Here is a 114,520-nt window from a genome sequence, read left to right as displayed (position 1 = left end):
GCTTCGGACAGGGCCGCCTGCGCGATGCCGAGCCGTTCGTGGGCTCCGCAGCGCGCCACCGCGGCCCACTGCATGACGGCCTCGGCGAGGCCCGGTTCGCCCGGCCGGTCTCCGGGCAGTGGCCAGTCGCCGGCCGCGTCGCCCGCAGCCTCGGCCATCCGGTGGGCGAGAGTCAGCAGTCGCTCGTCACCGGCCAGCACCTGTGTCTCGGCGGCCCGGCGCAGCGCGGCGAGACGTTCCTCGACGGCGGCGAAGCGCCGGGTGTCGAAGAGCCGGCCGAGGAGCTTTCCGCGCGCCTCGGCGTCCGCTCGCAGGAAACGGGCGAAGTCGCCCTGGGGCAACAGCACCACCTGGCAGAACTGCTCCCTGCTCATCCCTATGAGCTGGGTGATCTCCTCGCCGATCTCCTGGTGGGACTTGCTCAGCGACCGCCAGCTGCCGGTCCGCCGGTCGTACTCGCGCAGTCTGCTCTGTGCCTTCTCGGTGACGAAGCCCTCGCCGCGCTTCTTGGGGCGCGGCTGTGCGGGCAGCCGGGTGACCTCCAGGCGGCGGTCGCCCACGCTCAGTTCCAGCGAGATCTCGGTGGGCTCGTCCACCGGGGCGTGGTCGCTGCGCAGGGTGTTCCCGGGGCCCTGCCGCGCGCCGGGTACCGCTCCGTAGAGCGCGTAGCACACGGCGTCGAGTACCGACGTCTTGCCTGCGCCGGTCGGTCCGTGGAGGAGGAAGAGCCCGGCTTCGGACAGGGAGTCGAAGTCGACTTCCTGGCGTGCGGCAAAGGGGCCGAAGGCTGCGATGCGCAGGGTGTGCAGCCTCATCGCGCCACCTCGTTCGCCCCGTCATCCACCCGGACGTCGTCGATGGCTCCGGAGAGCACTCCGCGCTCCGCCGCGTCGGGCCCGGCGCCGCCCCGTACGTGCGCCACGAAGTCCTCCGCGATCTGCTGGTCGGTGCGCCCCTTGAGGCGCTGGGCGTAGGAGGCGAGCGGGTCCCCGGTGGTCCGGTCCGGCTCGAAGACCAGGCTGAGCGTGTGCGGGAAGCGCGCGCTCAGCCTGGCCATCGGCTCGGCGGGCCGCACCGGGTCGGTGAGTGTGGCCTCCACCCAGGACTCCTCGTGCCTCTCCAGCGCCGGATCCTCCAGCAGTGCGTCGAGACGGCCCCGGATTCTGGCGAGCCGCCGGGGGACGGGGCAGTCGATCCGCTCGGCGGCGATCTCTCCGGCGGGGCCGAGATCGATCAGCCACATCGTCTTGCGGTGGGCGGCCTCGGAGAACGAGTAGGCGAGCGGGGAGCCCGAGTAGCGGACCCGCTCGGTGAGTGTCTGGCTGCCGTGCAGGTGGCCGAGCGCGACATAGTCGACGCCGGAGAAGACCCCGGCCGGTACGGCGGCCACTCCGCCGACGGTGATGTCGCGCTCACTGTCGCTGGGCTCTCCGCCGGCGACGAAGGCATGGGCGAGGACCACGGAGCGGGTGCCGGGGGCCCGTACCGCGAGGTCCGCGCGTACCCGGTCCATCGCGGCGGTCAGCACGGCTTCATGCCCTGCCCTGGCTGCCTTCAACTCGTCACGGACCAGGGCCGGTTCCAGATAGGGCAGCCCATAGAACGCCACATCGCCGTACGGGTCGGAGAGGAGCACCGGCGTGTCGCAGCCCGCCGGATCGGTCCGCAGATGTATTCCGGCCAGCCGGATGAGACCCGCGCCCACTCCGAGCCTGCGGGCCGAGTCGTGGTTGCCCGAGATCATCACCGTCGCGACGCCCGCTTCGGCGAGCCGGTGCAGTGCACGGTCGAAGAGCTCCACCGCGGCGAGCGGGGGCACCGCCCTGTCGTAGACGTCCCCGGCCACCAGGACCGCGTCCACCTCGTGCTCCCGTACGGTCGCCACCAGGTGGTCGAGGTACGCGGCCTGGGCGTCGAGCAGTCCGACCCGGTGGAAGGAGCGGCCGAGGTGCCAGTCCGATGTGTGCAGAATCCTCAATGCGCTGCTCCGACCTGCATTTTTCCCTCACTCCGCCCCGTCACGCCGAGTCCATCACGGCCCTCAGTCTGCCACCGGTGCCGAGGGGCGCGGCCATGGAGGCCGTCAGTGGTCAGGCCGGAGAACGACCCTTCTGCCGTGGAGCCGGCCTGCCTCCATCCGGCGGTGGGTTTCCGCGGCCGAGCTCAGCGGAAGCGTCTCGAGGGCGCGGGGGCGCAGGCGGGCATCGCTCAGAAAGCTGTTGACGGTGACGGCGGCCTCGGCCAGCTCTGCCGCGGTCGCGTGGGAGATGACGAATCCCACGACCGAGCAGTCGTTCATATAGAGCGGTCCCACCGGCAGAACAGGGCGGGACCTGGCCCCTGCCAGCAGCACGATCCTGCCGCGGCGGGCCAGCAGGCCGACGGCGTTCGACAGATCGTTCTCGCCCGCGGTGTCCAGGTAGAGGTCCACGCCCTGGGGCGTGGCGGCCCGGATGCGCCCGAAGAGGTCGGGGTCCCGGTAGTCCAGGACCTCCGATGCGCCGAGTGAGCGGCAGTATTCGGCGTCGCGCGCGCCGGCGGTGGCGACGACCCGGGCCCCCGCCCGGACGGCCAGGACCACCAGCGCGCTCCCGACGTTCCCGGCGGCGCCCGCGACGAGGACCGTCTCACCGGCGCGGAGCCTGCCGTGGGTGAACAGGGCGAGACAGGCCGTAGCTGCGGGGTGGACCAGGGCCACCGCCTCGTACGGGTCGACCCCGTCGGGAAGTCGGTAGAGCCGGTCGGCCGCCACCACGGCCTGCTCGGCCGCGGCCCCCTGCCGGCCGCCGTGCCCGAGACTGTTGGCCCACACCAGGTCCCCCACCGCGAACTCCCGCGTTCCCGAACCGGTCGTGGAGAGAGCGGTCGTGGAGAGAGCGGAGACCCTGCCGACCAGATCCCGGCCGATCACGAACGGGAAGTCGACGGGGGTGGGGAAGGCGCCCGAGCGGACGAAGGTGTCCACCGGGTTGACCGTGGTGGCGAGCACATCGATGAGTACGTCGGCGGGGCCCGGCCGGGGCGGCGGCAGCTCGCCGTAGCGTATGACGTCCGGAGTGCCGAGCTGTTCTATGTAGGCGGCGCGCATGGTTCAGCATCCTGACACGGCCGACGCGGGCCGCCGCGAACCGGAACCGATGTTCGTCAACTCGGTCCGTCCGCCGGTGACGCGGACACCGGCAGACACTCCGGCGGCCGGTGCGGCGGGCACCGGCAGACACTCCGACGGCCCGTCGGCCGGGTCGTAGGCTGCCGCTGTGAACCTGACAACAGCCGACGTCGTGCCCGGACAGGCAGCCATGCACACCGAGATAGGACCGCTCCTGCGAACGCTGCGGCCCGGTCTCACCGAAGCGGCGTTCACGGCTTTCGCCGGGGAGGCCCATCGGCAGGGTCTCGTCTTCACCGCCGCCTACACCCCGGACGGGCGGTGCGTGGGCGTGGCGACTCACCGGACGCTGGCGACGAGCCGCGGCCGTCTGCTGTTCGTCGACGATCTGGTCACCGATCCCCGGCTGCGGTCGGGTGGCGTCGGAAGTCTGCTGATGGAGGAGTTGGAGGCGCGGGCCCGGCGCGCCGGCTGCACTCGGATCGAACTCGACTCTGGGGTTGCCAATCACGGGGCCCACCGCTTCTACCACTCCCACCGCATGGTGATCTCGGCCCACCACTTCGCCCGGGACATCGGTGCGGAATGAGGGCGCGGGGCGGGGCCCGGCGGCGGCGACTTGACGGACCCGCGCCCCGGCCTTTGACCTGCGACATGGGGCATCTGCAAGCTTCCGGGCATGGACCGAAACACCAGTAGTGAATCGCCGCTGTTCGAACTCGGTGCCAGCATCCACCTTTCCACAGCACCGGACGGTGTTTACGCGATCATCAGCGATCTCCCGCGCAGTGGCGAATGGAGCCCCGAATGTCTGGGCGGCGAATGGATCTCCGGTGAACCGGCCACGGTCGGGGCCGTTTTCCGCGGGGAGAACCTGCGCGACGAGAGTGTCGTTTCCTGGGCGCCGGTCGTACGGGGAAAGTGGATCACCCAGTCGGAAGTCGTCGCCGCCGACCCCGGTCTGACGTTCCGCTGGGCCATGCGCGACACCGCGGGGAACCGGCAACAGAGCGTCTGGGGTTTTGACATCGAGCCTGCGGAGGGTGGTTGCACCCTCACCCACCATTTCCGTATGGACCAGGCGACCGAAGGAATCCGCGGCATTGTGGCGGATATGGACGAGCAGGAGAAGCGGCGGTTCTTCACCGAATGGAGTGTCAAGGTGAAGGGCGATCTGGCGGCCACACTCGACCGCATCAAAGCCGTTGTCGACGGGGGCTGAGCGGCACCGCACCAGCCTCCTGAACTTTCCGGCCGAAGCAGTGAGCAGCGCGCGACGGCCGCATTCCTATGTCCACCGACGAGAGCTTGGCGGAATGCTTCTACAACGCAGAGGAAATCGCGGATTCCGGCTGGGGACGCTTTTCGAGCGGGCGGCGGCCCGCCATCCGGCGAATGTTCTGATTCTCGACCACGAACTCGGCATCGCCCCCTCGGCAGGTCTGCGGATGACCGTCTCCGAGGTGGCGGACATCGTCGATGACTTCGCCTCCCGGCTGTGGGCCGCGCGGGTGCGACCCGGCCAGAAGGTGGTCGTCCACAAGGCCGACGGGTTCGACATCATCCTCCTCGCCTGTGCGGTGGCGCGCATCGGCGCCGTACCCGTACTCCTGTCCCCGGCGCTGGACGGCACGACGGTCGCGGAACTGGTCCGGCGGGTGGGCAGACCCTTCCTGGTGACCGACCCGGACAAGCTCGGGAAAGAGCTGCCGGACACGGTCTTCGAGCTCGCGGAACGGGTACTGCTCACCACCGGAGACCATGACCGGGCCGTCTCCCTGGCCTCGCTGGCGGGAGCCGGCCGCGTCGCCCCGGTGACCCTGCCACCTGAGCGCCCGGCACTCATCACCCACACCTCGGGGACCACCGGTACCCCGAAACTCGCCGTCCATACGGGCCACAGCCTGCAGGCCCGGTACCGGCCCCAGTTGCTGGCCGTCGCGCCCATCCTGATCAGGCGCGAGACCATCGCCCTGCATGTGACGTTCGTGCACTCCCGGCTCTTCACCGCGCTCGCGATCTCGCTGATGCGCGGGTTCCCGATCGTCGTGCTCGCCGATTCCGACGTGCGGCGGGCGGGCGACCTCTTCGCCCGTGTCCGCCCCGGCGTCCTGGAGGCCCACCCCAACTCCTTCATGGAGTGGGAGGAGTTGGCCGACGACCCGCGGGAGCCGCTGGCGAACGTCAAACTCTTCAGCAGCACCTTCGACGCCATCCACCCCAGGACCGTGCGCCGACTACTGCAGGCGACACGGCGTACGGCCCCGGTCTTCGGCCAGCTCTACGGGCAGAGCGAGGTGGGCCCGGCCGTGGTGCGCGCGTTCACCCGGCGGCGGCACCCGGAGGCGGACGGGCGCTGCGTCGGAATGCCGTTCCCCGGTATGACGGAGGCCCGTGTCGTCAGCCGTGACGGCAGGCCGCCGTCGGAGTCCAACCCGGGTTACATCGAGGTGCGCAGCCACGGCCGCATCGTGACCTACCTGGGCGAGCACGACCGCTATGAGCAGCAGGTCTCCGACGGCGGCTGGTGGCGGATGGGCGACGTCGGATACCGCACGAGGTGGGGGTGCGTCCACCTCCTCGACCGGGAGGTGGATCTGATCGAGGGGTTCGGCAGCACGCTGGCGGCCGAGGACACCCTGCTCGGCAGGCTGGCCGAGCTGAACGAGGTCGTCATCGTACGCGGCGCGGACGGCACCGCGGTGCCCGTCGTCTGCACCAAGGACGACAGTCCGCTGGACGCGGCCGCGTGGGACGCCGCGGTGGCGGACCTGCCGCCGATGGCCGCGCCCGTGCACCAGCGTCTGGGCGATCTGCCGCAGACGGCCACCACCAAGATCAAAAGGCTTGAGCTCGCGCGGCTCCTCTCAGCGGAGGGCCGGCACCCGTGACAGAGCACGGAGGGAGCAGGATGACGAAGACAGTGGTCGTCGGCGGCGGCATCGGCGGCCTGGCCGCCGCACTCGCCGTCGCCGGGCGGGGACATCAGGTCCTGGTCCTCGAACGGGCCGACCGGTTCGCCGAGATCGGCGCCGGTATCCAGCTGGCGCCGAACGGCCTGCACGCCCTCGACCGCCTCGGTCTGGGGGACGCCGTCCGGGAGACCGCCGTACGGATGGAAGCACTGCGGTTCATGGACGGCGTCACCGGTGAGCACGTGGCGAGTATGCCGCTCACCGGTGAGTACCGGCGCCGCTTCGGCAATCCGTACGTCGTCGTGCACCGGGCCGAACTGCACGGCCTGCTGCTGGACGCGTGCCGCCGTCACAGTGGGGTCGAACTGCGCAGCGGCAGCGGCGTCACCGGCTACGAACAGGACGGGGTGAGCGCGACGGCCGTCCTCGACGACGGGCGGCGGATCCGCGCGGACGGACTGATCGGCGCCGACGGCATCCACTCGGCGGTACGCGGCCAACTCGTCGGCGACGGACCGCCGGTCGTCTCCGGACTCACCGTCTACCGGGCCGTCATCGAGATGACCCGGGTGCCCGAGGAGCTCCGCTCCGCCACCGTGACCTGGTGGGCCGGCCCCGGCTGTCACTTCGTGCACTATCCGATCGCCGGCGGGAAGTACCTCAATCTCGCCGCCAGCCGTGACGACGGAGCGACGGTGGCGTTCGCCGGTGTGCCTGTCACGCGGGGGCGTGTCCGCCGTGAGTTCACGGCCCTGGGTGAAGTTCCGCACCGGCTCCTGGAGTTGGGCGAGGACTGGAGGTCCTGGGTGCTCGTGGACCGCGAACCGGTGCGTGACTGGACGGACGGACGGGTGGCCCTGCTGGGGGACGCCGCACATCCGATGCTGCACTACGCGGCCCAGGGTGCCTGCCAGGCGCTGGAGGACGCCGTGCTGCTCGGTGGGATGCTCGGTGTCCCCGCCGATGAGTTTCCCGCACGGTTCGAGAAGTACAACGCCGAACGGCGCGACCGGACGGCGCAGATCCAGCTTCTCGCCCGCCGCAGCACCCAGTTGTGGCATCCGGCCGGGCAGGCGGCCCGTGCGAGGAACGCGCTGCTCTCCGCCCTGTCGGCGACCGAACTGCACGACCAGGTGGGCTGGATGCACGGTGCCCGGTCCTTCGATTCGGCAGATGCGCTACCCGCGCCCGGCCATGATGCGTGCCCCGTCCCCGGACCGGGTGCGTGCCCCGCCCCCGGCCAGGACCCGGCCGTACCAGCCCCCCGCTGGGCGGAAGCATGACCACCCAGCGATCCACCCCACTGATCGTCATCAGCCGACCGAGAGCGGAGTGTCCGTTATGAGCAGCAGCCGTATCGAAGTGTGTGTCGTCGGCGCCGGCCCCCGCGGACTGTCCGTGCTGGAGCGGCTGTGTGCCAACGAGCGGCACTCCCCCTCGCACCCGTCGGTGACCGTGCACGTCGTCGACCCGGCCGCTCCGGGCGCCGGCGCCGTATGGCGCACCGAGCAGTCCCGCCACCTGCTGATGAACACGGTGGCCTCCCAGATAACCGTCTACACGGACGAAAGTTCACAGATCGAGGGGCCGGTCGAGCCGGGCCCGAGTCTTTACGACTGGGCCCAGGAGCTGGTCGGGGCCCCGGCCGGCGAGGGTGGCGGGGAGGGGCCGGGCGTCATCGACGCGGCGACCCTCACCGAGGCACGGGGGCTGGGGCCTGACACATATCCGACCCGTGCCTTCTACGGCAGTTATCTGGCCGACCGGTTCCATCACATGGCCGCCCACGCGCCGGCCCATGTGACGGTACGGGTGCACCGGTCGCGTGCGGTCGCCATGGCCGACACACACGGCGTACCCGGCGGCCCGCAGGGCGTCCGGCTCGAAGACGGTACGAGACTCGACCACCTGGACGCGATCGTCCTCGCACTCGGCCATGTCTCGGCCCGCCTCACCCCGCAGGAGGAGCGGACGGCGAGTCTCGCCCGTATCCACCACCTCACGTACATCACCCCCGCCAACCCGGCGGACCTCGACCTCAGCGGGATCCAGCCGGGCCGCCCGGTGCTGCTGCGAGGTCTGGGCCTCAACTTCTTCGACCACATGGCGCTCTTCACCGTCGGGCGCGGCGGGACGTTCGGCCGGGAGGGCGGACGCCTGGTCTACCGGCCTTCGGGTCAGGAACCGCTGCTGTACGCGAGTTCGCGTCGCGGCGTTCCGTATCAGGCCCGCGGGGAGAACGAGAAGGGCGCGTTCGGACGGTACTCCCCGCGGCTCCTGACCCCGGCACTGATCGACGGACTCCGCAGCAGGCCGGCGGAGGGCGGCGGGGTCCGCTTCGCCGCGGAGCTGTGGCCGGTCATCTCCCGGGAAGTCGAGAGCGTGTACTACAGCACCCTGCTGGAGGCCCGGGGGCGGGGCGCGGACCGCGAGCCCTTCACCGGGCAGTACCTTGCCCTCCCGCTGGGACAGGACCCGGCGGCGCTGCTGGATGTATGGCGTATCGGGTCCGCCGACCGCTGGAGCTGGGAACGGCTCACCAAGCCCTACGGGGACCGGGTCTTCACCGATCGCGAAGAGTTCCGGTCCTGGCTGCTGGACTATCTGGCCCAGGACGTGCGGCAGGCGAGGGCCGGCAACGTCAGCGGTCCGCTCAAGGCCGGGCTTGACGTCCTGCGGGACCTTCGGAACGAAGTCCGGCTCGCGGTCGACCACGGGGGCCTGCACGGCGACTCGCACCGGGACGACCTCGAAGGCTGGTACACGCCGCTGAACGCCTACCTCTCCATCGGCCCGCCTGCCTCCCGTATCGAGGAGATGGGCGCGCTCATCGAAGCGGGCGTCCTGGAGCTCACCGGCCCGGGCACCCGTATTCGCATCGACCCGGGCAACCCGGCCTTCGTCGCCGACTCCACTCTCGTGCCCGGCCCTCCGGTACGGGCACAGGTACTGATCGAGGCCAGGCTGCCGGAGCCCGATCTGCGCCGCACCGCCGATCCGCTGCTTCGCCATCTGCTGAACACCGGCCAGTGCACCGCCTACCGCATCCCTGGCGGCCAGGAGGGCGGTTACGAGACCGGGGGGCTCGCCGTGACCCCGCGGCCCTACCACGTCCTCGGCCCACAGGGCCACGCCCACCCGCGCCGGTTCGCCTACGGGGTCCCCACCGAGTCCGTGCACTGGGTGACCGCGGCCGGAATCCGGCCCGGAGTGGACTCGGTGACCCTGGGCGACTCCGACGAGATCGCCCGCGCCGTGCTCGCCCTGCCACCGGTGGCTCATGTCCCGGCCGCGGTACGCCCGTTCACCACCGACACCGACCTCGTGGGAGTGGTCGTATAGCCGGGCCACCACCCCCGGGAGCCGCACGCGAGCACCTTGGAGTACGGGCCGCGTTGCGCCGAGGACGGTCGGCGCAACGCGGCGGTTCATGGAGGGGTGCGGGTGCCGGGCCGGGATCCCGCCCGGGGCCACCGGCACACGCTCTCAGGCGAGTTGCGCCTTCCTGGACGAGCCGACGGCCACCGCGGTCAGGAGGACGAGGGCGCCTCCGAGCCACAGCACACCGGCCGTTGAGCCGTCCACGACGCGGCCGCCGATCAGTGCGCCGAGGGCGATCGACAGGTTGAACATCATGACGAAGAGGGACGAGGCGGCCTCGCCCGCCTCCGGGGCGGCCTTGAGCATCCAGGTCTGCAGGCTCACCGAGACTCCTCCGTACCCGAGGCCCCAGACCACCAGGAGGATGAGCCCTCCGATGTGTCCGGTGCCGAGGACGGGGATGAGCACCATGGCGGCCGTCAGCACGACGGCGATGACGAACAGGGTCCGCCGGACGTTCGTTGCGGCCCGGGAGCCGGCCACGAAATTGCCGAGGATGCCCGCCACTCCGTAGATGAGCAGCAGCGAACTGGTCATGTCGCCGTCGAAACCGGAGATGTCCTGGAGGACCGGGCGGACGAACGTGTACGCGATGAAGTGGCCGGTGATGAGCAGGAAGGTGGCCAGTACGCCGATACGGATCGCCGCGTTGGCCCGGAGCAGCGCGGGCAGTTCGGCCATGGTGATCGTCCGGGTGGCCGGCAGCGGCGGGACCATGAGGACCAGGCAGACCAGCGCCGCCAGGCCGAGGGCCCCGACCGAGGCGAAGGCGGTGCGCCAGCCGCTCATGTCGCCGAGCAGGGTGCCGGTGGGCACCCCGAGAACGGATGCGGTCGACACACCGCCGAAGATGATCGACATGGCCCGGGGGACATGCTTCTCCGGCACCAGTCGCAGGGCGAGGCCGCCCGCGATCGCCCAGAAGCCGCCGACGCTCACGCCGATGAAGAGACGGGCGATGAGCAGGGTGGCGAAGTCCGGGGCGAAGGCACCGGCCAGGTTGGCCACGCCGACCAGGCCGACCAGTACGGCCAGCACCCACCGGCGGTCCAGCCGGCCGGCGGCGACGGTGATCAGCGGCGCCGATACCGCGGCCACCAGGCCGGGCACCGTCACCATCAGTCCGGCCGTACCCTCGGACACGTTCAGCTCGGATCCGACCGGCGTGAGCAGACCCACCGGCAGCAGTTCCGACGTCATCAGGGCGAAGATTCCCAGGGTGACGGCGGAGACCGCGAGCCACCCCTTCAGCGGCGACCTGTCCGGTCCGGTGGTGGACACCGGAGATTCGAGGTCCGTCACGGAGTGCCCCCGATCCCCTGCCGCAGTGGTCGCGGATCTGCCGTCCACCGGGGCAACACCTCGCGGACACAGATGAGTTCAGGCTGAGCACTCATGGTTGAACCCCTTGGGTATCAGGATAAGAAATGTCCAGAATTGCTGTGCAGGTCTTCCCGCGGCCGCCCGGGGGCCGGTGCGGGTCAGGTGCGCGAGTCGGCGAACCAGCGGCGCACGCGGGCGGGTACACCGGGAGCGGTGCGCTCGGCCGTGGCCTTGACGTCCGCGAGGGTCTGGCCCGCGAGCTCCTGGCGCCAGGCGAGCTCGGCGCTGCGCATGGCCCGCGAGACGGTGCACGGTTCGCCGTAGTTGTCCGGCATCCCCGCGCCCGGCCCCTGCTGCCGGATCTCGGTACAGCGGAAGGCCTGCTCCGGTCCTTCGATCGCCGCCACCACATCCATCAGGGTGACGTCCTCGGGTCTGCGGGCCAGCCGGAACCCGCCCCGCGGGCCCGGAGCGGACGACACGATGCCCGCCCGGGCCAGCGCCTGAAGCTGCTTGTTGAGGTACGCGGCGGGCAGATCGTGGTACGCCGCGAGCCGGGCGGCGGTGATCGCCCGCTCGTCCCCCGCCCACGCCAGGTTGAGGCAACTGTGCAGCGCCCATTCGACGCCCTCATGCATCCTCATATCCTGGATATTAAATGTCTTCGATACGAGGACGCAACCCCAACGGCCCTGTGCCGTGCGGCAGATGCTCAGGTTCGCGGCAGCAGCGCGGACCCCAGTTCGGCCTCCAGCCGGTTCAGGTCCCGCTCGTGGCCGTGCGCCGCGATATGCCCGTCCGGACGGACGAGGTAGTAGCCCGGCCGGCCGCAGCCGCCGTGCGTCGCGACATCGGCGCGGGCCGTCCGCACGACGCGCACCAGCGGCCACCGGGCGGCCAGGTTCCCGACCTCGGTCAGCCAGGCGGAAGCCTCCCGGGGCGCGAGGACGGCGAGCGCCCAGGCCGAGGGGTCCACGTCCGGGCCCGAGATACCGAGGGGCACCGCCCGCTCCCGGGGGAAGACCGCGCCGACCTTCAGACCGCCGGGAAGGCGGGTCCGCGGCGGGCAGCCGGACCGGCGGGCCGGGTACTGGGTGTCGCGGGCCGGCGTATAGGCCAGGCGCCGGCCCGCCATCACGGGTGCGTAGAGCCGGGACACCGCGCCGGACCTGTCGAGCAGCCGGAAGGCGGCGTCGCGGGCCCGGATGCGCAGCTGGCTGTCGACCATCCAGGCCCGGGTCTGCAGATCGGTGTCACGGACGATGCGGCGGGTCGCTTCGGAGCGTTCCGGCCCGTAGCTCCGCAGCAGCGAGCCCGGCGCTTGACCATGGATCACCGAAGCCAGTTTCCAGCCCAGGTTGTTGGCGTCCTGGAGCCCGTTGTTCATGCCCTGGCCGCCCGCCGGGCTGTGCACATGCGCCGCGTCGCCCATGAGGAAGACGCGTCCGCGCTGGAAGTCGGTGGCGTGCCGGGCATGGACCCGGAAGACCGTCTGCCAGACCGGTTCCGTGATCCGTACGCCGCGTGGCCCCCGTTCGTCGAGTACGGCCTGCATCATGGGCACGCTCACCTCCTGGCCGCCGGGCATGACGGACAGGAAGCGGAAGACACCGCCGGGCATCGGCACGATCACGAGCGTCCCCGCCGGGGACTGGTAGTAGCTGATCTCGTCCGGCGGAAGGTGGCCCTCGATACGGGTGTCGACCAGCGCGAAGGCCATTTCGTACGTGCTGCCCTCGAAGCCGATGCCCAGCTGGCCGCGCACCGAACTGCCCGCTCCGTCGGCGCCGATGACGAAGGGCGCCCTGACGCGTTCCACTCCCCCGTCGGCATGCTCGAGTACGGCGGTGACACCGCCGGTGGCCCCGATATCCCCGGAGTGGTCGACGTCGTCGAGGGCCAGGAGCCGCACGCCGCGTTCGGGTTTGCCGCCGAGGCTCTCCAGCTGTCCGGTGAGCGCCTGTTCGGTCTCGTACTGCGGGAGGATCCGGGACGCCAGGTCCTCGGTGAAGCCGAAGGAGGCGAGCAGCCTGCGGTCGGAGAAGTAACTGAAGGCGTCGATCCGGGTGGAACTCCGCCGGATCTCCTCGTACAGCCCCACGTCCTCCAGGATGTCGAGCGCCCGCGGCCACAGCGAGAGGGCCTTCGGGGCCCGGACGGGCTGCGGCGCCCGGTCGATGAGGCGCACCCGGACCCCGCGCCGCAGCAGCTCGCAGGCCGCCGTCAGCCCGCTCGGTCCGGCACCGACCACGAGCACGTCGAAGTCCGCCGAGGGGGGCCGGGCGTCGGCCCCGGTCATCTGCTGTGTCACGATTCCGGGCCCTCCTGCGACCGCAGCCACTGGGACAGTTCGATGCGCTTGATCTTCATGGTGGCCGTACGGGGCAGCTCCGTGAGCGGCATCTGGACCGGGGCCGCCATCGGCGCGAGATCGGCCACGGCCGACCGCCACCGTTCGGCTTCCAGGGGCCGGTCGTCCCTGGTGCACACGACCGGGACGGGCTCCTGGCGCGGGCCCGCCACCACGACGAGTTCGGTCAGCTCCTCCAGCCGGCCGAGCAGGGTGTCCTCGACCTCAAGGGTGCTGTGGATGGTCGGGATGACGTCGACCTCGCGGTCCAGCAGATGGAGGCAGCCGAACCTGGAGCGGTATCCGACATCGCCGCCTCGCCACCAACTGCCGTGCACCTGCTGGTCGAAGCGGTCCCGCTCCCCGAAGTAGGTCAGGGCGCGGCCGCCGGTGCTCACCTCGATGTACCCGGGGGTCTCCCGGGACGGCCGGGCGCCGTTGCGGCTCACCAGCCGGAAGTTCGTCACGCCGGGCATGGCGAACCCCAGGCACCGGCCGTCGGCCTTGTGCGCGTTCTTCCGGGTGTAGCCGCGGCCCACCAGCGGACCGCACTCGCTCTGGCCGTAGATCTGGAAGAACAGCGGCGAGCGGCGCTCCGACGCCCGCAGCAGCCGGTCCATGGTGCTCGGGTGGATCGCGTCGAACGTGCTGCTGAAATAACGGACGTTGGCGAGCGGTCTGCGCGGGTGGTCGACGAGTTCCTCCCACTCCATGAAGGAGTTCGGATGGGTTTCGATGAACCCGGGACGCGTCTCGGCGAAGAGTTCGGCGACCCCGGCGGGGTCCGAGTCGTTCATGATGACCAGCGGCATGGCCCGTGGCAGTAGTACGGCGAGCGCCAGATACATCCGCGAGTGCACGTACGACACATGGATGGCCACGGTCTCGCGCCGGTGGACGAAGGAGGCGAGCCGCTCCTGCGGGCGGAACCGGCCGCGCAGGGTGCGCGCGGAGTGCACGACGAGCTTCGGCAGCCCTGTGGTGCCGGAGGTGTGCGTCATCAGCGCGGGCTGGTCGGGGTGGAGCATGACGGGCCGCTGCCGCGGCGCCCCGGCCAGCCCGTCCAGGGACACCGCGTCCGGCCGGGAGCCGGTGGCGACGATGACGCGGTCGGCGAGATCGGCGACCGGGAAGGCGGACAGTGTCCCGTCCAGCTTCGCCGCGTCCGTGAGCAGATGCGGCTGATCCAGTCGTTCGAGCAGCGCCGCGACGCTCTCGCCCTTCAGAGCCGGTGACAGCATCACCGGCACGGCGCCGATACGGGCAGCCGCCGTCGCCAGCACGTAGATGTCGAATCCGGGGCTCAGGTGGATGGCGACGTGTTCACTGGGCCGGACCCCGGCGGCCCACAGCCGGCCCGCCATGTCGTCGACGTGCTCGGCGAGTTCGGCGACGGTCAGCGTCCGGCCGACGCCGGGGAGGGTGACCATGTCGTGGTCGAGCGTGATCAGTGTGCCGCCATTCTTCGCGGCGGCCGATTCGGGCACCGATCCGAGATAGAGGCCGTTGTTGCTGGAAGGTATCCGTAACATCAGGATGTCCTCGGCTTCGACTGCGGCTGCACAGGTGGGTGGAGGTCTGGGGCAGATGACACCGCCGGCGCGGGCCCGGGTCCAGGAACCGGCGCGGAGTCCGTCATACGGGCGGGTACGGCACGTGGAGTCGGGCCGGGCGTGAACGCGTCCACGGACGTCATGGGTTCAGCACCTCCGCCATGAGCCGTTCCAGGATGCGTACGCCGTCCTGGGTGAGCAGGGACTCGGGGTGGAACTGCATCGAGGCGAAGTGGGTGCCGCGCAGGCCGTACACCTCGCCCGTGCGGGTGTCGCGGCTCACCTCCACGATCCCGGCCGCACCGCAGTCGACCTTGTCGTGGGAGGAGACCGCGGCGAAGGTGTTGTAGAAACCGGCCCGCTCCCGCAGGCCGAAGAAATCGATCTCGCGCTGCACGCCCTGGTTGGGCGTGGCCCGGCGGACCACCTCGAAGCCGGTCTCACGGCTGAGGAGTTGATGGCTGAGACAGACGGCGAGGAAGGGCCGCCGCTCGGCGAGCAGGGTCCGTATCGCCGCCCGCAGGTGTGCGATCTTGGGATGGCCGCTGTCGTGCGGGGAACCGGGGCCCGGCCCCATGATGACCAGGTCCCAGCCGTCGAGGCTGTACGGCTCGTCGAAACGCCGCACCGTCACGGAGAGCCCCACCGAACGGAGTTGGTGGGCGAGCATCGCGGTGAAGGTGTCCTCCGCGTCGACGACGAGCACCTTGCTGCCCCTGCCGGACGGCGCGCCGTTCGCTGCGTCCTCGCCGGGGCCGCGGGGCCGGTCCGCCTCGCCGTCGGCGAGCCAGAAGCCGGCGATGGTGGCGTTGCGCCGTTCCAGCGCCGCCCGCACCTGGGGGTGCGATGCCAGCGTCGCCGGCGCGTCGGCCTGCAGCGCCGCGAGCAGCCCTGCGGCTTTGGCGCGGGTCTCCGCCACTTCGGAAGCCGGGTCGGAGTGGCGTACGAGCGTCGCGCCGACGCTGATGTTCACCCGTCCCCCCTCGCCGATGTCGGCGGTACGGATGAGGATCGCGGAGTCGAGGGCGCGGGCACCGGTCCCGTCCTGCCCGATGAGCGCCACCACCCCGCTGTAGTAGCCGCGTCCCTGCGGCTCGTACGTGTGGATGACCCGGCAGGCGTTCTCCAGCGGGCTGCCGGTGACCGTGGGCGCGAACATCGTCTCGCGCAGGATCTCGCGCGCATCCCTGGTGCTGCGCCCCTCAATGACGTACTCGGTGTGCGCGAGGCGCGTCATCTCCTTGAGACGGGGGCCCGTCACCCGGCCGCCCTGCTCACAGACGCGGGCCATCATCTTCAGTTCCTCGTCGACGACCATGTAGAGCTCGTCGGCCTCCTTGCGGTCGGCGAGGAACTCCAGCACGCCGGGCAGGGTGGGCCCCGTCGGCGGGTAGCGGTAGGTACCGCTGACGGGGTTCATCACGGCGGTTCCGTCGCGCAGGCTGACGTGACACTCCGGTGTGGCCCCGACGAACGTACGCGTCCCGGTGTGGACGATGAACGTCCAGTACGCGCCCGACTCCCCCAGCAGCAGCCGGCGGAAGAGGGTGAGCGCACTGCGCGGCGTATAACCGGTGATGTCGGCCACGAATGTGCGCTTGAGGACGAAGTTGGCCCCCGCGCCCTGGCCTATCTCGTCGGCTATCACCCGGCGGACGGTGTCGGCATAGGTGTCGTCGTCGATGTCGAAGTGCCCGTCGGCCAGCTCGATGGCGGTGTCGGGAATCCGGGACAGCGCATCGGTGACCGTAGTGGTCGCCTGGCCGACGACGGTCATGGCGATCAGCGGCGCGCCGTCGTCGGCGCAGACGAAGCCGCGCTCGGCGATCTGACGGTAGGGGACGAGGACCAGCATCTCGTGCCGGGGAGCACCCGGCCGGGCAGGGGCTTCCGGCAGCGGGATCTCCGCGAGCGTGGCGGGCGTCGAGACCTCACCGAGCAGGACGTCGAGCGTGCCCCGGCCCGTCGCCGCGGGACGGTGGAGCAGTGCGAACGGCGGCGGCCGGTCGCCGAGCACCTGTCCGAGCAGATCGGGGCCGCCCGGGGGCAGGGGGGCGCGCTCTCGGGTTCCGGTCACAGCAGGACTTCCTTGGTCGTGACCGCCATCGCACAGCGGCTCGCCGCGTACTCGACGGCCTGTCGGTGCTGGTCCGCGGAGAAGTCGGCGACGGCGTCCGCCACCAGGAACGTCCGGATGTCGTTGGTGAAAGCGTCGACAGCGGTCATCAGCACACCGACGTGTGCGTACACACCACAGATGATCAGTTGGTCCCGGCCGGCCCCGCGCATGTGCTTGAGCAGGTCGGACCGGAAGAAGGCGCTGTAGCGCCACTTGGTGAACACCCAGTCGCCGGGGACCGGGGCCAGCGGCCCGACGACCTCCCGGTCGGCGGGGGCGGTGCGCATGCCAGGGCCCCAGAAGTCGGCGAGCAGACCGCGCTGTTCCCCCGTCATCCCGCCGGGCTGGGCCGTGTAGGCCACGGGGATGCCGAGCGCCGCACAGCGGTCACGCAACGTCGCCGCGTTGCAGACGAGTTCGTCACGCAGGGCAGTGGGCAGTGGCTGCAGGAAGTAGCGCTGCATGTCGTGGACGAGCAGCACGGCCCGCTCCGGGTCAACGGTCCACTCCGCGACATTCGCGGGGAGCTCCGCAGACGTCGGCATCGGGTACGGATCGATTCGGGGTATGCCGGGCAAGGTCCTTCTCCGCTGGTTGGGGTCAGTGGGGCGGTCAGACACCGAGTGCGGCACCCCCGTCGACCGTCAGGTCGTGCAGGGTGATGTGCGAGGACTGGTCCGAGAGGAGGAAGACGACGGCGTCGGCGATGTTCGATGGACGGGCCAGCCTGCCGAGCGGGATGCCCACGCGGAAGGCTTCGGGCCGGCCTTCGATGGTGCCCTTGGGCCCGCTCTCGTCCTGCCACATCGAGGTGAGCATCGGGGTGTCGGTCGAGCCGGGCGCGACCACGTTGCAGCGGATGCCGTACCGCGCCAGTTCCAGGCCGAGGCTCTTGGTGAACATGGACGCCGCCGCCTTCGACGCGGCGTACGCGGCCATGTCCGTACGGGGGGTGCCGGCCGCGTTCGACGCTACGGTGACGATGCCGCCGCGCGAGCGGGGGACCATCCGGTTGGCGACCGCGCGGCACATGTGGAAGACACCGGTGGTGTTGACCGCGAACGTCGATACCCAGTCCTCGTCGGTGAGGCTCCGGGCCGCCCCGAGGCGCAGCACACCGGCCGCGTTGACGAGATGGTCCACGGGCCCCAGCTCTGCCTCGGCCCTCTCGACCGTCGTTTCGACGGCCCGGCTGTTCGTGACGTCGCAGACGAAGCCGTCGACGTGGTGCCCCTCGGCGACGAGACCGTCCACCGTGCGGCTGAGTCGTTCGCCGTCCCGGTCGACCGCGGCGATCCGTACGCCGCGCTCCCCCAGTGCCCGGACCACGGCTTCGCCGATTCCGCCGGCTGCGCCCGTGACCAGGGCGATCTTTCTCTCCATGCGTCGGACCTCCTGTGATGGTGTGCCTTCCGGCGCGGGCTGCGCCGCGTGCTGACGGGGTCGGCACGGCGGCGGAGACGTCAGCCGGCCTGGAAGCCCCGCTTGAGGGCGGATGCGATCCCGGCGACCCGGCGGGCGTGGAACTCCATGGCCGCGAGGTTCTCCTCACTGACGTTGCCGGGCCGGTTACCGGAGACGCTGCTGACCCCGTACGGGTTGCCGTTGCCCGGTGCCGAGAGGACCGGGTCCACGGCGCCGGTCGGCACGATGATCGCGCCCCAGTGGTAGTAGGTGTTGTTCAGCGCCAGGATGGTGCTCTCCTGCCCGCTGTGCCCGGCTGCCGACGAGGTGAACGAGGAGACGACCTTGTTCACCAGCTTGCCCTGGAGTGAAAGCCCCACGGTGGTGTCGAGGAACTGCTTCAACTGCGCGGCGGGGAGGCCGAACCGGGTCGGCGTGCCGAAGAGGATCGCGTCCGCCCACTCCAGGTCGTCCAGGGCGGCCAGGGGTACCTCACGGCTGGCGTCCAGATGTGCGGCCCAGGCCTCGTTCCCGGCCACCTGCGACTGCGGAAACACTTCCGCCACCCGGCGCAGGCGCACCTCGGCGCCCGTTTTCCCCGCGGAGACGGCTGCCGCATCGGCGAGCCGGTGTACGTTCCCGGTTGACGAGTAATAGACCACGGCGACGTTCAACATGGCGCTCTCCCTCAGTGGATGAACAAGGCGCACGGGGCCCGGCCGGCCGGGAGGCGCAGGCCCGCTTCGCACTGCCCCGATCCTGTGACGCGGACGAAGCACCCGCCAAGGTCAGTCGGCGCAATCCGTCAAGTGGCGGGTACTCCATCAGGTTTCCGCCGGGGAATCGGCGAGGGCCGGAGGCAGGGCGTCCGCTGTGCCGCGCCCCGTTCGCACCTCCCTCCGTCGTTCAACAAACTGTTGACTCCGTCAGGTCGGCTGCGTAAATTCCGAGGGGCTGCGCAAAGGGGAACGCAGCTGCGAGAACATGACAAAGGGGGAGCATCTTGTCGCAGATCAGGGTGGGATCCGACGCGCTTGCCGTGCTGGAGTTACTGGCCGAAGAAGCACCGGTGGAGCAGGTGGAAGAACTGGTGACGCGAGTCCTTGAAGGAGGTGTCGCCGACGCGAGGCGGGAGGTACTGAAGCGGGCCAGGGGGCTGGCCTTGCGGATCCACGCGCAGTCGGGCCGGCGCCAGCAGCGGGAGACGAGACTCTCAGCCCTCGTCGACACCGCACGCGAGCTCGCCACCGCGCAGGAACTCGACGCCGTGCTCAGAGTCGTCACGCGCCGGGCCCGTCTGCTGCTCGGCCTCGACCTGGCCTTCGTCGGCTTCCCCGACGGGGAGCAGGGATTCGTACACGTCCGCAGCGTCGATGGTCACACATCGACCAGGACGGTGGGCCTGAGGCTGCCGGCCGACACGGGGCCGGTCGGTGAGGCCCTCGTCAGCTCCGCGCCGTTCTGGACGCCCGACTACCCCGCCGACAGACGGTTCTGCCACCACCCGGCCTTCGACGAGGTCGCCGGGGCCGAGGGGCTGCGCGCGATCGTGGCGGTGCCGCTGAGCCGGGGCACCCGGCCGGTCGGCGCTCTCTGTGCCGCCGCCCGGAACGTGCGTCACTTCAGCGCCGACGAGATCTCGCTGATGAGCTCCCTGGGAGACCTCGCGGGCGCGGCCATCGAGAGCGCGCGCCTGCTCGACGCGGCCACGGTCGCAGCCCTGGAGGGGCCCGCTCTCCGGCTGGAGCGCGAACTGAGCGAGACGCAGAGCCGGTTCACCGCACTGGTACTGAACGGCGGAGGCCCGCAACCCCTCCTCGCGGAGTTGGCCCGACGGCTGGACGGGGCGGTACGGGTGCACGCCCTGGACGGTACTTTCCTCGCCACGGCCGGTGAGCCACCGCCGGACCTCGGTGAGACCGCTCGCCCTCCTGCCACGTCCACTCCGGCATCGTCCTCTCCTGACACCGCGGGGGCGCGAGCCGCCGGCGACCCCGTCGCGCTGGCCGACGGCTCCTGGACCGCACCGATCGTCGCGGGTGAGGAGCACCTCGGCACCCTGCTCATGTTCCCGGGGCACCGGCTCACCGAGTTCGAAGAGCGGTTACTGGGGCTGGGCGCACGGTTCACCGCCATCGCGCTTCTTCTGGAGGCCGGCCGGAGCGCAGGCGCCCACGGACGGATCCGGCACAGCCTTCTGGACGACCTGCTGGCGCTCTCCGGGCACCCGTCCCATCTTCTGGAGGCCCGCGCCCGCCGCTGCGGCATCGACCTGCACAAGTCGCACACCGTGGTCATCGCCCGTCCCGAGCGGGCGTGCGGGAGGGAGTTGAGCGCCTGGGCGGTCACGTACACAGAGCGCGTGAACGGGCTCATGAGTATGCGTGAGGGCTCGGTCGTTCTCCTGCTTCCGGGCAACGAAGCGGGAGCAGCGGCCCGGGCCGTCCATGCCGAGCTCTCCCCGCTTCTCGACCGGCGCGTGACGGTGGCCGCGGCCGGCCCGGTGACCGAAGCCCTGCCGGTCTCCGGCGCCCACCAGGAGGCCAAGCGCTGCCTCGACGCGATGACCACCCTCGGAGCCGTCGGCCGTGCCGCCTCGCCACGCGAGCTGGGCGGCCTCGGCGTACTGCTGTCGGGCAGCCATGACGTCGGCGCGTTCATCGACGCCACGATCGGGCCGGTGGCCGACTACGACCGGCTGCGCCTCACCGCACTGGTCCCCACCCTGGAGGCGTACTTCGAGACGGGCGCCAGCCCGACGTACGCGGCCGAACGGCTGCATGTGCACCCCAACACGGTCACCCGGCGGCTGGAGCGCATAGGCGAACTGCTGGGTGCCGGCTGGCAGCAGCCGGAGCGGGCGTTCGAGGTGCAACTGGCCCTGCGCCTCTCCCGGATCCGCCATGCCCTCCGGGGCGGGGGGCTGTCGTCCGCCGCCACCGTTCCCGGAGCCCCGGACGTCTGGCGCCCGCCGCGGCGTCGCCCGCGCGACGTCACGAAGCCCGGGACTCCTGTGCTGCCGCGCCGGCCACGGCGGTGATCGCGTGGGCGGCCGAGGCCAGGGTGAGGTGCCGGTGCCAGCCGCCGAAGGAGCGCCCCGCGTAGTCCCTGATACCCACCTGGTCGGCGATCTCGGCGCAGTCGCGGTCGACCCGGCCGATCAGTTTGCTCAGCCGCAGCAGCGCGCCAGGCGGCGCGTCGGTCAGGTCGGTGAGCCAGAGCCCGCTGGGCCAGCGCCCGCTGTCCCTCCACTCACCGAGCAGCAACAGACCGCGCCGGGCACCGACTTGTTCCGGAGCCCCGAAGCGGGAAGCCCGGGCGGGCAGCCCGACGCGCAGGGCCGCGACCAGGCTCGTCCGCGCCACCCCCGCCGGGCCATGGTCGGTCCAGACGGCCTCACGCCGTAACTGCTTCGCCGCGCCCATGATCTGGTGCGCGGGCAGCTCGGCGTGCCGGGCCGGCGCCGCGGCCTCCGACGCGCTCAGCAGCTGGGTGCCGCCCACCCGGACCAGGAACGGCAGTCCCGCGCCGCGCAGTTGCCGGACCGTGGTGGCGGCGTCCGCCTCGCGGGAGTCCAGCACCACCGGGAGACGGGGCAGCCCCTGTCCCACCACCAGTTCCCGGCACACTTCGATCGCACACTCGCCCAGCGTCTCCTCCGGACTCAGCGATGCGGGAATCGAGGCCCGTATCCTGCGCTGCCCGTCGTCGAGCCACGCCCCGGACAGGTGCAGCCGCCAGTTGACCGGGCTGCTCATCCGGTCGGACGCCGCCCAGACCCCGAAAGCCTGCTGGGCGTTGAGGATCTGGCCGAAAGCGGGGAAGTACCGCCGGTCCACACCGACGGAGTGCTCCCCGGCCTTCGGGATGATCATCGGTCGCACGACCCACGCACTGGGGAGCGCTACCCGTGCCAGGTACCGGGCGAGCTGCCCGCGCACCTCCGCCCAGTCCCACGTGGAACCGCTGATGAAGTGGTGCAGCCCCTGTTCGGTGGTGGCCCCGCCGGTCAGCGCGGCCATGTTCCGGATCGATTTGCGTCCTTCGGCCGCCAGGAGTCCGCGTACGTACTCCACACCCCGCCTGCGCTGATCCCGGCGCGGCAGGGAGGCGAAGAGCACCGAGCACAGTTCGGTGAGCACTTCCTCCTGGGCTCCGGCGTGGCCGGATGCGTGCGCCTCGCTGTGCGTGTCTTGCGCGTACAGGACAACACCAGACATTGATCTACCCCATCTCGTCTCCCGCACGGGGACGGCCGTGCTTGGCGCTGTTCCTCAACGGTGCGGGGTACTGCCAGGTAGCTCATAGGTACTCAGGACACACTGCTGAGGCTCGGTCCGGTGACTTGGCCACCGCCGCACGGCGGCACACAGGGTCGTCGGCGATTTCAGCCGTCGCCGGTTTCAGACGTCGGCGGTTCCAGGTGCCGCCGGTTTCAGATGTCGCCGTACGCCTCACTGCCGAGTTCCAGCGATGCGGCCCCTGCCGTACTGTCGGCGAGCCAGGCCCGGAAGCCCGCGACATCCGCGTCCGGCAGTGCGATGCCGATCGTCACCGCCTCCGCGTAACGGACCTCGCGCACGACGCGGCCGGTGGCCCGCAGGTCGTTCTCCAGCTTGCCCGCCCGCTGGTGGTCGACGGTGACCGTGGCCAGCCGGTAGCGCTGCCTGACGACGGTGCCCAGCTCGTCCAGGGCCTCTCCGACAGCTCCTCCGTAGGCCCGGATCAGCCCGCCCGCTCCGAGCTTCACCCCGCCGAAGTAGCGGGTGACGACGGCGACGGCGTACCGCACCTCGCGTCGCAGCAGCATCTGGAGCATCGGCACACCGGCGGTCCCGCCGGGCTCACCGTCGTCGCCGGCCTTCTGTACGGAGGCGTCGGCGCCGATGACGTACGCGAAGCAGTGATGGGACGCGCCGGGGTGCTCCCTGCGGACGCGTACGAGGAAGGCCTGCGCCTCCTCCTCGGTCGCGGCGGGTGCCAGTGCGCAGATGAAGCGCGATCTGCTGACCTCGGTCTCGTGCACACCCTCGCGGGCGACTGTCCGGTACTGCTCCTGCATCGGGCCAGCCTATGCGGCCCTGCGGGAACAGTCCTGGCCGGTACTCCGTTGTCCGGTCATGTACGCAGACTCGGACACCATCCGCAAGATCCTCACCACGACCGGCGACACCTGGGCGGTGGTGGGTCTCTCGAACAACAGGGGGCGGTCGGCGTTCGGCGTGGCCGGGGTGCTCCAGCGCTACGGCAAGCGCGTCGTGCCGGTCCATCCCAAGGCGGAGACGGTCCACGGCGAGCAGGGGTACGCGTCGCTCTCCGACATCCCGTTCCCGGTCGACGTGGTCGATGTCTTCGTCAACAGTGATCTGGCGGGCGCGGTCGCCGACGAGGCGGTGGCCATCGGCGCCAAGGCCGTCTGGTTCCAGCTCGGAGTGATCGACGAGGCGGCGTACGGGCGGGTGCGGGAGGCCGGACGTGACATGGTCATGGACCGGTGCCCGGCCATAGAGCTCCCGGCTCTGGGCTGACCGGCCCCGCCGGGACCGACAGCAGTCCCGGCTTGCCTCAGCCGCCCAGCCCCTCGATGACGACCGCGCCCGGCAGCCCGGCGAACGCCTTGCCGGGAACGATCAGCTTGCCCCTGCGGCTGCCGCTGCCGACCAGCACCCATTCCAGGTCCACCACGGCGGAGTCCACGAGCAGCGGCCAGGCGGCGGGCAGTCCGACCGGAGTGACCCCGCCGTACTCCATGCCGGTCTCGCCGGTTGCCGTGCCCATGGGCGCGAAGGACGCCTTGCGCGCGCCGAGTCGCCTGCGGACGGCGCCGTTCACGTCGAGGCGGGTGCGGGAGAGCACCAGGCAGGCGGCGAGCGAGGTCTCTCCGCCGCGCTTGCCGGCGACGACGACACAGTTCGCCGAGACGTCGAGCAGCTCAGGGCCGTAGTGCGCCACGAAGGCAGCGGTGTCGGCGATCTCCGGGTCGCTGTCCACGTAGATCAGCTCCTGGACCGGGACGTCCCCCTGCCAGTGCCGCACGGCGTCGGCGACCGGTGCGGTGAGCAGGTCCAGGCAGTCCCGGGCGTGGCGGACATCCTCGAAGGTACCGATGGGAGCGCGCATACGGCTCACGCTAACAGCCGCCGCGCGTACCCCGGTTCGGCCTGCCGCACACCCGTTCCGCCCGGGGCGGCGAGCCGGGGAGAGCAGGCCGGGCCCCCTCAGGGACCACCGGCGGGCCGGACTACGGGCGCTGCCGGCCGACCGGCGGGATGGAGACCGCCATCGTCATCTCGACCGTCTCCGTGCCCTCGTTGCGGTAGGCGTGCTCCACATTGGCCTCGAAGGTCGCCGAGGTCCCGGCCGGTAGGGAGTGCGCCACCCCGTCGGCGACCAGCGTGAGTTCACCAGCGGTGACGTGGAGAAGCTCCACCGTCCCCGGCGGGTGCGCGTCCGATGCGCTGCCCTCACCGGGCATCAGCCGCCAGGCCCACATCTCCAGCGGACCGCGCGTCTCGTCGCCGACGAGCAGAACCGTGTGGCTGCCCGCCTCCGTACCCCACATACGGACCGCCTGGTCGGCCGGGACGATTCTGACCTGCGGTCCCTGCTCGTAGTCGAGGAGCGTGGTGATGCTGACCCCGAGGGCGTCCGCGAGCTTCACCGTGGTGCCGACACTGGGGTTCGTCCGGGCCTGCTCGATCTGGATGATCATGCCTCGGCTGACCCCCGCACGGGCCGCCAGCGCGTCGAGCGTGAAACCCCGCTCGCCGCGCCAGCGCTTGAGGTTCCGGGCGAGCGACTGCGTGAGCTGGTCGAAGTCCGACACGTTCCGTCCATTATTCGGGCCGTCCATTATTTTGGATGACAGAGTTCAATATCCTGCACTACCGTGTGGTGCACTCACCGATTCACCGCACTGTACTGCGAGGCCCTCATGACTGCCCTCTTCGCCCTGGCGACCAGCCTGCTGTGGGGGCTGGCCGACTTCGGCGGCGGACTCCTCACCCGGCGGATACCCGCCCTGACGGTGGTCGTCGTCTCGCAGACGGTGGCGGTGGTGGTGCTCGGCTCGATCGTGGTGGCCACCGGCGGCTGGAGTGAATCCGGCCCGCAGCTCTGGTTCGCCGTGGCGGCCGGCGTGGCGGGGCCGGTGGCGATGCTCAGTTTCTACAAAGCTCTGGCACTCGGGCCGATGGGCGTGGTGTCACCGCTCGGCTCACTCGGTGTCGTCGTCCCGGTCGGCGTCGGGCTGGTGCTCGGTGAACGGCCCGGCCTGCCGCAGTTCGCCGGGATCGCGGTGGCCCTCGCGGGCGTGGTGCTCGCGGGCGGGCCCGAGCTGCGGGGAGCGCCCGTGCAGCGGCAGGCGGTCGCGCTGACGCTGGTCGCCGCCGTGGGCTTCGGCACGGTGATGTCCCTGATCTCCGAGGCGTCCACCACCGTCACCGGCCTCTTCCTCGCCCTGTTCGTCCAGCGCGTCGCCAATGTGGCGGTCGGCGGGACGGCCCTGTACGTCTCGGTACGGCGCGGGACGCGTGCGCTGCCCGAGGGCGGTGGGGCGGGGCTGATCCTGCGGTCGCTGCCGGCGCTCGCCTTCGTCGGCCTCGCCGATGTGGCGGCCAACGGCACCTACTCGCTCGCGGCCCACTCGGGACCGGTCACTGTCGCCGCCGTGCTGGCCTCCCTCTACCCGGTGATCACGGCGCTGGCGGCGCGCGGATTCCTCAAGGAGCGTCTGCGCGCGGTACAGGCCGCGGGGGCGGGGCTCGCGCTGGTGGGGACGGTACTGCTCGCGACCGGCTGACGAAGAGGCGCGGGGAGCCCGAGCGGTCAGGAAACGTCCGGCTCCAGGCTGCCGAGGGCGAGCAGCTGCTCCGGGGTGACGCCCGCCGGTATGGGCACGGGGGCGGGTGTACGCAGCGGGGGCTGCCACCCGTTCTCCGCGTCCCAGCTCCGTACGATCCGCGCGGGCGCTCCGGCGACCACCGCGTGGTCGGGCACCTCGCCGCGTACCACCGCGCCCGCCGCGACCACGACATTGCGGCCGAGCCGGGCGCCCGGCAGGATGACCGCGCCGGTCCCGAGCCAGCATCCTGGCCCGATGACCACGGGCTCGGTCCGCGGCCACTGCTTGCCGACGGGCTCGTGCGGATCGTCGTAACTGTGGTTCGTGGACGTGATGTAGACGTACGGGCCGCAGTAGGTGTCCGATCCGACGGTGACCCTGGTGTCGGCGATCACATGGCTGCCTCGCCCGAGCACGACACCGTCGCCCAGCGTCAGGATCGGCTCGGGTCCGAGGTCCAGATCGGGCATCATCCCGGCCGTGAGCGTGACCTGTTCACCGATGATGCAGTGGTCACCCAGCTCGATCCAGGGTTCACCGAAGACGGCGCCCTGCGGAAAGGCGAGTCTCGTTCCGGCGCCGATCCGGCGGAAGCGCAGCTTCCCCGGCCGTTCCGCCGTCACCGCGCCCGCCCGCTGCACCCACTGCCATCCGGCGTGCAGTGCACGGGATGTCAGCGATGAGAACGTGTTTCTGTTCCGGGCCACCCCCACACCGTACTCAGCGGGCCGGGCGGCGATCAGAGGGGCGGACTGTGATCTTCGACCCAGCGTCGCTTACGGTGCCGGAGGGCGCGGCGCGCACCACATGGAGCAATCCCCGGTCCCGGTAGAGCGGGAAGCAAGGAGACAGCAGTGGCGGAGCAGTCCTTGATCAGCGGTGTCGGCGGCCGGCAGCCGGTGATCGACCCGCAGTCCTTCACGGCGCCGACGTCCGTCGTCATCGGCGATGTGACGCTGGCCGCCGGTTCCAGCGTCTGGTACCACACGGTGCTGCGGGCCGACTGCGGGCCGATCGTGGTCGGCGCCGACAGCAACATCCAGGACAACTGCACGGTGCATGTCGACCCGGGGTTCCCGGTCACGGTCGGCGAGCGGGTGTCCGTGGGGCACAACGCGGTACTGCACGGGTGCACGGTTGAGGACGACGTACTCGTCGGGATGGGCGCCACAGTCCTCAACGGAGCGCACATCGGGGCCGGTTCACTGATCGCCGCCCAGGCCCTCGTCCCGCAGGGGATGCGGGTCCCGCCCGGATCGCTGGTCGCCGGGGTCCCGGCGAAGGTCAAGCGCGAGCTGACCGACGAGGAGCGCGAGGGCATCAAGCTCAACGCGGCGATGTATCTGGAGCTGGTCAAGGGCCACCGCGAGGTGGGCTGAGCGCGCCACGTCCGGATGGCGGGGCCCGGCCGCCCGACGCTAGCCTGAAATCGCAGCCGTGCCGTGCGCGGCAGCCCTGCGACCAGGAGACGGATGTCCATGGGTGCGGACCGCACAGTGGATCAGCCGCCCGGACCGGGCCCCGGCGGTACGCCGCCGCTGCCCGCCGCACGGCGTGCCCGGCGCCACGGCCCGCTGCTCGGTCCGTGGCCGGTGCCGGGGGTGGTGTCACTCGGCGGCGTCGCCGGAGCGTCGGCCCGGTACGGCGCCGGGCTGCTCTGGCCAACCGCGGCCGGCGGTTTCCCCTGGACGACCCTGCTGGTGAATGTCGTGGGGTGCGCCGTGATCGGGGTGTTCATGGTGGTGATCACCGATGTGTGGGCGGCGCACCGGTTGGTGCGCCCGTTCTTCGGCACCGGGGTGCTCGGCGGATTCACCACGTTCTCCACCTGCGCGGTGGACGTCCAGCGGCTGGTGGACGGCGGCCACGCCCGTACCGGCCTGGCGTATCTCGGACTGACACTGCTCGCGGCTCTCGCAGCGGTGTGGAGCGCGGTGTGGGTGTCACGCCGCGCAGTGGCGTGGAGGCAGACATGACCGGGCCGAGCGGTACCGCCGCCCTGCGGGCGACCATCTTCGTCGGAGAGTCCGACCTCTGGCACCACAAGCCGGTGTACTCCGAGATCGTGCACAGGGCCCACCGCGCCGGACTGGCAGGTGCGAGTGTCTTCCGCGGCATCGAGGGCTTCGGTGCCTCGTCACTGATCCACACCCAGCGGCTGCTGTCGCTGAGCGAGGATCTGCCGGTGGCCGTGGTGATCGTGGACACCGCCGACAGGATCCGGGCGTTCCTGCCGCAGCTCGATGAGCTGATCACCGAGGGCATGGTGACTCTCGACGACTGCGAGGTCATCCACTACCCGCGCGGGCAGCCGGAACGCTGAGCCGCTGCCGTCCGTGACGACACGCCGGCCGCCGATTCAGTCGGCGGGTACGGATTCCGGCGTCTCGGCAGCCGCCTGGGCCTTGGCGTGCGCCTTCTTCGCCCGGTTCTTGATGATGAGCATCGAGGCCACGCCGATCACGGCGGCCACGGCCAGGCCCGCGTACGAGAAGTTCTTGAACCACGACTCGGCGACGACGCCCACGTAGTAGACGGCGGCGGTCGTGCCGCCGGCCCACAGGATGCCGCCGAGTGCGTTGGCCGTGAGGAACTTCCAGTACGGCATGTGCAGTACGCCGGCCAGCGGCCCGGCGAAGATCCGGAGCAGGGCGACGAAACGGCCGAAGAAGACCGCCCACATCCCCCACTTCTCGAAGGACCGCTCCGCCATGGCGATGTTGGCCCCGCTGAAGTGTCCGGGGAATTTTCGGCCGAGCCAGGCGATCAGCGGGCGTCCGCCCTTGCGCCCGATGGCGTACCCGATCGAGTCGCCGACGATCGCGCCCGCCGAGGCGCAGACGCCCAGTACGAGCGGGTCGATATGGCCCTGCTGGGAGGCCAGCAGGGCGGCGCTGACCAGGACGATCTCGCCCGGCAGCGGAATTCCGAGGCTCTCGACCCCGATGACCACCGCGACCAGCAGATAGATACTTATCGCCGGAATCGTCTCCAGCCACGCCTGGATGTGCAACGCCGGCCCCTGCCCTTCGAAGTACCCGTGCCTGCCGGGAGGCGCGCCCCCCGCGCCCCCCGCGCCGCCTGCTGGAAGCCTACCCGCTCGCCCGGCGACGGTCGCGAACAGCAGAGGGCGCCCCTGCCGCGCGGGGGCGCCCTGTCCAGCGGAAGCCGGGGCCCAGGAGCCGGCAGGCAGGTCAGCAGTCAGGAGTTCGGACGCAGGGTCCAGACCACCGTCATCTCACCGGTGACCGCCTCGTCCGCGCGCCGGAGCGCGATGTGGACCGGGAACTCGGGGCGCTCCCCGGCGTCCAGCTCCGCCACCACATCAGCCACCGGGCGGCCCAGTGTGGCGGTCGCGGTGACATCGCCCATGGCGAGCTTCTTGTAGTCGATCTCGGCGCGCACCGCGAGCGGCACGGCACGCGTCATCTGCTCGCCGAACGCCGCGATGACGATCGCGCCGCTCGCCGACTCCGCGAGGGTGAACATCGCGCCCGCGTGCGGGCCCCCGACGTGGTTGTGGAAGTCGGCCTGGTCCGGCAGCCGGACGACGGCCCGCTCCGGCGTCGTCTCGATGAAGTCGAGGTTGAGGGTCCTCGCCATGGGCACGGTGGCGGCGAGCAGTTCGCCTGCGGACATCTGGTCTGCGGTCATGGAACGGGAGGTTACCCGCGAGTAGCTCGCTTGGCCATCCCGGGGCGGGGGCGGCCGTAGCGACGTGGCCCTGTCACCTCTATGGTTACTCGCCATGTGGCCAGGACAGCAGCCGCCCGGGGGCGAGCAGAACCCGCAGGACCAGAATCCGAATCCCTATCAGCAGCCGGGGTACCAGCAGCCGAACCCTTATCAGCAGGGACAACCTCAGCCAGGACCTCCGCAGCAGGGAGCCCCCCAGGGTTACCAGCAGCCCAGTCCGTACCAGCAGCCGACGGTGCCTCAGTACGCGGTGGGAACGCCGCCCGGCGCGCCCCGCTCGCCCGAGGACAGGAAGAAGACGACGATCATCGCGATCATCTCCGCGACGGCGGTCGTCGCCGCCGCGGTGATCACCGGTGTGGTCGTGTTCAAGGGCGACGGCGACAAGGGCGGTACGGTCCAGGCCGGCAAGTCGCCGTCCCCCTCCGCGTCCGCGTCCACGGACCAGAAGAACCCGGTGCCCGCGCCCAACCCGCGCGCCGGTGGCGAGGCCCCCAAGGCGACGGTCGCCGGATGGAAGGTCGTCGTGAACCCGAAGTGGGGCACCGCCTTCGACGTGCCGCCGGAGTGGGAAGTGGCGTCCTCGGGCACGTTCAGCGGCTTCGAGGACGACAAGGGCAAGACGCTGGTCGGCCAGTCGGCGCCCGCCTTCTACAAGTCGAAGTGGTGCACGGAGGACTCCGACAAGGACGGTTACACGGAGGACACCGGGCTCGGCGGCGCGGGGACCAAGGGAGCGGACGGCGCCAAGAACACCCAGGACGTCGCCGAGAAGGAAGTGCCCTGGTGGGTCTACGGCGCGTACACCCAGCCGAACAGGAAGCTGGTGAAGACCTCCAAGGCGAAGCCGTACACGACCAGGTCCGGGGTCACGGGCAGCCTCGCCCGCGCCTGGGCGACCGGCGTCCCGAAGAAGTCCAAGTGCACCACCGACGGCCAGGCCATCACCTTCGGATTCAAGAACTCCGCGGGCGACTTCGTGGCGTTCTCGCTCTACAACAGCACCGGCGTCGCCGGGGCGATCCCCCAGTCGACGGTCGACAAGATCCTCAGCACGGTGCGGCTCGCGGGGAAGCCCACCGGAGCGAGCGACAGCTGAGACTCGGCCTGTGACGGAATCCGACCTAATCCGCCTGTTTACGCCCGATTTTCGGCGGATCGGTGTCGCGAATGCGTTTGGCATGGAGGAGCGGCGGCGGCGATAGTCCCAGAGTGACGTCTGCTGCCACCGCCCCTCCGCCCTCCCGCCGCCCCACGTGGGCCGGGCGCAACTACACCCTGCTCACGGCGGCCGCCGTGGTGACGAGCCTGGGCAGCAACGGAGCCCTGATCGCTTCGGCGTTCGCGGTGCTGGACACGGGTGGCGACAGCAGCGACGTAGGCCTGCTCGCGGCGGCGCGCACCTTGCCGCTCGTCCTCTTCCTGCTGATCGGCGGAGCGCTGGCCGACCGGCTGCCGCGCCACCGGGTGATGGTCGCGGCCAACGGCCTGAACTGCGTCTCCCAGGCCGCCTTCGCCGTCCTGGTCCTGACCGGCCACCCGCCGCTCTGGCAGATGATGGTGCTCACCGCGCTGTGCGGTATGGGCCAGGCGTTCTTCTCGCCCGCATCCGAGGGAATGCTGCTGTCCACCGTGCGGGGCGAGGAGGCAGGCCGGGCCTTCGCGTTCTACCGGATGGCCATGCAGGGCGCGGGGATCGGCGGCGCCGCGCTGGGCGGCGCGCTGATCGCCGCCATCGGACCGGGCTGGGTGCTCGCCGTCGACGCGGCGGCCTTCGCCGCCGCCGGGTCGCTCCGGGGCTTCCTCGACGTCAGCCATATCCCGCCGCGCGCACCGGGCGGCGGGATGCTCGCCGATCTGCGGGAGGGCTGGCGCGAGGTCATCGGGCGGCCCTGGCTGTGGAGCATCATTCTGCAGTTCGCCGTGGTCAACGCGGTCATAGGCGCCGCGGAGGCGGTGTACGGGCCGCTGGTCGCGCGGGACTCGCTGGGCGGCGCCGGTCCCTGGGGACTGTCCCTCGCCGCCTTCGGCGCGGGCACGGTCGGCGGTGCGCTGATCATGACGCGCTGGAAACCACGCCGGCTGCTGCTGACCGGGACGCTGTGCGTCTTCCCGCTGGCGCTGCCGTCGGCGGCGCTCGCCGTGCCGGTCCCGTTGGCCGCCCTGGTCGGCGTGATGTTCTTCAGCGGCGTACTGGTCGAGACGTTCGGCGTCTCCTGGATGACGGCGCTGCACCAGGAGATCCCTGAGGACAAGTTCTCCCGGGTCTCCGCCTACGACTGGCTCGGCTCACTGGCGATGCTCCCGCTGGCCACCGCGCTGGCGGGCCCCGCGGAGGAAGCGTTCGGACGGACCGCCTCGCTGTGGGGGTGTGCGGGGCTGGTGGCCCTGCTGACGGCCGCGGTGCTGTGTGTGCCCGACGTACGGAATCTGACGCGCCGGACGCCTGCGGACCGGACGGCCGCCGGCCTCGCGGCTTCGGGTACGGCCGCGACGGACACGGCTGCTGATGTCCTCACCCCGGAGCGCGTGCCCGGCGCCGGAACGTCAGCCGATGCTGAAAGCTCCGTCGGGCGGCTCGGGTGAGGCGACCGCGTCCGCGTCCGTGACCGGCCGGGCGCCAGCTGTGAACCGGGCCAGCGAGGCGCCGTGCTCGACCCGCGCCGGAAAGGCGTCCGATGCCATACGGCGGCTCAGCGCCGCGGTGTGCAGCTCGGTGTGCGAGGCGACGAGAACAGCGTTGCCGAAGCGCCGGCCGCGCAGCACGGCCGGCTCGGCGATGAGCGCGACCTCGGCGAACACCTGCGAGAATGCGGCGAGTTGGGTGCGCAGGAAGCCGAACGGCGCGCCGTCCGCGAGGTTCGCCGCGTAGACCCCGCCGTCGCGCAGCACCCGGGCGGCCGACCGCGCGTACTCGACGGATGTGAGGTGGGCGGGCACCCGGGAACCGCCGAAGACATCGGCGATCAGTACGTCGGCGGACGCCGCGGGCCTGCCCTCCAGCCAGGTCCGCGCGTCCATGGCGTGCACGGTGATCCCCGAGCCGTGCGGCAGGGGCAGTTCCTCGGCGACCAGCGCGAGCAGTCCCCGGTCCGCCTCCACCACCTCCTGCCGCGATCCCGGCCGGAGCGCCGCCACGTAGCGGGGCAGCGTGAGCGCTCCCCCGCCGAGGTGCACGACGTCGAGCGGGTCTCCGGGGCGGGCCGCGCAGTCCACGACGTGGCCGAGCCTGCGCACGTACTCGAACTCCAGGTACCCCGGGTCGTCCAGGTCCACATACGACTGGGGCGCGCCGTCGACCGTGAGCAGCCAGGCCCGCTCCCGGTCGACGTCGGGCAGGAGTCTCGCGGTGCCCTGGTCCACGTCCCGGATCACCGGTATCGCCTCGTTCACCGTCCCATTGTGCCGTCCGTGCCCCGGCGACCGGCGCGCGTCTCCCCCCGCGTACGGGGGACGGGCGCCGGGGCGGGCCGGTCATCTCCCGTCCCGGCGCCCGGACGGACCGGTTACACCCCGTCGCCGATGACCTCCGTGACGGTCCCGGCGCCGACCGTGCGGCCGCCCTCGCGGACGGCGAAGCCGAGCCCCGGCTCCAGCGGCACGTCACGGCCGAGTCCGACGGTCATGGTCACCGTCTCGCCGGGGCGGGCCACCGCGAGGCCCCCGAGGTCGACATCACCGACCACGTCAGCGGTACGGATGTAGAACTGCGGCCGGTACCCGGTGGAGACCGGAGTGGTCCGGCCGCCCTCGGCCGCCGACAGGACGTACACCCGCGCGGTGAACCGGCGTCGCGGCGTGACGCTGTCCGGCGCCGCCACCACATCGCCGCGGCGCACCGCGTCGCGTGGCACCCCGCGCAGCAGCAGGGCCACGTTGTCGCCCGCCTCGGCCTCCGCCATCGGCTTGCCGAAGGTCTCCAGGCCGGTGACGACCGTGCCGGCCGGGCCCGTTCCGGCGCCCAGCACCTGCACCCGGTCGCCGACGCGGATCCTGCCGCGCTCGACGGCGCCGGTGACGACGGTGCCGCGTCCGGTGATGGTGAGCACGTTCTCCACCGGGAGCAGGAAGGGCGCGTCGGTGTACCGCTCGGGCATCGGGACGTAGGTGTCCACCGCGTCGAGCAGGGCCTCGACCGAGGCCGTCCAGCGCGGGTCGCCCTCCAGCGCCTTCAGCCCCGACACCCGTACGACCGGGGCCGCGTCGCCGCCGTACCCGTGGGCGGAGAGCAGTTCGCGGACCTCCAGCTCGACCAGGTCGGTCAGCTCCTCGTCCCCCGCGTCCGCCTTGTTGAGGGCGACGACGATGTGGTCGACGCCGACCTGGCGGGCCAGCAGAACGTGCTCGGCGGTCTGCGGCATGACCCCGTCGAGCGCTGAGACGACGAGGATCGCCCCGTCGAGCTGGGCGGCGCCGGTGACCATGTTCTTGATGTAGTCCGCGTGTCCCGGCATGTCGACGTGGGCGTAGTGGCGGGTGTCGGTCTCGTACTCCACGTGCGTGATGTTGATGGTGATACCGCGCTGCGCCTCCTCCGGCGCCCGGTCGATCCGGTCGAACGAGACGAAGGAGGTACTGCTGTCCGCACGGTCGCTGAGCACCTTGGTGATGGCGGCGGTCAGAGTCGTCTTGCCGTGGTCGACGTGGCCCATGGTGCCGATGTTGAGATGGGGCTTGGTACGCACGTATGCCGTCTTGGGCATGGCCTTTTTCTTCCTCGCGAAATTCGGGAAATACCGAAGTGGCGGGACCCCCGGATCCGGCCGACCCTCCCCCTGCGGGGTCCGCCGGACAATCCGGGAAGGGTCAGCTTCGGGCGCCGCCGAGGGGCGCTGTGCCAACGGCCGCACGGTGAACGGCCGTTGTGGCCGGTGCGATGGGACCAAGGAGACCGGCAGCCTTCGGCGCGTCCGCGACTGCGGACGGCCCTGCGAGGAAGGCGTACCGGAACATGCCCCGATACTCCTCCGGGGCCGTCGGTACGTCGACCGGTTTTCCCGCTCGTGCGGAGATCCGTGGCGGCCCGCTCGTGCGGGGGCGGCCCGTGACGGGCCGTGAGCAGCCACGGAGCGCCCCCCGGGGCCGCCGGGAGCCCGGAACCATTACGACGATCACACCCGGGTATCGGTTACTCTCCCGGGATGCTGGAGTCCGCTGCCCGACCCTCCGCCGGCCTGACCGCGCGCTGCGTCAGAGCACTTGCCTCGCCGTGGTCCCGGCTCTCCCTGCTCGTGGTGGTGCTGGTGGCCGCGGCGACCCTGATGCTCCTCTTCCAGCCGCAGCGGCTGCTCGCGGCGGGCTGGCCGCCGCAACTCAGCGGTGTCTCCGCCGTCGTACTGTTCTCCGCCGCGTATGGCGCGTGCACGGCCGCCTTCGTACCCCGGCCGCTGCTGAATCTCGCGGCGGGCGCCCTCTTCGGCAGCCAGGCCGGCCTGGGCGCGGCCGTCGCCGGGACGGTGCTGGGGGCCGGTGTCTCCTTCGGTCTTGGACGGCTGCTCGGGCAGAGCGCGCTGCGGCCGATGCTGCGCGGGCGCTGGCTGACGGCGGTCGACGGGCAGTTGAGCAGGCACGGATTCCGCTCGATGCTCGCGCTGCGGCTCTTCCCCGGAGTGCCGTTCGCCGCCGCCAACTACTGCGCCGCGGTGTCCCGGATGGGGTGGCTGCCGTTCCTGCTGGCCACCGGGCTCGGGTCGGTCCCGAACACGGCGGCGTACGTGGTGGCGGGCAGCCGGGCGTCGTCGCCCACCTCACCGGCCTTCCTGGTCTCGATGGGCTTCATCGTGGTGTCCGGGGCGGGCGCCGCGTGGATCGGCTGGCGCAAGCGGCACCGGCTGCGCGGCCACTGACACCGCCCGGGGCCGCGGCGGGGGCAGTTGGCCGTCCGTACGCGAGAGGGTCGCCGACCGTACACCTTCGGCGGTTACGTTCCCTTCGCATCAGCCCCTTGATCCTTTGGACGGCCCCCACCCATGTCTTGGTCCGAATCGTTCGTCCTCGGATTCGTGCAGGGGCTGACCGAGTTTCTGCCCGTGTCCTCCAGCGCCCATCTGCGGCTGACCTCGGCCTTCGCGGGCTGGCCCGACGCGGGTGCGGCCTTCACCGCGATCACCCAGATAGGCACCGAGGCCGCGGTCATCATCTACTTCCGCAGTGACATCGCCAGGATCGTCTCGGCGTGGTTCCGCTCGCTCACCGACCGCTCGCTGCGCGGCGGCCACGACGCCCGGATGGGCTGGCTCGTCATCGTCGGGACGATCCCGATCGGTGTGCTGGGGATCCTGCTGAAGGACCAGATCGATACATCATTCCGGGACCTGCGGGTCATCGCCTGCACCCTGGTCGGGATGGGCCTGGTGCTGGGCGCGGCCGACCGGCTGGCCGCCCGCGACGAGAGCGGCGGCAGGCACAGGGCGGGCCGGCGGCGCAGGTCACTCCAGGAGCTGACGGTCCGGGACGGGCTGGTCTACGGGCTGTGCCAGGCGCTCGCGCTGGTCCCGGGCGTCTCCCGCTCGGGCGCCACGATCAGCGGCGGCCTGCTCATGGGATACACCCGTGAGGCCGCCGCCCGGTACTCGTTCCTGCTGGCGATCCCCGCGGTCCTCGCCTCGGGGGCCTTCGAGCTCAAGGACGCGGCCGGGAGCGGCGGTACGCCGTGGGGGCCGACGCTGCTCGCGACGGTCGTGGCGTTCGCCGTGGGATACGCGGTCATCGCGTGGTTCATGCGCTTCATTACCACCAAGAGCTTCATGCCGTTCGTCATCTACCGGATTCTGCTCGGCATCCTGCTGTTCGTCCTGGTCAGCATGGGTGTGCTGAGCCCGCACGCGGGCGAATCCGGCGGCTGAACCAGGGCCGCACAGGTAGCGCTATCTAGCATTTCCTAGCGCCTGATTGCAGCACCACGCCATGATCATCTCCCACTCGTCTCCCACCCAGGAGACCGGGAGACGATCAGCCAGAAGTGCGCACCTGCAAAGTCGGGAGTAGAAAGAAGGGCCCGCGCAGCAGCAGCTGTGCGGGCCCTTCTGCTTGGCGGCCGGCCCGGGTCAGTCGAGGCTGAGGCGCGCCAGCAGGCCCTGGACACGGCCGGCGAGCGCCTTCTCCGGGTCCGGGCTGATGGTGGCAAGTGCCACTGCGGCCGTCACGGTGACGTCGCTCAGCTCCTTCTCGACGAGCCGCCAGCGCGGGCGGTGAGGAAGTCGAGGGTGTAGCGGTCGGGGTTGCCGTAGCCGGCCAGGCCCATGAGCTTGCCGGAGCTGGTCCAGTTGCCGAGTCCGAGGTGTTCGGCGACGGTCTCGTAGAACCAGCCCAGCGACTGGCTGAACGGGAACTGGCACAGGACCTTCAATCCGTCGGCGGTGCCGTGGGCGAGGGTGGCGGAGACGCCGTCGCCGGAGCCGTCGACCACCAGGACGGCGGCCTCGTCGAAGCCGCTGGGGTGGAAGGCGGAGGCGGCGTGCGCGAGGTGGTGCTCGACCACGGTGGCCTGCCGGGGCCGGTGGTGGCCGAACAGGGCGGGGGCGAGGAGTTCGGCGTGCAGATGTTGCTCGGCGTAGGCCAGGCCGGGTTGAAGACGATGGCGATCTCGTCAACGTCGGCCAGGGTGATGCCGGCCTCGGACAGGCAGTAGGCCGCGGCCACCGCGCAGGAGCGGGAGTCCTTGTGGTGCTTGCGGCGGGAGAAGCGCTCCTCCTCGGCGAAGGCGACCACCTTCCCGTCGATGACCAGGCAGGCGGAGGGGTGGAAGCAAAGGGGGAGGAGGGGGCGGTACGGGCCGATTCGGCTGGTGCCCTTGGTCCCCGATCGGCGACCGGTGTTTCCCCTCCACGATCCTTGCCACAGCAGCCTCCTCAAGGCCTGGGTTCTCCACTGCAGAAGCGGAGGCCCGCGATGCACGAGGGCGCACATGCGCCTGTACGCCTGTACGCCTGTACGCCTGCTACATACAACCCAGCAACTGGGTCGCTCGTCAGCCTTCGAGCGGGCGGCCCTGTGCTGCCCGCAGGCGGGCCAGACCGGAGTTCCGCGTGCGAGCAAGTGGCAGTTCGTCTTCGGGGGTCGGGAGCGTGACGGGCATGGACCACACACCGCTGGTCTGGGAGGCGATGCCGAGCGCGACCATGACCTCGGCGAGTCCCATGCCGTGGCCGGAACAGGGAGCCCGGCCACGGTGAGTACGTCGGTGCAGCCGGCCTCCTTCCCGGCAACCAAGGCGCGGATCTGGGCCTCGGTTGCCGTCCCGCGCAGCGGTAATCGCGGAGCCAACTCAGCCCTTACCGCATTGCCCTCGTCCGCATGTCCAGAGACGCCCGCGCCAACGAGTTTGCCGCGGCGGCGGACTGTTCCGACTTTCCTGCCGATGGATGTCGGCCGGTGATCGGCCGCGTCCAGCTGCTCGGCGAGCGGGAAGCTGCCGCCATAATGGGAGGCATGCCCTCCAGCCCGCACCACCCCGCACCCGCGTCGACGAACCTCTCGGGCACGGACGCCGAGGACCTCGCGCTGTACCGGGAGAAGTTCCGGTGCCGTCTGCCGGAGTCGCTGGACGAGTTGCACGGCCCGACCCAGGGGGTCGTCGAGCTGCCGCTGCACATGGCCTGGTCCGGGATGACCTCGTACGACCTGGGCAAGCCGCGCCAGCGCATGGGCCTGTACCGCACTGTCTTGCATGAGGGCCTGCACGACGACCTGCCCCGCTACCTCAACCAGGACCTGCTCCTCCAGCTGTGGCCGGTGCTGCGCACTCTCGTCGGCCGCACCGTGCGCACTGTGTGGGAGGACGCCTTCGCTCAGCTCGCCTCCCGCACCCAGGCAGCCGCGTGACGGACATGCCGGAGCTGCACGCGCGGCTCCTGGCGGATGTGATCGCCCTCGGCTCCCCGTATCCCCTGGTCCTCACTGGCGGGTATGCCGTGCGGGCGCACCGCCTCGTGAACCGCCCCAGCCAGGACCTCGATGTCGCCACCGAGAACCCGGCGCCCATGGCCGACATCGCGGCCACGCTCCGCGCCGGCCTGGAAGCCCGCGGCTGGAAGGTGCACGCGCTGGAGACCGCCCCGCTGTCCGCCCGCTTCACCGTGACCGACCCGGCCACCGGGCAGGACTGCGAGGTCGACGTCCTCAAGGAGATCTTCTGGCGGCCGGTCGCCCAGAGCCCGTACGGGCCCGTCCTCGCGGAGGAGGACGTGATCGGGACCAAGGTCCGCGCCCTCGCCGACCGCGGAGCACCCCGTGACCTGATCGACGTGTTCGCAGCCTCCCGCCGTTGGAACACCGCCGATCTCGAGGAATTCGGCCGTCGCCACGCCCGCGGCCGCTTCGAGCGCGAAGACCTGCAGGCAAACCTCGCCGGATCCGAGTGGACCGACGACGAAGCCTTCGCCGCCTACGGCCTGGACCAGGCCACCATCACCGCTCTTCGTGCCTGGGCCGTGGAGTGGGCCGACGACCTCGCGGCCCGACTCCTCGAAGAGTCCGATGATCCGGACATCGACTGATCACATCTGTCCGACCATCGGAAACGGGAGCCTGGGGAAGCCGAGCGAGGGGCAAGTACGGTGCCGTGGAAATATCCCCACGGCACTGGGCAAACTGGCCTCTCACGGGCGATACGGCCAACGCCCGACTCCTCCGGGCAGCCAGGCCACGCCGCGAAGGTAGAGCTCGGCAAGCATTTCGGGCGTCCACGCTCTGAGGAACTGACTTCCCTCGAGCCCGCAGCCTGACGACGTTCTATCAGCGCGGACGACCGCCGCTGAGGTGGCGAAAAGAAGAGCTCCTCGCTCACCAACACTGCTCTTCCAATGGCCTGACCAGCCAGCCCGCCGGTGCACCCGACACGCCATCAGAACGAGCGTCATTTCAGCGTCAAGATATCGCCCGTAACGCACATACCGCACATAATATGCAGGGGCAAAATCGCAGACCAGGAGCCCTTTGCGGCCGGCTCCAAGATCGCCACCACTCCACGTGATGCGTCATCGAAAATGTGTCACATCATGTGGGATATAGAGAAATGCCAGGCCAGAGGCCATTTTCTGGCTCTTCGGGAAGCCGATCCGGCGGTCGGAGCGTCAACCGAGCGTCACGCGAGAGGAGTGTCAGCCTCTCACCGGGCTTCCCGTGAGCAGGACGGCCGTGTACTGCACAGGTGCCCTTCGCAGAGGCCCGTCCGGGCACATCGCATGGACGTCTTCTGCGGCCTTGACGTCAGCAAGGGCGAACACTATGCCACCGGCCGTCACCGCGGCGGGGACGAAAGCCTTCGACCGCAGGCCCCGGTGTCAGTCGGCGGCGACCCGCGGGACTATGGGCAAGATTCCCAATTACTGTGCAGAACGCTGACCTTGTTCCAAGGTGCCCCACTCATCGGCGATCTTGCCGCCACTCACCGGCTGATCGTGATCCCGGCTGCTGTGACTGGCCTGCCTATAGGCGGAATCCCCAGGTACGAACCCTTGTCCAATCTATGACCAGCGGTAGCAGATCCGGTCTCCGTCCACGATGACGTCCTCGATCGTTGTTGTGAGGTCCGGGAAAGCGTTCCGCCCGGCGACTCCGCGGAGCTCTACGGGCCCCTTCGTAGTCCGCCCCCTGAAACCCTGGTCGTTCGGCACGAGCTTGGGCGTGAAAATTCACTTGGGCGTGCCGACCATCACGGCTCGCAGTCGTGTTCGTGGACGGCTTCGATGGCAGTGAGTACTCGTTCGGGGCTCATGGGGAGGCTGGTGATCTGTGCTCCGACAGCGTCGGCTATCGCCGCGGCGATAGCCGGCGGCACGGGGAGCATGCCGCCCTCGCCAAGGCCCTTGGAGCCGAAGGGACCTGATCCGTGGCCTTGCTCCTGGGTAATGGAGACAAACGAGCGCGGCAGGTCGTCGGCCATGGGCAGCCGGTAGTTCAGGGCTTCGCCGTTGAGCAATTCGCTCCCCTCGTAGCGCAGCTCTTCGAACAGGGCCTGTCCTATGCCCATGACTGCCGCGCCCTCGTCTTGGCCTCGCGCCCCCAGGGCGTTGATCACCTTCCCGGCATCCCCGCTGATCACGAGCTTGAGGAGTTCGACCCTTCCGGTCTCCGGATCTACGGTGACTTCAGCTGCGGCCCAGGCAACTTCCCAGAAGGCACAGGGCGTCTCGAAAGCCGACTCGGCTGAAGAGTCCGGCTTATAGTGGCCATCGCCAGTGAACTCATAACTCCTCCCACCGAATACTCGGCGAGTCAACGGGGTGAGCGAGTACACCTGCCCCTTGGCAACGACCTCCCAATTGCGCAGCTCAAGCTCCTGGGGCGAGATTCCTAGCTCTTTGGCGGCAAAGTCGAGGACCGTGTGCCGGGCCTGTTCCGCCGCCTGCTGGACCGCGCGGCCCATCACTGCGATTCCGGAGGACGAGTGTGTCCCCGAATCGTACGGTGAGTGATCAGTGTCGACCGAGACATACTTGACCTTGCTTGGATCCGTCCGCAGAACATCGGCAACGATTTGGATGAGCGCGCTGTGCCCGCCCTGTCCCATCTCGACCAGCGCCGATTGCAGACAGACGTTGCCAGCAGTGTCAATGTTGACGCGGGCCTCGCTCAACTTGTTCATGCCGCCACCGTCTTTACAGGCCAGCGCGATGCCCATTCCCCGGTTAGCCACGAGACTGCGCTCGTGGTATCCGATCGCATCAGCTATGAGACCCAGTCCCAAGGAAAAGTCGCTATCGAGGGGGGTCTCCCCTGGCACGCTTCTTTCACCGAGGTCAAGAACGTTCTTCAGCCTGAGCTTGAGGGGGTCCATTCCCAACCGGGCGGCGATAAGGTCCAGCTGCCGCTCATTGGCCCAGGTCGCCTGTGTCCCACCGAATCCGCGGAAAGCGCCAGCTGGGACGGTGTTGGTCATGACGGTTTGGCATGCCGTGTCAATATGACGCCATCGGTAGGCTCCCGGCATCCGATAGCCGGCCTTCTCTGCCACCAGCGGGCTGTAGTCGGAATAGGCTCCGGCATTGAGGAGTACTTCACTCTTGCGCGCCAGGAATGTACCGTCAGCCGCCAGCCCCGTTGTCAGCGTCAGGATCGCCTCGTGCTGGCTGACGGTCAGAAAGGCTTCTTCCGTCGTCAGGCAGTACCGGACGGGGCGCCCTCCGCTGAGCTGGGAGAGGCGTATGGCAATCGGTTCAGTGCGGCAGTTGGTCTTTGCTCCGAAACCTCCACCGAGCATTTCGACGTGTACCTGCACGGTGTTCTCTGGGACCTTAAATATCCGGGCGAGCTCTTGGCGAAGCTGAAACGGCTCCTGGGTGCTCGTCCACACCTCCACCCGATCAGCCGGCGCGACCGCGACGCTGACGAATGGCTCGAGATGCATGTGCTGCATCCGCGAGAAGGTGAAGGTATCGGTGAAGACATGGTCACACTCGTGCCATACATCGATCGGCCCTGTGGTGTAGCGGTACTCGAAGCTGACGTTGCGGGCCGTACGCACGGCGGCGGAAGCGCCCGGACCGTACCGCGGGATGAAAGCCTGTGGTGGGGTGGGGAACAGTTCGGGCGCGTCATCGCCGCGGGCGTCCAGAACCGACGAGGCGTCAGGCAGCTTCTCGTACTCGACGTCGATGAGGTCCAGGGCGGCGAGCGCGATGTGCTCGTCTTCAGCGGCGACGGCTGCCACCACCTCACCGACATAGCGAACGGTATCCAGCGCCACGAACGGCTGGTCCCTCACGTATGCGCCGCACATCGGGTCGAGTCCGTCCAGGTGGCCCCGGGTGAGCACGGCGTGTACGCCCTCAAGTTTCTCCGCCTTCGTGGCATCAATCGACACCACCCGCGCGTGCGCGTGCGGGCTGCGCAGTACCATTGCGTGCAGCATCCCCGCCACACTGACGTCGTACCCGTACCGCGCTCTGCCGGTCACCTTCGCCAGTGCGTCGCGGCGAGGATCGTCCCGTCCCACAACGGTGCTCACGAGTTGTCCTCCCCGTCGGAGGCCTCGGCCAGCTCGCCGGCGCGTTCGACTGCTTCCAGGATCATCTCGTAGCCGGTGCATCGGCAGATGTTCGAAGCGATCCACTTCCGGACCTCCTCCCGGTCCGGCTTCACGTTGGTTCGCAGTAGCGCAGTAGCGAGCATGATCATTCCGGGTGTGCAGTAACCGCATTGGAAACCACCGCACTCGGAGAAGGCTCGTTGGACCGGGCTCAGGTTGTCCCCGTCCTGCTGGCCCTCGATGGTCTCCACGGTGGTTCCCTCAACATCGAAGGCGAACAGCGAGCAGGACGCGACGGGCCGGTCGTCCACCAGAACCGTGCACGTGCCGCACACGCCCCGCTCACAGGAGCCGCGTACACCAGTCAAGTTCAGGTCCCGGCGCAGCATAGTCAGCAGGATCGTGCTGGTTGGCACCTCGACGAGGCATTGTTCACCGTTGAGCACGAACTCGACCCGCATACTCTCACCGGAGTCGATGTCCTCGATCGGTTGCGTATCGCTGCTCATGACATTGCCTCCGGTCCGGATTCAAGTTGACGCCGCAGCAGAACTTCGACGACTTTGCGGCGATATTCGATGCTGCCGGCGTAGTCGCCAACCCGGTCTGGCATCTGGGCCGCCATGTGGTGGGCGAGATCGGCTCGATCGGCCGCAGTCATTCGTTCGGCCGCGATCTCGGCGCGAAGCAGGACGGGGTGGCGATACTCCGATCCGACGACGGCTGTCAGGCGGAACCCGCCACTGGTGTACCTGATCGCGAGCGCCACAGTGGTCAGCGGGCGCAGCGAGCGGTCGTAGCTGAACGAGTACAGCGATTCGGTGTTCACCACAAGGTGGTGCAGTAGAGCGGGTTCGGCTGGACGGGCATGAACGAACTCATCGAGGCTACAACTCCGCTCCCCTGCTGGTCCGGAAAACTGCAGCTGGGTCTCAAGGGCGCCCAGGATGACGGCCATCTCGTACCGCTGGCGACGAGCCATGATGTTCCCGCCCAACGTCGCCTGGAAGCGGATACGGACTGTGGCGATGCTCGACCAGGCCGTACCTAGCGGGGGTAGCACCCGGTTGACTGTTGGATGCTGGGAACCTTCGTGGTGAGTCAGCAACGCACCGAGGCGGAGCTCTCCGGCACAGTGCTCGGCGGTGCGCAACCCGTCGGTTCGTCGCAATGAGATGAGCGTGCTCGGGGAGCACCCTTCGCGGAACGCGGCGACCAGATCTGTACAGCCGGCCGCGACGGTCGCGTCTGGGCTGTCAATGAGCAACCGCCGTGCCTCGTCGAGTGTCCTCGGCCTGCACAGGCGAAATGGCGGGAGTGCCGTCTGCGTCGGTGCGAGCAGCCCGGCGCCACCAACCTGTTGGCGCATGTTCGAAGCCCTTCTCTCTCAGACCCTGTCTTGAGTCCAACCGTGGTGGCTCGAAAATCGGTGAGATGCGAGTGAGGCGAAGGCGCCACAGGGGCGCTGACCAGGCGAAATTAGTTAAGTACTAGAATACCATTTGCTCAAGGATATGAATATGGGTTGAGCGCGACCGGCTCTCACCCCTGTGCGTCTCAGGGGAGTTGACCTGGGCTGCTGGGCGACGGCCCGGCCACGCGGGGACGAGGGACAGCAGGTCCGGGCCACGTTGCGACAGGTGGCGCCACTGATCGGCGTTTCGAAGTCTGCCGACGGCATCCCCGTTCACCTCGCACCCCTTGGTGCTCACCCGTGACCGCAGGGTCGCCGCCTCAAATAAGGTCCTCTGCTACTCGACCAACCCGCGCCACCCTCGACGGGCCGCGGCGCCTGGTGTCTCGCAGCCACTGGGACGCCGACCACCTCCGCGACAACCTGCAGGCATACGCCGGCGAGCAACTCGGAGCGCCAGAAGATGTGTTGATCATCGATGACGCCGGCCTCGTCAAGAAGGCACCACCTCTGCCGCCGCGCAGGGCCAGCACTCAGGCACCGCGGGCCAGACCGAGAACTGCCAGATCGGCGTCTTCGCTGCCTACGTCACTACACGTGGACACGACCTGGTTGACCGTAGCTCCACCCCGCCCAAGTCCTGGACGAACGACCGCGATCGCTGCCGGGCCGCCCGCGTTCCTGACGAGCCCACCTTCGCCGTCAAGGGCGACCTCGCCCGCGACATGATCCTTCGGGTCTTGGCGTCCGCGCCCCCCGCCACCTGACCCACCGCGGATTCCGCCTATGGCCAGGACGCCCTTCTGTCGCTTCCTCGAAGACGCCCAGCTCTCGCTCGTCGTCGCCGTGCCCGAGTCCCAGCAGGTCCACGGCCCGCATCACGACTCGAAGTCGATTCCATCGCCGGCACGGAAACGGAAGATCTCTGGACCACCGCCGGTCGCCCAGACCGCATCTCTGCAGCTCACCCCCGCCCCAAAGGCGACCGGGGCCTTTCGGTACGGCGTCCTCTCTTGTGGGACAAGTAACTTGCTGATACAAATTCTCGAGCGAGATAGTTAACCCCTTAGGGACCTACCTCTCGGGGGAGGCGCCGAGGCCGGTGTGCCACAGCTAGTCAATGACATGCCGCCGCTATGAGCAGCTGGCGAATAAGAGCAGGCAGAGCGAACACTGCGACACCACACGGATGCGATTCGGGGAATTCTCGGCCGGTGTTGGTCACTTGGCTCATCACTGTCGGCCACGGCCCCGGCTATGGTTTTTGTCCTGTTCGGCGGGTCAGCGCCGCATCCGACCGGCGGCCGTGGCCGAGAAAGAGACCGCCGACCGCAGTTTCGAGTCATCTCCTGCTCACCACACACCCGAACCTCTCGTCCTGAACTGTCACATTGGCCCAGAAAGGAATCCACGCAATGAAATCCGTATGCCCCACAGGGTTCAAACTCGAGCTACTTACTCCGACGATTGGAGGTGTCGTCCACGGGCTCGACCTCCGGGATGAGCTATCGCCGAAGTGCCAGGACGAGCTGCGGCAGACGCTCCTGGAGCGTGAAGTGCTGTTTCTGCGCGACCAGCAGATAGAACCAGGTGATCAACTGAGGTTCGCTCGGATCTTCGGTGAACCGCAAGAGGTGAGCGCTTTCTTTCCGTCGCTTCCCGATAATCGGTACATCGAAGTACTTGAATCCAGGGGTCGTGCCTCCGGAACAGACGTCTGGCACTCCGATCTGACCTGGCAGCCGACGCCGAATGCTGCTACGTGCCTGCATTCTCAGGAGGTGCCACCGTGCGGCGGCGACACTCTGTGGGCAAGCATGACTGCGGCCTACGACGCTATTCCGGAAGATGTGAAGAAGCTGATCGATCCGCTCGATGCGGTGCACGACTGGGAGCGGGAGCTCAGCGACCACGTACGTTCTGGTGAGGAGGGGGAGAAGCGTTACGCCGAGACGCGGGAGAAGTATCCCCCCCGACGGCACCCAGTGGTGCGGACGCACCCCGTAACGGGGCGCAAGCTCGTGTATGTGAACGAGCTGTATTCGACGAGGATCGCGGGGGTCGACCACCAGCTGAGCGAATCATTGCTGCGCTACCTCGTGGGGCTCGCCCGTGTCCCGGAGTTCCAAGCCCGCTTCCGGTGGGACGCGAATGCGATCGCGATTTGGGACAACCGGTCGGTGCAGCACTACGCCGTCGGTGACTACCACCCGCATTACCGCAAGATGCACCGTGTGACGCTGAAGGGTGACGCACCCTTCTAGGCCACAGATAGGTGGTCAGCCGGTGGTCAGCCGGCTGTCTGTGACTAATCGTTCGCCGACATCGGCGGTGGGTGCGGCTGCCGCGACGCTTGCCAGGTGTTGCCGTGCCACGTGCCTTTTTGGTCCCGGCTCTTACCTCGAGCCGGGTGCCACTTTCTCGACTGGTAGGCCGACAGAGAGGCCACACGTGAAATCCACTGACAAGGCTCACCTGATAGACGACGCACCATTGACGTCGTTCCACAAGAAACTGACCGCCTACTCGAGCGGCGGCCCCTTCATCGACGGGTATGCACTCACGGTCATCGGCATAGCCCTCCTTACAGCAAAACCCGCGCTGCACCTGACGGACATTGAAATTGGGCTCGTTGGGGCCGCAAGCTTGGTCGGCGTGTTCGTCGGTGGCCTGGTCTTCGGCTATGTGACCGATCTGATCGGCCGGAAGGTCATGTATGTTGCGGATCTCGTCGTCCTCGCTGTGGCGTCGGTCGGGTCGGCGTTCGCACCGAATGCGTGGTGGCTCATCGCGCTGCGCTTCATAGCAGGCGTGGCCATCGGCGCCGACTACCCGATCGCGACCGCGTTGCTCGCCGAGTATCTGCCACGGCGCCACCGGGGCCGGCTGCTCGGATTGGCCCTCGTCTTCTGGACTGTTGGCGCCGCCGCGGCCTATGCCGTCGGTTTCCTGCTGCGCGACCTCGGCCCCGACACATGGCGCTGGCTCCTGGCCAGCCCAGCGCTCTTCGCCGTGATCACCCTGCTACTGCGCTTCGGTACGCCGGAGTCCGCTCGCTGGCTCCTCAGCAAGGGCCGGGTCGAGGAGGCCAACGCCGCGATCAAAAAAGTCTACGGCTCTCAGTACAACGTCAGCCATCTTTCCGACGAACGGCCTGCCAGCACCTCTTTCGGCACGATTTTCCGAAAGCCCCATCTCACTCGGACCATATTTGTGTCCGGGTTCTGGACCGCGCAGGTCATACCACTGTTCGCCGTCTACATCTTCGCTCCGGACCTACTCTCCTCGTTCGGCATGACCGGTGATGCGAACCTCTACGGCGGCTCCGTAATCATCATGATGCTGTTCGTGGTGGGCAGTTTCCCCGGCTTGTGGCTGATAGAGAAGATCGGCCGCCGGCCGCTGCTGCTCTGGTCATTTGCCATCATCACAGCGGCCCTTGCGCTCCCGGCCTTCGTTCCGGGCGCCGGGTCGGTCGGCCTTTTCCTGGGACTCGCAGTATTTGCTCTTGTCAATGGGGCCTCCGGATTCCTCGCACTGGTATACCCAAGCGAGCTGTTCCCGACCGAAGTCCGCGCCACCGCGGTCGGCGTCGGCACTGCCGTCAGCCGGATCGGCTCGGCAGCCGGCACCTACCTCTTTCCCTCTGCACTGCTCCACGGTGGCTCCGCAACTGTGCTGGCGGTCGGCGCCGGAATCTCTGCGCTCGGTTGGCTAGTGACAATGGCCTGGGCGCCGGAGACCAAGGGAATGTCGCTGTCCAGCATCGCCACGGTGCCGCGCGACCAGGAAGCACCCACGACCGTGACCGTGACCGGTAAACCGTGAGCTGAATGTGAGGACCAGTCGGATAGGCCGAGCGACCTGCTTGACGGCCAAGGCCAGTCATCGCGTGGGGAGTTGGGCGACGGTGCGTTGTGTGCTCACCCACAACGCAAGTTCGACGTGCCATTGCTCGAGCGGGCCCTGAGGTTCCCGGCGGCCTACGTAGGCGCCATGGGCTCGCGCCGTACGCATCTCGACCGTCTGGACCGCCTCCGAGGCTTGGGCCTCACGGAGCTGGAACTGGCCCGCTTGCACTCGCCGATCGGCCTGGACATGGGTGCCCGGACACCGAGGAGACGGCCTTGTCCATCGCAGCCGAGATCGTCGCCAACCGCCGCGGCGGCTCCGGGCTCCCGCTCACCGGTGCCCACACCCTGATCCATCACGATGCAACTGCGCGCCACCGCCTGCTTTCCGTCCCTGCTGAGGAGCCGGGGCCGCCCGAACGTGGACTGGTGTCGGTCGATTCGCGACCCGATCGCGCGGCCTGAACCACTCCGCCTCCCCGGAGCAGGAGGCAACCCTGGAAGGGATCTCAGCCGGCAAGACCGACAGGGCCCGCGACGAAGCGACTTCTGGGCCATCAGCCCCCTCCTGCGAGTGGAAGACCTGCTGGGCGATCAAGCGGCTCCACTCGAAGATGCACGCAAATCAGATGGCACAGAGCCTGACACGATCCATCACCCCATGGCGGAAGGAACCCCTCGTATGGCTCAGCAAGTGCAAGGTGTGGTCGCTCGAGGCAAGGGCGCCCCGGTATCGGTGGAGACCATCCTGGTGCCGGCCCCCTGCCCAGGTGAGGCGCTGGTGCAAGTGCAGGCATGCGGCGTCTGCCACACCGACCTGCATTACCGCGAGGGGGGCATCAACGACGAATTCCCCTTCCTGCTCGGCCACGAGGCCGCCGGTGTCGTCGAAGCGGTGGGCGGGGGCGTCACCGACGTCACCCCCGGCGACTTCGTTGTCCTCAACTGGCGTGCCGTTTGCGGCCGGTGTCGCGCTTGCAGCAAGGGCAAGCCCTGGTACTGCTTCGCCACTCAGAACGCCACCCAGCCGATGACCCTGCTCGACGGCACCCCGCTCTCCCCGGCCCTGGGCATCGGAGCCTTCGCCGAGAAGACCCTCGTCGCGGCCGGGCAGTGCACCAAGATCGACCCGGCCGCCGCGCCCGCTGCGGCCGGCCTGCTCGGGTGCGGTGTGATGGCGGGCTTCGGCGCCGCGGTCAACACCGGCGCCGTTGGCCGGGGCGACTCTATTGCGGTGATCGGCTGCGGTGGCGTGGGCATGGCCGCCATCGCGGGCGCCGAGGTGGCCGGCGCTTCGAAGATCATCGCTGTCGACGTCGACGAGCGGAAGCTGGAGTGGGCCGCGAAGTTCGGTGCCACGGACACCGTCAACTCCTCCCAAAACGACGCTGTCGAGGCGATCAGGGCATTGACGGGTGGCTTCGGCGCCGACGTGGTGATCGATGCCGTGGGCCGCCCGGAGACGTACAAGCAGGCATTCCATGCCCGGGACCTGTCCGGCACCGCCGTCCTCGTCGGTGTCCCCGCCCCGGAGCTGACCGTCGAGCTCCCCTTGCTGGACGTCTTCGGTCGGGGCGGGGCGCTGAAGTCCTCCTGGTACGGCGACTGCCTGCCTTCCCGCGACTTCCCCGCCCTGATCGACCTCTACCTGCAGGGCCGCTTCGACCTGGCCGGCTTCGTCAGCGAGAGGATCTCCCTGGCCGAGGTGGAGGAAGCATTCGAGAGGATGCATCGCGGCGAGGTCCTGCGCTCGGTGGTGGTCCTGTGACCGCGCAAGTCGAGCGCTTCGTCACCTCCGGAACCTTCCAGCTGGACGACAGCAGTGGGGAGGCGGACAACAAGGTCTGGTTGGTCGGCAACAACAAGGTGGGTCGGGGCATCGACGCGACGGCGACCGCCACCGGCGGGGGGGGGAGAGCGGCGCGTGACCACCGTTGTATGCACTCACGCATAAAACGACCACATCAACGCCGCCCCGGCGCTGGACGACCGTATCGGAGCGCCCATCCTGCTCCACCCCTCCGACGCACCGCTGTTGAAGGCCGTACTCCCCGGGCGGGAGCCCGACCGAGATCTGGGCGATAGCGAAGTGCTGGCCGTTGCCGACACCCCACTGCAATATCTACACACTCCTATGCACTTCCCACGTGTCCGAGCTCGGGACGCTACTCTCGGTCGACACCCTCTCCCAGAGCGGACCCGTGCCACTGAGACCGGAAACGTCTTCCATGCGCTCCCCGACAGGGCGAGCGCCACAGCCGCCGCCGCGGCGACGACACACACGGTGACGGCCGCCCGGCGGCGCGGAGCCGGGGCCTGCTCCGGCGGCCGACGGGGGCGGCCAGGGAAGTAGCGCGGGCGTTGAGCTCGTCGGCGAGCCGCTGCTTGAAGTGCCCGGACCGCGTACGACGATCTCGGTTACGCGCTGTCCGCAGCGCCGTGCCGCTCCAACTGCGAACTACCCGGCTCAGCCGACCGGCAGCGGAAAGCCGTAGCGGGCTACGTTTGCGGCTCAGGAACTGAGCATCCGCCCCCAAGCGACTCGGCCGTCCCTATTCGGCATGGGCCGGGATACCTGACGATTCGTCGGAACCGGCGTCAGACGAGCGTCAGCACGTCTGACGCCCACGCTCTCGGAGTGAGGGCCAAGGCATCCTTCGCGCTGCACTCTGTCCGAAAACGCGCAGGTCAGCTCCGCTTTCCCAGTCTCGCCACATCGTTCACGTCGTGCACCCCGGGAAACAGGTCGAGCGACCACACTGACCGTAAAACCGCAGTTCAGGTGCCCTTTGCGGCCGGTTCCAACGAGGGTTCGCCTGAACCAGCCCCAGTTGGTTACCTCCCGCCGTCCCCTTCCGGAGGTCCCTGCGACCGCGTACGCCGGGAAGCGGCTGTACCTGCTTCGTCACGCGGCAAGGAGTGGCTGGACGAAGATCGACACAGTCGCATAGCCGTGGAGACCCGCATGGGCCACGAGGCCGCCGGCGTGGAAGGTCTCTACTCGCACGTTCCCCTGACCATGGAGTGACCATGGAGCAGGAGATCGCCGATTTGCTGCAAACCAGGTGCCTGCGCTTCGGGGCCGGCGAGGAAGAGCACTGGAAAGTGCCATCTCCCACTGCTCTCCCATTCAATCTTGATGAGTGGTGGAAACAGCAGGTCAGAGCCGCTCAGAACCTCGACTTGAACTGGTTCATGAAGTTCATCTCGTCGAAGAGCTTCATGCCGTTCGTGGTCTACCGGATCCTGCTGGGTGCCGCCCTGTTCATCCTGGTCGGTACGGGCGTACTGAGCCCGGACGCGGGCCCGGCCGGGGGCTGAGGGCGCGGGGGCGGCGGGGTCAGCGGGGACACGGGCTGTGGACCGGTTACTGAACGGCGCGTGCCGTCACTTCCCGGTTCCGGACCCCTCGTCCGGACCGGAAAGCCGCTCTCCGGACGGGGTGTCATCCGGTACGGGCAGGCCAGCCTCCGCTTCCGCGTCAGTGGCGCGGCCGGGATCCGCTTCGGTGGACGGACCGGAGTCCGCTGGCCTGGACTGCTCCAGCGCCTCCAGCCCCGGCAGCGGGATTCCGAGTGAGGACAGGTCCGCCTTCGCCGCCTCGATCTCTTCGGCGGAGAGCCCGGGTACGGCGGCCTCCACGCCGTCGGCCGCGGGGGTATCGCTCTTCGCGGTGCCGGCCGCCTTCCCTTCGGGCTCCGCCCCCGGCATCTGCGGGTAGCGCTGTGCCCGTTCCAGGAACCGGAGCAGCTCCACGGGGAACGGCAGGACCAGCGTGGAGTTCTTCTCGGACGCGACCTCGGCGACTGTCTGCAGCAGACGGAGCTGGAGGGCTGCCGGGTGCTCGGACATCACTTCGGCGGCCTGGGCCAGCTTCTTCGACGCCTGGAGCTCGGCATCGGCGTTGATGACCCGGGCACGCCGTTCACGGGCCGCCTCCGCCTGCCGTGCCATCGACCGCTTCATCGTCTCGGGCAGCGACACGTCCTTGATCTCCACCCGGTCGATCTGCACACCCCAGCCGATCGCCGGACTGTCGATCATCAGCTCCAGGCCCTGGTTCAGCTTCTCGCGGTTCGACAGCAGATCGTCCAGATCGCTCTTACCGATGATCGAACGCAGCGAGGTCTGCGCCATCTGCGAGACCGCGAACCGGTAGTCCTCGACGGCGATGACCGCATCAGCCGCGTTGACCACCTTGAAGTAGACGACGGCGTCGACACGTACCGTCACGTTGTCCCGCGTGATGCCCTCCTGGGCCGGGACCGGCATCGTCACGATCTGCAGATTCACCTTGTGCAGCCGGTCGACGCCCGGGATCACCGTGGTGAATCCCGGCAGCCGTTCCGCCTCACGCAGCCGGCCGAACCGGAAGACCACACCACGCTCGTACTGCTTGATCACGCGCGCCGCGGAGATTCCGTACACAGCGGCGCAACAGAGGATCACCACTATCGCGGTGAGAAGTGCTGCCACCATTACGACCCCCTAGAGCCCGAGTCGTTACGTCTCCCACGATATGCCCCAAATGCCGTACCCGGCGATCGGCGCAGGGATCTGGCCACGCGCAGGACGGCCGCGAGCGCGAAGAGCGCCGCCGTGATCAGCAGCCACCGGGTCAGGAACACTCCGCCGGGCAGCCCGGTGGCGCGCCCGTAGCGCTCCGGCGGCCCGAGGATCAGTGGGAACCAGACGAGCAGCAGCAGTCCGGACAGCGCCGCCGGCACTCTGAGGGTGTTGGTCCACCCCCCGCGGACCACGCCGGGCAGCGCCCGCAGGGCCCGGTCGGCCAGCGAGTAGAGCGGGATCAGCACCAGGTCCTGCACCAGGGCGGCGCCGGCGAACCAGACGACGATCCCGGACCAGTCGCCCGCGAGCAGCCGCACCCCCGCGTATGCCGCCACGGCGAAGGAGACGAGCAGCACGGCGAGTTGCAGCGGACCTGCCCCGTACCAGCGCTCGAACCGCCGCATCACAGCTCCCCGAAGGTCAGCGAGGCCACCCATTTGGTGTTGAGGACGCCCGGAGCCGCCGGGACGATGATCCGTGCCGGGTAACCGTGGTCGGGCGAGAGATCGGCGCCGTTGACACGCAGGGCCAGCAGCGAGTCCGGGTCGCGGACCTGGTTGTCCCGCAGCGCCGCCTCGCGGAAGGGACCGTGCCGCTGGAGGGACCGTACGAGCACTCCCGGCGGCCGGTCCGCCGCGCCGACCAGGGCGGCCAGGTCCCGCAGCCGTACGCCGTGCCAGCCCTGGTCCGGTGTCGACCAGCCCTCCACGCAGGCGATGGGAAGGTGCGCGCCGTGCTGCGGGAGGCGCAGCAGCTCCTCGCGGGTCAGGCGCACCGATCCCCCGGGGCCCCGCACCTCCAGCCGCCAGTCACCGCCGGTGTCCCGGGTTCCGATGCCGGCCAGTGCCGCGGTCTTGTTGATCTGGAAACCGTTCGGGCCGCGCCCGGGTTCCTCGCCGCCGTGCGGTGCGAGCAGCGCCACCCGGCGCAGCGGTCCGCCGGTGCTCTGGCCCGCCGTCACCGCGAGCAGCAGGAGTGATCCGCCGCCGGTCAGCCCCAGGAGACCGCGCCGGGAGAGCGTCATGGCCGCCGGGTGGGGCGTGACCAGGCCGGAGGTGTCGCGCGGCTCCTGCTGCCGGGCCGCGGGGTCCCGCAGCGGCGCCCGCAGCCCCCTCTCGCGGAGCACCCGCACCGCCATGGGGAGCCGGAGGGCCACGTGCGCGGCGAAGGCGGCGGTGAACACCCAGGCCCCGTAGAAGTGCAGCGCGTAGAACGACCCGGGAAAGAGGTAGTCGAGCTGGACGTTGAGCAGGCCGGTGGCGAACTCGAATAGCACCCCGCCGACCAGCAGGAGCAGCGAGATCCGCTCCAGTGCGTGGGCCACCGACCGGGCGGGCGGCAGCGCGAAGAGCTTCGGGACGACGGACCAGAGCTTGGCGAGCAGTACCGGGACGAGCACGACGCCGAGCGTCACATGCGTGCCCTGGGTGAGGCGGTAGAGCCAGTGCGGGCCGGTGGGCCATGCGAAGAGGTAGAAGCCGAGCAGCCCCTTGCCCGGGGTCTTGTCGTTGACCGCGGCGAGATCCGGGTTGTAGGCGGCGTAGGACAGCAGCCCGGTCACGACCAGCACGGTGATCCCGGCCAGCAGGACGAGGCCGAGCAGCGCTGTCAGCCACGGCCCGCGCAGCGGACTGCGCCAGAAGCCGGGGGCGGCGGGCGAGAGGATCTGCGGGGCATTCGGCTTGGCGCGCATGGCACTTCCCGGGGGGTTCCGGCGGTGGTCGTCCACGGCCGCGCCCCGACGTTAAGCCGGTGCGCCGGCCTCGCGGGGCCCGGAACCGATGACGAAACTCTGACGTCGGGCGGACCCCGTGAGGAGATCTGACGGTTCGGTGACGGACGGCTTCGCCTCGGTGTCTCCCGGCGTCCGGCGGCCTAGCGTGGGCCTGTGACAGCCCCCGCCCCCCTCGCCGAGAAATCCGCCGAGCCCGCGTCCCCGGCGCGCCGGGGACGGCGGACCGACGTCGTCGCCGCGATCGCCGCAGCGCTGCTCGTCGCCGCGGCCGCCGTCGTCGGCACCGTCATCCAGAACGCCGACGGCACCCTGCATGTGGCGTGGCCGCCGCTGCTGGCCTACTGGCTCCCGCATGTGGGGCTGGGCACCCCCGCTGCTGTCGCCGTCGCGGCCGGGGTGATCGTCTACGGGCCGGTGCTCGTCGCCCGGCTGCCCTGGCGGGCGCTGACGCCGGTGGTCTGTGCCGCGTCGATGGTCTGGATCTGGTCGCTGGCCCTGGTGGACGGCTGGCAGCGGGGCGTCGCGAACCGGCTCGTCAACAGGAACGAGTACCTCAGTGTCATCGACCGGTTCGCGCACATCGGGCCGACGCTTCGGGAGTTCAACCAGCACATCCTGATCGGAGACCCGCACAACTGGCCCGCGCACGTGGCGGGGCATCCGCCGGGCGCCACGCTGACCTTCGTCTGGCTGGACCGGATCGGCCTGGGCGGCGGTGGCTGGGCCGGCGTCTGGTGCATCACGGCCGGCGGATCGGCGGCGGTCGCCGTTCTGGTGGCGCTGCGCGCCCTGACCGGCGAGCGGACCGCGCGCAGGGCGGCGCCCTTCCTCGTCCTGGCACCGGCCGCCGTCTGGATCGGGACGTCGGCCGACGGCTACTTCGCGGCGGTCGTCGCCTGGGCGGTCGCCCTGCTCGCCCTGGCGGCCACCCGTACGGTCCGCGCCCCCGCACTCGTCGCGCTGGCTGCGGGACTGCTCTTCGGCTGGGCGCTCTATCTCTCGTACGGGCTGACTCTCTTCGCGGTGCCGGCTGTCGCGGTCCTCCTCCTCGCCCGCAACGCCCGCCCACTGGGGCCCGCGCTTGCCGGAGTGGGGCTCGTCGCCCTCGTGTTCACGCTCGCGGGCTTCAACTGGTGGGAGGCGTACGGCCTGCTGGTGGAGCGCTACTACCAGGGCGTGGGAGGCGACCGGCCGCAGAGTTACTGGGTGTGGGGCAACCTCGCCTGCGCCGTGATCATCACCGGAGTGGCGTCCGTGGCCGGGCTGCGGCGGGCGGGCGGCTCGCTCCCGGGGGCGGTCCGCCGCTGGCGCGGGGCGCGGGAGGACGCCGCCGACCGGCTCGGGATGCTCGCCCTGGCCGTCCTGTTCGCGCTTCTGATCGCTGATCTGTCGGGCATGAGCAAGGCGGAGACCGAGCGCATCTGGATTCCCTTCGCGCTCTGGATGCTGCCCGCGGCGGCGCTGCTCCCCGCCGCGGACCGGCGCCGCTGGCTGACGCTGCAGGCGCTCCTCGCCCTGCTCGTCAACCACCTGCTGCTCACCACATGGTGAGCGGCATCGGCGCCGGCCGGCATCTCAGCCCGCTGTCGGCCCCCGGAACGCGCCGAGGATCCGCTCGGCGGCGAGGGTCGGCGTCAAGGTGCCGCCACGCAGCTCCTGTTCGAGCTGCGGGGCGAGACGTTTGACGTCAGGGTGGTCGTGCAGCTCCTTGAGCAGCCCGTCGCGCACCATCGTCCAGGCCCAGTCGACCTGCTGGTCACGCCGTTTGGCGGCCAGCCGGCCTGACGCGTCCAGGACCTTGCGGTGCTGTTCGAGCCGTTCCCACACGGTGTCGAGACCGAGGGACTCCCGGGCGCTGCAGCTGAGCACCGGCGGGGTCCACGCGGCGTCGGCCGGGTGCATCAGCCGCAGGGCGCCCGCGAGTTCACGGGCGGCCGAGCGCGCGTCGCGTTCGTGCGGGCCGTCCGCCTTGTTGACGGCGATGACGTCGGCGAGCTCCAGCACGCCCTTCTTGATGCCCTGCAGCTGGTCGCCGGTGCGGGCCAGGGTGAGCAGCAGGAAGGAGTCCACCATGTCCGACACGGCGGTCTCGGACTGGCCGACCCCGACGGTCTCCACCAGGACGACGTCGTACCCGGCCGCCTCCACCACGACCATGGCCTCCCGGGTGGCGCGGGCCACCCCGCCGAGGGTGCCGGCGGTCGGTGAGGGCCTGACGTAGGCCGCCGGGTCCACAGCCAGCCGCTCCATCCGGGTCTTGTCACCCAGGATGGAGCCGCCGGTCCTGCTGGACGAGGGGTCGACGGCGAGCACCGCCACCCGGTGGCCCAGGCCCGTGAGCAGAGTGCCGAAGGCGTCGATGAAGGTGGACTTCCCGACGCCCGGCACCCCGCTGATCCCGATCCGGCGGGCTTTCCCGGAGTGCGGGAGCAGCGCCGTCAGGAGCTGCTGGGCGAGGGCCCGGTGGTCCGCCCGGGACGACTCCACCAGTGTGATGGCCCGCGCGACGGTGGCCCGTGACCCGTCAAGGACGCCCTGGGCATAGCGGTCCGGATCGATGTGCGGTGCCATCGTTCAGAGCTCGTGCCCGAGGGCGGAGGCGAGCCGGACCACCAGGTCGTAGGCGGCGTCCGGGATCACGGTGCCCGGCGGGAAGACCGCGGCGGCGCCGGCCTCGTGCAGGGCCGGGATGTCCTGGGGCGGGATGACCCCGCCGACCACGATCATGATGTCCTCCCGGCCCTCCGCTGCCAGCTCCTGCCGGAGCGCGGGCACGAGCGTGAGGTGTCCCGCGGCGAGCGAGGAGACCCCGACGATGTGCACATCCGCTTCGACGGCCTGCCGTGCCACCTCGCCCGGCGTCTGGAAGAGCGGGCCGACGTCCACGTCGAAGCCCAGGTCGGCGAAGGCGGTGGCGATCACCTTCTGGCCGCGGTCGTGGCCGTCCTGGCCCATTTTGGCGACGAGGATGCGCGGACGGCGCCCCTCGGCCTCCTCGAAGGAGTCCACCAGCCGGCGCGTCCGCTCCACGGAGGGCGACTCCCCTGCCTCGGTCCGGTACACACCGGAGATCGTACGGATCTGCCCCGCGTGCCGCCCGTAGACCTTCTCCAGGGCGTCGGAGATCTCACCGACGGTGGCCATCGCCCGCGCCGCGTCGACCGCGAGGGCCAGCAGATTGCCGTCCAGGTCAGGCCCGGGTTCGCGGCCGGCGGCGGCGGTCAGCGCCCGCAGCGCCTCCTGGCAGGCCGCTTCGTCGCGCTCCTCGCGCAGCCGCTTCAGCTTGGCGACCTGCTGGGTGCGCACCGAGGAGTTGTCGACCTTGAGTACGTCGATCTCCTCGTCGGTCTCCACCCGGTACTTGTTGACGCCGACGACGGGCTGGCGCCCGGAGTCGATACGGGCCTGGGTACGGGCGGCCGCCTCCTCCACCCGGAGCTTGGGGATGCCCGCGTCGATGGCCTGCGCCATACCGCCGGCCGCCTCGACCTCCTCGATGTGCTGCCAGGCGCGCTGCGCCAGGTCGTGCGTGAGCTTCTCCACGTACGCACTGCCGCCCCACGGGTCGATGACGCGGCAGGTGCCCGACTCCTGCTGCAGCAGCAGCTGGGTGTTGCGGGCGATCCGGGCGGAGAAGTCGGTCGGCAGAGCCAGTGCCTCGTCGAGTGCGTTGGTGTGCAGCGACTGGGTGTGGCCCTGGGTGGCGGCCATCGCCTCGACACAGGTGCGGGTCACGTTGTTGAAGACGTCCTGCGCGGTGAGCGACCAGCCGGAGGTCTGCGAATGGGTGCGCAGCGAGAGGGACTTGGCGTTCTTCGGGTCGAACTCCTTGACCAGCCTGGCCCAGAGCAGCCGGGCCGCGCGCAGCTTCGCGATCTCCATGAAGAAGTTCATGCCGATCGCCCAGAAGAAGGAGAGCCTCGGTGCGAAGGCGTCGACATCCATACCTGCGGCGATACCGGCCCGCAGGTACTCCACACCGTCGGCCAGCGTGTAGGCCAGCTCCAGATCCGCTGTCGCGCCCGCTTCCTGGATGTGGTACCCGGAGATGGAGATGGAGTTGTAGCGCGGCATCTTCTGCGAGGTGTAGGCGAAGATGTCGGAGATGATCCGCATGGAGGGCTTCGGCGGATAGATGTAGGTGTTGCGGACCATGAACTCCTTGAGGATGTCGTTCTGGATGGTCCCTGCCAGCTTCTCCGGCGGTACGCCCTGCTCCTCGGCGGCGACGATGTACAGCGCCAGTACGGGCAGTACCGCTCCGTTCATCGTCATGGACACGGACATCTTGTCCAGCGGGATACCGTCGAAGAGCTGCCGCATGTCGTAGATCGAGTCGATGGCGACGCCCGCCATACCGACATCGCCGGTGACGCGCGGGTGGTCGCTGTCGTAACCGCGGTGCGTCGGCAGGTCGAAGGCGACCGAGAGGCCCTTCTGACCGGCCGCCAGGTTGCGGCGGTAGAAGGCGTTCGACTCCTCGGCGGTGGAGAAGCCGGCGTACTGACGGATCGTCCAGGGCTGGTTGACGTACATCGTCGGGTAGGGGCCGCGGAGGTACGGCGCGATGCCCGGATAGGTGGCGAGGAAGTCGAGCCCCTCGGTGTCCTGGCCGGTGTAGAGGGGTTTGACGGGGATGCCCTCGGGGGTCTGCCACACCAGCTCGTCGACGCTGTGGCCGGTGCTCTCCTTCACCGCCGCCCGCCACTGCTCGTCGGTGGGTCCGTCGGAGGCACCCGGCCCCAGTTCGATCTCGGTGAAGTCCGGGATCTGCATTACGCCACTCCCATACGGTCGAGGACGGAGGTCAGCACGGCCACCACGTCTCCTCCGGCGAAGACGAACTCGTCCACCCCGGCGGCCAGATACGCGTCGCGCCGGTCTCCGGGGCGGCCGGCGAGGAACACCTGCCGCGCTCCGGCGGCCTTCAGCGCGCCGGCGGTCTCCGGCGCCTGCTCGGCGTAGACGGCGTCGCTTGAACAGATGCAGGCCAGGGTGGTGCCCGCCTCGGCGAACGCCACGGCGGCCGTGCCGGGTTCGCCCGGCACCGGGCCGTGAACCGGTTCGATGCCGCCCGCCTGGAAGAGGTTGGCGGCGAAGGTGGCCCGCGCGGTGTGCGCGGCAGCGGGGCCGAGGGCGGCCAGGAACACCCGGGGGCGGGCGCCGGTCGCCGCCAGATGGGCGTCCGAGCGGGCCCGCAGCGCTTCGAAGGCGTCGTCGCGGTGGACCACCGGAAGGCCACCGCCGGGAGCGGCGGGCGCGGGGTCCCTGACCACGGCACGCTCGACCAGCTGGGGGAACTCGCTGACGCCGGTGACCGGTTCGCTCCGTCCGGCCAGCTTCTCGCTGCGCCGCTCCCAGGTGGCCGCCAGCCGTCCGGCGATCAGCCCGGACCGCAGGGCCTGCTCCTGGCCCCCGGCGCGTTCGATCTCCTGGAACCACTCCCAGGCCGCCTGCGCCAGTTCGTCGGTGAGCCGCTCCACGTACCAGGAGCCGCCTGCGGGGTCGATCACCCGTGCCAGATGCGACTCCTCGACCAGGATCGTCGAGGTGTTGCGGGCGACACGGCGGGCGAAGTCGTCCGGCAGGCCCAGCGTGTGGTCGAAGGGCAGCACGGTCACCGCGTCCGCGCCGCCCGTACCGGCCGCCAGGCAGGCGACCGTCGTACGCAGCATGTTCACCCACGGGTCGCGCCGCGCCATCATCACCGGGGATGTCACCGCGTGCTGGTGCTGCGCCCCGGCCGCCGGAGCGCCGCTCGCCTCGGCCACCCGGGCCCAGAGGCGGCGCGCGGCGCGCAGCTTCGCGATCGTCAGGAACTGGTCGGCGGTGGCCGCGTAGCGGAATTCGAGCTGTCCGCAGGCCGCCGCCACGTCGAGTCCGGCCGCGGTGAGTGCGCGGAGGTACGCCACCGCGGTGGCGAGCGAGCAGCCCAGCTCCTGGGCGGCCGAGCCGCCCGCCGAGTGGTACGGCAGCGCGTCCACGACGAGCGCCCGCATCCGCGGATACCGCTGGTGGCACAGCTCGGCCAGTGCGACGGCCCGCGCGGTGTGCCCGGCCACGACGTCGTACGCACCGGTACGGGCCGCATGGCCGAGCGGGTCAGCGCCGAGGACGCCGAGCGCCGCGTCGGCGGCGACACCGCGCTCGTCGAGGAGGCGCAGCAATCCCCTTGCTGCGCCGTCGAATTCGGCGCCCGCGTCGAGGACGACCGGCGCCAGGTCGAGATGGACGCCTTCGAGAGCCGCGCCGATAGAGGACACCGGGACACCCGCATCGCCCACGGTGAGCCAGACAGAGGAGACACCGTTCTCCAGGTCCGCGAGCACGGCCGCGTTGGTGCGCGAGGCATCGGGCCGGCTGTGCCGCTGGCGTACGTCCCAGCCACCGGCCACACGGCCGGCCGGAGTGCTGCCGCGGGTGAACGGTGCGAACCCCGGGAGCTCCGCCGGGGCCGTGGCCCCGGCCTGCTCACCCCCGCTGCCGTCCGGAGCGGTGTAGAGCGGCTGGACTACAAGGCCGTCGTCCAGTTCGGTGGAGAGCGCTGCTTCCGCCGCCGTACCCGGGACATCCTTACCCGATTTGCGCAGTACACCTTCCACAAGGCGCTGCCACTGCTCATGGGTCGCATGCGGGAATCCGGCGGCCAGGGGGAACCCGTTGTCGGGCAGGACCGTCATGCTCAGATGCTAGGCGAGGGGGCCAGGTGTGCAGTTGGGAGAACCACTGTGACCTTGGACTCTCTCGTCCGTTCGGGAGCCCGGTACGGCCTGCGCCGCACCGGGCTCCCGGTCCGCACCGCGGAGGGCCCGGGTTGCTGGTGATTCTGCTGCTTCGCTCCCCGCGCTACTTCACAGGGCTACTTCACAGGGCTACTTCACGCCCACCGCCCGGATGATCTCCTGCTTCACCGAGCCGCCGCGGTCGTCGGTGGCGGAGGCGCGCAGCGAGATGTATCCGGCGTCCTTGGGCACTCGCAGCGAGCCCTTCCAGACGGTGGATTCGCCGTGGGCCGTGCTGAGCCCGACGGACGTCCAGGTCTTGCCGTCGTCGTAGGAGACCTCCAGCGCCCCCGACTTGATCGTCCCGGTGTCCGTGGCGCCCTCGATGTACTCGGCGCTGATGGAGATGGGCAGAGTGTGCCCGGCACGGACATCACCGGCGAGGTCGGTGTTCACGTCGAAGCCCAGGTTGAGCAGTGGCAGGTAGGTGTAGTGGTCGGCCGGGGTCTCGGCCGACTTGAAGGTCCACTCGGAGTGGCCCTTCGTGGACAGCACCCAGGTGGCCGGGTCGCTCGTGGTGTCGGTCACCACCTTGTACGTGGTCTCCGCCGGGTCGGCGTCCCAGGCGTAGGCGCCCGAGCTGGTCTTGTGGTCGACCTGGACCCCGTTCGCGTACACATCGGTGGTCTGGGTCAGGGAGTCGTCGCTCCAGACGTCGCCGAATCCGGTGTGGTCGGGACCGGAGTCGCCCCAGCCGGGGGTGTTGAACTGAAGGTCGTTGCCCGCGCGCTGCTGGCCCCAGCCCAGTCCGGTGCCGAGCCAGGGGTGCAGCACGGGCTTGAACCAGTCGAGTGTGCTGCGGCTGCCGCCCTTGTAGGTGACCAGACCGCTGCGCTCCTCCAGCGAGGTCGGCCCCGCGGTGGCGGACTGGTACCAGAGCTGGCCCGTGCCCGTGCTGACGTAGTCGGTCCGCTCGGCCGGGTAGTGCGTACGCTCCGCGAATCCGTAGCCGATCGGGAAGGTACCGGTGATCGAGTAGCGGAACTCGCCGCCGTCGACAGGCTTGGGGGCGTGGAACTTGGTGTCCAGAGTGGCGAGATCCTTCTTGCCCGGCTTGTACGACAGGTCCTTCGGGACCGCCCCGGGGTGGCCGTCGGAGAGGTCGTAGACGTACGGCGTGTAGCGGGTGCCGGTGAGCTCCACCGTGCCCTGGCGGCGCGCGGTGGCTGCCAGCAGGGCGCCGTCGGCCGCGTTCACGGACGCCACCTGGAGAGGCGTGTCCGAGCCGTCGTCCGCGCCGAACCAGGCGCTGAGCCGCCCCGGCGCGTCGTCGGTGACGAAGAGCGAGACGACTCCGGCCTGCTGTGCGGCGGCGGTGAGCTGCTGCGGGGTGACGCCGGCCGTGGCGCGGACCAGGACGGCCTTGCCGCGGACGTTCTTGCCCTGGTACTCGGCCGCTGTGCCGGTCCCGAGGTCGGCGATGCCGACCCGGTGGCGGCCGTCGAGGAGGCTGGAGCCGGCCTGTACGACGGTGTCGCTGATCCGCTTGCCGCCGGCGACCGCTTCGAGCAGGGGCTTGCCGAGACGCCAGACGGTGCGGTACTCGAAGGTCCCGTCGGTGACCTTCTTGGTGGGCGCGGCGAAGATGCTGTCGTAGGCGAGGGGCACCTGTACCGCTCCGCCGAAGTCGGCGCCGTTCGCCTTGCGGTCGAACTCCATCAGCAGCTGCCGGGTCTCGGTGCGCCGCGACACCTGCGCCGTGATCTGGTGCAACTGGCGCCCGTCCAGGGTGATTTCACGGTTACGGTCGACGACGATCTGCGGGTCGGTGAGGAAGCCGAGGCCGAGCGAGTCCTTGCCCTTGGCTCCGCGTACGTCGAGGAAGGACGCCACCGAGTAGGTGCCGGGCTTCAGCCGCAGGGTGAGGGTGCCGGACTCGCCGACGGCCGCGTTGTACGGGTCGGTCCCCCTGGCAAGTTCCTGCACGACGAGACCGGCGGCGGCCGGCGCGCCGTCCCGGTCCTTCACATGGACGGTGAGGGTGTACCGCTCCTCCTCCTTGACCAGGCCGAAAGCGGTGTGCGCGACGACCTTGCCGCCGGCGCTCGCGGTGATCTGCCCCGAGGTGTTGCCGACGGGCGCCTTGGCGCCGTCGCCGGTGACGGTGGTCTGCGCGGTGGAGTGCGCGGGCACGGTCAGGCTCGTGTCGGCGAGCTTGACGACGCCGTCGGCGGCTCCGTCGGCGGCGAGCGCCAGAGTCACCGGTGCGTCGGAGGAGTTGGCGTAGGTCACCGTGCGGGTGACCGGCTTGTCGTCCTCGTACGGCCAGGAGTAGAAGCCGAGGTCGGCGCTGCCGGTGGCGGTGATGCTCGCGGTGGTGGCCGCGGGGACGTCGACCCGGCCCGCGCCCAGCGTGTACACCGGGTCGGGCAGCGTCTTGGACGTCGACATCAGCGCGTCCTTGAGCTGCTGCCCGGTCCAGTCGGGGTGCTTCTGGGCGAGCAGCGCCGCGACGCCCGCGACGTGCGGGGTGGCCATCGACGTACCGCTCATGGTCTGGTACGCCCCGGTGCCCTCGGCGTACTGCGAGCGGGCGGCGAGGATGTCGACGCCGGGCGCGGACAGGTCGGGCTTGAGTGCGTTGTCGCCGAGTCGCGGGCCCTGGCTGGTGAAGTACGCGGGCTGGTCGGCGGAGTCCACCGCGCCGATGGTGAGCGCCGAGTCGGCAGCGCCGGGCGAGCCTATGGAGGTGGGGGTGCCGGTGTTTCCGGCGGCAATCACGAACAGGGCGCCGGTGTCCTTGGAGAGGGCGTTGACCGCCGCCGCCATGGGGTCGGTGCCGTCGCTGGCCTCCTGGGAGCCCAGGCTCATGCTGATGATCTTGGCGTGGATGTCCTTGGCGGCCCACTCCATACCCGCGATGATCTGGGAGTCGGTGCCGGAGCCCTCGTCGGACAGCACCTTCCCGACGGCCAGGTCGGCGTCCGGGGCGACGCCCTTCTCCTTGCCGTCGGACGCGGCCCCGCTGCCGCCCACGGTCGACGTGGTGTGGGTGCCGTGGCCGTTGCGGTCGGTGGTGTCCTCGCCGGCGATGAACGACTTGGACGCGCTGATCCGGCCCTTGAGGTCGGGGTGGTCGGCGTCCACGCCGGTGTCCAGAACAGCGACCTTGACGCCCTTGCCGGTGAGTCCGGCCTGCCAGGCGGCTGGGGTGCCTATCTGCGCGTTGCTCTCGGCCATGTCGGCCTTGACCTGGCCGTCGAGCCAGACCTTCCTGACCCCGTCGGCGAACGAACCGGCCTGCCGGGTACGGGAGTCGGTGAGCGACTTCCAGAAGGTGCCGGACGAGGCGGCCCGCACGGCGGCGCCGCCGACGCTCGGCAGGGACCGGACGGTCGTGGCGCCGCTCGGTGCGGCGCTGCGGGCGCCCTTGCCGTACGTGACGATCAGCGGCAGCCCGTCGGTCTTGCCCGTACCGAGCCCCTGCTCGATGAGGCCGGTGACGTCGAAGAGCCGCTTGTCGAGGACGCCCGAGCGGAGATAGGGCAGAGCCTCGTCGGGCAGCACGGTGACCCGGCCGTTGGACGTCTGACTGCGGACGGCTCCGGTCGCGCCCTTCGGGCGCTCGACGGAGACCGTGCTGTGTCCGCCGCCGAGGTCGGTGACGGTCACCCGGTCACCGGTGATCAGTGTGACGGTGTGCGTCGCGTGGGCGGTGGCGGACGGCGGCGCGGTACGGGACGGCGCGGGGGCCTGGGCCGCTCCTGTCGCCGCGAGCGCCTGGCCTGCCGGGAGCAGTGCGAGCGCGAGTCCGGCGGAGAGCCATCTGGCTCTTCGCCACGCGGGTGCTCTGGTCATGGTGCCCCTCTCTCCGGGGGCCCGGGCTGACGGGGGTGGTGGTCCCGGGCACTGCGAAGAGTCTCGGGGTGCTCGCGGCGGCCGTGGGGCGAATGGGCTGGCGGATAGGCGCCATGGCGGCAAACTGCCAGCGGGTGACGTGCGGGCAGGTCAACGGACGGCCGGTCGTGTGCGGGCACGTCAGGCGGCGGTCGTCCCGGTGATGTGCGGGCACCTCAACGCCGGTTCACAGGCCGGGCGTTGGACCGAACGATCCGTGCCTTCCCGCACCGGCGGCGAACTCGTCCACTCCGCGCTGCATCCGCGTGAGCGAGATCCGCCCGTGCCTCAGTTCACCCGCCAGCGCGTCGTCCTCGGACAGACCGCCCTGCTCCAGCAGCGCGAGCCGGTCCTCGCGCAGACAGGTCTGCGGGAACGCGGCGATGGATGCGGCGAGTTCCTCGGCAGCCGCCCGTGCGGTACCGGCGGGGACCACCCGGTTGGCCAGACCGATCGTGTGCGCCTCGGCCGCGCCGACCGGGCGCCCGGTCAGCACCAGGTCCATCGCCCGGCTCTCACCGATGAGCCGGGGCAGCCGTACGGTCCCGCCGTCGATCAGCGGTACGCCCCAGCGCCGGCAGAACACCCCGAACACGGCGTCCTCGTCGGCCACCCGCAGATCGCACCAGAGCGCGAGTTCCAGCCCGCCGGCCACCGCGTGTCCGGAGACGGCGGCGATCACCGGCTTCCCGAGCCGCATCCGGGTCGGCCCCATCGGGCCGTCCCCTTCGCCGACGGTGGCGGTGACGGTGTTGCCGCGCGGGGTGCCGACAGCCTTCAGGTCGGCCCCCGCGCAGAAGGTGCCACCTTCGCCCCAGAGCACGGCCACCGCCGCGTCCGGGTCGGCGTCGAAGGTGCGGAAGGCGTCGGCCAGCGCGAGAGCGGTGGGGCCGTCGACGGCGTTGCGCGCCTCGGGCCGTGCGAGCACGACAGTGGTGACGGGGCCGTTGCGTTCGATGCGTACAGTCATCCGCGTCACTCTCCCCGGGGCCGGCGTGGGATGTCGAGCCGCTGTTCAAGTGGGCTGCCGGTCACGGTCCCGTACGGGGGGCCGAGGCGGTCCTGCAGACCCCTTGGCCCGGGACACCGGGTGCCGGAGACTGATCCGATGACTCAGCGCGTGGAACTCGCTACCGTGATGGACCGGCTGGACATCGACGATCTGATCACCGGATACGCGGTGGCCGTGGACGACGGCCAATGGGCCGACTACCGGGCCCTGTTCGCACCGGACGGCCGGGCCGACTACCGCGCGGCCGGCGGGGTGGAGGGGCCCGCGTCGGAGGTCGCCGACTGGCTCGCGGACATGATGCGGCTCTTTCCGGTACGCCAGCACCTCATCGTCAACCGGCGGCTGCGGCTCCAGGATCTCGGCGGCTACCCGGGAGACCGGGCGGAGCTGCAGGCCGACTACCTCAATCCGATGCGGCTGAAGTCCCGGTCGCCCGACGGTGCGGGTGCCGACGGTGCGGGTACCGATGCTGCTTCCGGAGGCGCCGCGGCACCGGCCGCGCCGGACTTCGTCTCGGGCGGCCGCTACGCCTTCAGCCTGGTGCGTACGGAGAGCGGCTGGCGGCTGCTCGGCGTCGTCGTACAGGAGAAGTGGCGGCGCGCGCCGGGCGGGATCTGACACGCCGGGCGTGTGCGGGCGCACTGTCGGCAGCCGTCTCGCTCCCCCACACTGTGGGAAGCGACAACTCGGCGGAGACTGTCCGCACGAGGCTGCTCACCGGGCGGGAGCGAGGAGGCGCCGGATGCGGATTCCGCTGGAGCGACTGCGCAGGGCCGGCCGCTCGCCCTGGTGGCGCGGCGCCGCGGCGCTGCTGGCCGGCGGGCTGCCGATGTTCGCCTTCCCGGCGCCGTCCCTCTGGTGGTTCGCCTATGTGGCCCTGGTGCCCTGGATGCTGCTGGTACGTGCGGCGCCCACGGGGCGGCGGGCCGCCCTGGACGGCTGGCTCGGCGGTACCGGGTTCATGATCACTGTGCACCACTGGCTGATTCCGAGCCTGAATGTCTTCATCGTGGTGCTGGCCGCGCTGCTCGGGCTGCTCTGGGCGCCGTGGGGGTGGCTGGTCCGCTGGATGCTGGGCGGAGCGGCGAGCGCCGCGCGGGTGGCGGCCGCTCTGCTCGTGCTGCCCTCCGGGTGGCTGATGGTCGAGCTGGTGAGGTCCTGGCAGGGGCTCGGCGGCCCCTGGGGGCTGCTGGGCTCCAGCCAGTGGCAGGTCGCACCGGCGCTGCGGCTCGCCTCGGTGGGCGGGGTCTGGCTGGTGAGCCTCCTCGTGGTGGCGGTCAACACCGGAGTCGTGGCGCTGCTGGTGGTCGAGTCGGCCCGTACGACGGCAGCGGCCGGGGTGCTGGCCTGCGCCGTCCTCACCGGGGCCGTCTGGATGTGGGTGCCGCGCCCCGAGACGTCGGGCGGCACGCGGATCGCGGTCGTCCAGCCGGGAGTCGTACCGGGCGTCAACGCCCGCTTCGCCCGCAGTGAGGCGCTGACCCGGCAACTGGCGGGCCGCCATGTCGGCCTGGTGGTGTGGGGTGAGAGCAGCGTCGGCCAGGATCTGGCGGCCCGCCCGGATCTGACGGCGCGTATCGCCCGGCTGTCCCGGGAAACCGGCGCGGACATCCTGGTCAATGTGGATGCCAGGCGGTCCGACGCACCGGGCATCTACAAGAGTTCCGTACTCGTCGGTCCCACCGGGCTGACCGGCGACCGCTACGACAAGATGCGGCTGGTTCCGTTCGGCGAGTACATCCCGGCGCGTTCGCTGCTCGGCTGGGCGACATCGGTAGGGCGGGCCGCGGGCGAGGACCGCAGACACGGCACGCACCAGGTCGTCATGAAGCTGCCCAGCGGACTGCGGGTGGGGCCGCTGATCTGCTTCGAGACAGCCTTCCCCGACATGAGCAGGCAGCTGACGAGGGACGGCTCGCAACTCCTGGTGGCCCAGTCGTCGACCTCATCGTTCCAGCACAGCTGGGCGCCCGAGCAGCACGCGTCGCTGGCCGCGCTGCGGGCGGCCGAGAGCGGCCGCCCGATGGTGCACGCCACGCTCACCGGAGTGAGCGCGGTGTACGGCCCCGGCGGCGACCGGGCCGGCCCCCTGCTGGGAACCGGCCGCAGCACTTCGCAGGTGTACGACATCCCGCTGGCCCACGGCACGACGCTCTACGTCAGGTTCGGCGACTGGCCTGTCCACGGCGCCCTGGCCGTACTCGCCGTGCTGTGCGCCGTCGAAGGGCTGCGCTCGGTCAGACGGCCTGCGCCTGAGCCCGCAGGACCACCCGCTCGCAGAGCTCATGGGTCAGCAGGGCGTCCCTGGCGCTGAGCAGTTTGCCCGCCGTCACCGCTTCGAGGAAGCCCAGCACGCACTGCTCGATGCCGCGCTGGCGTGCCACCGGCACCCAGTCGCCGCGGCGGCGGACCGTCGGCTGCCCCTTGTGGTCGATGGTCTCCGCGAGATTGACGACCTGTCGCTTGGTGCCGTGGCCCGAGACTTCGAGGATCTCCTCGGTGGAGCCGCTCACCCGGTTCATCGAGCCGATCGCGGAGAAACCGTCACCGGACAGGTGGAGCACCACGTGGTGCATCAGCCCGGCACGGATCCGGGCCCGCACATCGACGTGCTCGACCGGGCCCGGCGCCAGGAAGCGGAGGGTGTCGACGACGTGGATGAAGTCGTCGAGCACCAGGGTGCGCGGGTCCTCCGCGAGGTCCGTCCGGTTCTTCTGCATCAGGATCAGGTCGCGCGGGTGGTCGGCGCACTGGGCGTAGCCCGGTGCCAGCCGCCGGTTGAAGCCGACGGCGAGGCTCACACCGCGGTCCTCTGCGAGGGCCACCAGCCGCTCGGACTCGGCGAGTTCGTACGAGAGCGGCTTGTCGACGTACGTCGCCACCCCCTCCCTGAGCAGCCGGCTCACGATCTGGGGGTGCACACCGGTCGGTGCGTGGACGAACGCGGCATCAAGGTTCTGCGCGAGCAGGGAGTCCAGATCGGTGTGGCACCGGTCCGCCGGGATGCGGAAGGTCTCGGCGGTACGGGTGAGGGTCGCCGGGGTCCGGGTCTGGAGATGCAGTTCGATCCCGGGCAGGGCCGTCAGTACCGGCAGATATGCCTTCTGCGCGATGTCCCCGAGCCCGATGCAGCCGACCTTCACAGGGGCCTCCCTATCCGTCTGTCGATCTATCCGTCTGTCGATGTGTCGCTCTGTGCACGTGTCGCTCTGTCGGCCGGCTGCTGACCGGCCTGTCGTGTTCCGGTGCCGTTTCCGGTGCCGTGTGCCTGGGCAGCATACGTGCGCTGCGGCGGCTGCCAGCCCGCGATGTCCGCGAAGGATCGCATCACCAGATTGGGCCCCAGCAGGGAGAACGTACTGATGAGCGCGGTGCGCGCGGCTACCGCCGGTGCGCTGCGCAGCAGGGTCAGCCGGCCTGTCCTGGCGGCCTGGCGGGCGATCGCCGCCGTCCGCGGGAGCCGCTCCGCCGTGTACGCGGCGAGGGCGGCCGTGAGCTCGGCCGACGGGGTGGCGTGGTGGGCGAGGACGACGGCGTCCTCGATGGCCTGGTTACCGCCTTGTCCGAGGCTCGGGGTCATGGCGTGCGCCGCGTCGCCGACCAGTACGGTCCGCCCGCGGTGGTGGGCGGGCAGCGGCTCGGCCAGGTGCCGGACGTCGTGGCGCAGGACCAGGTCCGGTTCGGCCGCCTCGATGAGGCCGGGGACGGGGTCGTGCCATTCGCCGTAACGGCGCCGCAGTTCGGCCTGCTCGTCGTCCGGAGCATGACCGCCTTCGGGCGCCGCCGCGGCGGCGTAACCGTAAACGCGGCCGTCCCGCATCGGCTGGCTGCCCCACAACTGCCCGCGGCCCCAGGTCTCGTGCGGCGGGAAGGGCCGGGCGGGCGCGGGAACGATGACACGCCAGGTGGTGAACCCGGCGTAGACGGGGCCGGGGTGGGCGGGGAAGAGCGTCCGGCGCACGGCGGAGTTGATGCCGTCGGCGCCGACGACGAGCTCCGCTTCGATGTCCCCGTCCACCGTACGCACTACGGCCGGCCTGCCGGGGGTGCCCGGGTCGGCCAGTTCGCGGCCCGTATGCACCCGGCGGGCAGCTGGGCTGCGAGACGGTCCACGAGAGTGGCGCGGGGCAGCAGGACGACGGACCCGCCGAACGCCCGCCGCGCCGCTTCGGTGCTGGTACGTGAGAGCCAGCGGCCGCCCGGTGTGCGCAGTCCGCCGTCCCCCTGCCAGGCGGCCAACGCGCGGATCTCGTCGCCGAGCCCGATGACGTCGAGAGCGCGCTGGGCATTGGGGGCGAGCGAGATGGCCGATCCGACGGATGCGACAGTGGCCGAGCGCTCCAGCACGGTCACCTGCCAGCCGATCCCGTACAGAGCCGCGGCGGCCGTCAGCCCGCCGATTCCGCCGCCGATCACGACGGCGCGGGGCCGGGCGGCCCGGGAGCCGGTTCCCGGCCGGGAGGCCGGGTCGGGCTCCGGCTGGGGGGCGGCCCCCGACAGGGAAGCTGCTTCGCGGAATGCCGGCCTGACAGCCCGCCAGGGGCGGGCACGGATATCGCGTAGCGGGGCCGCCGGCCCGCGGGTGATGATGCTCCGCATGACGACACAGGAACGCCAGGAACCACCCCTCAGGGCCGACGAACGCACCATGCTCGAAGGGTGGCTGGACTACCACCGCGCCACCCTGGCTCACAAGTGCGCCGGGCTCGACGACAAGCAGTTGCGTGAGGCCGCGGTGCCGCCTTCGGAGCTGTCCCTGCTCGGGCTCGTACGGCATATGGTCGAGGTGGAACGAGGCTGGTTCCGCGAGATGATGGAGGGCGAGGACACCCCGCCGCTCTACTTCAGCGAGGAGGACCCGGACGGGGAGTTCCACCTCACCGATGCGGACACCTGGGACGAGGCGTACAGCACCTGGCAGCGGGAGATCGCCTACGCACGCGAGGTGGCGGCCCGCTACTCGCTGGACGACCTCTCCAAGGGGCTCGGCCGGCAGGGCGAGCAGTTCAGCCTGCGGTGGATCTACACCCATATGATCGAGGAGTACGCCCGCCACAACGGTCACGCGGATCTGCTCCGGGAGTGTATCGACGGCGTCACCGGCGCCTAGCCGCGCTCACCCGTGCGGGGGCAATGTCGGCTTCCGGCACCCGGAACGGCCCCTGCGGGCAGCAGAGTTGGTCGGGTGCACCGAACGAAGATCATCACTCTGGCCCTGCTGGGTGCAGCCGTCTGGGCCGCCACCGGCTGCGTTGCCGTCCCCCCGGCGCCCCCGCCCCCGCCCGGACCGTCCCGGACGCCCGGCCACCACGCGCAGGACACCGGCCCGCAGATCGTGCAGGGCCCGCCTGTCGAAGCGCTGGAGACCGTACCTCCCGGGACGGGGCCCGGCCACCGGACCGCCGTCCCACCCCCGGGCCGCCCGCCCGCACGCCGCCCGGGCGGCGAAGCCGGGCCGGGGCTCAGTGCCGGTACCGGCCCGGCACCGGTCCGCCACACGGTCCGGCCCTCACACCCCCGTACGGCGCATCCACGCCGCGTCCAACCCGCGCAGTCGGCGCCGCCTCGGCTCCCGAAGCACGCGGCCCACCCGTCCGGCACCAACGCGGATGTCTGCGCGCTCGGCGAGGGCTACGGAGGCTGGCCGCAGGACAGCCCCCAGGCGCGGATCTGCCACCAGACGTACGGCCGGTGATGCACGGCCCCCTCAACCCGCCCGCACCGTTCACCGCTACCCCCTCGGCCCCTCCCCCTCACCCCTCCCCCAGCCGCCACTCCAACCGCTCGATCGCCGCCCGTACGCCGTCCCCGTAACCGTCGTCGGCCAGTTCGCCCGTCGCGGACCGCGCACGCCCCAGATGCACACGCGCGGCCTCTCTGCGCTCCAGCTTCAGGTAGTCGGCCGCGAGGTTGAGGTGCAGGGAGGGGTAGAAGCCGCGGACGGCTGCCGCGGCGTCGGGGCGGCCGACGTGCTCGTCGTCCAGGCCCTCGGCCGCGGCCAGCGCCCGCAGATCCCAGAGCAGCTCGTCCTCGGGATCGTCCTGGGTGTCCGCCATGTAATGCGCGAGGGTGCAGCGGTGCAGAGCGTCGCCGGACTCGCCGATCTCGTCCCACAACCCGGCGAACCGGTTGCGGGCCTCCTCCCGGTCGCCTCCGTGCAGCAGCATGATCACTTGGCCGATCCTGCTCATGACGACGTCCCCCGACGTCTCCCGCTGCGCCTCCGTCACCGCTGCCTCCTGTAGCCGCCCACACACGGATGTCCGGTTCGTCCCGGCATACCACCGACGCTAGCCGCAACCTCGGGTGAACCCGGTCAGCCCAGGTCGGGGATCCGCCAGTCGATCGGCGCGTGGCCCTGCCCGGCGACCGCCTTGTCGATCTGCGTGAAGGGCCGCGAGCCGAAGAACTTCTTCGCGGAGAGCGGCGAGGGGTGGGCGCCCTTCACCACCACGTGACGCTCCTCGTCGATCAGCGGCAGTTTCTTCTGTGCGTAGTTGCCCCAGAGGACGAAGACCGCGGGGTCGGGGCGCGCGGCCACAGCGCTGATCACCGCGTCTGTGAACCTTTCCCAGCCCTTTCCCTTGTGCGAGTTGGCCTCCGAGGCGCGCACCGTGAGCACCGCGTTGAGCAGAAGGACGCCCTGCTCGGCCCACGGCATCAGATAGCCGTTGTCCGGGACCGGGTGGCCGAGCTCCTCCTTCATCTCCTTGTAGATGTTCCGCAGGGAGGGCGGGGTCCGGACCCCCGGGCGCACCGAGAAGCAGAGCCCGTGGCCCTGGCCCTCGCCGTGGTACGGGTCCTGGCCGAGGATCAGCACCTTCACCCTGTCGTACGGCGTGGCGTCCAGCGCGGCGAAGACCTCGTCGCGCGGCGGGTAGACCGGCCCCTTGGCCCGCTCCTCCTCGACGAAAGCCGTCAGCTCCTTGAAGTAGGGCTTCTCCAGCTCATCGCCGAGGACGCCGCTCCAGGATGCGGGCAGCATGTCGGTTCCGGTCACGTCAACAACCTCCGGTGTGCGATCCGTTCTTCCTCACTGAACCTACCGGCGACCTCTGACAACGGCCCCGGACGGATGTCCGGGGCCGTGCGGTGAGCGGGCTCCGCGGGCGGAGCTGCGGGTGGGGGCCCCGGGCGGGCCGGGACTCAGCCGACGCCCGCGTTGAGGAAGATCCCGCCGTCGACCACCAGGGTCTGCCCGGTGACCCAGCCCGACTGGTCGGACGTGAGGAACGCGGCGGCGCCCCCGATGTCCGCGGGCACTCCGAGCCTGCCCAGCGGGTACGCGGCGGCTGCCTCCGCCTCGCGGCCTTCGTACAGCGCCTCGGCGAACTTCGTCTTCACCACGGCGGGCGCGATGGCGTTGACCCGTACGACCGGGGCGAACTCGTGCGCCAGCTGGAGGGTGAGGTTGACCATCGCGGCCTTGCTCATGCCGTACGCGCCGATGAACGGCGAGGCGGAGACACCGGCGACGGACGCGATGTTCACGATCGCGCCGCCGTTCTCCTTCTGCCACGCCTTCCAGGTTTGCTGGGCGAAGCCGAGCGCCGAGATGACATTGGTCTCGTAGACCTTGCGCGCCACGTTCAGATCCATCTCGGCCATCGGCCCGAACACCGGGTTCGTACCGGCGTTGTTGACCAGGTGGTCGACCCTGCCGAACACCTCCATGGTCCGCTCGACGGCCGCCGCCTGGTGCGCCTCGTCATGGGCCTTGCCCGCGACGCCGATCGCCCGGTCGGCGCCGAGCTGCTCCACCGCCGCCTTGAGCGCGTCCTCGTTACGGCCGGTGATGCAGACCCGGTCGCCGCGGGCGACGAACGCCTCGGCGATCCCGTATCCGATACCGCGGCTCGCGCCGGTGATCAGCGCGACCTTCCCGCTGTCCTGTGCAGTCATCTCCGTCGATCCCCTTGTGATTCCCGTGACTCCCTTGAGTCCCGGCTCAGTTGAGCGGTCCGCCGGCGACGTACATGACCTGTCCGGACACGAAGCCCGCGTCCTCGCCGGTGAAGAAGGCGATGGCGTTGGCGATGTCCTCGGGCCTGCCGACACGCTGCACCGGGATCTGGGTGGCGGCGGCGGCCTGGAACTCCTCGAAGCCCATACCGACGCGCGCCGCGGTCTGCGCGGTCATCTCGGTGACGATGAAGCCGGGAGCGACGGCGTTGGCGGTGACGCCGAACTTGCCGAGCTCCTTGGCGAGCGTCTTGGTGAAGCCCTGGAGGCCGGCCTTCACGGCGGAGTAGTTCGCCTGGCCGCGGTTGCCCAGCGCCGAGCTGGAGGACAGGCTGACGATCCGGCCGAACTTGGCATCCACCATGTGCTTCTGGACAGCCTTGGACATCAGGAACGCACCCTTGAGGTGGACGTTCATGACCATGTCCCAGTCCGACTCGCTCATCTTGAAGAGCAGGTTGTCGCGGAGGACACCGGCGTTGTTGACGAGGATCGTCGGGGCGCCGAGCTCGGCCGCGACCCGGGCAACCGCAGCTTCGACCTGGGTGCTGTCCGAGACATCACAGCTCACAGCGATGGACCGGCCGCCCGCGGAGGTGATCTGCTCGACGGTGTCCTTGCAGGCCGCCTCGTCGAGGTCGAGTACGGCGACGGCGCGGCCCTCCGCCGCCAGACGTACAGCGGTGGCGGCGCCAATGCCGCGCGCGGCCCCGGTCACGATGGCAACACGCTGCTCAGTGGTGGACATACTGGCTCTCCTCGCCCTCGGATCGCGGCCCCCAATTACTGAGCAACCGCTTAGTACCTTCAGCAGACGAGACGCTAGAAGGCCTGGCACCCGGTGTCAACGGCACACGGGATCAGCAGTGAACGTCACACCGGGTGCCACCCCGTCAGCGCACCAGCAACGCGAGCAGCCGGTCGGCCTCCGCGCCCGGGTCGGTGGTCAGCCCGGTGTGCACAGGACCGGGCTGTACGACCGTCGAACGGGGGGCGATCAGCCAGCGGAACCGGCGCCCCGCGTCGTCGGGGCCCGCCTGGCCGGCCGCCTCGCCACCATGGCAGACCCCTTCAACGGCGCGCAGCGCGGCGCGTACCCCGACGACGTCTGCGTGCGGGTCGAGCATCTTCAGCTTCGCCTCGTCCAGGTGCGTGCGTGCGACGACGAACGACCTGGCCCGGCAGTAGACCAGGACTCCCGCGTTGAACATCTCGCCGCGGTCGACCCGTGGCATCACCCGCACCAGCGCGTACTCGTAGACATCCCGGTGACCGGGATCACGACCGGTCACCGGGTGCCGTCCTTCTTCTCGTCCTGCTGCCGTGCGGGGGGCGCGAGGCGCTCGGCGAGCCAGCCGGGGGCGCGGGACGGGCCGGTGGGGGTCTGCGGCCCGAACGTGATCCGGGTGTGCACGGATGCGGCCCTCTCCAGCAGGACCTCCACATACGCGCGCCGCAGCTCATCGGTGGTACCGAAGCCGGCCTCCTCCTCCAGCCAGGCTTCCGGCACATCGGCGGCGACCTCGGTGAGCAGCTCCTCGGTGACCAGCGGAGCCAGCTCGGCGGCGGCGGACGCCACATCGGGGGCGAAGGTGGCAAGGACGTGGTCGGACGCGTCGTACGGCTTGCTGCCGTAGTTCTTCGCGGAGGGCCAGTTGTGGTGCCAGATCATGGTGGCGCCGTGGTCGATGAGCCAGAGATCGCCGTGCCAGACAAGCATGTTGGGGTTGCGCCAGGAGCGGTCGACGTTGTTGATCACCGCGTCGAACCAGACGATCCGCCCGGCCTCCTCCGGGCCGACCTGGTAAGCGAGCGGATCGAAGCCGAGCGACCCCGGCAGGTAGTCCATCCCGAGGTTCAGCCCGCCGCTGGCCTTCAGCAGCTCCTGCACCTCCTGGTCGGGCTCGGACAGCCCGATGACGGGGTCCAGCTGCATCTGTACGAGCTCGGGCACACGCAGCCCGAGCCTGCGGCCGAGCTGACCACAGATGACCTCGGCCACGAGCGTCTTACGGCCCTGCCCGGCGCCGGTGAACTTCATGACATACGTACCGAGGTCGTCGGCCTCGACGATCCCGGGGAGCGATCCGCCCTCACGCAGGGGCGTGACGTAGCGGGTCGCGGTGACCTCTCTCAGCATTTTCCCAGGCCACCTGTTTCTTCAGCTTTGCGAGCCGCGGCCAACTCTGGAAGGGCGTAGCAGCGGCAATCACCCTTCAACGGGCGTGGGGAGAATCTGGGAGTCCCGACCGGCATGCCGATCCCTCCACTCCCCGAGCAGTCCGTCGATGGCGGCGCCCCTTGCTTCCGGCCCCTTGTTTCCGGCCTACGGCATGAGGTGAGCATAGTAACCGAGGGTGATCGCAGGCGAGGAGGGCCCGAGCCACCGCGCCAGGGTCAGGACAGACTCTGCGGCCTCCAGCACAATCGTGGCGTAGGTGGGCCGCAGCACGTGAGAGCCGTCCTTCCAGGGAGACGCGTGACCTCCCTCGCCCCACAGGCGTTGTCCACCATCGACTCCGTGACAAGCCAAGCGCTCCTGGCTGGGCATGCTCGGTCACGGCGCCCGCGGCCGTCTTCTGCGCGTCCCTGGGTCGGCTGCCCGCTGCGGCTGCAGATCAGGCCTGAGCGCTACAACGAGGGGGTGACCGTCTTCCTCTGTTCCAAGTGTGGCGCTGCGATCACGCCGGAGCTGGCCAGGCTTGCCGCTGCCTCTGAGCTTTCGGACGGCGAACGCGAGCAGGAGAAGAAGACACACGAGGCACCTTCCACTGTTCCCCGGGGCCGCTACGCGATCGATCCCGAGCCTTGGGGGCCTCCCTACGTCGTGCAGGAGGATCAGGAGAACCCCAAGCCGGCTCAGCCGCGCGGACCTGTGATCTGCCCCGGAGATGGATTCGTCATCTCCGCGGGCAGACGACACACAGTGCTGACAAACCCGGAGGACGCCGCCGGCCTTCAGCCGCTGCCCAACTGGAGGAACAGCAATGGGTGCTGCGGGCCGAAAGGCGACGAGGGGCGCAACCCAGGACTCCAGTGAGTACGGATACGTCGTCGTGCCCGGGGGCGACAGCGCCAGTCGGCGCAACGGGACAACAGCGTCCGATCGGAGCGCTATTTTTTCGGGGCTTGGCTGCTCTTTCCGTTCCCTGATCGCGTCGGAGGCTGTTACGAGTCCAGCGCCAGGGGTACAAAACCACGCATGGGGTTCATCCACAACACATATCGCCCGGGTCGCTCCGGTCTCGGACCGGCCGCCACCGTAGGCATCGGCGTCGCAGCAGGCGTGACAGCTGCGGTCGGCCTCCTGTTCGGCCGCAAGATGACCACGATCAGCAAGATCGGGAAGGGGCATCCGCTCAAACACCGGGCGCTGGACCTGGCCGCCGGCGCGATGCAGCCGAAATACCCCCTCGACGCGATGAGTACGTATCTCAACGGCTTCCACATGTACGCCGACGACATGGGTCGGCAGGTGGAGGCCACACACTTCTGCATCCATCTCCAGCACGACCTGCACCAGTGCGTGATCTTCGACCGCAATGCGCCCGACGCCCGCCTGATCGGCATCGAGTACATCATCAGCGAGGAACGTTTCCGCGGTCTGCCCGATGACGAGAAGCGGCTTTGGCACAGTCACCACTACGAGGTCAAGTCCGGCAGTCTCACCGCCCCCGGTATCCCCGATATGGCCGAACACGCCTACTTCGAGGACCTCGTGACCACCTACGGGAAGACCTTCCACACGTGGCAGTACGACCGCGACGACTTCCCCTACGGAATCCCGCAGCTGATGATGGGCTTCACCCAGGACGGGCAGGCCGCGGACGAGATGGTCCAGGCCCGGGACGACAGGCTCGGCATCTCGACTTCCGGCAAGCGGGAAAACCGGGCGGACATCCCCATGCCGGACGTGGCACCGGGAGCCAACGCCTGGGAAAGCGGCCGCACTGTGCAGACACGCATCGAGGAAATGGACTTCAAGCGGTAGCCGGTACGCCCGGACCCGCTCCCCGTGTCAGCCGGACGTGACGCCGTCGCGTCGCGCCGAGGGCAGAACGGAGTGCGCCGCACGTTCCCCGGAGGCAGGGGCCTTCGGCCCGGCTTGGTCGGCGCCCGTCTCGGTCGAGGCCCGGTTCAGCCGGTCCGGCCGCCCAGGGCTGGCTGCCGGTCGAAGGGGCGGCCCAAGAGGGAGCAGTCGGTGGGTGCGTGCACGGAGGCCGGGGCACTCCAGGGCTCATGGCTCCAGTCCTTCGGGGAGCGCCGCCGCGGATACCAAGGCCGAGCGCTGAGCCCTGGCCAGCAAACGGCAGGCCGGAACGTCGATCATGTTGTCCGGGCAACGACGAGCGCCCGCTCCGTCGTGGAGGACTGCGTTCCCGGACAGACGCTGTCCCCCGGTCCGTGCGGCCCGCGCGGCAACGCGCACCTCCCCCGGCCAGAACCAGGTGGCACCCAGATCGAGGGCACCGCCGTCGACGGGCGTGCTCAGCAGACGACCGCCGCGAGCAGTGGTTGGCCGCCTGGTCCTGACAGGTGGTCGAGGAGACCACGTTGCCGCGCACGTCTGGCCTGTGACGGTCATCGCCCCGCCGGCGTCGGTGACGGTGTGCTCGAATCCACCGGTGTCGTAGCCGAAGATAGCCCCGTTGCCGAGACCATCGGTCTCGGTCAGGGCCCGGTTGCCGCTTCGACCGCCATCCTCCGTACGGCGTATCGGGTGACATGAGCCGCGCCTTCCGCGCGCCTGACGGTGTGTCCCCCCGGACTCCGCGCAGGCTGGGCTTGACCCTTGGAGGCGTCTCATGTCTGTGCCCGCCACACCTCGCCAGATGTCGACTGTCCTGGCCGCTCTGGCCGTGGGTATTCCAGCCCTGGCTCTCGTGTTGTCCAGTTCCGCAGGCGCCGCCACCGGCGTCCCCGAGCCCTCCCACCCCGGGGATGACTTCGCCGGCTCCCAGATCCTCAGACATGAGGACACCAGCAGGAGTGGCGTCGCACTCGCCGCCGCCTGGGGCACAGAGGGCGTCGACGTCAGCAGTTATCAGCACAACGTCGCATGGTCCACGCTCCGGAAGGCCGGCGTGAGGTTTGCCTACGTAAAGGCGACGGAGTCGACCAGCTACAAGAACCCGTCTTTCACCCAGCAGTACAACGGGTCGTACAGGGCCGGCATCATCCGGGGCTCCTACCATTTCGCCACTCCCAACACCTCCAGCGGCGCCACCCAGGCCAAGTACTTCCTCGCTCACGGCGGCGGCTGGTCCAAGGACGGCAAGACCCTGCCCGGCGCCCTGGATCTGGAGTACAACCCCTACGGAGCCTCCTGTTACGGACTGAGCCACCAGGGCATGGTCAACTGGATCAGGGACTTTTCCAGGACCTACAGGGCGAAGACCAGCCGGGATGTCGTCGTGTACACCTCCACCAACTGGTGGAAGTCCTGTACGGGGAACAACTCCGGGTTCGGCAAGACCAATCCGCTGTGGGTGCCGCACTACGGTTCGTCCGTCGGAGTCCTGCCTGCGGGCTGGAAGGTCCAGACCTTCTGGCAGTACACCTCCAAGGGAGCGACGGTCGGTGACCATGACCGGTTCAATGGGAAGCTCGCCCGCGTGAAGGCCCTCGCCAACGGCTGACCCGGGTGACTGCGGTGGCGACGGATCGGGCAGGCGCCGGCTACGGCATCAGCACGATCCGTCCGGAGAACGCGGGCTGATCCGCACCGGGCGCCCCATCGATGATGACGCCGTAGCCCGCAGGAGGGTCTTCATCCAGCCCTCCCCCAGCACTCGCCCGCCCCCGCCCCCGCGGCGTGGCTGCCGTCGAGTCCTTCAGGCCAGGCGGACCCGGCCGCCCGGGAGGGTGCGGCAGGTGGCCTGCAGCAGTACGCGGCCGAGCAGCACAGGGGCGCAGACGGTGTCGGACCCGTGCGCCGTGCCGGCGGCGAACAGCAGGAGGTCGGTGTGCGGGACGACCGACGCGAACGAGTTGTCGGTGACGGTGACGATGGTCAGACCGGCCCCCCGCGCGTAGGCCAGGGCGTCGACAACCTCGCGCGGGTGGCCGGGCGGGGCGAAGCACAGCAGGGCTGATGCGCCGGCCCGCACGGCGGCGTCGATGCGGTCGGTGAGCACTGTTCCTCCCTCGTCGAGCAACCGGATGTCGGGGTGCACCGTACGAGCGAAACCGGCGAAGTCGCCTGCCTGGGCGGCGGCGGCCCGCAGACCCAGCACCGGCAGCGGGTGAGAGGCGGCGAGCAGCCGGCCCGCGCGGACGACGGACACCGGGTCGGCGAGGGCTGTGGCCAGGCTGCTGAGGTTGTCGATCTCGGCATGGACCAGCTTCTGGTAGACGTTTGCTTCTGCTACAGCGGACCCTGGCTCGGCGGTGACGACCTCCCGCAGGTGGCGGCGCAGGGCCGGGTAGCCGTCGAAGCCCAGAGCCATGGCGAACCGGGTGACGGTCGGCTGACTGACGCCCGCCAGCTCGGCCAGCGCGACGCTGGAGAGGAACGGCACCTCAGCTGGGCGACGCAGCATGCTCTGCGCGATGCGCCCCTGCGCGGGGGTCAGCCGACAGCCCTCCACCAACTGCCGCAGCCGGGTGGCGACGGGGTTGGGGATCTCAGCGTGCTGGGGTGCCGGCACGGCCGTATCGCCCCCCGCCGGATGCGACAGGTGCCGCCGTCCCCCCGCCTGATGCGTGCCCCGGCCGGCCGGCGGATCGCCTCGTGCGCTCGTGTCCCACCGGTCACAGGCCGGGTGAGCCGGAGGCCGGGGTGAGGGTGACGATCGCTGCCGCCCCTTCGACACGCACCGCGCCGGCGTCCTGGCCGGAGAACACGGCCGCGTCCAACCGGTCGAGGGTCACGCTTGGCTCGTCGAAGGTCACCGTGCCCATCAGGGCGACCACGAGGACCAGCTCTCCACGGCGGGTGCCGAGGGAGAAGCCTTCATGGGCCACTTCGACGTGCGCGGTGGCCCTGGTCCGCCGGGTCATGACGTTGAAATCGACGATGGGACCGCTGAGCAGTCGGCAGATGGTGGTCGCGTCTCCCGGAAAGGCGAAGGGCTGGTTGGGGGTGGCGACCGTGTGCGGTGCCCCGTCGACCGTGAGCTCCATCCCCGGCCCCTCCACGAGGGTGATGACCCGGTCGACCCCGGTGAAGGTGGAAAACGGTCCCCCCTGCCCGACCTCGGCGAGACTCACCCGCCAGGAGAAATCGTCCAGTCCGGCCCCGGCCGGGCCCGCGGCGACCTCGCGGGTGATGCCGCCGCCGTTCTTCCAGGGCGTCACCGTCCGGTCGTGCGCCCGGAGCACGCTGAACTCTCTGGTCACGCTCGTTCACTTCCTCGTATGCCTGTGTCTGCTGCCGTTGGTCCGGTCCCGCCCGTCGTCAAGTGGCCGGGATGCGCGGTCTGTTCCTTCAACGCGGATTCGGTGAACACCCGGTACCCGGTGTCAGGCCGGTATCCGTGGATCTCACGGGTGTCGAGGGCTTCCATGTACCGCAGCACCGCTTCGTTGATCACCTGTCCCGGTACCAGTACGGGGAAGCCCGGAGGGTAGGGGGTGACGAAGGTGGCCGAGACGACCTCGCGGCCCCCGGTGACGGCCTCTCCGACCTCGTCGGACGGCAGGTATTCGCACTGGGTGTCGTCGTAGGCCAGAAAGAACGCGGTGCGCAGGTCGCCCTCCGGGGTGTGCACACCCGGACGGAAAGCGGCGTGGAACTCGCTGAAGTCCGGCAGCGCGGCCGAACGGTCGTTGAGAGCGGCTCTCCGCCTGTGGTGCACGGCTCGTTCGCGCGGGTTCATCTCCTCGATGTTCTCCCTGAGTTCCTCGACGATCTTTACGAGGACCTCGATGAGATAGGCGACCGCGCTGCGCGTGGTGCCGATCGTGGTCATGAACAGCAGCGTGTTACGGGTGGTCTTGTTGACCTGGACGCCGTAACGGTCCATGAGGTGCTCGTGCTTGAAGGTGTCGCCGTCGATCCCGGTGCGGCCGATGTGCAGCGTCGCCCGCGTGGGATCGAGGACGAACTCGTCTTCCTGCCAGGCGGCGGACATACGGGCCAGCCCGGTGCGCAGCGGCTGCTCCACGCCGGAGGAGCGGAAGCGGGCGGGGATCAGCTCGGGTGTGGTGAGGAAGTGCAAGTAGCGGCTGAGCAGCGGATGCTGGTCGATCGCGTCCCGCAGCACCCCCGCCTGCTCCAGCTGCTTCTGGACCAGTTCGAAACCCTCCAGCACGGCCTGTCTGCGGCCGAGGTCGAGGGAGGCGAGGATCTGGTAGTTGGGCGAGGTCGAGGTGTGCGTCATGTACGCCTCGCGGAAGGTTTCCGCCACCTTGTGCCGGAACTCCTGGTCGAAGACGTGGATCATCGACCCCTGGCGCAGTGACGTGAGCGTCTTGTGCGTGGACTGGGTGGCGTAGACCCTGACCCGCACGGTGTCCGGGTCGGGCATCAGCCGGTGGCTGAGCAAGGTCGCTTCGTCCGGTTCATCCCCCAACTCCCGCCTGTGTGCGGCGTACCGCTCGGGGTAGTCCGCGTCCCGGTAGCGGTCGGTCAGCTCCCGGGCCGCGGCCATCGCGGTGCGGCGCCGGTAGACGGGGTGGAAGCGGGCGAAGGCGAACCACGCCTCGTCCCAGAGGAACGCCAGGTCCGGCTTGAGAGCCAGACACTCCTCCATCACCCGGGAGGGGTTGTAGACGATTCCGTCGAAGGTGCAGTTGGTGAGGAGGAGAAGTTTCACCCGGTCCAGGAGGCCCTCGCGGCGCAGCATCAGCAGCTTCCGCTTGATCTCTTCGATCGGCACCGCGCCGTACATGCCGTACTGGTCGAGCGGATACGCGTCGAGGTAGACGACATGGGCGCCGGCCAGCATCAGTCCGTAGTGGTGGGACTTGTGGCAGTTGCGGTCCACGAGCACGACGTCGCCGGGCCGGACCAGGGCCTGTACGACGACCTTGTTGGCGGTGGAGGTGCCGTTGGTGACGAAGTACGTCTGCCGCGCGCCGAACGCGCGGGCCGCCAGGTCCTGGGCCTCACGCAGCGGGCCGGTGGGCTCCAGGAGTGAGTCCAGGCCGCCGGAGGTGGCTGAGGTCTCGGCGAGCAGGATGTTCAGTCCGAAGAAGCGGGCCATGTCCGGGATCCAGTGGGAGGTGACCACGGAGGTGCCGCGCGAGATGGGCAGGGCGTGGAAGACGCCGGAGGGCCGCCGGCTGTGGGCCCGCAGCGCGTTGAAGAAGGGCGCGCGGTACCGCTCGCCGATGCCGTGCAGGATGGACAGGTGCAGTTCGAGGAGGCCCTCGCGGGCGTGGAAGACCCTCGCGAACCGGCGGCTGAGCGAACCCGCGGTCCGCTCAACCGATGCCTCCGTCATCAGATAGAGGTCCAGCTCCGGCCGCAGGGCGAGCAGGCGGTCGCCGAGCAACTGCGCCCGCTGCTCGGGCTGTCGGCCGCATGGGATGTACTGCCCGGCGTCGCCCTCGAAGAAGCGCCGCAGCACCTGAAGGTCGTGCGCGGACCGGTCGGCGAAGCGGTGGCGGATGACGACCGCCTGCACGCTGGAGTTGACCAGCGCGGTGACCACCGCGTCCTCGAAGCCAGGGGCGATGACGAGGCTGTAGACGAACTCGTCCTCGTCACGGCGCTGCCGGCGAAGTTCGTCGCGCAGTGCCCGTTCCTCGTCGTCGTCGAGTTCACCGACGACCAGGACCTCGAAGTACGGCTTCGATGTCGGCGCGCCCGGGTCGTACCCCGCTGTGTCGTCGGCCTCCGCCGGACCGTCGGCCGGTATCGGCGGGGAGGCGGCATGGTGGTACGAGTCGGTGCTCAGCGCCCGGTTCAGCTCCTCCGCGCGCTGTGACAGCCTCCGGTGGTCGCCCGTCTCGTGCAGCCCGCGGAGTTCGGCGAGGCCGGCCTTGCCGGGGAAGGCCCAGCAGTTCTCGATCGGGGTGAGCAGCTGGAAGAGCTCCTCCAGACGCGCGACCTCGTGTTCGCCGGGCGGCCGGTGCGTGAGTTCGCCCAGCGAGCTCCAGGCGTCGGCGCGCAGCTGGCGGACGCTGTTGTGGACGGTGGCGGTCAGCGGATCGGGGTTGGGCTGGTCGGCGGCGGGTGAATCCCCCGTGTGCGTACCGGCGTTCACGGATGCTGCGGCGGCTGCCTCGTCGCCCATCTGAGTGGTTCCCTTCGGGTGGGGTCGTGCGGCTCGCCGCGGGCTGCCGCTCACACGGCGTCCAGGTGGCGCAGGCCCGCCTGCCAGACGGCGGAGACCAGGGGTACGCCGGGCCGGTAGGCGAGGTGGACGTGGGAGGGGGCGTCGAGAAGGGCGAGGTCGGCGCGGGCACCGGGTGCGAGGCGGCCGATGTCGTCGCGGCGCAGGGCCCTGGCTCCCCCGGCGGTGGCGGCCCAGAGGGCTTCGTCGGGGGTCATGCCCATCTCACGTACGGCGATGGCGATACAGAAGGGCATGGAGCTGGTGAAGGAGGAGCCGGGGTTGCAGTCGGTGGAAAGAGCGAGGGTGGCGCCTGCGTCGAGGAGTCGCCGGGCGTCGGGGTAGGCGGCGCGGGTGGAGAACTCGCAGCCGGGCAGCAGCGTGGCGACGGTGGTGCCGTTGGCGAGGGCGTCGACGTCTGCGTCGGTCAGGTGGGTGCAGTGGTCGGCCGAGGCCGCTCCGAGCTCGACCGCGAGCTGAACGCCCGGCCCGTGGGATAGCTGGTTGGCATGCATCCGCGGGATGAGGCCCTTGGCCGCGCCGGCGGTGAGGATCGCGCGGGCCTGGTCACCGTCGAAGGCGCCCTTCTCGCAGAAGACGTCGATCCAGCGGGCGTACGGGGCGCACGCATCCAGCATCGGTCCGGTGACCAGATCGACGTAGCCGGCGGGGTCGTCGGCGTACTCGGGCGCGACGATGTGCGCACCCAGATACGTCACCTCGTCCGTGTGCTCCCCCGCCACCCGCAGCGCGCGGGCCTCCTGCTCGGGGGTGAGGCCGTAACCGGACTTCGTCTCCAGCGTGGTCGTTCCCTGCCGGAGCGCCTCGGCGACGTAGCGGGCGAGATTGGAACCCAGCTCGTCGTCGCTCGCCTCGCGGGTGGCGGCGACGGTGGTGCGGATGCCGCCCGCGCTGTAGGAGCGGCCCGACATACGGGCGTTGAACTCCTCGGTGCGGTCGCCCGCGAAGATCAGGTGGTTGTGCGAGTCGACGAAGCCGGGGATCACGGCGCGCCCCTGTGCGTCGACGCGGTGTTCCGCCGCCGGCGCCGTGCCGGCGGGTCCGACCCAGGCAATGTCCGTGCCCTCGATCAGGACGGCGGCGTCGCGGAGCAGCCCCAGGGGGCCGGCATCGAGCGAGGGGTCGTTCGTCACGAGGCTGCCGATGTTGGTGACGAGGGTGGTGGTCGCATGTGCCATGTGTCCATGAAGCCCCAGGCGGAGGCCGTCCCGCCACGGCGGCGGAGTACCTACTGTCTGGGATTCGAGACTTGTGGCGGTTGTGTCCACGTCGGGGGCGCGGGGCGCGCGTACGCTCGCGGCATGTCCACTGTGCCCGCTGCCGCCCAGGTGCTCGCTGTCCTGCGCTATCTCGCACGTCAGGCCGGCCCGGTGCCCGCCGCCGCGATCAGCCGCGATGTCGGGCTTCCCCGGTCCACGACGTACCACCTGCTCGACACTCTCGCCCGCGAGGACTTCGTCATCCACCTGCCGGAGGAGCGCCGTTACGGGCTGGGCGTCAGCGCCTTCGAGCTCGCATCGGGCTACAGCCGGCAGGCCCCCTTCGAGCGGCTGGCCCGGCTGCCGCTCGCGCAGCTCGTCGACCGCACCGGGCACAACGCGCACCTCGCGCTGCTGCACGGACGCGAGGTGCTGTACGTGATCGAGGAGCGCGCGCCGGGCCGGGCGCCGCTGGTCAGCGATGTGGGGGTGCGGCTTCCGGCCCACCTCACCGCCAGTGGCCGGGCCGTCCTGGCGCGGCTCTCCCGGGCGCAGGTGCGGGCGCTCTTCCCCGACGCATCGGCGTTCGTCTCCCGTAACGAGACCGGGCCGAACTCGCTCTCGGCGCTCGGCAACCTGCTGGTCGAGGTGCGGCGTCGCGGTTACGCGACAGAGGAGGGCGAGGTCACCCGCGGCTTCTCCTCCGTCGCCGCCGCCGTACTCGACCACAGCGCTCACCCGATCGCGGGCGTCGCGGTCACCTTCCCGGGCGCCGCCGTCGGCCCGGAGGAGCGGGAGCGGATCGCGGGCCATGTCTCCCGCACCGCCCGGGAGTTGACGCGCCGCGTGGGCGGCGTACTGGAGGCACCACGGAGCATGGAGGAAGGGCCGGCCCGCGGCGTTTGAGCACCGCCGGGCGCCGGCCCTCCCCTGTGTCGCCGCCGGGAAACCGGCCGACGACGGTCAGCTGAGCCGGCCCACCGCCGACTCCGCTGCGGCCACAGCGGTTCCGTCGGCGACGTAGCGCACGGCCGCCTCGATCTCGGGAGCGAGCCAGCGGTCGGGGCCGGGGCCCTCGACCGTCTCCCGCAGTGCGCTGAGCACCGCGCCCGTCCCGGGCGCCGGGGTCAGCGGGGCCCGCAGGTCGAGCGCGCGGGCAGCGGTGTAGATCTCGACGGCGAGGACGCGGGTGAGCCCGTCGACGGCGCGGCGCAGCTTGCGGGCGGCGGACCAGCCCATCGAGACATGGTCCTCCTGCATGGCGCTGGAGGGGATGGAGTCGACCGAGGCGGGCGCGGCCAGCCGCTTGAGCTCGGAGACGATCGCCGCCTGCGTGTACTGCGCGATCATGTGACCGGAGTCGACGCCGGGGTCGTCGGCGAGGAACGGGTTCAGACCGTGGTTACGGGCCACATCGAGGAAGCGGTCGGTGCGCCGCTCGGAGACGGAGGCCACGTCGGCGGCGGAGATGGCGAGGAAGTCGAGGACAGCGGCGACGGGTGCGCCGTGGAAGTTGCCGTTGGACTCCACCCGGCCGTCGTGGGTCACCACCGGGTTGTCGATGGCGCTGGCGAGCTCGCGGGAGGCGACGGTCTCCGCGTGGGCGAGTGTGTCGCGGGCCGCACCGTGCACCTGCGGGGAGCAGCGCAGCGAGTACGCGTCCTGCACGCGGGTGCACTCCGGGCCGCGGTGGCTGGCGACGATGCCGGAGCCGGCCATCAGAGCGCGCAGGTTCGCCGCGCTGTCGGCCTGGCCCGGGTGCGGGCGCAGCACCTGGAGGTCGGCGGCGAAAACGGCGTCGGTGCCGAGCTGGCCCTCGACGCTCATCGCGGCGGCGATGTCGGCGGTGCGCAGCAGCTTCCGCAAGTCGTGCGCGGCCAGTACGAGCATGCCGAGCATGCCGTCGGTGCCGTTGATGAGGGCGAGGCCCTCCTTCTCGTGCAGCGTGACCGGGGTGAGACCCGCCTCGGCCAGCGCCTCACCGGCCGGTTTACGTACGCCCTCCGCGTCCCGCACCTCGCCCTCGCCCATGACGGCGAGCGCGCAGTGCGCCAGCGGCGCGAGGTCACCGGAGCAGCCGAGGGAGCCGTACTCGTGGACGACCGGGGTGATGCCGGCGTTGAGCAGTGCCGCGTATGCCTCGGCGGTCTCCGTGCGTACCCCCGTACGGCCGGTGGCCAGCGTGGACAGCCGGAGCAGGACGAGGGCACGCACCACCTCGCGCTCCACCTCCGGGCCGGAACCGGCGGCGTGCGAACGCACCAGGCTCCGCTGGAGCTGGGCGCGCAGTTCGGTGGGGATGTGGCGGGTGGCCAGGGCGCCGAAGCCGGTGGAGACGCCGTAGTGGGGGATCACGTCGTCGGCGAGGCCCTCAATCACCTCGCGGCTGCGCGCGATCTCCTTGAGGGCTTCCGCGGAGAGCTCGACCCGGGCGTCGTGGCGTGCGACGGAGACAACATCTTCGGCGGAGAGGGGGCCGATCCCTACAACAATGTTCATGTCTTCCATGAAGCCGCATGTCAGGGGCGGATGCGACAGGTGACAAGACAGATGTGTCCGGGATCCCAGACATCATGCTGTCTGGGATCCCGGACACGCGGCGTTCCCGTTCGGTTACCGCTGCCCGGCCGGAACGGTGTCCGGATCGGGCACCCCCTCCACGTCCGGCTGCGGCCGGACGGCGAGGCGCGGGCCCACCCAGAACTGGTGGACGCCCGCGAGCAGTGCCAGCCATACGACGCCGACGACCAGGGCGACGCGGGTGCTCCCGTAGAAGCCGAGCACCACCAGCACTCCGACCATGAAGACGATGGCGGCGATCTGCCCGTACGGCCACCAGGGGACGGGGAACTTCAGGGCGGCCTGCTCCTCGCCGGGCATGTCCCGTCGCGCCTTCACCTGGGTCAGCAGGATCATCAGCCACACCCAGACCGTGGCGAAGGTGGCGATCGAGGAGATGATCAGGAAGATCTTGCCGGGCATCAGGTAGTTCATCAGTACGCCGAGGAGCAGCGCTCCGATCATGATGAGGGTGGTCACCCACGGCACGCCGTTGCGGCTGAGCCGGCGCATGACCGCGGGGCCCTGCCCGCGCTCGGCCAGGCCGAACATCATGCGGCCCGCGGCGAAGATGTCGCTGTTGATCGCCGAGAGGGCAGCGGTGAGGACGACGGCGTTCAGCACGGTGGCGGCGGATTTGAGGCCGACGCCGGTGAAGATCTGGACGAAGGGGCTGCCCGACGTGCCGACGTGCTGCCAGGGGTTGACGGACATGATGACGGCGAGGGTCAGGACGTAGAAGAGAATGATGCGCACGGGGATGGAGTTGACCGCGCTCGGAATGGTCTTCTCCGGGGAGTCGGCCTCTCCTGCCGTGACACCGATGATCTCCGTGCCGCCGAAGGCGAACATGACCACGGCGAAGGAGACGACGAAGCCGTGGACGCCGTGGGCGAAGAAGCCGCCGTTGTCCCAGAGATTCGAGACGCCGACGTGGGCGCTCCCGCTGCCGAGGCCGAAGGCGATCACCGCGATGCCTCCGAGGATCATCGCGATGATGGCGATGATCTTCACCAGGGACAGCCAGAACTCCAGCTCACCGAAGACCTTGACGCTGACGAGATTGAGCGCGCCGATGACGAGGACGGCGGCCAGCACCCAGATCCAGCGCGGCACACCGGGGAACCAGAAGCCCATATAGACGCCGACCGCGGTGATGTCCGCGATACAGACGATGACCATCTCGAAGGCGTAGGTCCAGCCTGTGGTGAAGCCGGCGAGCGGGCCGAGATGCTTCGTGGCGTACTCGCCGAAGGAGCCGGCGCACGGGGCGCTGACAGCCATCTCGCCGAGGGAGCGCAGAACGAGGAAGACGGCGGCGCCGCCGATCAGATAGGCCAGGAGTACGGCCGGCCCGGCTGCTTTGATGGATTCGGACGACCCGTAGAAGAGTCCGGTGCCGATCGCCGAACCCAGTGCGATGAAGCGTATGTGCCGAGAGTTGAGTCCTCGGCTCAGCGTCGCCTTTTCGGTGGCCAACTGTGTCCTCCCTTGGGACCAGTGGGGACGGGGGGTGCGCGGCGCTGGGGGAGGCAGGGCGGAGTGGGGGCTCTTCGTGGCCTTGAGCGCGCCGCGCACCGCGGGGAGCACCCTGTATATTCCTGTATATACAGGTGATGTCAAGGGGTGATCCAGTGAATGAACAGGGGACCACGCAGGGCCCGGCGTCGAGCACATCGCCCGCGGTCGGCCGCGCGCTGGACATCCTGGTGTACCTGGCCGGGCGCCCGGGACCAGTGAAGACCGCCGCCATCGCCCGCGACATGGGCATCCCGCGCTCCTCCGCCTACCACATCCTCGCGGTGCTGGCCGAGCGCGGATTCGTCACGTACCTCCCGAAGGAGCAGGCGTACGGCCTCGGCATGGCCGCCTTCGAGATCGGCTCCGCCTATCTGCGCCACGAGCCCCTTGAGCGGCTCGCCCGTCCCGTCCTGCACGCCCTCGCCGGCCGGCTCGGGCAGACCGTGCACCTCGGCATCCTGCATGGCGCCGAGACGGTCTATCTGCTCAAGGAACGCCCTTCGACCGGCCGTTCCGGCGATGTGGACGTCCACCTCGTCACCGACATCGGTGTCCGGCTGCCGGCCCATCTCACGGCAAACGGCCGGGCCATCCTCGCCCACTCCACCGAGGCACAGGTGCGGGCGCTCTTCCCGCGGCCGGGCGACCTCATCACCCGTACGGGCAAGGGTCCGCGGTCGCAGGCGGAGCTGCTGGACCTGCTGGCCCGGGACCGGGAACGGGGGTGGTCGGAGGAGACCGAGCTGGTCTCCAGGGGCTTCCGCTCGCTGGGTGTGGCGGCCTTCGACCACCACGGTCGTCCGGTCGCGGCGCTCAGCAGCACCTGGCACACGCACCACAGCCCGCACGGCCCCGGCCATGTGCGGGACGTTCTCCAGCAGGGCGCGTCCCGGCTGACTTCCGCCCTCTCCGGCCGGGTGCCCGACGGCCCGAAGGCGGCGCCGCGCGCCGGGCTTCCCGGCCGGGGGCCGGACGGGGTCACTCCGGCTCGAAGGCGCCCTTGAGCCGGTAGCGCGAGCCGGGGTGCAGCAGTCGCGCGATGCTCACCAGGGCGCCCCGCGACCAGGTGCGGCGGTGTATGAGCAGGCAGGGCTCCGATGCGGCGACACCGAGCAGGGCGCACTCCTCGGCGCTGGGCAGCACCGCTTCCACGATGTGCTCCCCGCGGTCGAGCGGGGCGACGTCGGAGAGGAAGGCGAACGGAGTCCGCTCGGTGAAGTCCTGCTCCAAGTACCCAGGGGCGAAAGCCGGGTTGACGTAGCGGTCCTCCAACTGGATGACCACGCCGTTCTCGCTGTGCACGACCCGGGAGTGGAACACGGGCCGCCCGGCGGCGACTCCGAGCTCGGCGCCGGCCCTGGCATCGGCGGGCTCGTCACGGACCGACAGCACCCGTGCTTCGTAGCGGTGGCCCCGGCGGCGGACCTCCTCGGCGATGTTCTGCACCTCGACAAGGCCCGAACTGCCCTTGACCAGGGCCACGAAGCTGCCGACGCCCATCACCCGCCGGATCAGACCCTGCGCCGCGAGTTCGCGCAGCGCGCGGTTGACCGTCATCCGGGACAGCCCGAGCGAGGCGACGAACTGGCTCTCCGAGGGCAGCGGGTCGCCCTCCCGCCAGCGTCCGCTGCGGATCTGCTCCGCCACCAGGTCCTTGATCCGCTGGTACGCCGGGGCGGCGCCGGCCGAACGCTCCCCGTACAGACGGGCCAGGTCCGCAGCGCTCACGGTCAAGCCGCTCACCATCCCTGTCACCAGTCCGCCCCCGTATGCCCCGCCGCGGAAATTATAGGTGAGCCGGGTTCCCGTTCTCGGATCCGAGAAACCGGGGCGGCAGGGCTGGTCCCCGCCCCGCCCGCCGCCTGTCATGGGAGAACACGCCGGTACGTCACCACCGGCTTCCCACCCCCAGACCCTTCCCCAGGAGGCACCATGACCAGCGTTACTCCGGAGGCCGGCCCCCGTACCATTCAGGCGCCCCGCGGCACCGACCTGACCTGCCTCGGCTGGCAGCAGGAAGGCGCTCTGCGCATGCTCATGAACAACCTCGACCCCGAGGTCGCCGAGCACCCGGAGAACCTGGTCGTCTACGGCGGCACCGGCAAGGCCGCCCGCAACTGGCCCGCCTACGACGCCATCGTCCGCACCCTGAAGACGCTCAAGGACGACGAGACGATGCTGGTGCAGTCGGGCAAGCCCGTCGGCGTCATGCGCACCAGCGAATGGGCGCCGCGCGTGCTCATCGCCAACTCCAACCTGGTCGGCGACTGGGCCAACTGGGAGGAGTTCCGCTCCCTGGAGGCGCGCGGCCTGACCATGTACGGGCAGATGACGGCCGGTTCCTGGATCTACATCGGCAGCCAGGGCATCCTGCAGGGCACCTACGAGACGTTCGGCGCCGTCGCCCGCAAGAAGTTCGGCGGCAGCCTGGCCGGGACGATCACCCTGACCGCCGGTCTCGGCGGCATGGGCGGCGCCCAGCCGCTCGCCGTGACGATGAACGACGGCGTGGCGATCTGTGTCGACGTCGACCCCACCCGTATCGAGCGCCGCATAGCCCGCCGCTACCTCGACGTTGCCGCCGACGACCTCGACCACGCGCTCCGCCTCGCCACCGAGGCCCGCGACGCCCGCAAACCGCTCTCCATCGGCCTGGCGGGCAACGCGGCCGACGTGTTCCCCGAGCTGCTCAAGCGCGGCGCGCCGATCGACATCGTCACCGACCAGACCTCCGCGCACGACCCGCTGGCCTACCTCCCCGTCGGCGTGAGCATGGCGGAGTGGCACGAGCAGGCGGCCAAGGACCCGGCCGACTTCACCGAGCGCTCCCGTGCCTCCATGGCCAGGCATGTCGAGGCCATGGTCGGCTTCCTCGACGCCGGCGCCGAGGTCTTCGACTACGGCAACTCCATCCGCGACGAGGCCCGCAAGGCCGGCTACGCCCGTGCCTTCGACTTCCCCGGCTTCGTCCCGGCGCACATCCGCCCGCTGTTCGAGGAGGGCCTCGGCCCCTTCCGCTGGGCCGCCCTCTCCGGCGACCCCAAGGACATCGAGGCCACCGACAAGGCCATCCTGGAGCTGTTCCCGGAGAACGAGCACCTGCACCGCTGGATCAAGATGGCCGGCGAGCGCGTCTCCTTCGAGGGCCTGCCCGCCCGCATCTGCTGGCTCGGCTACGGCGAACGCCACCGCGCCGGCCTGCGGTTCAACGAGATGGTCGCCTCCGGTGAGCTGTCCGCCCCGGTCGCCATCGGCCGTGACCACCTCGACTCCGGCTCCGTCGCCTCGCCGTACCGCGAGACCGAGTCGATGCTCGACGGTTCCGACGCGATCGCCGACTGGCCGCTGCTCAACGCCCTGGTGAACACCTCGTCCGGTGCGTCCTGGGTCTCCATCCACCACGGTGGGGGCGTCGGCATGGGCCGCTCCATCCACGCGGGCCAGGTCTGCATCGCCGACGGCACCGAACTCGCCGCCCAGAAGCTGTCCCGGGTGCTGACCAACGACCCCGGCATGGGCGTCATCCGCCACGTGGACGCGGGCTACGACCACGCCGCCAGCGTGGCGCGCGACCGCGGCGTGCGCATTCCGATGACCGAGAGCGATGAACGATGACGACGACCCCCACACCGCTGTCGATGACGGACGTGGCCCCCGAACCCTGGACGGGCCGTGACGACGGACCCGGGACCGACAACCTGCGCTGGCACCATGTGGTCGGCCTCGGCGCCGGCCACGCGGAGCCGGGCGACGTGGCCTTCGTCGGCTTCCGCAGCGACGAGGGCGTCCGCCGGAACAAGGGCCGCCAGGGCGCGGCCGACGGACCGCGTGAACTGCGCGCCGCTCTCGCGCCCATGGCGCTTCCGAGGCCGGTACGGGCGGTGGACCTCGGCGACATCGAGGTGGCCGACGGCCACCTCGAAGAGGGGCAGCACCGCCTGGGCCAGGTGATCACCCCGCTCATCGACCGGGGCCATCCGGTGGTGGTGCTCGGCGGCGGCCATGAGGTGGCCTACGGCAGTTACCTCGGGCTGGCCGGGACGCGCGCGGTGCACGAGGGCGGCCGCCTCGGGGTTCTCAACCTCGACGCCCACTTCGACCTGCGCGACGACATACAGCCCAGCTCCGGCACACCGTTCCTGCAAATGGCACATGGCGAGCAGCAGCGCGGCGAAAAGCTCAACTACTGGGTGCTGGGCGTGAGCCAGCCGAGCAACACCGAGCGGCTGTTCCGCACCGCGGACCAGCTCGGCGTGCGGTATCTGCCGGACACCCGCTGCCGCATGTTCGACCTGCCGCGCATCGACGGGTTCGTGGACGCGTTCCTGGCGAGCTGCGACATCGTCCACCTGAGCATCGACCTCGATGTGCTGCCCGCCGGCACGGCTCCCGGGGTCAGCGCCCCGGCCGCCTACGGCGTACAGATGGAGATCATCGAGCACGTCTGCGCACGAGTGGCGGCCGCGGGGGCTCCCCTGCTGGTCGATGTCGCCGAACTGAGCCCGGGCCTCGACATCGACCGCCGCACGGCACGGGCGGGCGCCCGTCTGATCCACCGCATCCTGACGTCGACAGGCACGGCGGGCAAGCGGCCGTAGCGGGGCAGGGTGACGCCCTTGGTGGCGGGTTCACTGCAGGCCCGGCCACGGGGGCCGGGCCTGCAGTTACCCGGGCCGCCAAGGCCCTTCGCCGGCTCCGTGATCAGCTCTCCAGGACCGTAGTGCGGTTCAGCGGGAGATACGGTCTCCCGCAGGGCGAAGACGACCACCAGGGCCGAGAAAGCGCCTACCCCTGCCAGGCGCGCCACAGCCCCGCGTAGGCGCCGTTCTTGGCGAGGAGTTCCTCGTGCGGGCCGAATTCGGTGATCCGGCCGTCGTCGAGAACCGCGATCCGGTCGGCGTCCCGGGCGGTGTGCAGACGGTGCACCACCGCGATCACCGTGCGGCCGGTCGTGACGGCGGCCAGCGAGCGCTCCAGGTGCCGCGCGGCCGTTGGGTTGAGCAGTGAGGTCGCCTCGTCCAGGATCAGGACGTCCGGGCTCGCGAGGATGAGCCGGGCCAGGGCCAGTTGCTGCACCTTCGCCGGGTCCAGCGCCTGTCCCCCGGGGCCGACCGCGGTGTCCACGCCCATCGCCTCGGCCCAGTCCCAGGCGTCGACCGCGCTCAATGCGGCCGCCATCTCGTCGTCTTCGGCGTCCGGCCGCGCGATGGTCAGGTTGTCGCGCAGCGTGCCGCGGAAGACGTGGTGCTCCTGGGTCACCAGTGCCACCGTGCCCCGCCGCTCGGCGGGTGTCAGGCCGGCGATGTCCCGGCCGCCCACGGTGATGCCTCCGGTGGGCGGCCGGTAAATGCCGGCCAGCAGCTTGGCCAGCGTCGACTTCCCGGCGCCCGATGGCCCGACGACGGCGAGCCATTCGCCCTGCCCGATGGTCAGGTTGATGCCGCGCAGCACCTCGTGCTCCGGCTGGTACGCGTAGCGCAGATCCCGTACCTCGATGTCCCGCGGCGGGGCGCCGCCGTGCCCGTCCGAAGGGGCCGCGGCCAGGGTCCTGGGCGCCGGTACGGAGGGGGCCCCGCGGAACCGCGCGAGACCCAGCAGCCGGACCAGTGCGGCGCCCGCCGACTGGAGCTCGTCGAGCCAGAACATCAGTTGGTCCAGCGGGCCGAGCAGTTGTGAGGCGTACAGCGTGCCGGCGGTGACGGCGGCCAGCGAGACCACTCCGTGCAGGTAGAGCGAGCCGCCGATGATCAGCATCGCGGCCACCGGCAGGGCGTAACTGGCGTCGCACAGCGGGAGGAAGACGTTGCGCAGCCGCAGGGTGTGGCGTTCGGCGGCGTAGGCGCGGGCGATGTCCTCGTTGAGCTGGTCCATACGGCGGGCGGTCAGGCGCAGCCCGTCGACGGTACGAGCGCCCTCGGCGGTCTCGGCCAGGCTCTCGGTCAGCCGGGAGTAGGCGGCGGCCTGGAGCAGATACCCCTGGTGCGCCCGGCGCAGGTACCAGCGGGCGGCGCCGAACAGCACCGGGACCGAGACCAGGCACGGCAGCAGCAGGACCGGGCTGATCAATGCCAGGGCGCCGAGGGTGAACCCGACGATGCCGACCGAGGTCAGGGTCGCCGGGATCGCGGCCCGGATGGCGTTGGAGAGCAGGTCGACGTCCCGGGTCGTCCGGGTGATCAGGTCACCGCTGTCCGCGTCCTCGACGACCTCCGGGGGCAGGGCCAGCAGGTCCGTCACGAATTCCTCGCGCAGTCCGGCGAGGATCTTCTCGCCGAGCGCGGCGGCGGCGTACCCCGCGAGATGGACCAGCACGGCCTGGCCGGCCAGGCAGCCGAGGATCAGCAGGACCATCCGTTCCACCGTGTCCCTGCCCTGGGTCACGTCCGCGACCAGGGTGCCGAGCAGCCACGGGGCGAACATCCCGGTGGCCGCCGAGCACGCCTGCAGGGTGATCACCAGGCCGAACTCGGCGCGGTGGGTCAGGACGGCGCGCCGCACATACGCGCGGAGTTCGCGGTTCGTGGCAACGGGCAGCGCGCTCATACGGCGGCCGTCCAGCGCTCGACCAGGGACCGGTAGCGCGCGTCCGCCATCAGGGAATCGTGGGATCCCTCGGCCGCCACCGTGCCGTCGAGGACCAGCGCCACGTGATCGGCCCGGTGCAGCAGCAGGACGCTCGTCGTGAACACCACGGTGGCCCGGCCCCGGCGCAGGCACTCGATCCCCTCGGCCATCCTGCTCTCCGTGTTCGCGTCGACAGCGCTGGTCGGGTCGACCAGGACCAGTACTTCCGGATCGGCCATCAACGCGCGGGCCAGCCGCAGGCGCTGCTGCTGGCCGCCGGAGAACTCCCGCCCGCCGGCCGATACTTGGGAGTCAAGACCCTCGGGCAGCGCCTCGACGACGTCCCGGGCGGCGGCCGCGTCGACGGCCGCCCACAGCTGGTCGTCGGAGGGGTCGGAGCCGGAGCCGGCCGGATTCAGCTCGCGGCGCAGCGCGCCCGCGAACAAGTGCTCGTCCGTGGTGGTGACGAGGATCCGCTCGCGCACCCCGGCCAGCGGAAGGCCGGCCAGCGGCTGTCCGGCGTACGTCGCACCGGACTCGACGTAGCGCCCCAACCGGTCGGCCAGCACGGCCGAGTCGTCCGCGGAGCACACGACGGCGGTGAGGCCACCGGCGGGCACCCGCAGGCCGGAGTCGGGGTCGGCCAGGACGCCGGTGCCGGGCACCGCGCCCGATTCGGGGCCGGGCCCGACCTCGGGCTCCGTCCGGAGCAGCCGGATGACGTTCGCGGCGGCCACATGGCCCTGCATGGCCTTGGAGACGGCGAAGGTGATCCGGTTGATGGGCATCACCAGGTATGTGGCGTACCCGTAGAAGGCCACCATCTGCCCGGTGCTCAGCTGCTCCGTCAGCACCAACTCCCCGGCCAGGGCCACCACTCCGGCGAGCAGCAGGCTGGGCAGGAACGTTCTGGCCGCCCCCAGGAACGCCGAGGCCCGCGCCTGTCGCAGCGCGACGGACCGGAGGCGCTGCGACGCGTCCCGGTACCGGCCGCTGAACAGTTCCTCGCCGCCGATCCCGCGCAGGACTCGCAGTCCTCGCACGATGTCGACGGCCTGGTCGGTGAGTTCGCACTGCTGTGTGCGGAGCCGGTTCTGTCTGCTGCGCAGGGTGCGGGCCAGGCGGGTGGTGACGAAGAGGATGGCCGGCACCGCGATCAGCACCAGCAGGCCGACCTGCCAGGAGGCGACGAGCATGAGTGTGGCGACGACGACGAACGCGACGGCTCCGCCCACGCCGCGGGCACCCACCTCCAGGGTCTGGCCGATGAGGCTGATGTCCGAGACGCCGGCCGTGACGAGGTCGCCGGCCGAGGACTTCCGGTCGACCGTCGTGCCGAGTTCACAGGCCTTGCGGGTGACGAGCCGCATCGTCTCGTACCCGGGCTCGACCTTGACCCTCAGTTCGAGGCGCTCCACGAGCAGAGCGGACAGCGCCGTGGCGATGCCCAGTGCGATGACCGCCAGACCCCAGCGGACCAGTGCCGTCTCGTCCTTCGCCACCAGACCGGTGTTGATGGCCTGGCCGATCACTGCCGGAGTCAGCGCCAGTCCGCCCGACCACAGCACGTTGAAGACACCGTCGAGAAGGAGGAGGCGCCGGCGTCGGGCCGCCATCCACAGCAGGTAACGCCACGGGCCGCGTAAGTCGGGCTTCCCGTGATCCGTGTCGGCGAAGGGCCGCACATTGCCTCACTCATGGATCGGTATCGAATCGACTGGCGAGCGGCTACCTTGCCAGCTCAGCGAGCACAGTGCACTCGGGTTGTTCTGTCCAGCTGCCTCGAACTGCCGGTTGAAGCACGGCCCTCAGCCCCGCGAATCAAGGATCCGGCGGATCGCCTCCAGTGGGTACGGAGTCTCCCGGCTCTCGTCCGCCAGCCTTCCGTAGAAGTCCGTCACGACCGCCGCGAGCGGCGCGTGGCGGGTGAGGACCGCTGCGGCCCCCGACGGGCCGGCCGGGGGACGTTCCCCTTCGGCGCACGCGCGTATCAGCGCCTCCCGCTCTGTCCGCTCGTACCCGTACACGCCACTGATCAGCCAGTTCACCAGGTAACTGAGTGTGTAGGCGCGGTCGTACGTGCTGTGTCTCGCGAAGAAGTCGGCCTCGTGGCGCGACAGGTCGAACCGGGACGAGAGAGCCAGGCCGTAGTCCGCGAAGTAGAGGCTTCGGCCGTCCGTCAGGATGTTCTCGAAGTGGGCGTCGAAGTGCACGAGTCCGCGGTCGTTCATGAAGGATGTGCCGGCCACCAGTTCCCTCTCCACCAGGGAACAGGCCCGGTCGGCGCTCTCGTCACCGGCCCGTACCTGCTCGGTGAGCCACGTGCGCAGCGTCTGAGGTATGTACTCCAGGAACAGCACCATGCTCGCCGGGGACTGCTCAAGGGCCTGTATACGAGCGCGTATCTCCGGGCCGCCGCCCCAGTAGGCCACCGCCCGCTCCACGTCGGCGAGCTCGTCCGGAAGAGCCGGTGCCGTGTCCGGCAGCACGCGCCAGTGATACATCAGCGGGAAGCCCCGGTACTGCCCTGCGAGCACCCAGTTCGTGGTCATGGTGTGAGCAGCGAGCTCCCGCCAGGCCCCGAAACCCGGCCCGCCGATGCCGTACTGACAGAAGACGGGCAGGCCGAACAGGTTCGCGGTGGACCGGACATGATCCGCACGGAGCTCCCACTCCGTCAGGGGTACCCGCTTCACGAAGACCGGCGTACCGGCGACATCGAGCAGCGCCGATCTCCCACCGATACCGGAGCCGAGAGGTTCGGCGGTGGCCACGAGTTCACGCAGTCGCCTGCCACCGCGCAGGGCCAGGGACGTGGAAACAGCGCTGTACCGGGCCTGACGTGCACCGGGCTCCAGGTCGGGGATCTCCATCGTCGAAGCCATCCGGACTGCCGACCTCAATTCTCCGCTCGGAGGCAGGTCCGTACGGCGGGCAGATCCACCCGGGTGCGTCCAAGCCCGCCCGTCCGGGACCGGCCGGTCAGTCTACGGGCGCCACGCCCTCACCACTGCCTCACCATCTCCACCGTGATCGCGTCCATGGCCTCGGCCGCCACCTTGTTGACCTCCGCCGCGGTGGCTCCACGGAGCATGATCTGTCCGATGCGGCCCATGTTGTCGTACGGGCCGCCCACTTCGTCCCCCGGCATCTTCGAGATGGCCGTCGCGATCACGTGGTCCCCGCAGGGGGGCGCGCTGGTCCACCGGAGGACTCCGGCCTCCGGTGCGGTGATGAACCGGATGGCGGCGGCCGCCTCGCGCCGGGGTTCGACGTCCGGCCGCCGGCCGAGCACCGTCTGCAGGAAGGCGCGTGCCTCGTCGATGCCGAGCGCTTCCCTGACCAGCCTCATGATGTGGTCGCCGGGTGGCCGCGCGCCCACCTCGATGACCTTGGGGGCTCCTCCGCTGCCGATCTTCACCTCGGTGTGTGCGACGCCGTTGCGCAGCCCCAGCGCCCTGATCGCGGCGGTGGCCGCCGCGTACAGCGCCTCGCCGACGCCGGGCGCGCTCTCCGCGGGCACGGTGTGGCCGAGTTCGGCGCGACTGGTTCCTCCGGTGGTGAGTTTCTCGGTGATCGTCAAGTGGTGGATCTCGCCGTGGGAGATGACGGTCTCGACGCTGAACTCGTCGCCGTCCACGTGCTCCTGGGCCAGCAGAGTGATGTCGAGGGCCAGACCGTGCGAAGTCTTGTGGGTCTGCGACTGGGCCAGCCGGGCGGCTTCGGGGAGTTCGGCGGCCGAGCGCACGACCGAGACGCCGATGGATGCCGCGTTCTCCGCCGGCTTGACGACGAGGGGGAAGCCCAGGCCGCTCTCCGCCACGCGCCGGGCCAGCTCCGCCGGGTCCTGGGCCACCACGGTGCGCGGGGCCGGGACCCCGTGGGCGGCGAACGCCTCGGCCATGAGCCACTTGTTGCGGCAGGCGTCGGCGAGTTCGGGGCGGTGGCCGGGGAGCCCCAGCCGGTCCGCGAGGCGGGTGGCCAGCGGCGAGAGGAACTCCCAGCAGGCCACGATCCCGTCGATACCCGTCTCCCGGCAGAAGCGGGCGAGGTCGTCGAGAGCGGTCCGTGGATCGGAGAAGTCGGTGAAGACGGTGCCGCTGAGCTTCGCTTTCAACTCGGGCCGGTAGGAACGGAACACGTCCTCGTGGGTGGCCACATGGGCCTCAAGGCCGAGCCCCGCCGCCGCGGTCAGTATGTCCTCGCCCGCGGATACGTCGGCCTCTATCAGCAGCACCTTCTGCACGGTGGGGGCCCCTTCAAGGAGTTCGGTGAGTTCGGTGAGGTACGTGCTCAGTGCGCGGTTCTGCGGCGCAGGACCGGCGCGAGCGAGAGCTGGCCCGCTGCCGCGACGAGGCACAGACAAGCGGCCGTCAGCCAGAGCGTCGTGGAACCGACGAGCAGCAGCCGGGTGCCGGCGACCGGCGCCAGCAGGAAGCCCGTGCCCCAGGCCATCCCGATCAACCCGTTGTAGCGCCCGCGGAGACGGGCCGGCGCCAGGTCGGCGACGACGGAGGAGGTCATCGCGAAGACCAGGATCTCCCCCAGCGTCCACACCGCGACGGCGAGCCCGTACATGAGGGTCGTGGAGGCGAACACCATCACGGTCGTGCCGGCGGCGGCGACGCCGAAGCCGGTGGCGAGTACCCGGCTCTTGTCGAAGGCCCCGAGCCGGTGGCCGATCAGCGGCTGCGCGGCGATGACCACCAGCCCGTTGACCGCCATGACCGTTCCGTACGCGGTACTGGACAGGCCCTCGCCCCGCATCACCAGCGGCAGCGTCGCGAAAGCCTGCTGGAAGACGGTCGCGTAGACCACGATGATGCCGGCGAAGGCCAGCATCGCGCGGTCGCGCACCGGGGTGAGGAAGCCGCCCGCACTGTGCTCCCCGGCCGGCGGCTGGGTCTCGGGGACGGCAAGCCACACCAGTACGGCGAAGACCGAGCAGGCTCCGGCGTCCAGCCAGAAGATCAACTGGTAGCCGTGGGACGCGAGGTAGCCGCCCAGCACCATCGCCATCGAGAACCCGAGATTGACCGACCACAGCAGCAGGCCGAAGGCACGGGTCCGGTCGGCGGCGGGGACGGTGTCCGCGACGAGCGCCTGGGCGGCGGGCCGGAAGAAGTCGATGGTGATGCCGAGTACGAAGCAGGCCGGGACGAGCACGCCGAGGCTGTGGGCGTGCCCGAGCGTCAGGAGGGTCGCGCCGTTCGCCAGCATGCCGCCGCTCAGGGCCACCCGGCGGCCGAAGCGGTCGGCGATGAACCCGCCGAGCGGCTGCGAGATGACCGATCCCACCCCGACCGCGGCGAGGATGAGCCCGGTGGTGCCGATCGGGACTCCCCGTATCCCGGTCAGATAGAGGCTGAGGAACGGATTGACCATGGAGCCGAGCCGGTTGACCAGCGTCCCGCCCCACAGCACCCAGAAGGCCCCGGGCAGTCCGCCCGCGCGGACCCGTACGAAGGTGCGCAGCCGGCTCTCCGCTGGCTCGGTGGGGTGCGGGGCGGGCATGTCGGTTCTGCTCAAGGCTCTCTCCTGCGGGTCGGGTCGGCGCCGGGTCGTGGCGAACCGGACGGACTCAGCGACCGCACCCGCGCAGCACCGCCGGGGCCCCGGCAGGAACCCCGGGCGGCGCTCCCGGTGAATCCGGCGCTCCGGCCGAATCCGGTGAGTCCGGTACGGAACCGGCAGCTGGATCCCGTACGGAGCGGGCTCCCGCTGCCAGCGCCGCGCGGTCGACCTTGCCGTTCGCCGTCGTGGGCAGCGTGTCCACCAGCTGGAACTCCTGCGGGACCATATACGGGGGCAGCGTCCGCGCGCAGAAGTCCCGCAGTACGCCCGCGTCCACCGGGGTCCCCTCTCCGTGGGGCCCGTCAGCGGTGGCCCGGCCCGTGGCCGGCACGGTGAACGCCGTCAGCCGCTGTCCGCCGTCCGGCCCCGGCAGCGCCAGCACGGCGGCCGTCGTGACCCCGGGGTGCGCCTGCAACTGCTGTTCGACCTCGCCCAGTTCGACCCTGTTGCCGTTGATCTGCACCTGGGAGTCGGTCCGGCCACAGAAGTAGAACTCGCCGTCCTTGCCCCGTACGCCCAGATCGCCGGTGCGCAGGACCAGCCGGCCCGACTGCGGGGAGAGCGGATCGGGCACCAGCGCCGCCCGGGTGGCCGCCGGGTCGTCCCAGTACCCCGTGAACAGCGCGGGGCTGCGCAGATGGAGTTCGCCCAGCACCCCGGGCTCCTCGACGATCTCGCCCGCGCCGTCGACGAGAAGCAGCTCCGCGCCGGGATGGGCGACGCCGATGGAGAGTTGGTCCGCCGTCTCGGGGAGCGGGCGGGGCACCGGCTCGAACGAGCAGGCCATCGACTCGGTGCTGCCGTAGCAGTTGGTGAACTCCGCTCGTGGCAGGAGTTCCTGGAGCCGGCGCAGCTCGGCCGGCGGGAACACCTCGCCGCAGAAGAGGACACGGCGCAGCCCCTGGAGCGAGGCCAGCCGCTCGGGTTCGTACCGCAGCGCCTGGCGCCAGATCGACGGTACGCCGTTGACCTGGGTCGCCCCGGTCTCGCGGAGCACCCGCAGGAAGTGCCTCGGCCAGCGCACGAGTGGCGGCGGGACGGGGACGACGGATGCGCCGCTGCCCAGCGCCAGGCCGATGTTGAGCAGCGAGAAGTCGAACTGGAGGGGCGAGGTACTGGCGATCCGGTCGTCGGGGGTGGCGAGGCGGTGGGCCAGCATGCCCCGGTAGAAGGCGACCACGGCCCGGTGGCTCATCACGACGCCCTTGGGCCGCCCCGTGGTGCCGGACGTGAAGATGATGTAGGCGGGGTCGGTGACACAGAGGGTGCGCCGCCGGGGGGTGCGCCAGTCCGGCGCCCGCTCCACGGCCAGCCCTCCCGGCCCGAACCTGGCCGCGCCGACCTCGTGGGGGATGTCCGCGCGTTCGCCGTCCGCCGCCTGCAGATGGAGGGCGGGGCGGGCGGACCCGATGATGGACAGCAGCCGCCCGCCCGGCATTTCGGGGCTCACCGGAATGAAGGTGAGCCCGGCCCGTGAGCAGGCGAGGAACATCGCGATGGACAGCGCGGTCGTCTCGGACTCCAGGATCACCCGGGCGCCGGTCTCGACGCCGAGTTCCTCCAGCGCCGCTGTGTAGATGTGCACCAGGGAGCCGAGCTCGCCGTAGGTCGTCACGGTGGTCTGTCCGGCCCGGGCGGACTCGATGACAGCCGGGCGGTCCGGGGTGGCCCCCACTGCGCCGAGCAGGAAGTCGTGCAGGAACTCCCCGGCGGAACCGGCCCGGAGGTACGGCTGTTGCGTCACGTTGATGAGACCCCTCGTCTGGTGCGGGCACGATGGTCCGGGAGTGGCCCGGCGCTCCCGCCTCTCCGGCAGGCGGCCGGGTGCCCGGCGCCAGGTGCCTGAGCTGCGGCACGCGGGACCCGGCCGGCGATGCCACCCGCGCTCTTCACGTCTCCGACTTCCGAGCATTTCGCATAGCGGAAAATAACTTCCGAAGGTGAGTTCAGACTCTCACGCGGATGCCGGGGATGGCATGTGATGTGGACCACTTTTCGGCCACTACCGAGGGCGCGCCACGCGCGGGAGCACAGGGAACGGTCAAATTTCGTAAAGCCCCAAATCCCTTGCCATTGCGCAGCGTTGCCGGGTGGCGAACGGCGAACGAAGGGGCGGCGGAAGGGCATTCGATCTGGACAGGCCTCAACAGTGTGTGGCAGCGTCAGCGCCGCATGGAAGGCAGATTCCACGATGCGGAATTCAAGATGTTCATCGATGGAGGGGGTGCATATGTCTGTGGCGGGACCGCTTTCGCTGGGCCAGCTCTCGGTCTGGCACGACATCCGGGATCTGCCGAGCACCCGGTGGCACGAGGCGAACAACGCCGCGCTCTGGGCACTCCCCCCTGGCGTCGGCGCGGAGGAGGTACGCACGGCTTTACGGTCCGTCGTCGCCCGGCATCCGTCGCTGAGGACGCGCTACGGCCTCCAGGACCCCGACTCACCAATCCAGTTGGAGCCCGACACCGACTTCTCCGACGCGCTGCCGGTCGTCGAGACCGGTGGCGCTCCACCCGGCGACTTCGTCGAGGGTCACGCCTCCCTGCGCTTCCGCCTCGGCCATGAACACGGCTGGCGGGCCACTCTGTTGAACCGCGCGGGGACCGCCTCGCACCTGCTGTTCGTCAAACACCACATCGCCGCTGACGCCTGGGCCCAGGAGGTCCTGCGCCAGGAGTTCACCGGGGCGCTCACCGACCCGTCCGGTGCCGGACCCGCCACCGCACCCGGCCCCGCCGAACTGGCCGCCGACCAGTTCACCCCCACGGGCCTGCGCCGGCAGGCCGCCGCACTCGGCCACTGGAACCAGCTCCTCGACCAGGCGCCGCCCATCGCCCTGCCGGCCGCGACCGGCGCCGGTGCGGGCGTTGTCCAGGCCACCCTGCGCTCCGGCCCCGCCCGCGCCGCCGCCCGTAAGGTCGCGGCGGCGGCGGAGGTCTCCGTCTCCAGTGTCGTCCTCGCGGCGTACGCCCGCAGCGTGGCCAGGATCTGCGGCACGGACGCCCTGCTGGTGCAGCTGATGAGCGCCAACCGCTTCTCCGCCCGCTGGCAGAACCTGGTCACCTCCATGAACCAGTGGGTGCCCGCCCTGATCGAGGGTGCCCGCGAGGACGACCTGCGCAGGCTGGCGTCCGGCACGCACTGGAGCAGCCTCGGCGCCTTCCGCCACGGTGCGCACGACGTGACCGCCGTCGCCGCGCTGCTCGCTCGCAGACCAGGCGCGCCCGAACCCGTCTGCGCCTTCAACTACGTGGCCCTGCCGGAGCAGCAGGCTCCCGATTCAGGGGAACCGGCACCCCTCACCGAGCCCGCCATCACCTGGGAGGAGCCCTTCACCTCGATCGGCCCGCGCTGTTACGCCCGCGCCGAGGAGAGCGCGTCCGGCCTGTCCGTGCGGCTCACCGCCAAGGGTGTCGGCCGCGAGCGGTGCGCCGAACTGCTGTGGGACATGCACCACGCGCTCCTGTCCACCGCCGGAGAGTGCTGACCGGACGACGGACAGCCGAGCCACCGTCCGGAGCGACACGTCCGGCGCACCCGGCACGCCGCCCGCCCGGGCCACGGTGCGGGCGCCACCGGGCCCCGCACCCCCGCCCGTGCACCAAGCGCCCGTACACCACGCGCCCGCACTGCCCCCGCCTCCGTACCGCCTTCCCGCCCGCCCGTGCTCGTTCCCGCCCGTGCTCGTTCCTGCCCCAGGAGGCATCTCAGTGCCCGAACACGTGATGGTCATCCACCGCTGGACCGACCGGTACGCCGACTACGCCGCGTATCTGGACCACGCCGTCCACCGCGTCAGCTACGTCACCACCGAACGGGCCGCCCGTCATCTGCCGTACGAACAGGCCGCGGGCGTACGGCTCGTGGACAGCACGGAGAACGTCAAACAGGTCCGCGACGCGGTCGGCTCGCTGGCCGGGCAGACCGGTCCGCCGACCCGCATCGTGGCGCTCCAGGAGACCGATCTCGATCTGGCCGCCGATCTGCGCGGCGAGTTCGGCCTGCCCGGACAGCGCAGCGAGGACCTCGAACCCCTGCGGGACAAGCTGCTGATGGCCCAGCGGCTCACGGCCGCGGACGTACCCGTGCCCGCGACGGCCGCCGCGCCGGACCACGCCGCGGTCGAGTCCTTCGCCGCCCGGCACGGCTGGCCGGTACTGGTCAAACCGCGGCGGGGCACGGCCAGCGCCGGAATCCGGCGGCTCGACTCCGCCGAGGCGCTCCGGGCGTACGCCTCCCCTCGCGACACCGAGATGCTCGTTCAACCGTGGCTACCCGACGAGGTGCTGCATGTCGACGGCGTGTACTCAGGAGACGCAGGAGACGCAGGGGGCGGCGGACTCGGCGCCTGGCGGGCCTCCCGCTATCTGAGCACCTGCCTGGAGTTCACCGCCGGCACCGCGCTCGGGTCGGTCGAGATCGACGACCCCGAACTCCTCGGCCGGATAGGAGAGATCACCGCGGCGACGGCCGGTGCGCTCTTCGCCAGGCCCGCGGTCTTCCATCTGGAGCTCTTCGAGAGCGCGAGCGGCGCACTGACGGTCCTGGAGATCGGCGCCAGACCGGGCGGCGCCGAAGTGCCCTTCATCTGGCGTGAGGTGCACGGTATCGACCTGATGGCGGTGGCCGTCGCACAGCAGACCGGCATCGGGGACGGGACCGCCCCGGCCTTCGAAGGACCAGCCGAAGTGGCGGGCTGGCTGCTGGTGCCGCCCTCGGTGCCGATGCCCTGCCGGGTCCTCTCGGCGACCGGACACCGGGCCCCCGGCGCGGCCCGCGGCCCGTACACCGAAGTACGGCCGCACAAGGGGGCGTTGCTGAGCGAGGGTGGGTACGAGAACGCCGGCATCCGGTTCCGGTTCCACGGGCGCGACAGCGCCGGGGTCACGGAGGCCGTCCGCCGCACGATCCGGGACGCCTCGCTGGAGTGCGCCCCCGTCGACGTCCGGCGGCCCGGCCTGCTCGCCGTCGTGGGCTGCGGCAATCCGCCCTACCGCAAGTACGCGCTGAGCGCCGTCGCCGCACGGGTCAGCACCGCACTCGTGCAGAGAACCGCCATCGACTGGCAACGCCCGTACGTGGACGGCCGGTTCCGGGCCGCCGACACCTCCGACGCCCCGGCCACCGCGCGGGCCGTGGCGGAGCTGCTTGACGGCCATGACGGCCCCGGCGCCGTACTGACCTGGGACGAGACCCTGCTGGAAACCACCGCCGAGGTCGCCAGGCTGCTGCGGCTGCCGCATATGAGCCCCGAGGCGGCCCGCCGCTGCCGCGACAAGCTGGCCACCAGGCGGCTGCTCGGCGCGGCCGGGGTCCCGTCGGCCGCGTACCGCCATGTGCACAGCCATGCGGAGGCGCTGGAGGCCGCCGACGCGCTCGGCTGGCCGGTCGTGGTCAAACCGCGCGGGCTGGCCGGCAGCATCGGCGTCAGCCTCGTGGACGGCCCAGCCCGGCTCGCCCGCGCCTTCGAGCAGGCACGCACCTCCTCGTTCCCCGGCATCAGCGCCCTGGACGGCGCGATCGTCGAGGAGTATCTGGAGGGCCCGGAGATCAGCGTGGACTGCGCGGTTTCCGACGGGGTGGTCCGCGTCGTCAACGTCGCGCGCAAGCAGCTCGGATTCGCCCCGTACTTCGAGGAGACCGGCCACCGGGTCGTCCCCTGGCGCGACGAGCCCTGGGCCGACGAGATGCGGTCCGTCGTGGCGCGGGCCCACACGGTCCTCGGTGTCCGCACCGGCCTGACCCACACCGAGCTGCGTCTCACCCGCACCGGGCCGCGCGTCGTGGAGGTGAACGGCCGGCTCGGCGGCGACTTCATACCGCTGCTCGGCACGCTCGCCACCGGCGTCGACCCGGTCACGGCCGCCGTGGACATCGCGCTCGGCCGCACCCCGGACCTCACCCCCAGCCGGGACCGCTGCGCCGAGGTCCGCTTCGTCTACCCCGAGTACGACGCCACCGTGGACTCCCTCGATCTGACCGACGCCGCTGCCGAACCCGGCATCGTCGAAGCAATCCCGCTCGTCGCCCCGGGCAGCGAACTGCTGCTGCCCCCGCGCGGCATCGTGCCCCGCATCGCCGCGCTGATCGCCGTCGGCGACAGCCCGGACGAGTGCGCGGACGCGCTCGGCCGCGCCCAGCGTGCCGTGCGGCACACCCTCACCCGACTTCCGTGACTGACCACAGCCAACGAGGAGAGACGCGCATGACGTGGATTCTTGGAGTCAACGCCCCTCCCGCCGGGTGGCACGACAGCGCCGCCTGCCTCATCGACGGGAACGGCGAGATCGTCGCCTTCTCCGAGGAGGAGCGCTGCAACCGGCGCCGGCACTCGCTCTACCGCAAACCACTGGGCGCGGCCCGGTTCTGCCTTGAGCAGGCCGGGATCTCCGCCGCCGACATCGATGTGGTCGCTCTCGGCTGGGACAGCGAGCAGCTGTACCCGCGCCGGTTCGCGACCGACGCGGAGTTCCTGGAGTACGCCGTCGGCCTGGACTTCGGCGAACGCACCCCCGAGGTCGTGCGCGTACCCCATCACCAGGCGCACGCGGCCTCGTCGTTCTACGCGTCGCCCTTCCCCAAGGCCGGGGTCCTGGTCGTCGACGGGCACGGCGAGAACGAGTCCTCCACCATCTGGACGTACGAGGACGGCGCCGAACCGCGCCTTGAGCGGACCTGGCAGCGCACCGCGTCGCTGGGGTACGCCTACGACGCCGCGTCCACCTGGCTCGGCTTCTCCTTCCTCAACGCGGGCAAGACCATGGGTCTCGCCGCGTACGGCCGCGCCGCGGGGCTCGACGTCGAATCGCTGGTCGACATCGGGGCCGACGACTTCCGGCTGGCCGTCGAGCCGCTGGTGGAGAGCACAGGACACGCCACAGCCGACGAGATCAAGGAGCAGTACGAGACGACCGTCGCCCGGTGGCGGGACCGCTACACGCGGATCGCAGGCGCCGGCGCGCCGAGCGCCCCGGAAGAGGCGCTCACCGAGGATCCCCACGCGATTCTCGTCGCCTACACCGCGCAGCGGCTCATCGAGGAGACCGTCAGCCATCTCGCGGCGCTGACCCGCAAGACGTCCGGTGTCGAACAGCTCTGCATGAGCGGCGGCGTGGCGCTGAACTGCAGCACCAACGGCACGCTCCCCGGTCCGCTGTACGTCCCGCCGGTGCCGCACGACGCGGGCGTCGCGCTCGGAGCCGCCTGGACCGTACGGCCGCCGAAGCGGCGGACCGGGGTGCTCAGCCCCTATCTGGGCACCGACATCCACGGCTACGACCACACCAACGGTCCCGGCACACCGGACACTTCGGGTCTGCTCCGCAGCGATCTCGATATCGACGAGCTGACCGCACTGCTCATCGACGGCCACGTCGGCGCGGTCGCCCAGGGCCGGGCCGAGGTCGGGCCGCGTGCGCTGTGCCGCCGGTCGATCATCGCCGTACCCGACACCGCGGCGGTGCACGCCCGGGTGAACTCCATCAAGAACCGTGAGCAGTGGCGCCCCTTCGCGGGGGTCACCCGGCCCGACTACGGCGCCCTGCTCTGGGAGCAGCAGGAGCATCTGAGCCGCTACATGCTCGGCGCTGCCAGAGCCACCGGGCTGGGCCGCAGTGTCGCGCCCGGTGTCGTGCACGTCGACGGCACCACCCGCCCGCAGGTGCTGCGCGGCGACGAGGCCCCGGCGGTGGGAGCGGCCCTGGACGGCCTGCGGCGGAACGGCGTCCCCCCGGTGCTGCTCAACACCTCCTTCAACGACAAGGGCGAGCCCGTCGTCAACACCGCGGCCGACGCGGTGAAGGCGTTCCGCTCCATGGACCTCGACTTCCTGGTGCTGGGCGACGAGCTGTACCGCAAACCGAACCGGACAGGAGGCCCGGTCTGATGCCGGCCGACCGGAGGGATCCCGACAGGTTCCGGGCGTTCGGGCCACGCCATATCGACGACATCGCCCAGCGGTTCGGGCTGCCCGAAGACATCACGGAGACCGTGCGCAGGGTGTCGCTCGTGCTGCCGTTCCGGGTCAACGAATATGTGCTGTCGCACCTCATCGACTGGGACCGGGCCCCCGAAGACCCCATGTTCCAGCTGACGTTCCCGCAGAGCGGCATGCTGGCGCGCTCCGACGAGGAGCAGCTCGCCAAGCTCTCCGGCGACCCGTCGGACAAGCTCCTGCTCCGCGAGGCCGTACGCGAGATCCGCGAGCGGCTCAACCCGCATCCGTCCGGCCAGCAGCAGCTCAACGTGCCGAGCGAGGAGGGCGTCCAGCTGCCCGGCCTCCAGCACAAGTACCGCGAGACGGTGCTCTACTTCCCCGGCCAGGGACAGACCTGTCACGCGTACTGCACGTACTGCTTCCGCTGGGCGCAGTTCATCGGCGACGCCGATCTGCGCTTCGCGGCCCCCGACCCGTCGGGTCTGATCGAGTACCTGGGCGGCCATCCCGAGGTGCACGACGTCCTGGTCACGGGCGGCGACCCAATGGTGATGTCGACCGACCGGCTGCGCGGCCACATCGGACCGCTGCTCGGCGTCGAGTCCGTCCGTACGGTCCGGATCGGGACCAAGTCCGTCGCCTACTGGCCGCAGCGGTACGTCACCGACCCGGACGCCGACGACGTACTGCGGCTTTTCGAGTCCGTGGTGGCGTCCGGGCGGCAGCTCGCCGTGATGGCGCACTTCAGCCACCCGCGCGAGCTGGAGAACGACCTCGCGCGCCGGGCCGTGGCCCGGATCAGGGCCACCGGCGCCGTCGTCTACTGCCAGGCCCCGCTGATCGGACACGTCAACGACGACGCCCGGGTGTGGAGCGAGCTGTGGCGTGCGGAACTGGCGGCCGGGGCTGTGCCTTACTACCTGTTCGTGGAGCGGGACACCGGACCGTACGACTACTTCAAGGTGCCGCTCGCCAGGGCGGTGGACATCTTCACCGAGGCGTACCGCACCCTGCCCGGTCTCGCCCGCACGGTGCGCGGGCCCGTCATGTCGGCGACGCCCGGCAAGGTCGTCGTCGACGGTGTGGAGGACACGCCCGATGGCGCGTTCTTCCGGCTGCGGATGCTCCAGGCGCGCGATCCCGCGCTGGTGGGCAGGCCGTTCCGGGCCCGTTACTCGCCGGACGCCGCGTGGCTCGACGAGCTCGAAATCGACCCATCGACCCCCGCCGACATCGCGGCGGCCGTACGCGGCGCCACCCCGGGCGGTGCCGGGCTCCCTGGCCCCGCGGGTGACCGCGCGCACGGGCAGCCGGAGAGGAATCGGACATGACCGCCGTGACGTTCGCACCGCCTTCCCCGAACCTGGCGCTGAACCAACTGGTGGACCGGCGCAGGGCGCAGGGGGACACCCTGATCCACCTGGCGTTCGGCGAGGCCAGACTGCCGGTGCTGCCGCAGCTCGCCGAGCAGCTGGCCATCGGCGCATCCCGCTCCGCTTACGGCCCGGTGGCGGGCGCCGACAGCGTGCGGGCGGCCGTGGCCGGGTACTTCGCCCGCCGGGGGCTGCCGACCGAGGCCGACCGGATCGTGGTGGGCCCCGGCAGCAAGCCGCTGCTGATGGCCGTACAGCTCGCGGTCCCCGGCGATGTGCTGCTGCCGCAGCCCGCCTGGAACACCTATGCGCCGCAGGCCGCGTACGCCGGCAAGCAGGTCTTCGGGGTGCCGATCCCCCGGGAGTACGGCGGTATGCCGGAGCCAGGCGCGCTGCGCGAGACGATCCGGCGGGCCAGACTGACCGGCGGAGACCCCCGGCTGCTGGTACTGACCCTGCCGGACAACCCGACCGGGACGCTCGCGCCGCCCGCCGCCGTCCGAGAGATCTGCGCGATCGCGCGGGACGAGGACCTGCTGACCGTCTCCGACGAGATCTACCGCGACATCGTCCACGACCCGCGGGCCACGCCCTTCCTCAGCCCGGCGGATGTGGCCCCTGAGCGCACCGTCGTCACCACCGGTCTCTCCAAGACGCTGGGGCTCGGCGGCTGGCGGATCGGCGCCGCGCGGTTCCCCGTGGGCGAGGCGGGTGAGCTGCTGAGGGACTCCGTGGCCGCCGCGGCCAGCGAGCTGTGGTCGACCCTCGCCGGGCCGATGCAGCAGGTCGCGGAGTACGCGTTCGCGGAGCCCCCGGAGATCGTCGCCAGGAAGCGGGCGAGCGCCCGGCTGCACGGCGCCGTGGCGCGGGCGGTGCACCGGATCGCTGTCGATGCGGGCGCCGAGTGCCGGCCGCCCGTCGGCGGGTTCTACGTCTATCCGGACTTCGAGCCGCTGCGCGACCGGCTGACCGCGCACGGCATCACGGACTCGGCGTCCCTCGCGACCCGGCTGCTCGACGACTCCGGGATCGTCGTCCTGGGCGGTCATCTGCTCGGTGACCGGCCGCACGCCCTGAGGTTCAAGGCGGCCACCAGCCTGCTGTACGGCGACGAGCGGCAGCAGCACGAGGCGCTGCTGGCCGATGACCCGGCGAGCCTGCCGCACATCGCGGCCGCGCTGTCCACCATCGCCGAAGGGTTCGCCCGGCTCACCCGGCCGCCCCACCGTTCATCGCGCCGTACCCCACCGGACAGCACGCCGAAGGAGTCCCGTTGAAGGAGATCGCTCCCACCCAGGAGTCGTTCCAGGAGATCGCCGCCGCGGCGGACCGGCTGATGGCCGGGCTCGCCGGGCTCCGCGACCGGGACGTCCCGGAGCCCTCCCGGCTGCCCGGCTGGACCCGCGGCCATGTCCTCAGCCATCTGGCACGCCAGGCCCCCGCGCTGGAACGGCTGCTGGAGTGGGCCCGTACCGGGGTGGAGACTCCCCAGTACCCGGACCGCAGGGCCCGCGACGCCGAGATCGAGGCGGGCGCAGGCCGTCCCGCCGCGGTCCAGCTGGCCGATGTCCGGGAGAGCGCCGCGCACTTCCAGCAGGTGATCGAAACGCTGCCCGCCGCCGCGTGGCAGGCGACGGTCAGGCCCTTCACGGGTGAACTCTGCACCCCGCAGCGGATTCTGGTGATCCGGCTGCGCGAACTCGAACTGCACCATGTGGACCTGGACATCGGCTACGGGTGGGACGGCGTCCCCGCGTCGGCGCGGCAGATCATCCTGGCCGACGTGCTCGGCTACTACGCCGAAGCCGAGGGCGTACCGGACTTCACCCTGCGCGACACCGGAGGGGACCTGCTCGGCCGGTTCGGCACGGGCGGCCCGGCCGTCACCGGCACATCCGCGGACGCGCTCGCCTGGCTGGCGGGCCGGTCGGGCGGGACGGGCCTCACCTCGACGGCCGCACTCCCCGTACTCCCGCCGTGGCTCTGACCGGGGGCGGCGGACGGGGAGCCGGGCGCAGGCCGGGGCGGCAGAGACCGATGAGTCAAGGAATGTGAGCGGACATGGCGGACACGGACATACCAAGTACGGGCGCCCCGCGCCCCGGTGGGCCGGAGCACTTCGACTTCGATTCGGTCCACACCGGCCTGCTGGACTGTGTGCAGGTCAATCTGGCCGTACTGGCGGACCACCACCACGGCGCCGGGACCCATCTGCGGGCCGGGGCGGCCCTGGACTTCCGCACCTGGGAGCGGGCCGACGGGCTGCCGACGGTGGAACCCCCGCCGGACGAGCTGCTCAGCGTGCTGCCCGGAGTGCTGGGACTGCGTACGGCGCGGCGTGAGCGGCTGTCCGGGTCCGAACTGCAGGACGCCGTCGTCCGGCGCGGCTCCACGCACTATGTGATCGCGGACTCGTTCCGGCTGCCCTGGCTGCCGTACCACGGGCACGCGCACATGGAGCACAGCTTCCTGCTCGCAGCGGGGCCGGACGGCTGGCACATCACGGACGCCTACCGCAGCGAGACGACCTGGGGGCCGGCGGTGCCCGGCCGCTGGGTCCTCTCCGACGCGGATCTGGCGGACATCGGGCCGGCCGACGCCGTCGAGATCGTCGCGGGAGACCTGCCGCCGCTCACCGCGCTGCCGCCCGTGCTCACGGCGGGCGACGACGCGGTACGGGAGTACCTCGGCGCGTACGAGACCTGGCCGGACCGGGCGCGCGCCGTCGGGCAACTCACCGTGGAGACCTGGCTGCTGGCCCGCGGCCGCCGCCTGCACGCGAAGTACCGAGAGCTCTTCTCCGGCAGCTCCGCCACGAGCGAGGCCGAGGAGGCGCAGCTGCGCGCCTGGGACAAGGTCGTCGAGCAGACGTATCTCGCCCACCGCCGGGTCTCGCGGGGCCGGGCCGAACCGCCGCTGCTCGTGGAGCGCCTGCGCGAGGTACTCGCGGCCGACCTGGAGATCCACGCCGAACCGTCCGCGCCCCGTGCCGCGCCGGACGAGGCGCTGCGCCTGCGGGTCGCGGCCGTGGCGGGTTCCGTGCTCGGCGTCCCCGAGGCCGAACTGCTCGCGGGTGCGGCCTTCGACTCGTTCGCCTCGTTCGGCTCCTTCCGGCTGATCGAGATCGTCGAACGGCTTGAGGACAGCCTCGGGACGGAGTTCGCCGCCGCCGACCTCGTACCGGAGAACCTCCGCAGGGTCGACGACCTGTGCCGCATCGCCCGCTGACTCCATCCTCCCCATCCCTCCCACGAGAGGCTCCCGCCATGGACGCCCGATTCACCGAACTGCTCCGCCCCTTCCTGAAGAACGCCGGGCCCGAGGTCGTCATCACCCCCGACACGGATCTGCGCAGGCTCGGCGTCGACTCGATGCAGGCCATCGAGCTGCTGTTCTCCGTCGAGGACGCCTTCGCGATCTCCCTGCCGGACGAGGAGCTCAACGACACGACGTTCGCCACCGCGGGCAGCCTCTGGCGCGTGATCTCCGCGCAGCTTCCCGACGGAGCCGCGGGTCGGGTGGGCGCATGAGTACGGAGCCCGCGCCGAACGGACGGCTGGACCTGACGGCCGCGCTCGCGGAGGTGACCGCGGTGACCGGTGAGCACGCCGCGCGGACCGACCGGGACGCGGAGTTCCCCGTCGAGGCGCTGGACGCCCTCCGCAGCACCGGTCTGCTCGGACTCATGGTGCCCGCCTCGCACGGCGGGCTCGGTGGCACCGTGG

96 protein-coding genes and 4 pseudogenes (2 of these 100 cut by a window edge) are annotated in these 114,520 nt (G+C 70.6%); 46 read left to right on the top strand and 54 right to left on the bottom strand.

Translation table 11 applies throughout. The annotated features are described in order from the left end of the window. The 3 genes from OG452_RS31310 to OG452_RS31300 all read right to left on the bottom strand — a co-directional run. A protein-coding gene (locus tag OG452_RS31310; protein WP_327298906.1) for an SMC family ATPase crosses the window boundary here: on the bottom strand, nucleotides 1–815 show its start. 2,191 nt of this gene lie to the left of the window's left edge; 815 of the gene's 3,006 nt are visible here — the first part of the coding sequence; its start codon is at nucleotides 813–815; its stop codon lies off the left edge, out of view. Continuing rightward, complete coding sequence (locus OG452_RS31305) at nucleotides 812–1,978, bottom strand: exonuclease SbcCD subunit D (RefSeq protein ID WP_327298905.1); 1,167 nt, start codon at nucleotides 1,976–1,978, stop codon at nucleotides 812–814. Before OG452_RS31305 ends, OG452_RS31310 begins: the two co-directional genes overlap by 4 nt. Before the next feature lie 105 nt (nucleotides 1,979–2,083). Next, complete coding sequence (locus tag OG452_RS31300; RefSeq protein WP_327298904.1) at nucleotides 2,084–3,088, bottom strand: NADPH:quinone reductase; 1,005 nt, start codon at nucleotides 3,086–3,088, stop codon at nucleotides 2,084–2,086. On the opposite strand from OG452_RS31300, the gene OG452_RS31295 reads away from it, so the two are divergent. From OG452_RS31295 to OG452_RS31270, 6 genes are all read left to right on the top strand, one after another. After that, nucleotides 3,087–3,248, top strand: a complete 162-nt coding sequence (locus OG452_RS31295) for a hypothetical protein (RefSeq protein ID WP_327298903.1) — start codon at nucleotides 3,087–3,089, stop codon at nucleotides 3,246–3,248. The genes OG452_RS31300 and OG452_RS31295 overlap by 2 nt on opposite strands. Nucleotides 3,249–3,257: 9 nt before the next feature. Further along, on the top strand, nucleotides 3,258–3,698 hold the full coding sequence (locus tag OG452_RS31290) for a GNAT family N-acetyltransferase (RefSeq protein WP_327298902.1): 441 nt from the start codon (nucleotides 3,258–3,260) through the stop codon (nucleotides 3,696–3,698). 90 nt (nucleotides 3,699–3,788) lie between these two features. After that, nucleotides 3,789–4,331 (top strand): SRPBCC family protein, encoded by a 543-nt coding sequence (locus OG452_RS31285; protein ID WP_327298901.1) that lies wholly within the window; start codon nucleotides 3,789–3,791, stop codon nucleotides 4,329–4,331. Between the two features lie 94 nt (nucleotides 4,332–4,425). Then, nucleotides 4,426–6,000 (top strand): class I adenylate-forming enzyme family protein, encoded by a 1,575-nt coding sequence (locus tag OG452_RS31280; RefSeq protein WP_327298900.1) that lies wholly within the window; start codon nucleotides 4,426–4,428, stop codon nucleotides 5,998–6,000. A 20-nt stretch (nucleotides 6,001–6,020) separates the two neighbouring features. After that, nucleotides 6,021–7,307, top strand: a complete 1,287-nt coding sequence (locus OG452_RS31275; RefSeq protein ID WP_327298899.1) for an FAD-dependent monooxygenase — start codon at nucleotides 6,021–6,023, stop codon at nucleotides 7,305–7,307. 58 nt (nucleotides 7,308–7,365) lie between these two features. Beyond that, nucleotides 7,366–9,366, top strand: a complete 2,001-nt coding sequence (locus OG452_RS31270; protein ID WP_327298898.1) for an FAD/NAD(P)-binding protein — start codon at nucleotides 7,366–7,368, stop codon at nucleotides 9,364–9,366. A gap of 144 nt (nucleotides 9,367–9,510) precedes the next feature. Here the strand turns inward: OG452_RS31270 and OG452_RS31265 are convergent, their stop codons facing one another. The 8 genes from OG452_RS31265 to wrbA all read right to left on the bottom strand — a co-directional run bounded on the left by OG452_RS31265 (nucleotide 9,511) and on the right by wrbA (nucleotide 18,831). Continuing rightward, nucleotides 9,511–10,707 (bottom strand): MFS transporter, encoded by a 1,197-nt coding sequence (locus OG452_RS31265; RefSeq protein WP_327298897.1) that lies wholly within the window; start codon nucleotides 10,705–10,707, stop codon nucleotides 9,511–9,513. A gap of 179 nt (nucleotides 10,708–10,886) precedes the next feature. Beyond that, on the bottom strand, nucleotides 10,887–11,366 hold the full coding sequence (locus OG452_RS31260; protein ID WP_327299846.1) for an RrF2 family transcriptional regulator: 480 nt from the start codon (nucleotides 11,364–11,366) through the stop codon (nucleotides 10,887–10,889). A gap of 74 nt (nucleotides 11,367–11,440) precedes the next feature. Continuing rightward, nucleotides 11,441–13,039, bottom strand: a complete 1,599-nt coding sequence (locus OG452_RS31255; RefSeq protein ID WP_327298896.1) for an FAD-dependent monooxygenase — start codon at nucleotides 13,037–13,039, stop codon at nucleotides 11,441–11,443. Next, nucleotides 13,036–14,610, bottom strand: a complete 1,575-nt coding sequence (locus tag OG452_RS31250; protein ID WP_327298895.1) for a class I adenylate-forming enzyme family protein — start codon at nucleotides 14,608–14,610, stop codon at nucleotides 13,036–13,038. The genes OG452_RS31255 and OG452_RS31250 overlap by 4 nt, the downstream gene beginning before the upstream one ends. A 160-nt stretch (nucleotides 14,611–14,770) precedes the next feature. After that, a complete protein-coding gene (locus OG452_RS31245; RefSeq protein WP_327298894.1) occupies nucleotides 14,771–16,708 on the bottom strand; it encodes an anthranilate synthase family protein in 1,938 nt (645 codons plus the stop codon). Beyond that, nucleotides 16,705–17,328, bottom strand: coding sequence for an isochorismatase family protein (locus tag OG452_RS31240; protein WP_327298893.1), 624 nt, complete (start codon nucleotides 17,326–17,328; stop codon nucleotides 16,705–16,707). Before OG452_RS31240 ends, OG452_RS31245 begins: the two co-directional genes overlap by 4 nt. Before the next feature lie 34 nt (nucleotides 17,329–17,362). Continuing rightward, nucleotides 17,363–18,133 (bottom strand): 2,3-dihydro-2,3-dihydroxybenzoate dehydrogenase, encoded by a 771-nt coding sequence (locus OG452_RS31235; RefSeq protein ID WP_327298892.1) that lies wholly within the window; start codon nucleotides 18,131–18,133, stop codon nucleotides 17,363–17,365. 80 nt (nucleotides 18,134–18,213) lie between these two features. After that, a complete protein-coding gene (gene wrbA / locus OG452_RS31230; RefSeq protein ID WP_327298891.1) occupies nucleotides 18,214–18,831 on the bottom strand; it encodes an NAD(P)H:quinone oxidoreductase in 618 nt (205 codons plus the stop codon). Nucleotides 18,832–19,157: 326 nt separating this feature from the next. On the opposite strand from wrbA, the gene OG452_RS31225 reads away from it, so the two are divergent. Then, a complete protein-coding gene (locus tag OG452_RS31225; protein WP_327298890.1) occupies nucleotides 19,158–21,194 on the top strand; it encodes a helix-turn-helix domain-containing protein in 2,037 nt (678 codons plus the stop codon). On the opposite strand, the gene OG452_RS31220 is transcribed toward OG452_RS31225, so the two are convergent. Next, entirely contained in the window at nucleotides 21,148–22,374 is a 1,227-nt protein-coding gene (locus OG452_RS31220; RefSeq protein WP_327298889.1) for an IS701 family transposase, read from the bottom strand. The two genes, OG452_RS31225 and OG452_RS31220, sit on opposite strands and share 47 nt — an antisense overlap. Nucleotides 22,375–22,589: 215 nt before the next feature. After that, nucleotides 22,590–23,216, bottom strand: a complete 627-nt coding sequence (locus tag OG452_RS31215; protein WP_327298888.1) for a YigZ family protein — start codon at nucleotides 23,214–23,216, stop codon at nucleotides 22,590–22,592. Between the two features lie 58 nt (nucleotides 23,217–23,274). Here OG452_RS31215 and OG452_RS31210 point away from each other — a divergent pair, with 58 nt between their 5' ends. Beyond that, complete coding sequence (locus tag OG452_RS31210) at nucleotides 23,275–23,682, top strand: CoA-binding protein (RefSeq protein WP_327298887.1); 408 nt, start codon at nucleotides 23,275–23,277, stop codon at nucleotides 23,680–23,682. Between the two features lie 37 nt (nucleotides 23,683–23,719). On the opposite strand, the gene OG452_RS31205 is transcribed toward OG452_RS31210, so the two are convergent. Beyond that, complete coding sequence (locus OG452_RS31205; protein WP_327298886.1) at nucleotides 23,720–24,274, bottom strand: YbaK/EbsC family protein; 555 nt, start codon at nucleotides 24,272–24,274, stop codon at nucleotides 23,720–23,722. Nucleotides 24,275–24,395: 121 nt separating this feature from the next. Next, a complete protein-coding gene (locus OG452_RS31200; RefSeq protein WP_327298885.1) occupies nucleotides 24,396–24,980 on the bottom strand; it encodes a helix-turn-helix domain-containing protein in 585 nt (194 codons plus the stop codon). Between the two features lie 108 nt (nucleotides 24,981–25,088). Here OG452_RS31200 and OG452_RS31195 point away from each other — a divergent pair, with 108 nt between their 5' ends. After that, nucleotides 25,089–25,955, top strand: a complete 867-nt coding sequence (locus OG452_RS31195; RefSeq protein ID WP_327298884.1) for a DMT family transporter — start codon at nucleotides 25,089–25,091, stop codon at nucleotides 25,953–25,955. Nucleotides 25,956–25,981: 26 nt separating this feature from the next. Here OG452_RS31195 and OG452_RS31190 read toward each other — a convergent pair whose 3' ends face one another. After that, entirely contained in the window at nucleotides 25,982–26,704 is a 723-nt protein-coding gene (locus tag OG452_RS31190) for an acyltransferase (protein ID WP_405559951.1), read from the bottom strand. Nucleotides 26,705–26,851: 147 nt separating this feature from the next. Between OG452_RS31190 and OG452_RS31185 the strand changes: the two genes are divergently transcribed. The 3 genes from OG452_RS31185 (at nucleotide 26,852) to OG452_RS31175 (ending at nucleotide 28,320) form a co-directional block, all read left to right on the top strand. After that, complete coding sequence (locus OG452_RS31185; protein ID WP_327298882.1) at nucleotides 26,852–27,376, top strand: gamma carbonic anhydrase family protein; 525 nt, start codon at nucleotides 26,852–26,854, stop codon at nucleotides 27,374–27,376. A 99-nt stretch (nucleotides 27,377–27,475) separates the two neighbouring features. Then, nucleotides 27,476–27,973: a fluoride efflux transporter FluC gene (locus OG452_RS31180; protein ID WP_442810121.1), complete on the top strand. Its 498-nt coding sequence runs from the start codon at nucleotides 27,476–27,478 to the stop codon at nucleotides 27,971–27,973. Continuing rightward, nucleotides 27,970–28,320: a DUF190 domain-containing protein gene (locus OG452_RS31175; RefSeq protein WP_327298880.1), complete on the top strand. Its 351-nt coding sequence runs from the start codon at nucleotides 27,970–27,972 to the stop codon at nucleotides 28,318–28,320. The genes OG452_RS31180 and OG452_RS31175 overlap by 4 nt, the downstream gene beginning before the upstream one ends. Before the next feature lie 36 nt (nucleotides 28,321–28,356). On the opposite strand, the gene OG452_RS31170 is transcribed toward OG452_RS31175, so the two are convergent. After that, nucleotides 28,357–29,010 (bottom strand): DedA family protein, encoded by a 654-nt coding sequence (locus OG452_RS31170; RefSeq protein WP_327298879.1) that lies wholly within the window; start codon nucleotides 29,008–29,010, stop codon nucleotides 28,357–28,359. 188 nt (nucleotides 29,011–29,198) lie between these two features. Next, complete coding sequence (locus OG452_RS31165) at nucleotides 29,199–29,636, bottom strand: DUF4442 domain-containing protein (protein ID WP_327299845.1); 438 nt, start codon at nucleotides 29,634–29,636, stop codon at nucleotides 29,199–29,201. Nucleotides 29,637–29,745: 109 nt separating this feature from the next. Between OG452_RS31165 and OG452_RS31160 the strand changes: the two genes are divergently transcribed. Further along, entirely contained in the window at nucleotides 29,746–30,792 is a 1,047-nt protein-coding gene (locus OG452_RS31160) for a hypothetical protein (protein WP_327298878.1), read from the top strand. A gap of 71 nt (nucleotides 30,793–30,863) precedes the next feature. Continuing rightward, entirely contained in the window at nucleotides 30,864–32,279 is a 1,416-nt protein-coding gene (locus tag OG452_RS31155) for an MFS transporter (RefSeq protein WP_327298877.1), read from the top strand. On the opposite strand, the gene OG452_RS31150 is transcribed toward OG452_RS31155, so the two are convergent. Beyond that, nucleotides 32,241–33,086 (bottom strand): spermidine synthase, encoded by an 846-nt coding sequence (locus OG452_RS31150; protein ID WP_327298876.1) that lies wholly within the window; start codon nucleotides 33,084–33,086, stop codon nucleotides 32,241–32,243. The two genes, OG452_RS31155 and OG452_RS31150, sit on opposite strands and share 39 nt — an antisense overlap. A gap of 113 nt (nucleotides 33,087–33,199) precedes the next feature. Further along, nucleotides 33,200–34,396 (bottom strand): elongation factor Tu, encoded by a 1,197-nt coding sequence (gene tuf / locus OG452_RS31145; protein WP_327298875.1) that lies wholly within the window; start codon nucleotides 34,394–34,396, stop codon nucleotides 33,200–33,202. Between the two features lie 438 nt (nucleotides 34,397–34,834). Between tuf and OG452_RS31140 the strand changes: the two genes are divergently transcribed. Both OG452_RS31140 and OG452_RS31135 read left to right on the top strand, forming a co-directional pair. Further along, on the top strand, nucleotides 34,835–35,539 hold the full coding sequence (locus tag OG452_RS31140; RefSeq protein WP_327298874.1) for a TVP38/TMEM64 family protein: 705 nt from the start codon (nucleotides 34,835–34,837) through the stop codon (nucleotides 35,537–35,539). A 123-nt stretch (nucleotides 35,540–35,662) separates the two neighbouring features. Beyond that, nucleotides 35,663–36,538 carry an undecaprenyl-diphosphate phosphatase gene (locus tag OG452_RS31135; protein ID WP_327298873.1) on the top strand — a complete coding sequence of 292 codons (876 nt, stop codon included), beginning with the start codon at nucleotides 35,663–35,665 and terminating at the stop codon, nucleotides 36,536–36,538. A 311-nt stretch (nucleotides 36,539–36,849) separates the two neighbouring features. Here the strand turns inward: OG452_RS31135 and OG452_RS31130 are convergent, their stop codons facing one another. Continuing rightward, on the bottom strand, nucleotides 36,850–37,173 hold the full coding sequence (locus OG452_RS31130) for a carbamoyltransferase N-terminal domain-containing protein (RefSeq protein ID WP_327298872.1): 324 nt from the start codon (nucleotides 37,171–37,173) through the stop codon (nucleotides 36,850–36,852). Here OG452_RS31130 and OG452_RS31125 point away from each other — a divergent pair. Next, nucleotides 37,150–37,323 (top strand): hypothetical protein, encoded by a 174-nt coding sequence (locus tag OG452_RS31125; RefSeq protein WP_327298871.1) that lies wholly within the window; start codon nucleotides 37,150–37,152, stop codon nucleotides 37,321–37,323. The genes OG452_RS31130 and OG452_RS31125 overlap by 24 nt on opposite strands. Before the next feature lie 339 nt (nucleotides 37,324–37,662). On the opposite strand, the gene OG452_RS31120 is transcribed toward OG452_RS31125, so the two are convergent. Further along, nucleotides 37,663–37,833, bottom strand: coding sequence for a DUF6042 family protein (locus OG452_RS31120; RefSeq protein ID WP_327298870.1), 171 nt, complete (start codon nucleotides 37,831–37,833; stop codon nucleotides 37,663–37,665). Nucleotides 37,834–38,123: 290 nt separating this feature from the next. Here OG452_RS31120 and OG452_RS31115 point away from each other — a divergent pair, with 290 nt between their 5' ends. Together OG452_RS31115 and OG452_RS31110 are read left to right on the top strand one after the other, a co-directional pair. Then, entirely contained in the window at nucleotides 38,124–38,516 is a 393-nt protein-coding gene (locus OG452_RS31115; protein WP_327298869.1) for a hypothetical protein, read from the top strand. A 5-nt stretch (nucleotides 38,517–38,521) separates the two neighbouring features. Beyond that, nucleotides 38,522–39,190, top strand: a complete 669-nt coding sequence (locus OG452_RS31110) for a nucleotidyl transferase AbiEii/AbiGii toxin family protein (protein WP_327299844.1) — start codon at nucleotides 38,522–38,524, stop codon at nucleotides 39,188–39,190. Between the two features lie 1,157 nt (nucleotides 39,191–40,347). Here OG452_RS31110 and OG452_RS31105 read toward each other — a convergent pair. From OG452_RS31105 to OG452_RS31095, 3 genes are read right to left on the bottom strand one after another with little or no spacing between them, the layout of a single operon-like run. Next, nucleotides 40,348–42,642: a xanthine dehydrogenase family protein molybdopterin-binding subunit gene (locus OG452_RS31105; RefSeq protein ID WP_327298868.1), complete on the bottom strand. Its 2,295-nt coding sequence runs from the start codon at nucleotides 42,640–42,642 to the stop codon at nucleotides 40,348–40,350. Next, entirely contained in the window at nucleotides 42,639–43,172 is a 534-nt protein-coding gene (locus tag OG452_RS31100; RefSeq protein WP_327298867.1) for a (2Fe-2S)-binding protein, read from the bottom strand. Before OG452_RS31100 ends, OG452_RS31105 begins: the two co-directional genes overlap by 4 nt. Continuing rightward, nucleotides 43,169–44,032, bottom strand: coding sequence for an FAD binding domain-containing protein (locus OG452_RS31095; RefSeq protein ID WP_327298866.1), 864 nt, complete (start codon nucleotides 44,030–44,032; stop codon nucleotides 43,169–43,171). Before OG452_RS31095 ends, OG452_RS31100 begins: the two co-directional genes overlap by 4 nt. Nucleotides 44,033–44,431: 399 nt before the next feature. Here OG452_RS31095 and OG452_RS35500 point away from each other — a divergent pair. The 6 genes and pseudogenes from OG452_RS35500 to OG452_RS31070 form a co-directional block, all read left to right on the top strand. Further along, a pseudogene (locus OG452_RS35500) lies at nucleotides 44,432–44,962 on the top strand (IS701 family transposase); the annotation flags it as partial. Between the two features lie 530 nt (nucleotides 44,963–45,492). Beyond that, entirely contained in the window at nucleotides 45,493–46,341 is an 849-nt protein-coding gene (locus tag OG452_RS31090) for a TauD/TfdA dioxygenase family protein (RefSeq protein WP_327298865.1), read from the top strand. Nucleotides 46,342–46,528: 187 nt separating this feature from the next. Further along, nucleotides 46,529–47,905 (top strand): MFS transporter, encoded by a 1,377-nt coding sequence (locus OG452_RS31085; protein ID WP_327298864.1) that lies wholly within the window; start codon nucleotides 46,529–46,531, stop codon nucleotides 47,903–47,905. A 79-nt stretch (nucleotides 47,906–47,984) separates the two neighbouring features. After that, nucleotides 47,985–48,393: pseudogene (locus OG452_RS31080) on the top strand (XdhC family protein); the annotation flags it as partial. Nucleotides 48,394–48,610: 217 nt separating this feature from the next. Next, a complete protein-coding gene (locus tag OG452_RS31075) occupies nucleotides 48,611–49,696 on the top strand; it encodes an S-(hydroxymethyl)mycothiol dehydrogenase (protein ID WP_327298863.1) in 1,086 nt (361 codons plus the stop codon). Nucleotides 49,697–51,117: 1,421 nt separating this feature from the next. Further along, nucleotides 51,118–51,249: pseudogene (locus tag OG452_RS31070) on the top strand (undecaprenyl-diphosphatase); the annotation flags it as partial. A gap of 66 nt (nucleotides 51,250–51,315) precedes the next feature. On the opposite strand, the gene OG452_RS31065 reads toward OG452_RS31070, so the two are convergent. Genes OG452_RS31065 through OG452_RS31055 form a run of 3 tightly spaced genes read right to left on the bottom strand, consistent with a single transcriptional unit; the run spans nucleotide 51,316 to nucleotide 54,190 of the window. Beyond that, complete coding sequence (locus OG452_RS31065; RefSeq protein ID WP_327298862.1) at nucleotides 51,316–52,407, bottom strand: slipin family protein; 1,092 nt, start codon at nucleotides 52,405–52,407, stop codon at nucleotides 51,316–51,318. Next, entirely contained in the window at nucleotides 52,407–52,901 is a 495-nt protein-coding gene (locus OG452_RS31060) for a hypothetical protein (protein ID WP_327298861.1), read from the bottom strand. Before OG452_RS31060 ends, OG452_RS31065 begins: the two co-directional genes overlap by 1 nt. After that, nucleotides 52,901–54,190 carry a molybdopterin-dependent oxidoreductase gene (locus tag OG452_RS31055; RefSeq protein WP_327298860.1) on the bottom strand — a complete coding sequence of 430 codons (1,290 nt, stop codon included), beginning with the start codon at nucleotides 54,188–54,190 and terminating at the stop codon, nucleotides 52,901–52,903. The genes OG452_RS31060 and OG452_RS31055 overlap by 1 nt, the downstream gene beginning before the upstream one ends. Before the next feature lie 195 nt (nucleotides 54,191–54,385). Here OG452_RS31055 and OG452_RS31050 point away from each other — a divergent pair, with 195 nt between their 5' ends. Next, nucleotides 54,386–55,783, top strand: coding sequence for a hypothetical protein (locus tag OG452_RS31050; protein WP_327298859.1), 1,398 nt, complete (start codon nucleotides 54,386–54,388; stop codon nucleotides 55,781–55,783). Nucleotides 55,784–55,807: 24 nt separating this feature from the next. Here the strand turns inward: OG452_RS31050 and meaB are convergent, their stop codons facing one another. The 5 genes from meaB to OG452_RS31025 all read right to left on the bottom strand — a co-directional run bounded on the left by meaB (nucleotide 55,808) and on the right by OG452_RS31025 (nucleotide 65,821). Then, on the bottom strand, nucleotides 55,808–56,803 hold the full coding sequence (gene meaB, locus OG452_RS31045; protein ID WP_327298858.1) for a methylmalonyl Co-A mutase-associated GTPase MeaB: 996 nt from the start codon (nucleotides 56,801–56,803) through the stop codon (nucleotides 55,808–55,810). Nucleotides 56,804–56,806: 3 nt separating this feature from the next. Continuing rightward, complete coding sequence (scpA, locus tag OG452_RS31040; RefSeq protein ID WP_327298857.1) at nucleotides 56,807–59,008, bottom strand: methylmalonyl-CoA mutase; 2,202 nt, start codon at nucleotides 59,006–59,008, stop codon at nucleotides 56,807–56,809. Beyond that, the gene (locus tag OG452_RS31035; protein WP_327298856.1) at nucleotides 59,008–60,912 is read right to left on the bottom strand and encodes a methylmalonyl-CoA mutase family protein; all 1,905 of its coding nucleotides are present in this window, start codon (nucleotides 60,910–60,912) and stop codon (nucleotides 59,008–59,010) included. The genes scpA and OG452_RS31035 overlap by 1 nt, the downstream gene beginning before the upstream one ends. Before the next feature lie 192 nt (nucleotides 60,913–61,104). Then, a complete protein-coding gene (locus tag OG452_RS31030; protein WP_327298855.1) occupies nucleotides 61,105–64,812 on the bottom strand; it encodes a S8 family serine peptidase in 3,708 nt (1,235 codons plus the stop codon). Nucleotides 64,813–65,038: 226 nt separating this feature from the next. Further along, on the bottom strand, nucleotides 65,039–65,821 hold the full coding sequence (locus OG452_RS31025; RefSeq protein ID WP_327298854.1) for a crotonase/enoyl-CoA hydratase family protein: 783 nt from the start codon (nucleotides 65,819–65,821) through the stop codon (nucleotides 65,039–65,041). Between the two features lie 138 nt (nucleotides 65,822–65,959). On the opposite strand from OG452_RS31025, the gene OG452_RS31020 reads away from it, so the two are divergent. Continuing rightward, nucleotides 65,960–66,481 carry a nuclear transport factor 2 family protein gene (locus OG452_RS31020; protein ID WP_327298853.1) on the top strand — a complete coding sequence of 174 codons (522 nt, stop codon included), beginning with the start codon at nucleotides 65,960–65,962 and terminating at the stop codon, nucleotides 66,479–66,481. Between the two features lie 124 nt (nucleotides 66,482–66,605). Next, nucleotides 66,606–68,177, top strand: a complete 1,572-nt coding sequence (lnt, locus tag OG452_RS31015) for an apolipoprotein N-acyltransferase (RefSeq protein ID WP_327298852.1) — start codon at nucleotides 66,606–66,608, stop codon at nucleotides 68,175–68,177. On the opposite strand, the gene OG452_RS31010 is transcribed toward lnt, so the two are convergent. Together OG452_RS31010 and OG452_RS31005 are read right to left on the bottom strand one after the other, a co-directional pair. Further along, entirely contained in the window at nucleotides 68,101–69,006 is a 906-nt protein-coding gene (locus OG452_RS31010) for a Gfo/Idh/MocA family protein (RefSeq protein WP_327298851.1), read from the bottom strand. The two genes, lnt and OG452_RS31010, sit on opposite strands and share 77 nt — an antisense overlap. Nucleotides 69,007–69,032: 26 nt before the next feature. After that, a pseudogene (locus OG452_RS31005) lies at nucleotides 69,033–70,279 on the bottom strand (FAD-dependent monooxygenase). A 181-nt stretch (nucleotides 70,280–70,460) separates the two neighbouring features. Here OG452_RS31005 and OG452_RS31000 point away from each other — a divergent pair. Both OG452_RS31000 and OG452_RS30995 read left to right on the top strand, forming a co-directional pair. Beyond that, nucleotides 70,461–70,973 carry a DinB family protein gene (locus OG452_RS31000; RefSeq protein ID WP_327298850.1) on the top strand — a complete coding sequence of 171 codons (513 nt, stop codon included), beginning with the start codon at nucleotides 70,461–70,463 and terminating at the stop codon, nucleotides 70,971–70,973. Between the two features lie 75 nt (nucleotides 70,974–71,048). Beyond that, on the top strand, nucleotides 71,049–71,558 hold the full coding sequence (locus OG452_RS30995; RefSeq protein WP_327298849.1) for a hypothetical protein: 510 nt from the start codon (nucleotides 71,049–71,051) through the stop codon (nucleotides 71,556–71,558). A 58-nt stretch (nucleotides 71,559–71,616) separates the two neighbouring features. On the opposite strand, the gene OG452_RS30990 is transcribed toward OG452_RS30995, so the two are convergent. From OG452_RS30990 to OG452_RS30965, 6 genes are all read right to left on the bottom strand, one after another. Next, nucleotides 71,617–72,054: a hypothetical protein gene (locus OG452_RS30990; protein ID WP_327299843.1), complete on the bottom strand. Its 438-nt coding sequence runs from the start codon at nucleotides 72,052–72,054 to the stop codon at nucleotides 71,617–71,619. A gap of 125 nt (nucleotides 72,055–72,179) precedes the next feature. Then, a complete protein-coding gene (gene ung / locus OG452_RS30985) occupies nucleotides 72,180–72,863 on the bottom strand; it encodes a uracil-DNA glycosylase (protein WP_327298848.1) in 684 nt (227 codons plus the stop codon). 146 nt (nucleotides 72,864–73,009) lie between these two features. Beyond that, nucleotides 73,010–73,765 carry an SDR family oxidoreductase gene (locus OG452_RS30980; protein WP_327298847.1) on the bottom strand — a complete coding sequence of 252 codons (756 nt, stop codon included), beginning with the start codon at nucleotides 73,763–73,765 and terminating at the stop codon, nucleotides 73,010–73,012. Nucleotides 73,766–73,811: 46 nt separating this feature from the next. After that, nucleotides 73,812–74,573 carry a 3-oxoacyl-ACP reductase FabG gene (fabG, locus tag OG452_RS30975; RefSeq protein WP_327298846.1) on the bottom strand — a complete coding sequence of 254 codons (762 nt, stop codon included), beginning with the start codon at nucleotides 74,571–74,573 and terminating at the stop codon, nucleotides 73,812–73,814. 145 nt (nucleotides 74,574–74,718) lie between these two features. Then, nucleotides 74,719–75,060, bottom strand: coding sequence for a DUF3037 domain-containing protein (locus OG452_RS30970; RefSeq protein ID WP_327299842.1), 342 nt, complete (start codon nucleotides 75,058–75,060; stop codon nucleotides 74,719–74,721). Between the two features lie 53 nt (nucleotides 75,061–75,113). Next, nucleotides 75,114–75,965: a HipA family kinase gene (locus tag OG452_RS30965; RefSeq protein ID WP_327298845.1), complete on the bottom strand. Its 852-nt coding sequence runs from the start codon at nucleotides 75,963–75,965 to the stop codon at nucleotides 75,114–75,116. Nucleotides 75,966–76,469: 504 nt separating this feature from the next. Here OG452_RS30965 and OG452_RS30960 point away from each other — a divergent pair. The 3 genes from OG452_RS30960 (at nucleotide 76,470) to OG452_RS30950 (ending at nucleotide 79,464) form a co-directional block, all read left to right on the top strand. Further along, complete coding sequence (locus OG452_RS30960) at nucleotides 76,470–76,865, top strand: hypothetical protein (RefSeq protein ID WP_327298844.1); 396 nt, start codon at nucleotides 76,470–76,472, stop codon at nucleotides 76,863–76,865. 162 nt (nucleotides 76,866–77,027) lie between these two features. Next, nucleotides 77,028–77,816 carry an OBAP family protein gene (locus tag OG452_RS30955; protein ID WP_327298843.1) on the top strand — a complete coding sequence of 263 codons (789 nt, stop codon included), beginning with the start codon at nucleotides 77,028–77,030 and terminating at the stop codon, nucleotides 77,814–77,816. An 841-nt stretch (nucleotides 77,817–78,657) separates the two neighbouring features. Continuing rightward, nucleotides 78,658–79,464, top strand: coding sequence for a lysozyme (locus OG452_RS30950; protein ID WP_327298842.1), 807 nt, complete (start codon nucleotides 78,658–78,660; stop codon nucleotides 79,462–79,464). Nucleotides 79,465–79,659: 195 nt separating this feature from the next. On the opposite strand, the gene OG452_RS30945 is transcribed toward OG452_RS30950, so the two are convergent. From OG452_RS30945 to hutI, 4 genes are all read right to left on the bottom strand, one after another. Beyond that, on the bottom strand, nucleotides 79,660–80,451 hold the full coding sequence (locus OG452_RS30945; RefSeq protein WP_442810175.1) for a MurR/RpiR family transcriptional regulator: 792 nt from the start codon (nucleotides 80,449–80,451) through the stop codon (nucleotides 79,660–79,662). Nucleotides 80,452–80,578: 127 nt separating this feature from the next. Beyond that, on the bottom strand, nucleotides 80,579–81,166 hold the full coding sequence (locus OG452_RS30940) for a HutD/Ves family protein (RefSeq protein WP_327298840.1): 588 nt from the start codon (nucleotides 81,164–81,166) through the stop codon (nucleotides 80,579–80,581). After that, entirely contained in the window at nucleotides 81,163–84,009 is a 2,847-nt protein-coding gene (locus tag OG452_RS30935; RefSeq protein WP_327298839.1) for an aminotransferase class I/II-fold pyridoxal phosphate-dependent enzyme, read from the bottom strand. Before OG452_RS30935 ends, OG452_RS30940 begins: the two co-directional genes overlap by 4 nt. 50 nt (nucleotides 84,010–84,059) lie before the next feature. Beyond that, nucleotides 84,060–85,247, bottom strand: coding sequence for an imidazolonepropionase (gene hutI, locus OG452_RS30930; RefSeq protein WP_327298838.1), 1,188 nt, complete (start codon nucleotides 85,245–85,247; stop codon nucleotides 84,060–84,062). Nucleotides 85,248–85,370: 123 nt separating this feature from the next. Here hutI and OG452_RS30925 point away from each other — a divergent pair, with 123 nt between their 5' ends. Next, complete coding sequence (locus OG452_RS30925; RefSeq protein ID WP_327298837.1) at nucleotides 85,371–86,174, top strand: IclR family transcriptional regulator; 804 nt, start codon at nucleotides 85,371–85,373, stop codon at nucleotides 86,172–86,174. 57 nt (nucleotides 86,175–86,231) lie between these two features. On the opposite strand, the gene hutH is transcribed toward OG452_RS30925, so the two are convergent. Together hutH and OG452_RS30915 are read right to left on the bottom strand one after the other, a co-directional pair. Beyond that, nucleotides 86,232–87,776, bottom strand: coding sequence for a histidine ammonia-lyase (gene hutH, locus OG452_RS30920; protein WP_327298836.1), 1,545 nt, complete (start codon nucleotides 87,774–87,776; stop codon nucleotides 86,232–86,234). A 105-nt stretch (nucleotides 87,777–87,881) separates the two neighbouring features. Further along, complete coding sequence (locus tag OG452_RS30915) at nucleotides 87,882–89,306, bottom strand: amino acid permease (RefSeq protein WP_327298835.1); 1,425 nt, start codon at nucleotides 89,304–89,306, stop codon at nucleotides 87,882–87,884. 155 nt (nucleotides 89,307–89,461) lie between these two features. On the opposite strand from OG452_RS30915, the gene OG452_RS30910 reads away from it, so the two are divergent. Next, nucleotides 89,462–90,352: an IclR family transcriptional regulator gene (locus OG452_RS30910; RefSeq protein WP_327298834.1), complete on the top strand. Its 891-nt coding sequence runs from the start codon at nucleotides 89,462–89,464 to the stop codon at nucleotides 90,350–90,352. Here the strand turns inward: OG452_RS30910 and hutC are convergent. After that, nucleotides 90,327–91,076: a histidine utilization repressor gene (gene hutC, locus OG452_RS30905; protein ID WP_327299841.1), complete on the bottom strand. Its 750-nt coding sequence runs from the start codon at nucleotides 91,074–91,076 to the stop codon at nucleotides 90,327–90,329. The two genes, OG452_RS30910 and hutC, sit on opposite strands and share 26 nt — an antisense overlap. Before the next feature lie 204 nt (nucleotides 91,077–91,280). Here hutC and hutU point away from each other — a divergent pair, with 204 nt between their 5' ends. Together hutU and hutG are read left to right on the top strand one after the other, a co-directional pair. Next, on the top strand, nucleotides 91,281–92,963 hold the full coding sequence (gene hutU / locus OG452_RS30900) for a urocanate hydratase (RefSeq protein WP_327298833.1): 1,683 nt from the start codon (nucleotides 91,281–91,283) through the stop codon (nucleotides 92,961–92,963). Next, nucleotides 92,960–93,946 carry a formimidoylglutamase gene (hutG, locus tag OG452_RS30895; protein ID WP_327298832.1) on the top strand — a complete coding sequence of 329 codons (987 nt, stop codon included), beginning with the start codon at nucleotides 92,960–92,962 and terminating at the stop codon, nucleotides 93,944–93,946. Before hutU ends, hutG begins: the two co-directional genes overlap by 4 nt. 187 nt (nucleotides 93,947–94,133) lie before the next feature. Here hutG and OG452_RS30890 read toward each other — a convergent pair whose 3' ends face one another. The 6 genes from OG452_RS30890 to OG452_RS30865 all read right to left on the bottom strand — a co-directional run bounded on the left by OG452_RS30890 (nucleotide 94,134) and on the right by OG452_RS30865 (nucleotide 103,230). Continuing rightward, nucleotides 94,134–95,891: an ABC transporter ATP-binding protein gene (locus tag OG452_RS30890; protein WP_327298831.1), complete on the bottom strand. Its 1,758-nt coding sequence runs from the start codon at nucleotides 95,889–95,891 to the stop codon at nucleotides 94,134–94,136. Beyond that, the gene (locus OG452_RS30885; protein ID WP_327298830.1) at nucleotides 95,888–97,528 is read right to left on the bottom strand and encodes an ABC transporter ATP-binding protein; all 1,641 of its coding nucleotides are present in this window, start codon (nucleotides 97,526–97,528) and stop codon (nucleotides 95,888–95,890) included. The genes OG452_RS30890 and OG452_RS30885 overlap by 4 nt, the downstream gene beginning before the upstream one ends. Nucleotides 97,529–97,720: 192 nt before the next feature. Next, on the bottom strand, nucleotides 97,721–98,797 hold the full coding sequence (locus OG452_RS30880; protein ID WP_327298829.1) for a protein kinase family protein: 1,077 nt from the start codon (nucleotides 98,795–98,797) through the stop codon (nucleotides 97,721–97,723). Nucleotides 98,798–98,916: 119 nt separating this feature from the next. Further along, nucleotides 98,917–100,158: an ATP-grasp domain-containing protein gene (locus OG452_RS30875; RefSeq protein ID WP_327298828.1), complete on the bottom strand. Its 1,242-nt coding sequence runs from the start codon at nucleotides 100,156–100,158 to the stop codon at nucleotides 98,917–98,919. A 47-nt stretch (nucleotides 100,159–100,205) separates the two neighbouring features. Further along, nucleotides 100,206–101,441 (bottom strand): MDR family MFS transporter, encoded by a 1,236-nt coding sequence (locus OG452_RS30870; RefSeq protein WP_327298827.1) that lies wholly within the window; start codon nucleotides 101,439–101,441, stop codon nucleotides 100,206–100,208. Between the two features lie 52 nt (nucleotides 101,442–101,493). Beyond that, the gene (locus OG452_RS30865) at nucleotides 101,494–103,230 is read right to left on the bottom strand and encodes an AMP-binding protein (RefSeq protein WP_327298826.1); all 1,737 of its coding nucleotides are present in this window, start codon (nucleotides 103,228–103,230) and stop codon (nucleotides 101,494–101,496) included. A gap of 486 nt (nucleotides 103,231–103,716) precedes the next feature. Between OG452_RS30865 and OG452_RS30860 the strand changes: the two genes are divergently transcribed. From OG452_RS30860 to OG452_RS30820, 9 genes are all read left to right on the top strand, one after another. Then, the gene (locus tag OG452_RS30860) at nucleotides 103,717–104,973 is read left to right on the top strand and encodes a condensation domain-containing protein (RefSeq protein ID WP_327298825.1); all 1,257 of its coding nucleotides are present in this window, start codon (nucleotides 103,717–103,719) and stop codon (nucleotides 104,971–104,973) included. Nucleotides 104,974–105,196: 223 nt separating this feature from the next. Then, nucleotides 105,197–107,662, top strand: a complete 2,466-nt coding sequence (locus tag OG452_RS30855) for an ATP-grasp domain-containing protein (protein WP_327298824.1) — start codon at nucleotides 105,197–105,199, stop codon at nucleotides 107,660–107,662. A 29-nt stretch (nucleotides 107,663–107,691) separates the two neighbouring features. Then, entirely contained in the window at nucleotides 107,692–109,371 is a 1,680-nt protein-coding gene (locus OG452_RS30850; protein ID WP_327298823.1) for a carbamoyltransferase C-terminal domain-containing protein, read from the top strand. Then, entirely contained in the window at nucleotides 109,371–110,753 is a 1,383-nt protein-coding gene (locus OG452_RS30845) for a KamA family radical SAM protein (protein WP_327298822.1), read from the top strand. The genes OG452_RS30850 and OG452_RS30845 overlap by 1 nt, the downstream gene beginning before the upstream one ends. Next, on the top strand, nucleotides 110,750–112,072 hold the full coding sequence (locus tag OG452_RS30840; RefSeq protein WP_327298821.1) for a pyridoxal phosphate-dependent aminotransferase: 1,323 nt from the start codon (nucleotides 110,750–110,752) through the stop codon (nucleotides 112,070–112,072). The genes OG452_RS30845 and OG452_RS30840 overlap by 4 nt, the downstream gene beginning before the upstream one ends. Continuing rightward, the gene (locus OG452_RS30835; protein ID WP_327298820.1) at nucleotides 112,069–112,782 is read left to right on the top strand and encodes a maleylpyruvate isomerase family mycothiol-dependent enzyme; all 714 of its coding nucleotides are present in this window, start codon (nucleotides 112,069–112,071) and stop codon (nucleotides 112,780–112,782) included. The genes OG452_RS30840 and OG452_RS30835 overlap by 4 nt, the downstream gene beginning before the upstream one ends. A gap of 74 nt (nucleotides 112,783–112,856) precedes the next feature. Further along, nucleotides 112,857–114,023, top strand: a complete 1,167-nt coding sequence (locus tag OG452_RS30830; RefSeq protein WP_327298819.1) for an acyl carrier protein — start codon at nucleotides 112,857–112,859, stop codon at nucleotides 114,021–114,023. A 38-nt stretch (nucleotides 114,024–114,061) separates the two neighbouring features. Further along, nucleotides 114,062–114,325, top strand: a complete 264-nt coding sequence (locus OG452_RS30825; protein ID WP_327298818.1) for a phosphopantetheine-binding protein — start codon at nucleotides 114,062–114,064, stop codon at nucleotides 114,323–114,325. Further along, nucleotides 114,322–114,520: the start of an acyl-CoA dehydrogenase family protein gene (locus OG452_RS30820; protein WP_327298817.1), read on the top strand. Its footprint extends 980 nt past the window's final position; the window shows 199 of its 1,179 coding nt (coding positions 1–199); it begins with the start codon at nucleotides 114,322–114,324; its stop codon lies off the right edge, out of view. The genes OG452_RS30825 and OG452_RS30820 overlap by 4 nt, the downstream gene beginning before the upstream one ends.

It is taken from the genome of Streptomyces sp. NBC_01197, assembly GCF_036010505.1.
In the GTDB taxonomy this organism is placed as follows: Bacteria; Actinomycetota; Actinomycetes; order Streptomycetales; family Streptomycetaceae; genus Streptomyces.
Note: the sequence above shows the minus strand (reverse complement) of the source record. Positions and strands in the feature narration are given on the sequence as shown.

What these genes read in the sequence shown, in the direction of transcription:
- OG452_RS31295 (WP_327298903.1), top strand. Translation starts at nt 3,087, where the DNA reads ATGGTTCAGCATCCTGACACGGCCGACGCGGGCCGCCGCGAACCGGAA.
- OG452_RS31300 (WP_327298904.1), bottom strand. Translation starts at nt 3,088, where the DNA reads ATGCGCGCCGCCTACATAGAACAGCTCGGCACTCCGGACGTCATACGC.
- OG452_RS31285 (WP_327298901.1), top strand. Translation starts at nt 3,789, where the DNA reads ATGGACCGAAACACCAGTAGTGAATCGCCGCTGTTCGAACTCGGTGCC.
- OG452_RS31280 (WP_327298900.1), top strand. Translation starts at nt 4,426, where the DNA reads ATGCTTCTACAACGCAGAGGAAATCGCGGATTCCGGCTGGGGACGCTT.
- OG452_RS31275 (WP_327298899.1), top strand. Translation starts at nt 6,021, where the DNA reads ATGACGAAGACAGTGGTCGTCGGCGGCGGCATCGGCGGCCTGGCCGCC.
- OG452_RS31270 (WP_327298898.1), top strand. Translation starts at nt 7,366, where the DNA reads ATGAGCAGCAGCCGTATCGAAGTGTGTGTCGTCGGCGCCGGCCCCCGC.
- OG452_RS31260 (WP_327299846.1), bottom strand. Translation starts at nt 11,366, where the DNA reads ATGCATGAGGGCGTCGAATGGGCGCTGCACAGTTGCCTCAACCTGGCG.
- OG452_RS31250 (WP_327298895.1), bottom strand. Translation starts at nt 14,610, where the DNA reads ATGTTACGGATACCTTCCAGCAACAACGGCCTCTATCTCGGATCGGTG.
- OG452_RS31235 (WP_327298892.1), bottom strand. Translation starts at nt 18,133, where the DNA reads ATGGAGAGAAAGATCGCCCTGGTCACGGGCGCAGCCGGCGGAATCGGC.
- wrbA (WP_327298891.1), bottom strand. Translation starts at nt 18,831, where the DNA reads ATGTTGAACGTCGCCGTGGTCTATTACTCGTCAACCGGGAACGTACAC.
- OG452_RS31220 (WP_327298889.1), bottom strand. Translation starts at nt 22,374, where the DNA reads ATGTCTGGTGTTGTCCTGTACGCGCAAGACACGCACAGCGAGGCGCAC.
- OG452_RS31215 (WP_327298888.1), bottom strand. Translation starts at nt 23,216, where the DNA reads ATGCAGGAGCAGTACCGGACAGTCGCCCGCGAGGGTGTGCACGAGACC.
- OG452_RS31210 (WP_327298887.1), top strand. Translation starts at nt 23,275, where the DNA reads ATGTACGCAGACTCGGACACCATCCGCAAGATCCTCACCACGACCGGC.
- OG452_RS31205 (WP_327298886.1), bottom strand. Translation starts at nt 24,274, where the DNA reads ATGCGCGCTCCCATCGGTACCTTCGAGGATGTCCGCCACGCCCGGGAC.
- OG452_RS31195 (WP_327298884.1), top strand. Translation starts at nt 25,089, where the DNA reads ATGACTGCCCTCTTCGCCCTGGCGACCAGCCTGCTGTGGGGGCTGGCC.
- OG452_RS31180 (WP_442810121.1), top strand. Translation starts at nt 27,476, where the DNA reads ATGGGTGCGGACCGCACAGTGGATCAGCCGCCCGGACCGGGCCCCGGC.
- OG452_RS31175 (WP_327298880.1), top strand. Translation starts at nt 27,970, where the DNA reads ATGACCGGGCCGAGCGGTACCGCCGCCCTGCGGGCGACCATCTTCGTC.
- OG452_RS31165 (WP_327299845.1), bottom strand. Translation starts at nt 29,636, where the DNA reads ATGTCCGCAGGCGAACTGCTCGCCGCCACCGTGCCCATGGCGAGGACC.
- OG452_RS31160 (WP_327298878.1), top strand. Translation starts at nt 29,746, where the DNA reads ATGTGGCCAGGACAGCAGCCGCCCGGGGGCGAGCAGAACCCGCAGGAC.
- OG452_RS31155 (WP_327298877.1), top strand. Translation starts at nt 30,864, where the DNA reads ATGCGTTTGGCATGGAGGAGCGGCGGCGGCGATAGTCCCAGAGTGACG.
- tuf (WP_327298875.1), bottom strand. Translation starts at nt 34,396, where the DNA reads ATGCCCAAGACGGCATACGTGCGTACCAAGCCCCATCTCAACATCGGC.
- OG452_RS31140 (WP_327298874.1), top strand. Translation starts at nt 34,835, where the DNA reads ATGCTGGAGTCCGCTGCCCGACCCTCCGCCGGCCTGACCGCGCGCTGC.
- OG452_RS31135 (WP_327298873.1), top strand. Translation starts at nt 35,663, where the DNA reads ATGTCTTGGTCCGAATCGTTCGTCCTCGGATTCGTGCAGGGGCTGACC.
- OG452_RS31120 (WP_327298870.1), bottom strand. Translation starts at nt 37,833, where the DNA reads ATGGGACTCGCCGAGGTCATGGTCGCGCTCGGCATCGCCTCCCAGACC.
- OG452_RS31115 (WP_327298869.1), top strand. Translation starts at nt 38,124, where the DNA reads ATGCCCTCCAGCCCGCACCACCCCGCACCCGCGTCGACGAACCTCTCG.
- OG452_RS31110 (WP_327299844.1), top strand. Translation starts at nt 38,522, where the DNA reads ATGCCGGAGCTGCACGCGCGGCTCCTGGCGGATGTGATCGCCCTCGGC.
- OG452_RS31100 (WP_327298867.1), bottom strand. Translation starts at nt 43,172, where the DNA reads ATGAGCAGCGATACGCAACCGATCGAGGACATCGACTCCGGTGAGAGT.
- OG452_RS31095 (WP_327298866.1), bottom strand. Translation starts at nt 44,032, where the DNA reads ATGCGCCAACAGGTTGGTGGCGCCGGGCTGCTCGCACCGACGCAGACG.
- OG452_RS31090 (WP_327298865.1), top strand. Translation starts at nt 45,493, where the DNA reads ATGAAATCCGTATGCCCCACAGGGTTCAAACTCGAGCTACTTACTCCG.
- OG452_RS31075 (WP_327298863.1), top strand. Translation starts at nt 48,611, where the DNA reads ATGGCTCAGCAAGTGCAAGGTGTGGTCGCTCGAGGCAAGGGCGCCCCG.
- OG452_RS31065 (WP_327298862.1), bottom strand. Translation starts at nt 52,407, where the DNA reads ATGGTGGCAGCACTTCTCACCGCGATAGTGGTGATCCTCTGTTGCGCC.
- OG452_RS31060 (WP_327298861.1), bottom strand. Translation starts at nt 52,901, where the DNA reads ATGCGGCGGTTCGAGCGCTGGTACGGGGCAGGTCCGCTGCAACTCGCC.
- OG452_RS31055 (WP_327298860.1), bottom strand. Translation starts at nt 54,190, where the DNA reads ATGCGCGCCAAGCCGAATGCCCCGCAGATCCTCTCGCCCGCCGCCCCC.
- meaB (WP_327298858.1), bottom strand. Translation starts at nt 56,803, where the DNA reads ATGGCACCGCACATCGATCCGGACCGCTATGCCCAGGGCGTCCTTGAC.
- scpA (WP_327298857.1), bottom strand. Translation starts at nt 59,008, where the DNA reads ATGCAGATCCCGGACTTCACCGAGATCGAACTGGGGCCGGGTGCCTCC.
- OG452_RS31035 (WP_327298856.1), bottom strand. Translation starts at nt 60,912, where the DNA reads ATGACGGTCCTGCCCGACAACGGGTTCCCCCTGGCCGCCGGATTCCCG.
- OG452_RS31030 (WP_327298855.1), bottom strand. Translation starts at nt 64,812, where the DNA reads ATGACCAGAGCACCCGCGTGGCGAAGAGCCAGATGGCTCTCCGCCGGA.
- OG452_RS31025 (WP_327298854.1), bottom strand. Translation starts at nt 65,821, where the DNA reads ATGACTGTACGCATCGAACGCAACGGCCCCGTCACCACTGTCGTGCTC.
- OG452_RS31020 (WP_327298853.1), top strand. Translation starts at nt 65,960, where the DNA reads ATGACTCAGCGCGTGGAACTCGCTACCGTGATGGACCGGCTGGACATC.
- lnt (WP_327298852.1), top strand. Translation starts at nt 66,606, where the DNA reads ATGCGGATTCCGCTGGAGCGACTGCGCAGGGCCGGCCGCTCGCCCTGG.
- OG452_RS31000 (WP_327298850.1), top strand. Translation starts at nt 70,461, where the DNA reads ATGACGACACAGGAACGCCAGGAACCACCCCTCAGGGCCGACGAACGC.
- OG452_RS30990 (WP_327299843.1), bottom strand. Translation starts at nt 72,054, where the DNA reads ATGAGCAGGATCGGCCAAGTGATCATGCTGCTGCACGGAGGCGACCGG.
- OG452_RS30980 (WP_327298847.1), bottom strand. Translation starts at nt 73,765, where the DNA reads ATGACTGCACAGGACAGCGGGAAGGTCGCGCTGATCACCGGCGCGAGC.
- fabG (WP_327298846.1), bottom strand. Translation starts at nt 74,573, where the DNA reads ATGTCCACCACTGAGCAGCGTGTTGCCATCGTGACCGGGGCCGCGCGC.
- OG452_RS30970 (WP_327299842.1), bottom strand. Translation starts at nt 75,060, where the DNA reads ATGCCACGGGTCGACCGCGGCGAGATGTTCAACGCGGGAGTCCTGGTC.
- OG452_RS30965 (WP_327298845.1), bottom strand. Translation starts at nt 75,965, where the DNA reads ATGCTGAGAGAGGTCACCGCGACCCGCTACGTCACGCCCCTGCGTGAG.
- OG452_RS30955 (WP_327298843.1), top strand. Translation starts at nt 77,028, where the DNA reads ATGGGGTTCATCCACAACACATATCGCCCGGGTCGCTCCGGTCTCGGA.
- OG452_RS30950 (WP_327298842.1), top strand. Translation starts at nt 78,658, where the DNA reads ATGTCGACTGTCCTGGCCGCTCTGGCCGTGGGTATTCCAGCCCTGGCT.
- OG452_RS30935 (WP_327298839.1), bottom strand. Translation starts at nt 84,009, where the DNA reads ATGGGCGACGAGGCAGCCGCCGCAGCATCCGTGAACGCCGGTACGCAC.
- hutI (WP_327298838.1), bottom strand. Translation starts at nt 85,247, where the DNA reads ATGGCACATGCGACCACCACCCTCGTCACCAACATCGGCAGCCTCGTG.
- OG452_RS30925 (WP_327298837.1), top strand. Translation starts at nt 85,371, where the DNA reads ATGTCCACTGTGCCCGCTGCCGCCCAGGTGCTCGCTGTCCTGCGCTAT.
- hutH (WP_327298836.1), bottom strand. Translation starts at nt 87,776, where the DNA reads ATGGAAGACATGAACATTGTTGTAGGGATCGGCCCCCTCTCCGCCGAA.
- hutU (WP_327298833.1), top strand. Translation starts at nt 91,281, where the DNA reads ATGACCAGCGTTACTCCGGAGGCCGGCCCCCGTACCATTCAGGCGCCC.
- hutG (WP_327298832.1), top strand. Translation starts at nt 92,960, where the DNA reads ATGACGACGACCCCCACACCGCTGTCGATGACGGACGTGGCCCCCGAA.
- OG452_RS30890 (WP_327298831.1), bottom strand. Translation starts at nt 95,891, where the DNA reads ATGAGCGCGCTGCCCGTTGCCACGAACCGCGAACTCCGCGCGTATGTG.
- OG452_RS30885 (WP_327298830.1), bottom strand. Translation starts at nt 97,528, where the DNA reads ATGGCGGCCCGACGCCGGCGCCTCCTCCTTCTCGACGGTGTCTTCAAC.
- OG452_RS30880 (WP_327298829.1), bottom strand. Translation starts at nt 98,797, where the DNA reads ATGGCTTCGACGATGGAGATCCCCGACCTGGAGCCCGGTGCACGTCAG.
- OG452_RS30860 (WP_327298825.1), top strand. Translation starts at nt 103,717, where the DNA reads ATGTCTGTGGCGGGACCGCTTTCGCTGGGCCAGCTCTCGGTCTGGCAC.
- OG452_RS30850 (WP_327298823.1), top strand. Translation starts at nt 107,692, where the DNA reads ATGACGTGGATTCTTGGAGTCAACGCCCCTCCCGCCGGGTGGCACGAC.
- OG452_RS30845 (WP_327298822.1), top strand. Translation starts at nt 109,371, where the DNA reads ATGCCGGCCGACCGGAGGGATCCCGACAGGTTCCGGGCGTTCGGGCCA.
- OG452_RS30840 (WP_327298821.1), top strand. Translation starts at nt 110,750, where the DNA reads ATGACCGCCGTGACGTTCGCACCGCCTTCCCCGAACCTGGCGCTGAAC.
- OG452_RS30830 (WP_327298819.1), top strand. Translation starts at nt 112,857, where the DNA reads ATGGCGGACACGGACATACCAAGTACGGGCGCCCCGCGCCCCGGTGGG.
- OG452_RS30825 (WP_327298818.1), top strand. Translation starts at nt 114,062, where the DNA reads ATGGACGCCCGATTCACCGAACTGCTCCGCCCCTTCCTGAAGAACGCC.